We start from the raw sequence: 115,343 nt of genomic DNA on the forward strand, positions 1-115,343 counted from the left end.
TATAGCCAAATTCACCTAGTTGATATAAACGACGAATTCTTTTATTATACTTTTCGCGATATACCTTTTCCACATCTTTTGCTCTACGCCACTCCACGACTTTCTGATCGACTTGTTTTTGAATTTTGATCACTTGATTTTCTGCCTGTTCGATCTGGTCTGTATACTTTTTCAGCGAAGAATCATTCTTGGTGATTTCTTCCAGTAGATCTTTCTTCTCCTTACGTACTTCATGCAGTTTCTCTCTTGCATTTTCTGTATTCTCAGCAGAAGCATTTCCATATGAAAACAGAGTAGTGAGAGCGGCAACCAGCGCAGAACCAATCACCCATCTCTTCTGCAAAACCTTTCCCCCTCCTGTCTACAATCATCCACTTTGTACTTCAAGCTTATCTTTTTTCTACACACCAAGACTGTGAATCTTTTATGAAAAAATCCGAACATTCCCTATTTGTAACCATTTGCACAAAATAAATATAGGATCAGGCACAAAAAAATTATACCTTGATCTTTTTATAACAAGCAAACCTTTTATCCCATGCATAAATGGAAACGGTCGATTCGGCAGAAAAAAGTCCCCGCCAAATTGACCGTTTCTTGCTTCTGTCTATAATCGTTATCGCAAATAATTAGCCGGGTTAACAGGAGTATTGTTTTTGCGCACTTCAAAATGCAAGTGTGGACCTGTGCTTTGACCATTATTACCTACAGCACCAATGGTTTGTCCTGCTCTGACTTTTTGACCTGGGCTAACATAAACCCCGGAAGCGTACATATGACCATACCAGGTCGCAAGTCCATTTCCATGGTCCACAATAATCAAATAGCCAAATCCTGAAGAAGGCCCCGCTTTTACAACCGTTCCCGAAGCTGCCGCATAAATTGGGGTTCCGACCGGCCGTGGAATATCAATTCCTTTATGGGCATAAGAACCACGCCATTCGCCAAAGTTCCAATAAACTCTCCCTGGCGTTGATGGAAAATGGAATCGTCCAGAATAGGAACCTGTCCCTGAAGAAATCAAACTTTTGATCTCATTTAATTCTTCTTCTGTCAACTCTTCTTTCTTTTCCAGCTGCCTTACTTCTGAAGATAGCGATTTTAAGCGATCATTGAGCGCCTCCATTTTTTTCTGGGCTTCTTCCAGCTTTGGCTGGCGTTCCTTTTTTAATTTCTCCAGTTGATCCTGCAATTTTTGAATTTTCTCTACATCTTGCCGATAACTTTTAATCACCGTATTATCCTGTTTAATGAGCAAACGCAAACTTTCAAAACGTTTCAGGAATTCCCCGAAACTTCTGGCGGATAATAATTGAGCCATATAACCAAACTCGCCTTGCTGATAGAGGCGGCGAATCGTCGATTGGAATTTTTTCTCTTTTTCTCCTAATGCTCTCTTCTGCTTGACTAATTGCTGGCCCTGTTCCTCCATCTTTTTATCAAATTCAGTTAATTCTTTTTCGATCTGTTCAATCTGCTTTTCGAGTTCGTCCTTCTCTTCACTCGTTTGATTCAGTTCTTCCTGTTTCTCTTTCTTATTTTCGCGAATTTCTTGCAGGTCTTCTTTCTTTTGCTGAAGTTTAGAATTGCTTCCCTCGGCAAAACTGATATTAGATACTGAGAGACTCAAGGCTAAACTAACCGACAATGCACAGGCAACTAGTTTTCGCTTCAATGTTTGAAGACCCCCCCTTATGCAAATCTAGTGAAAGATCGATGGATGAAAATAGGGCCTTGGATTGATTGGTTTTCCATTTTGATGTACTTCAAAATGCAGATGAGGTCCTGTTGACCAGCCATTGCTACCAACAGCAGCTATCACTTGACCGCGTGATACGATCTGCCCTTTGCGGACTCTGACCGTTTGGCTATACATATGAGCGTATAAAGTAGACAATCCATTCCCATGATAAAGAATAACAACATAGCCATAACTTTTTGAGGATCGTGCTTCAATCACTTCTCCCGTGTCAGCTGCCTGAATTGGCGCTCCCAGTCTTCCACCAATATCCAACCCTTTATGTAGTCGATATTGGTGAAGGACTGGATCCCATCTCATCCCAAAAGATGAAGTGATTTTCGCACCAGCAACTGGCCAAATGAACATCCCGTTTGGATCTCGGAGGGAAATTGGATTTAACCTCTTTCGTTCACGCTCTTTTGCTCTGGCTACACTTTCATTTACCAACTGATTCAGTTCCTGTTGGGCTACTTCATTTTCTTTTTCCAGCAGATGCAATTGTTTATCAAGTTGAGCCCATAGCTGTTGGTTTTCATGCAGCATTTGTGATAGCTGTCGCAAAAGCTGATTGGAAAGGTGCTTCAACTTTTTCTGTTTTTCCTGCTTTGTCTTTAATTCATTTTGTTCATCCATCAAAAGCTGCATTTCTGATTGGTATAAATCAAGGAATTGTGCATCCGAGCGAGCTACAGCGAAAGAAGTAACCGCACGTTCGAACAAGTCAAAGAACGTGCGCGAATGAAACCACTTTTGCCATGCATACAGTGGACTCAGTTTTTTCACATGCTGTTTCCGTTGAGCCAACTCCCCCTTTCGTTTAGCCAAGTGATGTATCCGTTGTTTTATTTTATTTTGGCCTTTTTCCAACTCTTGTTCAATAGAAAACACTTTTTGGTCAAAAAGCTTTAACTTCTCTGTCAAAGATTGAATTTGTGCAATTAAAATAGCTTGATCTGTTTCCATCAACTTTTTCTTTTTTTCAAGTTGTTGCACTTTTTTATCTCTGTCTTTAATGGCTTTTCTCTTGCTGTCCCATTCTGAGGAGTTATGAGCCATGATCGGTTGCGAACATAAAAGGGTGAACATGACGACAAGGACAACAGCCCCTGCTAACCCGTTTGGCTTCACGACCTTCTCTCCTCATAGGAAAAATACTAGATTTTCAAGAAACGACGTACAGAAATCATACTTCCTAACGATCCGATGGCAATACCAATCAACATCGTACTGATAGCAATCCGAATACTCAATTGATCTACAGGCATGATCTTGAACAATCCGTACGCTTCGCCATCATTAACAATATCATAAAACAGGAAATAGAATGTAATCAGTAAAATAATTGGAACAATGGAGCCAATAATACCGATAAATGCTCCTTCGAAGAAAAACGGCCAACGAATAAACCAGTTACTTGCTCCAACCAGACGCATAATCTCGATTTCTCTACGACGTGCTATAATGGTCAATTTAATCGTGTTGGAAATAAGGAAAGATGCTAATAGCGCCAGTCCTAAACTGAAAAAGAGAACAATGTTTCTCATTACAGAAGACAGTCTGAGCAACCGGTCAGTAACGCCTTCACCATAATCTACATGTTCAATCTGTGTTGTATTCTTAGCCAATTCATCCGCTAACTCTTTTGTCTTATTGGGATCTTTGGGTTGAACAAGGATCATATCAGGCAGTGGATTATCTTCATCCTGTAATGCATCCAAAAATTTGTTGTTATTTCCCCACTGCTCTTTCAGATCTTTTAATCCCTTTTCCTTAGGAACAAACTCTGCAGTTTTGACCAATGGATCTTTTTGGATGGTTTCTGTCAATTTTTCTTCTTCATCGGCACTAAGTCCATCTTTTAACGTGACACGAATGGCTACTTGCTTGTCCAATTCCTTGGTTAAGAAATTAATGTTAAATGTGAAAATCAAAAAGATCCCAAAGATAAAGAGTGTCACGGCTACAGCTCCAATGGCCGCAAAACTCATCCAACTGTTTTTTCTAATTCCACGATATGCTTCACGAATGTGGCGAATGAGGGTATCAATCTTCATAACCGTATTCGCCTCCTAACTCATCACGAACAATAACACCTTGTTCGATCGCAATTACACGCTGTCTCATCGTATTCACAATCTCCTTGTTATGTGTAGCCATGACGACTGTCGTTCCACGATTATTGATCTCTTCTAACAGATACATAATATCCCAAGAGTTTTCCGGGTCCAGATTACCAGTTGGCTCGTCAGCAATGACAAAAGTCGGATTGTTGACAATGGCCCTTGCAATCGAAACACGCTGTTGCTCTCCACCCGAAAGCTGTGAAGGCAGTGCATGCATCCGATCCGTTAAACCAACCAGTTCCAAAACCTCTTCTACCCGCTGTTTGATTTTCCGTCTGGGTGCTTCTACAGCCTCCATAGCAAACGCAACATTTTCATACGCAGTTAGATTGGGCAACAATTTATAATCCTGGAATACAACGCCAATCTTTCTTCTGACATGCGGGATTTTCCAGTCACGTACCCGTTTGACATTGACACCGTTAATCAATACAACACCATGAGTAGGTACTTCTTCTCTATACATCAACTTGATCAATGTACTTTTCCCAGATCCACTTGGCCCTACAATGTAAACAAACTCGCCCTGTTCAATCTTCAGGTCAATCCCGCGCAGCGCTTCTACGCCATTCGGATATACCTTCCAAACATCATGCATCTCAATCACAGAACCACCTGCCAGGAATAATTTGTTTTAGTACTCTACCATTTTGCATCTGCTTTTCACTAACCTATATTTTATACCATAATGGATAAGAAGAGAAAATGTAATAACTGGGATGATTTGCCATTGTCTTTTCAGAGCCCTTGCCATTTATTTTTATATTAACGGATCCCATATTTTATTTGTTTATGGATCTCTATCATTATGTAACATTTTTTTATATATTTTATGTCAATCTTATTAGATATCTTATAATTTGAACTTATTATTCTTGTTTCTCTGCTTTTTTCACCTCCCACTTGGCATCGACTCTTCACACACTATTTTTCTTTGATCAAATTCTACAAAAAAAGTCATTTTTATTCTATTTTAACAGAAAATTTCCTTCCGAGAAATGCCCTTTCTTACTCTTTGAGATATAGCAAATAAATCTGAATGGAACTAACACCCACATTTTACACAAAGTCATTATGAATTGGAAATAATACCCTTAAGTATATATGATCTAACAAAAAAAGGGAATGAGAGACTACAAAAAAAGAACAACTACATTGGATGACAGTAGTTGTTCGACGATCAGAAATACATAGGATCATTCAAGTTTTGATGATCAACCACAACCCTGGATTTTTTCTTCTGCTTTCTCTTCTACTGACTGATGGCGTTTGACAGAAATCCGCGAGATTCTTAACCGTTCCACTTCTTTCACAGTAAACAGCCAGTTTTCAAATGTAACTTGATCCCCTACTTTTGGAACTCTCCCCAAGCGTGAAAATAACCAGCCACCAATGGTATCATTATCAGGATCTTCAATATTAATCTGAAAGTAGTCATTCACTTCTTCAATAAGTAATCGAGAATCAATCGAAGTTTCATCTCCATTTTTTTCAAAGAATGGTTTCTCATCATCAAACTCATCTTGGATCTCACCAAAAATTTCCTCGATGATATCTTCTGTCGTCACAAGCCCGGAAGTTCCTCCATATTCATCGATCACGATGGCCATCTCTACCTTATTTTTTTGCAAGGTTTTCAAGATATCTTTCAATTCCATGGTTTCTGGAACTACAATAGCTGGCCGGACAAGTTCCTGGAGTTTGGGTTTTTGTCCCTCTGACAAACACTCATACACATCCCTTATATGAATGATCCCTTTGATATCATCTTTATCTTTTCCACAGAGAGGAAAACGTGTATGATGGTTCTTCTTGATAATGTCAAAGTTCTCTTCAAACGACTTTTCCTCGAATAAACAAACCATCTTTACACGTGGAACCATCACTTCTCGGGCAACTCGTTCTGTAAAATCAAACACACGATCAAATAACGTCAGTTCAGTCTGATCAATGACACCGCTTTTATGGCTCTGAGCAAGCAACATACGAATTTCTTCTTCCGTATGCACCTGTTGTGTCTCTTCCAACTTAACCCCAAACATTTTTAGCACCAAATTGGCTGAACCATTGAGAATAAATATAAAAGGCTTAAACAACTGGTAAAACCAGTTCAAAGGTGGTGCTGTCCACAATGTTACTTTTTCAGCTTGTCGAATCGCCAATGATTTTGGAGCCATTTCTCCCAAAACAATGTGCATGAAAGTAATCAAACTAAAAGCAACCGAAAAGGAAACCGTATGCGAAGCCCATTTAGGCAGTTGCAAATAGGTAAAAAATGGCTCTAACAATTTGGCAATAAACGGTTCTCCTACCCAACCCAAACCAAGAGAAGCGAGTGTAATCCCTAACTGCGTAGCTGAGAGATAGGCATCCAAGTTGGCCAAAACTTTTTGAGCAATTTTTCCCCGATGTGTTTCCAGATGGGCAATTTGCGTTGATCGAACTTTTACAATCGCAAACTCTGCTGCGACAAAAAAACCATTAAGAAATACTAAAAACATCACTAAAAGTAACTTTAAACTGACACCTATGGCATCTTCCAAATGAGTTTTACCTCCTATGTGCTAAACAATCTAACAGGTAAATGAAATTTCAGCAGGGAATTGCCGTTGCAGATATTTTCGGAATGTTAAGATCACCGGATGGAATCATTTCGTTCAATCCCTCAAGCTAACACACACACCCCTTCAGTTCCCTTTTAGTAATTATTATAGCGAATATGGATGATAAAAGACTATTTAGACAAGACTTTTTGCCTTGATTGGAGTTCAAATCGGGTAGCACTTCCCTTTCCGTATATATTTTATTCTACCATCTCGTTAGTCATGAGAAAGATAAAAGAAATGAATGATGCCAGAAAGGGAATCTATTGAAAGAATAGAAAAATTTTCTGCTTAAAATCGATTGACCATTATGTTTTTCTTCTCATTAGGTTAAGCTGACCAAACCACCCAATAGAAGTCCTGCAGCAATACATATTCTGGAAGCAAGGAAGGCTACAGCTACATTCCCTTTCGCAATTTCTGACTGTATTTTTAGTGGCGTACATAACACAAATAAATAATAGATGATGATTTGGAATATAATACCAATCATCCCCCAAGCCAAAAGTCTTTTCAAACTAAATAAATTAAATGTGGAACAAAATAAAATAAATCCTAAACCAAGCATTTTTCCTGTCAAATCATAAGCGACCGCTTTGGCTTGGTTTATTTTTTCCGGTTCATTAAAATTAGCACCTTCTTTTAGCAATTGGAATGGAGAATAAGGAGTGATTGTACCAAAAATCAAAATACCAATAACCATGATAGGGATTGCCACTAATAAATAGAAACATGCATTTAGCACTGCATCCCAAACCGTCATAAAAAATAAGGCCCCCTCATCTACTTCAGTCCTACAGGCAGATAATAAGAATTATCACCCGTAATTTCTTTATCTACACGGGCAATAATGGCAGAAGCTTCCCCGTCAATCAGAAAGGATCCCCATAACAATCGTCCCGAAAAGTCACCTGTCAATGTTTCAACCTCTATATGCTCCAACTCGACCCATTCCTGGTAGATCATCGGTTGTTCCCAATAATGTTTTGCTTGATCTTTTGCTAATAATACACCATGTTGATCAAAAATACGAACAGCCCCACCTTCACGACCAAAAATCGGTTTTGAAACATAGGCTTTTTGCCCATGAAAACAATTTTCAAAGTAGGTAGGGATCATATAGGTTTCAATAATTTCATGCTCTTCTTCAGAATAAAAAACACCTTGTTCATGGATACTCCAAATCAAAGCCTGCAACGCTTTGGTCTGAGCAATAAATGCTGAAGGTGGATTAATAATCCCTACTTTTTTATTGGCAATGAGCTGTAATATATGAGCACCAGTCGGATATCCATCTATATCCGTTGCTTCTGCCAGCATTTCCAAAGGATACAGCCGATATAAGATATCTACAGGTAACAGCTTTTTTTGCTCTAAATCCTCCACATACAGACGGTCTTCATATACAGTTAATGAAGAAAGCGGAACAAACTTGGCTGGTAAACCCGATAGATGCATTAAATACCGAGTGGTACCTGCATCTTCCAAATGCCATTCCAAGGCACTGAAATAAATATGTTCGGTTCGAAATCCCAGCTCACTATATCGGCCAATAATGCGTTGAAAAGCACGGGTAAGCTGTTGGTCCATTCCTTTATTTGGATTTTCCACTTCAAAATAAGAACAAACCCGATCATTCACATAAAAAGACTCAACAATACTCGTCGGCGTATCACTATTAAACTCCAGCATTTTTAGTCCTTTAGGAGTATTGGCAAAATCAAAACGCCCAATTAAAGTAGGGATCTGACTATCGATCTCAACACGGATCGCTTTCCATGTTTCTCTAGGAAGTCCCAATTCCCGCAGCAAACCATTATACCCATTTTGTACGACTTGAACGGTTCGGGCAAATATTTTTCCTAGCTGTTCCGTTGCATAAGCAATCTCTTGACGAAAAGAAGGAGAAATGATGTGAATCGTAGCCAACGCATATTCATCGCCGTCCGTTTTATTCACATCCCAAAGAAAGAAATTCTCTTCTCGCATAGGATGATAAATCTCAGCACGTCTCTGTTGATAACTCATCCTGTTTAGCCTCCAAAAGAGTCATCATCATCCGTGATGCGAAGATAAAGTTTTTTACCGTTGGACACTTTATATACTTCAGGTTCGTGACGCTGCAAGTTATCATCACAATACCCATCGTTGTTGTCATCATAGCAGAGATCCTCATCATCAACATCATCATCGAACATTGCCTGACAAGCTGCAAAACCAATCACAGAAGCCAGAAACAAACCAACAATCTTGCCAACCTTCCGTTTTTTCTTTGGTTTTTGTTCAGGTGGCATCTGATTTCCTGACCATCCTCCGCCTTGATTCACTGAATTTTGAACAACATTTGGTTGTGGGAATGGATTTGGCGGGACAGAACCAGCAGAGCCAAACGGACTATTCTGATTGTTAAATGGTTGTTGCCCAAAAGGTTGCGATGAAAACGGTCCAAGGTTTCCACTTGGTTGTTGAAATGAATTTGGTTCGCCAAAAAGGCTGCCTTGCTGATTGGGAGATTGTCCTGGCCCTTGAAAAGGGTAGCTATTCTGTTGATTGGAAGAACCAAAAGATGGTTGAAGAAACGGATCATTGTGAAAAGAATTACGATTTTCACTCATCCTTACAAGCCCCTCTCATCAGATGATTGCCGAAGTCGGCTGGGCATAATACACATATACCTTTCGATTTTCGTCTACCTCGGCAAAAAGTTTTTCCCATTCTTTACCTTCCAAGTAAATGAAATCGCTCATCAAATGAGCTAAAGCCTCCTGTGAATCAAAGAAAGTGAATGAATGAATCAACAAATCTTTTTTGGTCTCCTTTTGATAATGTCTGACTTCAATTCGAATTCCCTTCCAATCTGGCATGAATATCAAACCAGGATTCTTAATCTTTTTCTCCTCATCAACTTTAACATAAATGATATAAACGCCATCCTCGATCGCACAAGATGTTTTCTCATATACCTTATGATCCTGTACAAGATAATCACAAGCAAAGCGCAGTAATATCTCATCCTTACTAATCGGATCATAATACGAAACAATGGGGAAACCTCTTTCTTCATCCAGGAAACGGTACTCTAACCTAAGCATTTTGTAAGCTCCTTTATTTTCACCAGTCCTAATAGTTAACAAGAGCAGCCAATATCACGCCAGTGATCATACTAAGATTAGAAGAAAAGATAGCAACTGCCACATTTCCTTTCGGAATCTCTGCCAGAACATTTATGGGGGCAAGTAAATGAAATAAATAAAAAACGATGATTTGCAAGAGAATCCCTAATCCTCCCCAAATAGCCAAATCGACTAAAGGAACAGAATTAAAAATGGATGAGGCCAATACTATCGTCAATCCAATAATTTTTCCGCTTAAATCGTACGCAACGGCCTTTGCTGCTGCCGTTTTTTGCGGATCCGAACTGTTTGCCCCTTCTTTCAGTAAAACAAATTCCTTATAGGGGGTTGATAATATAAAAATAAAAATTCCTACAGCTAATAGAGGGATAGCTACAGCTATGTAACTAATGAAATTAATAAAAGCCTCGAACTTCCACATCTATGACTTCCTCCATTCGCCCCACCATAAAATATGAAATGGAAGCATTTTTCCCTTTTATTATACCGAATAACTCCCCTTGAATTAGTATATAAATTGAAAGAAATTCCAACAGACGTCACTTTTTACATCCATTTAAACAGATTGTATTTACTTTCAATCAGAGTTCATTTTTCTTTCTTTTAATAATCTACCGACTAGAAGGACAAAAGAAATAATACCAATAATAACTGCATATTTCAACCAGACATTTTCGATAAAAAATGACTTAACCAGATGATCATCCACTATCATTTTTGCCGCTGTCCAAGCAAGTACTCCTGATCCCATGTAAATAATCCACGGAAAACGCTCCATTAATTTAAGAAATAATGTACTTCCCCAAATAATAATGGGCACGCTGATCAGAAGACCCATAACCACTAACAAATAATGACCATGTGCAGCACCTGCAATCGCTAGAACATTATCCAATCCCATGACCGTATCCGCAATGACAATGGTACGAATGGCCGTCCACGCATTGTCATCAGCCTTGACATGATCAGGTTCATTTTCATCGAATAACAATTTACAAGCAATCCAAACGAGTATCAATCCACCAGTTAGTAACAACCCAGGAATTTTGAGCAACCATACAACAGCGAAGGTACAGATCATTCGCATGATCAAGGCTCCAATGGTTCCCCATAAAATAACTTGCTTTTGCTTATTTTGAGGTAAATTTTTTGCCGCCAATCCGATTACAATCGCATTATCTCCAGCTAACACCAAATCAATAATGATAATTGAAAACAAAACGGACAAAAAATCAGTAGACAGGTATTCCATGTCCATTCTCCTCTTTTATATCAAAATAAAAAGACCTTTACTTTTCTCCAAGAAAGTAAAGGTCTCGCTAACAACAAGGCTATGTTGTCAACAAAGCCGGGGAACATATAAAACTTCCCGTAATGACGACTTTGTTGTTATAGCTACTCCCCTTTAGTTAGATAGCAGATGACGGCGAAGATAAATATCCTTTCTACAATACTATCTTAACACATCGATCAATAAAATGCTATTGATCAACCATAAAATTAAGCTTGTACCAAGGACTTCTATGAGAATCTAAAATCATTTTTCTCGCCAACATCATTTCATTATTTCATGGAGAGCAACGTAAAATCAATACACGATCAGTTAACCGTTTATCTTTCCAATATCGCTATTTTTTACCTGCCAGCCATTCTGCCAGTTTTTCTCTTGCCTGATCAGAAATTTGAGGTTGTCCTGGCATATCTCCTTTTCCCTCTTTAATTACTTTTACAATCTGATCTTTGGTCATTTTACCGCCAATTTTTTCCAAATTCGGACCGATTCGCCCTTCCAAATTTCCTCCATGGCAACTTGCACAATTATTGGCATAGGTTTCTTCAGGTGCCAGAGAAACATCATTTGTTGATTTTGTTTGTTGATTTGACTGTGATGTTTGACTACAAGCTGCCAACAAGCCAACAGAAACAATGACAGCAAAAAAAGCCCATTTTTTAGTCATCTTTCATACTCCTTTCAGATTCATGCAGCCTTATTTTTGTTTTCTTTTTGATGAATCCGAAGTATCTTCTCCAGGTTGTGGCGGTTGAGTATTTCCTTTTGTCAATAAACTTTTTGAAAGGACGGAAGTAGGTTGAGATTGATGACCTGAACTCTCACTTCCAATGATTCTATCTGGATTGAGCAAGCTTTTTTTGTACATCCGCCTACTTTCCGATGAACTCATGTTTTCATTTGGTTGAGATTCAATCGACACTTTTTTCGTAGTCATGTTCACTTCTAAGACACCTGTTTCCGTGGTTTTCTTTGCGCCACTTCTTGTTGACCTGGACAAACCGTTTTTGCCCTGATCCCTTCCAGAACGTCTTCCCAATCTTTTTTCTGGTTTGGGCTCGGGCTCTTCTTTTTCCTGCGCCCCGATCAGATCCGAAGAAGTAATAATCTCTTTATCTTCATCTGGTAAAACCTTACGTGGTTTTCTTTGCTCAAGCTCTTTTCTTTTCTCTTTCATTTTTTTCTCTCTTTCCAAGGTTGCCCGACGTACTTTTTCTACAGAAATGCGTTCTGTATCTGTTTGTACTGCATCTCCAGGAAACAATTTATCCAGTTCTTCCAGTTCCTTTTTTCTTCGCTTGCTAATGACAATACTAACAATAATGACACCGATCAATACTACTGCAATTCCAATCCATAAAATTGGATTTGTTAAAAATTCCATCAGCATAAACCTCCTTTTATGATATTTGACGGAATGTAATGAGCAGTTTCACAAGGAAAGCCGGCATTGATGCCGGCTAAAATTGAACCATCGGGAAACCCTTTTCACTCTGCCTGATCGGCCTCACAATGAACCAGACAAATACAACAACGACGGCTTAATACACCGACTTATTGACCTTTAAACTGTGGCTGTCTTTTTTGTAAAAAAGCGTCCATTCCTTCTATGCGATCTTCCGTTTGAAAAGTAAGACCAAAGTAAGCAGCTTCCATTTTTAAGCCTGTCTCTAAATCAGCATCCAAACCTTGATGAATTGCTTTTTTGATTAAGTTTAGTGCAATCGGTGCTTTTTGTGCAATCTTTTCAGCCAATTTTTTAGCTTCAATTAACAACAAGTCACTTGGGAATATTTTTTGAACGAGACCTAATTCCTTGGCTTCAGCAGCAGACAGAAAATCACCTGTCATACATAAATACTTGGCCATATTTTTGCCAACAGCTCTCGCAAGCCTTTGAGTCCCACCATATCCAGGAATTACACCTAAATTAATTTCTGGCTGTCCAAACCGTGCATTTTCAGCAGCCAAAATGATATCTCCACACATCGCCAGCTCACAGCCCCCGCCTAGTGCAAAACCATTGACTGCCATAATCACCGGCTTAGACAAGTTTTCAATTCGATTAAACACACGCTGGCCAATTAAAGCCAATTGCTCTGCTTCAATAGCCGATGAAATTTCCCGAAGCTCAGTAATATCCGCTCCAGCTACAAAAGCTTTTTCTCCTGCTCCGGTTATGATAACAACACGAATATCATCACTTGATTCTACCCAAGTAATCGCTTCATCCAGCTCTTCAAGCAACTCTCTATTTAATGCATTAAGTACTTTTGGACGCGACAGTGTCAGTAGTACCCAGTTTCCACCCTGCTCTACCAAGATATGCTCCCACTGAGCCATTGGCTTTTGTCACCTCGTTCTTTAATTCCTCATATTTCCATGACATTGTGGATCACAACAGCTTATGCCTTTTTCATTTGTTGTCGAAGATATGCTTCAATAAATGGTGTAATCTCTCCATCCATGACAGCTTGCACATTTCCGACTTCTACTTGGGTCCGATGATCTTTTACCATGCTGTAAGGATGGAAAACATACGAACGGATTTGGTTACCCCAGCCAATCTCTGTTTGTTCTCCTTTTAATTCATTTAATTCTTTTTGTTGCTCTTCCAGCTTGCGTTCATAGAGTCTCGCTTTTAAAATTTTCATCGCCCGTTCTCTGTTTTTGATTTGCGAACGCTCGGATTGACATGTAACCACAATGCCTGTTGGCAAATGGGTAATTCGAACGGCCGAGTCGGTTGTATTAACGTGCTGGCCACCCGCTCCACTTGAGCGATACGTATCAATCTTGATTTCATCCGGCTTTATTTCGATATCAATATCATTATCCACTTCAGGCATCACATTTAAGGAAGCAAATGAAGTATGCCGACGACCTGAAGCATCAAAAGGAGAAATGCGCACCAAACGATGAACCCCTTTTTCTGCCTTTAAATATCCATAAGCATTCGGACCTTTAACAAGTAGGGTTACACTCTTAATCCCAGCTTCCTCACCTGGAAGATAATCCAATGTTTCAACCTTGTACCCATTCTTCTCAGCCCAACGTGTATACATGCGCAAGAGCATAGATGCCCAATCTTGCGACTCAGTTCCTCCAGCTCCTGGATGCAACTCAATAATGGCGTTATTTTTATCGTAGGGTTCGTTTAACATCATGTTTAATTCAAAGGAGTCCAACTCCTTCTTTAACGCCTGGATTTCTTTCACCTGTTCTGCCATTAATGCTGGATCTTCCTCTTCAGCCAACAATTCCAACATCATTTGCAACTCTTCTTGTTTTTCTTCAAGTTCGGTAATTTTTTCAATCTGCTCTTTTAGATGCTTCATTTCGTCGATCACTTTTTGTGCTGCTGACTGATCATTCCAGAAATCAGGTGCAGCCATTTGTTCTTCCAATTGGCTTAATTTGGCTTGCTTCGAATCGAAGTCAAAGAGACCCCCTAATATCCGCCAAACGCTTGGCTGTATTTGCCAACTCATGCTTCATTTCATTCAGTTCCATATCGTTCACCTCTATTTCAACATCTTTATACATTATAACCCGGTTTCACCATAGAAAAAAGCATGGGCTCCATATAAAAAATGGTAGGGAAGGTTCTTCCCCCATATAGATTGTTGACACAGCTCCAATTTGGCGCCGGGATTCCTTTTCCGTTTCGATCCTGCTCTATCAATACAAGCTACAGTTTCTCAACCGGAACAAGAATCCTGATTTGTCAACGACCCTGGAGGGAAATCCTTCCCTTATCATGTAAGGCTTCATGAATTAACACTCTGCAGTTTTTTGGACTTCTGACAACAGTTTTTATACTTTTTCCCGCTACCGCACGGGCATGGCTCATTCCGACCAATTTTTTCACCACGGCGGATTGGCTGCTTTTTCGAATCTTCTTTTCCTTCCTGACCGCCCGAAGTTGCAACTGTATTCACAGCAACTTCTTCACGTTCGATCTCATCTTCATCATGGATAACGGATTTCATTACATATTTCACAACTTCTTCTTCAATCTCTTCGACCATTTGATCATACATCGCTCGTCCTTCAAATTGATAGGAACGTAGCGGATTGTCCTGTCCATATGCTCGCAAATGGATTCCCTGACGCAACTCTTCCATTGCATCGATATGATCCATCCATTTACGATCAACGGTTCGCAAAATCACGACTTTCGAAAACTCTTGGAGGCGTTCGTTACCTAATTCTTCTTTTCGCTCCTCATAAAACGCCACTACTTCATCATAAATGGCCTGAATCATTTCTTCTGGCTCTTTATCCTCTAAATCCTCTTCTTTAATTCTTCCTTCTGGCAGTATATTGCTGGATACAAAGTCGACAATCGCTTCCAGGTTCCAGTCTTCTTCCAACTCTCCATTGGTATGCACTTTAACGACACGTTCAATTACCGATTTCGCCATCGCTAGCACGTTATCAGTCAAATCGTCACTCATCAATACTTCGCGGCGCTGTTTATAAATAATTTCCCTTTGATCATTCAGGACGTTATCATATTGTAAAACCCAACGACGTGCGTCAAAGTTGTTTGCTTCCACTTTCTTTTGCGCATTCTCAACCGCTTTGGTAAACATTTTTCCTTCGATGGCTTGATCTTCTTCCAGCCCCAGTTTCTCCAGCATTGCCTCCATGCGTTCTGAACCAAAACGCCGCATGAGCTCATCCGAGAATGATAAAAAGAATTGCGAAGAACCCGGGTCACCTTGACGTCCGGAGCGACCACGCAACTGGTTGTCAATCCGGCGGCTTTCATGCCGTTCTGTTCCAATGACATGTAATCCACCTAGTTTATCCACACCTTCACCGAGCTTGATGTCGGTACCACGACCTGCCATATTCGTAGAAATGGTCACCATTCCACGTTGACCGGCCTGAGCAATAATTTCTGCTTCGCGCTCATGGTTTTTGGCATTCAAGACCTGGTGTGGAATGCCTTCTTTTTTTAGCATCCGGGATAACTTTTCCGATTTTTCGATGGACACAGTCCCAACCAAGACTGGCTGACCTTTTGCATGCCGTTCTTTAATTTCACGAACAACCGCTCTAAACTTCGCATCTTCCGTCTTGTACAGAACATCCGACAAATCCTTACGGATCATTGGACGGTGAGTAGGAATCTGCACCACATTCATATTATAGATCGTGCGAAACTCTTCTTCTTCGGTCTTGGCTGTTCCCGTCATTCCAGCCAATTTTTTATACATACGGAAGTAGTTTTGCAAAGTAATTGTTGCCAAGGTCATGCTTTCCCGCTGAACTTGCAAACCCTCTTTTGCTTCGATCGCCTGGTGCAGTCCATCACTATAGCGACGACCATGCATGAGACGTCCAGTAAACTCATCTACAATCACAACACCATCTTCATTGACGACATAATCCTCATCGCGCTTCATCAATGTATGAGCCTTCAAAGCCTGTTGAATATGATGATTAAGCGTAATGTTCTTGAGATCATACAGGTTATCAATACCCAAGAAAGATTCTACTTTCTTTGCACCCTCTTCAGTGAGCGAAACCTGTTTTGTTTTAATATCAATGGTATAGTCTTCATCTGCCTTTAACCGACGTACAATCTTATCCGCTACATAATACAAATCGGTTGCCTTACTTGCCTGTCCACTGATAATCAATGGAGTACGTGCTTCATCAATCAGAATACTGTCAACCTCATCGATAATGGCATAGTTCAATTCCCGTTGTACCAATTGCTCTGGATAGAGAACCATATTATCACGCAGATAGTCAAAGCCAAATTCATTATTGGTACCATAAGTGATATCCGCCTGATAAGCAGACCGTTTTTCTTCTGGAGACATCATGGGCAAGTTAAGTCCAACCGTTAAGCCTAAAAACTCAAAAATAGGCCCCATTAACTCTCTGTCACGTTTCGCCAGGTAATCGTTAACCGTGACAACATGAACTCCTTTACCACTCAATGCATTTAGATAAGCAGGCAAAGTAGAAACCAATGTTTTTCCTTCACCTGTTTTCATTTCCGCAATATCACCATGGTGCAAAACAATCCCACCAAGGAGCTGTACCCGGAAATGCCGCTCACCCCGAACCCGTTTCGCCGCTTCACGGACAACCGCATAGGCTTCAACCAATAGATCATCTAACGTTTCTCCATCTTGAAGTCGCTTTTTAAATTCATCCGTTTTGGCTCGTAATTCAGAATCGGATAACGAGCTAATTTGCGGTTCGAGTGCTTCGATTTTATCAACGATTTTGGAATATTTAGCGAGTGTTCGCTCATTGGCATCAAATAATTTCCGAAGGGCTTTTAACACCTTCATCCCTCCAAACATTAAAATGAAAATATATACTCAAACAACTGATCATCATCCAAGTTAAAGAAAAAGTACTGACTATTAGTTTAACAAATATCCGGCCATTTTTCACTTTTTTCCGCACATGTAGATTGAAATCATTCGTCCCTATCCACCCTTTTTCCTTCCATATTCTTTAACGTGATCCAGTACGAAAAGGTGTCTTAAAATTCTCCAAAGGATTGTTCATACTTTTTACATAGCACTCTAATTATAACTATGTTAGAATAAAAAACAAAATATATAAAAATGCAATACATCCTTAATTTACCTATAAAAGAAAAAAATCCAATCGTTAAGTGATCATATGAGAAAAACATCGAAAGTAATTGGTTTCAGTCTAATCTTCATTAGCATGATCGTAATAGCTTACTTTTGGTTTCGGTCTTCCACTTATTACGATAACTACCTTCTCTCAACAATGCCAGACGACTATGTTATTTGCAGACCCAGCAACCAACCCATTTCTGTCAAGGAATTAAACAGCAAACTGGAGAATAAAGGGGTTTTCAAAAATAAAGGAACAGCATTTATTGAGTTTGGAAGAAAATATGGGGTAGATCCCATACTGGTTACCGCTATCGCTTTGTTTGAAACCGGGAAGGGTACATCCAATGTGGTAAAAAAATATAACAATCCTGGGGGTCTGATGGACCCCAAAAACCCAATGGAATTTCAACAGTTTGATACGCTGGAAGAAGGTATCGAAGCCATGACATCCAACTTATATCGTAATTATATCAGTAAGGGACTGGAACTCCCTAAAGAAATTGCACCGATCTATGCACCTGTGGGCGCAGACAATGACATACATGACACGAACAGTAATTGGGCTCCGAACGTCACTAAATTTATCAACTATTTGGGAGGACTCGAAAAACACTGTGACACAAAAAAGTAACGGGATTGCAGAAGGCCGCTAGATCGTCCATTTATCTGGCGGCTTTTTTACGACAATCCCCACATTTTTTCAGATTCCATCATCAATAAAATGAACGATAGGAAAAAAGTCTAGTATTCCGAAGAAACAGGAATACTAGACTTTTTCTTCTATTATTGCAGATTATTTCGTTTCTGCTGTTTTTTGGCTTGAAGCCACTTGTACCAGCTCTTTAAACATAGCAAAGAAACGATGTGCCAGTTTTTTACGGTCGCCTTCACGATCAATATAATCTCGGCCATTTTTTGCAATTTGGTCCAATAAATCAGGTGTATAGGTACGCACCTCTTCGATGGCTTTGGCTAAACCTTCTGGATCTTCAGCTCCACTAAAAACTCCCAAACCATTTTTCTCTACAATTTCACGTACTTCCCCATCCACTGTGGTGATAATGGGTTTACCTACAAAAGCATAATCAAAGAGTTTATTCGGGCGCGCTCCACGGAATACTTCATTATCTGCCAATGAAATAATCCCACAATCCGCAGCGTAAGTATAATCAAAAATATCCGCTTTAGGGACAGGATCTAAAAAGTGAACATTCTCCAAACCTTCTTCTTGCTTAATCTGAATCAATCTTTCTTTTTCCGGGCCATCTCCGATTAAAACGACATGAACATCTCTTGGCAAATATTTTCCTGCTTTCACGACATACTCCAAAGCATTGGCTGGCCCATGGGCTCCTGTATAAATCGCAACAAAATCATCAACAGGGACTCCCATTCTCCGTTTGAACTCCTCTTTACGGTCTGGATCAGGTTTCCATGAACCAAGAACAATTCCATTAGGAATGAGTTCAATTTTCCCCTGATCAATTCCCTTATTCTGAATAAACTTCCGCTGATGTTCGGTCAATACCACGATTCGATCTGCGTTGCGATACAAAAATGATTCCATCCAGGTTAAAATACGAACAACCAAACCATTGTTTAATCCGCCCATTTTTATTAAAGAATCTGGCCATAAATCCCGAACTTCAAACACAAACGGGCATTTTTTGATTTTTGCCAGTAACCAGCCCACAAACCCAGTAAACAAATGGGGTGAAGAGGCCACTATCACATCTGGACGATTCGTAAACAATCCCCGGAAAAAGAAGACTGTGGCAAAACTGACCATATTGATGATGCGACGAAAATCATTTTTCTTATGCGGAAAAGACCAAAGCCATTTGAGCTCCAGTCTGTCTACTTTTTCCAGTGCATTTTTCTCTTCTTTGGTAATAAAAGTCCGTCTCGGATGAACAAATCTAGACATCCACAATGTCACATCAGCCTTTTCTACTTCTGCCCATTCTTTGGCTAGTTCATAGTGACGCGTAATTCCGGCAATGTTTGGCGGTACAGCATAATGATTCACTAACCAAATACGCAACCTTTTTCACTTCCTTAAGTGAGTTTTTACATGTTTATTCCATTGTTTCAAGCTTTCTGTTTTTGTTTATTACCAATGGCTACAATCGCCAACGCAATTCCTATCGTTGACCACATCGGAGTAAAGTGAATACATGAGCTTGGGGCAATCGCTCCAAAGAAAAAGCCGATCAATGACAATAAACTTGCGATCGCTCCCCAACGAATTACAGGTGAAATCGATGGAGATTTTTTGATTTGGGCCAAAAGCCATAATTGGTATAACAACCAAAGGTACAAAGCCATATACAGTACAAACACAATCACACCAAAATTGACCAGGACTTCAGCCCACCAGTTATGGATATTTACTTTATTGACTCCCTTTTTCCCTTTCATATGTGCTTCTACATTTCCTGCTCCTACACCCAAATAATGGCTTTTTTGTAAAAAGTCCAGACCATAAAGGAGCAGATATTTACGCACGGTAATGCTTTGCCCACCAGTTCCTTCCCCTTTTTCCACTTCATCCAACTCATGGATGTTCATGGTTCCACTTTTGAGATCCTGAAAAATACCAATGGTACTAGCCAATTTGGCCCTTCCATTTTCCGCCAATAAAAACTGGCTGAGTAATCCTACAATCAAGGCAATAGACAAGACGACCGCAACACCCTTGAATATATTGTTTTTGGTTAACTTCTCTTTTGGAACCGTAAAAGGCAAAGCGATGACCCATACAACGAAGATCAACGGGAGTGCAAAAAAGGTATTGCTACGTGAGCCTGTAGCCAATAAACAATACAAAGCAAAGATAATGGTAAAGTAAAGAAAAACCTTCATTTTTCTTCTCAAGTTTAAAGTATGCAAGGCTGTTGCCAAAAACGGGAGAGCAAGTGTAATCGTGGTGGCAAAATCGTTTTGGTTTTGAAAGAAAGAAGTAACAGAAGCACTTTTGCTTCCCCAATAGCGTGAAGAAGGTAAATGAAAATAAGTAACGGACTCAAACAAGCCGAAATACACCATGATACTAAAGACAGCAAAAGCCACGCCCAGAGACCGCCAAATTCGTTTTTCGTCCCGGGCAAAATAAGGAAAGGCAAGACAAAGCAGAATCATCATAAACAAAAAGAACACATAACGAATTCCAAACTTTATCTGAATGACCCAAGCCAGTGAAATAACTGCATAGATAAACCAAAAAGCAAAAAATGCAATATACCAGCGGATTGGATACAAATGCGATGCTTCCAGATCTTTATATTTGAGAAATCGAATGATCAGAAAAGCCAGAAGAACGAAAAAGGCAATCCGGAAAAAAGTTAATTTAAATTCTGGATGCAGATCAATACCAAGTGTAGGTCCCAATAAAGCAAAAGCAATCATGAAATAAAAGATTAGTTCAAGACGTTTTTGACTAAATATCTTTTCTATCACCTTACCCCATCCTCAGACACATGAAAAATTTTATTCTAACATTTAGGTACAATCATATAGAAAGCAAAAACACACATTCAATGTAACATACAAGTATTGTTTTTTGTATCCCCCTACTCAAAAAGTCAAAAAGCAGCCAAAGCGAAGAACGGGCTTCCTTTATAAATTGAGCTAAAGGTAAGCCCGGCATACTTGAAATTAATTTAAATCCTGCATCAACTGATTAACAATTTTTTCTGCTGCTTTTCCGTCTCCAAATACGAGGGGAATCTCATTAAAATCAACTGTAAAATGCTCTACTGCATCCAAGATTTTCTCTTTATTGGCACCAACCAATACATTGGCTCCTAACTCAACGGTTTCGACCCACTCTGTTTCATCGCGCATGGTAATACATGGAACTTGTGCAAAAAAGGCTTCCTTCTGTACACCACCCGAATCTGTCAAGATTTTTTGTGCATGAACTTCCAGTTGCAACATATCCAAATAGCCAACAGGCTCAATGACCAAAACATAAGGGTTTTGAATCTTCAATCCGAATTGTTCCAGTTTTCCGTGTGTTCGCGGATGAAGAGGCAAAACTGCTGGAGTGTCAAGTTCATTAACCGCCTCAATAATTTCTTTGAGTCTGGCAGGATCATCTGTATTTTCAGCCCGGTGCAACGTAATAAGAAGATAGCGATTTGCCTCCAAACCAAACTGGCTTAAAACCCTGGATTCCTGTAATGCTAGCTGACGATTGTAATTTACCGCATCCAACATCACATCGCCCACTAAAAAGACTCCCTGTGTGATGCCTTCATTATTTAGATGGGATACAGCCGTTTTGGTTGGACAAAATAGCCATTTTGAGACATGATCGGTCAACACACGGTTAATTTCTTCTGGCATCCGACGATTAAAACTTCTCAAACCCGCTTCCACATGAGCAACAGGGATATGTAACTTAGCAGCAGCCAACGCTCCCGCCAAGGTAGAGTTCGTATCTCCATAAACCAACAAACAATCCGGTTTCTCTTTCAATAAAACCTCTTCTACTTTCGCGAGCATGTCCCCCGTTTGGGCACCATGTGATTTGGAACCAACATGCAAATGATAGTCAGGTACAGGAATATTCAATTCTTCGAAGAATACATCGGACATGGATTTATCATAATGCTGTCCAGTATGTACCAAAATTTCTTGTCCCACTTTTCTTAAGGCACGAGATACAGGTGCAGCCTTGATAAATTGTGGACGAGCCCCCACCACGGTGACGACTTTCATGCATGAAAACCCCCTAATGATTTATGTATCTGCTTTGAACGAAAAAATTCCTCAATTATTTTTAAAATAACTACGCAAACAAGCAAGTCAATGATCTTCACTTTGTTTATGATAACATAGCTAATTAAAAAAATATATTCATATCATGACAATGACAACTGATCCTTGAACTCGTTTCCAAACAAGACCACTTCTTCCCCAAATTCAGGGAGGGAACAGTCTGTCATCATGTAACATGAGCAATTCTACATAAAAAGCCTAACATCCCCAAAGATGTTAGGCTGAATTTATCTCTCATTCAGGCTCAATCAAGCCATATTTTCCGTCCTTTCGCTTATAAATCACATTCACTTGATCCGTTTCGGCATTGATAAATACAAAGAAGTTGTGACCTAATAAATCCATTTGTAAAATGGCTTCTTCGGTATCCATCGGTTTTAGTTCAAATTGTTTACGACGAACAATCTCAAAATCACTTTCTTCCTGCTCTACGGTTGCAGTTGCCACAGACTGTATCGAAAAAGCGTTCTCTTTCTGTAGAGAGCGGAGGCTTCCATCCTGGCGTAACTTGCGATTCACCTTCGTTTTATACTTGCGAATCTGTCGTTCCAGCTTTTCGATGACGAGATCAACAGATACATACATATCATCACTGACCTCTTCTGCACGAACCAAAAGTCCAGGATACGGAATTGTCACTTCCACCTTATGATGATCTTTCTGGACACTCAATGCTACATGTGCATCAGTTGGCTTTTCAAAATACTTTTCCAACCGCGAAAGTTTTTTTTCAATAAACTCTCGTAATGCATCTGTGACCTCCAGATTGTTACCACGGATGACATAGTTCATGAGGTGAGTCCTCCTTCCGCTTTATAATTTATCTATTCCCTTCTTCTTAAAAAATTCCTGCCAACTTTTTTACAAACTGTTAAAGAAAAATTAATAAAAATGTAATAAAAAAACATATTTTTAACATAGGATAGTTGCCCCCACGTTCGGTTCATCCCTTCATCTCACCACTTATAGAAGAGCAGCTTCCCAGTTAAAATAAAAAACTCCCCAAGCTTGTCTTGAGGAGCAATTGCCATTCAAGGAGATTTATAAAACTTTGCTTAAAAACGCTTTAGTCCGCTCATGCTGTGGAGAAGAAAAAAGGGCCTGTGGAGTACCTTCTTCAATAATATATCCATCATCCATAAACAGCACACGATCTCCCACTTCACGGGCAAATCCCATTTCATGGGTAACCACAACCATCGTCATACCTTCATTGGCCAATTCTCTCATGACAGCCAGAACTTCGCCTACCATCTCCGGATCAAGAGCAGAAGTTGGCTCGTCAAACAACATGACCTTTGGCTCCATCGCTAAAGCACGTGCAATGGCCACCCGCTGTTTTTGTCCACCCGAGAGTTGTTCCGGATAAGCATGAGCCTTATCTTGTAACCCCACTTTACGAAGAAGTTCAAGTGCTTTTTTCTCTGCTGTCTCTTTTGGCATCTTTCGAACATGGATCGGAGCCAGTGTGATATTATCTAACACCTTTTTATGTGGAAACAGTTCAAACTGCTGAAAGACCATCCCCACTTCTGAGCGCACCTGATTCAGATTTGTTTTGGGATCGGTCAGATCATGACCATTGACAATCACTTTTCCCGATGTAACTGTCTCCAATAAATTCAAACAACGTAAAAAAGTACTTTTACCGGAACCACTTGGTCCAATGACACAGACCACTTCCCGCTCTTGAATTTCCGTTGTAATCCCTTTGAGAACGAGATGGTCTCCATATTTTTTTTGCAAATTCTCTACCCTAATCATACTCTCACTTCTTTCTAGCTTGCGGTGTAAAGCGTTTTTCGAGATACAAAACTACCCGGGATAATACCAATGTCAAGAGCAAATACATAACCCCAGCTGTAACATAAGGACCCATTCTCTCCAAAGTAGACTTCGCTGTTGTAAATGCTGCATACGTAATATCATTGACTGCGATGACGGTTACCAAAGATGAATCCTTGAGCAAAGCAATAAATTCGTTTCCGAGTGGTGGCAACATACGCTTAAAGGCTTGTGGCAAAACAATCAGGCGCATGGCTTGTCCATATGTCATTCCGAGTGAACGGGCTGCTTCCATCTGTCCTTTATCAATCGACTCAATTCCACCCCGAAAAATTTCTGCAATATAGGCCCCTGCATTTAAAGATAAAGCCACAAATCCAGAAAATAGAGCAGAGGGAGGAGTCATCTGTAAAATATCTTCCCAGATCGTCGGAATCACTGCGAAATGAATGGCCAGAATTTGTAACAATAATGGGGTCCCACGAAATAAATCAATATACACACGTGCAGGTACTTTGAGATAAATTTTTCCAGATATTTGCATCAAACCCAATATGAGTCCAATGATTAAACCAAAAACAATGGCTACAACAGTCAATTCGATCGTCGTAATAAATCCGCGAACAAAATAATCCTTATACTCAATAACCACAGACCAATCAATACTCATAATAAAAATTCCTCCGTCTTCACTCACCAGTTGTTAACAAGTTATTCACAAAGTTATCCACATATCCACAGAACATTATTTATTTATATAAAAAAAGGTTGTTTAAAGGATAGAAAAGGGGGAAATCCCCCAATTTAAGCCCCTACTATTTATTTCCGAAATATTTTTTATAAATTTTGTCATAAGTTCCGTTCTGACGAATTTTTTTCAAGCCTTCATTGATTTTATTTAAAACCTCTTTATTCCCTTTTTTCACAGCAATTCCATAGTACTCGGTTTTAAGGGAGGGATCTTCAATCGTCTGGAATTTGTCGCTACCCAGTTTCTTCAGATAATCAATGGCCACTGCTTTATCCACAACAACGGCATCCAAACGTTTTAACTGCAGATCATCCACTGCAGCAGGAACTACATCATAACCCTTGAGATTCGCATACGTTTTTCCAAAAGCTGCTTTAACAACTTCTTCTCCAGTTGTACCTGATTGCACTCCGATTCTTTTCCCGTTTAATTCTTTCAAACTCTTAATGTTTGAACCTTTTGGAACTAAAATCCATTGTTTTGCTTCAAAATAAGGTTCACTAAAATCGTATTTGTTCTTTCTCTCATCGGTAATGGTAATGGCCGCAATGGCTGCATCCAATTTCCCACGATCCAGACCATCAAATACTGCATCAAAACCCATATGTTTCAGTTCTGCTTTCATTCCTGTCGCTTTGGCAATCGCATCCAGGATCTCTGCATCAAATCCAGTAATTTTTCCATCTGCTTCCAATTTCTCAAATGGAGGAAATTCTGCATTTGTACCCACTTGAATCGACGAAGTATCTTTTTTGGCTTTATCCGTTTTGGAACCACAGCCTGTTACAACAAAGACCATCACCAAGAAAGCCGTCAACAACACCGAAAATCCCTTTTTCATCTTCATCGCTCCTAACTATTACAATCTGGAATTTGTGTGAACATTCCGCCTATAATATTAAAATAATAAGATAGTTACTTGCAATTATAATAGTAAATAAACAAATATTTCTATGCAATGAAATAATATAAATGAAACAATATTTCTACCACTTATCTCCATCCAAGTACCTTTTGAAAAGATGATATTTATCTTTAATCTTTCCCAAAATACTTCTGGTAAATCCGATCATAGGTTCCATCTTCTTTTACCTTTTTCAAACCTTTGTTCAGTTCTTGTAATATTTCCGTCTTTCCTTTTTTCACCATGATCCCATAACTTTCGGGAGGGAAAAAGGGATCTTCAACTGCTTTAATTTTCATTCGTCCAATTTTCACTACAATTCGTGTCTGACCTTGTGATGAAGAAATGTTTTCTTCTTTATTTACAGATGTCTCTTCCAGCGTTTGAACAAAATACTTCACTACACCGCTATCAGCAACAACTGCATCCAATCGCTCTGCAGCCAAGTCTTTGACTGCTGAGGGAATATCATCATATTCTTCCAGCTTTGAATACTTCTCACCAAACTCTTTTTTCACGGTAGTTGCTCCAGTCGATCCAGCTAGAACGCCTATATCCTTACCTCTTAAGTCTTCTAACGTTTTAACATTTGAACCAACAGGAACCAAAATGAGCTGTTTGGATACGAAATACGAATCCGTAAACTCATACTTGGCCAAACGATCTTGCGTAATGGAAATCGCTGCAATAGCCGCATCTGCTTTACCAGCATCCACTTCTTTAAACATCTGGTCCCATCCTACATGCTTAAGCTCGACATCTACTCCTGCAGCCTTCGCAACCGCTTCTAAAAGTTCTGCATCAAACCCTATGATTTTCCCGTCTGTCCCCAATTTTTCAAAAGGCGGGAATTGGGCATCTGTTACCACGGTCAATTTCTTGCCTTCTGCAGCACTCTCTTGTCCACCAAAATCAACTTTAATCGTGCAGCTGGTCAAAACCAAAGCGACTGCCACAAAAGTGGTTACCAACAGCATCAAGGCTCTTTTCATTCCTACACCTCCACCTACTTGTGAACTATATATTTCATCGTACCTTTTCACATGCTCAAACTTAATCTTAAAAACGCTAGATAAAAATTTTATATTTATAATACTAAATGCATAACTATACATAATCAATTGGTATTTCTAACCAAATTCATTTGAATCACCAAAAAATAACAAATTATTCTTCACTGACTATCCAACTTTACTATATACAGAAATTATCTTTTTTTACATTTTTTACTTCTTGTTTCGCTTCCACACAATATGTCATGACATTATTTATGAATCACAAGTTTTAACTGTATTTTATAATTAATTTCGTAATTAATAATATACATTTTGTCCATTTTTTTATTATAAGCTGCTGACAAAGTTATCTTTATATTCCGTCTTTTTTATTCAAACAAAAAACACTGACCCAACCAGACGGGATCAGTGTTTCTTGTCAATACGTACACTCTTTCTACGAATTTACTGCTTCTCTGAGTTGTTTACCTGCTTTGAAGGAAGGGATTTTACTTGCTTCAATTTGAATAGGCTCTCCTGTTTGCGGATTGCGCCCCGTTCTTGGAGCACGCTCGCGCACTTCAAAATTCCCAAAGCCAATCAATGTTACTTTTTCTCCATTTTTCAATGCGTCTGCGATAGCCTGGAATACAGAGTCAACCATTAAAGCGGCTTCCTTTTTTGTTTTTCCTGTACTTTCAGCTACTTTCTCTATCAATTCCGTTTTATTCATCGGATTTTTCTGCTACTTTTAAAGAGAGTAGCAGAAATACACCTCCTATTATGATTAATTGATCGATTTAGAGTACCTATCACTGGTTTTGACTACTTTTCTATAATCTATACCTTGAAAAACACTTCGTAAAGAGCTAGCGAGCAAATGTAACAGAAAAAATTTGTCTGACATTTGCCTGCCTTAAAGGTCGGGCACACTCTCTCAAGGTTGAACCTGTTGTGTACACATCATCTACAATCAAGATATGTTGCTGGCGCAACCAACCAGGGTCAATCCTGTTGCTCACTTTAAAAACATGTTGCAAAGCTTGTAATCTTTCTTTTCGACTCCGGTGACTCTGTGAAAATGTTTCTCTTTCTCTCACGAGAATCTCTTTCACTGGTAGTCCCAAACGCTGACTGATAACCTGGGCAAGCAACTCTGCCTGGTTAAATCCTCTCTCATGCAGACGATTTGGATGCAGCGGAACAAACGTGATCAGGGAAAGAGGAACACGACGATAGTAGTGATAACAACTTTCAGCCATCCACAATCCCAAGGGAATAGCTAACCGCTCTAGTCCCTGATACTTAAACCATTGGATAACCTTCTTTGCCTGACCTTTATACAGAACCACACTGCGATTTGTTACCCATGTCGATGAATCAAGTTGGCGACAATCGATACATACAGACAGATCCTCTTCTGTCATTGGCCGTCCACATACTTGGCAGACCGGGCCATTGATCGGAAAAAACTGCTCTTGACACGAAAGACACATCTGCTTCCAAACGCTCGAAAAAGCGAATGAACGGACAGGTGTCGTACAAAAACAACATGGCTTGGGCAAAGGAAATAGGGTCAACCACCACCTCCTCATTGGTAATACGCTCCTTGTTTTATAAATCCTTCTTTTTCTGCTAAACTATTCAGATAATCCATTTGCTTTTTGGCTTGAATCTGGCTTTCTGTTTTTTCCATGGATAAAAACCATACTTCTCCCTGTTGATAATCTTTGGAGCGTCCAACTCTACCCGCCATTTGGATTAAAGCAGCCTGATCAAACACAGGATGATCAGCACCCATCACCAATACATGGCAATGCGGAACCGTTACTCCTCTTTCCAAAATGGTGGTTGTCACCAAACATTGAAGTTCTTTCCTGCGAAATTGATCAATGATCTCTGCTCGTTCCGGTGTTTGACTATACACCCCACATATAGAATGCCACTCTCTGACATGCTTATGTAACCAAGAAACGAGCTGTTTCACTTGCCAAATACCTGGGACAAAAATCATGGCTTGTCCATCTTTACGAATCACTTGTTCAATAAACCGGGATAACACAGGAATGGGATGCTGCCGTTTGACTTTTTCCCACAATCTCCTCTCTTGAAACAATCGAGGAACAGGCAGAGGATATCCATGAAAGCGAACAGGTAAAATGGCAGATGGTAATCTACCTGAACGACTCCATGCCAACCATTCCTTTGGAGGTGTGGCAGTAAGCAAAACGATCTTTCCCGATTGTGATAAAGCTCGATGAATTCCTTGTTCTAACGAGCGATTCTGATACAGTGGAAATGCATCAACCTCATCGACAATGATTAAATCAAAAACCTGAACATATCGCAATGCTTGGTGTGCCGTAGCGATCACTATTGAACCATCCATCCATAAATCCGAACTCCCTCCATATAAAGCAAGGACGTTCTCTTTTGGAAATAGAGCTCTTAAGCGTGGAACCAATTCATGGACTACATCTGTTCGTGGCGTCGTCCAGCATACTCTTTTGCCTTCAGAAAGTAAATGTCTGATCGCTGGTACCATCATTTCTGTTTTTCCGGCGCCTGTCACTGCCCAAAGGAGAAACATCATTTCCTCTCCCTGCAAAAAGTCAAGAATCTGTTCAGACACTCGAGCTTGTCCAGCAGTAAGCCGTAATGATTTGACTTCTACTGGACATTGCTGTTCAACTTTTTTGGCAGAAAACAGAAAAAAGGGAGTACAGGTGCGTGAACGGGAAAGCATAATACAGTGTTCACACATGGCACAATGTTTACCACAACTTGCACACCGTGTCAGGCGAATATGATGAAAATCAGCTTGACAACGATGACAAACCCAATCTTGTAGCCATTTAGAGCATGATACACCGGGATACCATTTTACTTTTTCCTCCAGATAAAGAAGCTGCAAGACAGCCCGTAAGGTTTCCTCTGTTATTTTTATATTCCGTTTCCTGATCAAAGAAAGAACTTCTGACCATAACAACGCCCTCCCTTGCAACATCTCAAAACACTTTTCAGCTTCCAACCTTAATTGATTCCACTGGTCTTTATAGAAAGGCTTTACATCTTGCTCAAATGGGTCCATTTTCTGTTGCTCCTGCTGTTCAATCCACTGATAAGCTTCACCAAATGAAGATGTATAAAATAAAGGAATCATGTTTTGGCCTTTCTGCTGCCAATACGTTAGATCCACAGCATAAGCAATGCTCATATAATATTGCATCGTTTCTTCCAGCCTATAAATGACTGATTTCACACCTTCTCACTTCCTTCGGTGGAAAATGAAAAAAGCCAGACACCATTTCATTGATGCCTGACTTTGCTGCACCATTCACGCTAAATATCTTTCCTTGGAAGCATCTATTTCACGCAAATCAATAACCAAGATTTTTTCTTTCCCTTGCTCTTGTGACTGAATCCATTCTGAAATCGCATCCTCAGCTGTTGCATCAATTTTCACGATTCGTAACCCTGGGTATTTTTGCTTTAATTTCTGCAAAATAATCAGCGTATCATCCAATGAACCCATATCCAAACATGTTATTCTACCTGGATTGCCGCGAAAACGATTCCAGAAATAATAAGACCACACAACACGTTCAATCGACTGCTGATTATTGCCAGTAATGATCACTAAATGATCTGCCTTGTTTCTATATGCCCGCCCAAAACGTTTACCAAAGAATTTGAGAATGAAATGAACCAACAGCAGAAATACAATCCCGCCGACTAAAAATTCTAAAAAGAGCACCCACTGTCCATTCATTAGGGCCCCTCCTTACCTACTTTCATCATATGCGACTAAAGAACAAAAGTGAATACATATCTATTACTCATTCTTTACCCTAAATCAGCGGTACCCAACCATATTTAATTGCAAGTATAACAGCTTGGGTGCGATCCTGGACATTTAATTTATATAAAATCTTGCTCACATGATTTTTTACTGTCTTCTCACTAATGAATAATTGTTCACTAATGGAGCGATTATTTTTCCCCTGTGACATCAAACGTAATACTTCCATTTCCCGATACGTCAGGATCTCTTGCCAAGAATAGGGTGCCACTTTGGCAAATATCCCTTCTTTTCTGCTTAATCGCCTAAGTTCGTTTACTATCCTTCCCATCATAATGGGATGAATATATACGCCTCCATATGCAATCATACGTATGGCTTCCATCATTTGTTTACAGTCTATATTTTTCAGTAAAAAACCAGAGGCTCCGGAGCGAATGGTTTCCAATACATATGGATCATCTTGATCAGATAAGATGAGAACCTTAGTTTGAGGAGTCATTTGACATATTCGGTAGGTGACTTCTACACTATTACTGTGAGGCAAATACAAGTCCATAATGACTAAATGAGGCAGAACCTGTTTACACAAGTAGGGAACATCAATCCCTTTGTTACACTCTCCAACCAACACCATATCTTTTTCGTTTGCAACAGCTGATTTGATTTTTTTACGGAAATGGGGATCTTGGTCAGCAATCAATACCCGAATATTCGGATTTACATGCGTATGGTGCTTGCCCGGACAGTTATCCACCGCCTCTACATGACTCTCAACCAAGGCATCCACCTCTTTCCCTTCCTGGAAAATTCGAAAAATACAAACCTCTTTATTATATTTTACCATGTCAGGCTAACATTTAAAATAGAAAAAGCCACCCATCGGTGGCTTGATTCCTTATACACCTGCTTCCTCTTTGAGCAGTTCCGCTTTATCTGTTCTTTCCCATGGTAAATCAATATCGGTACGTCCAAAATGACCATAGGCTGCTGTTTGACGATAAATCGGACGGCGGAGATCCAATTCGCGAATAATACCAGCCGGGCGTAGATCAAAATGCTTTCTAACCAGATCTACAAGTACTTCCTCAGAAACTTTTCCAGTACCAAATGTATCTACCCGAATGGAGACAGGACGTGCTACGCCGATGGCATAAGCCAGCTGAACCTCACATTTATCTGCCAATCCTGCCGCCACAATATTTTTAGCGACATAACGAGCCGCATAGGCACCGGAGCGGTCTACTTTAGTCGGATCTTTACCGGAGAAAGCTCCTCCACCATGGCGGGCATATCCACCGTAGGTATCTACGATAATTTTTCGTCCAGTCAAACCAGCATCACCTTGAGGGCCTCCAATTACAAAGCGACCTGTTGGATTAATGAAGTAGTTGGTTTTTTCATCCAGCATATCTTCAGGCACAATGGGAAGAATGACATGTTTTAAAATATCTTGTTTAATTTGCTCCAATTGGGCATCCTCAGCATGTTGGGTTGAGACAACAATGGTATCGATCCGTACTGGACGATCATCTTCATATTCTACGGTTACCTGTGTTTTTCCATCTGGACGAAGATAAGGAAGAGTACCATCAACGCGCACTTCGTGCAAACGACGTGCCAATTTATGTGCTAAAGAAATAGGCAGTGGCATCAGTTCCTCAGTCTCGTTGCAAGCAAAACCAAACATGAGACCTTGGTCACCTGCTCCAATCGCTTCGATTTCATCATCCGTCATAAGCCCTTCTCTTTTTTCAAGGGCCAAATCCACACCCATTGCAATATCTGGCGATTGCTCATCAATCGATGTCAACACCGCACAGGTTTCTGAATCAAAACCATATTTCGCACGGGTATAACCAATTTCACGAATGGTTGAACGAACAATTTTGGGAATATCAACATAACAGTTAGTAGAAATTTCTCCGGCAACGAGTACAAGACCCGTCGTAACCGCTGTTTCACAAGCAACACGAGCATTTGGGTCTTTTTCCAGGATCGCATCTAAAATGGCATCGGAAATTTGATCACAAATTTTATCTGGATGTCCAACAGTTACGGACTCTGATGTAAACAATGAACGCTTCTTTTCTGTGGCCATTTGTTCCTCCCCTTTCCACAGTCACAAAGAAAAAGCCTTTCCACAGAGGAAAGACATCCCGTTAGAAATCCTCTTGTTCCTAAAATGATAGTATAAAAGCGCTCCCTATTCACCGTATATATCATCAATAGAATACCCTAAAGACATCGGAAAAACAACTGTTTGATATAAAAGAGTATTGCTAATACCATCCAATTACCAAGATTAGCTTATCAAAAACAAAATTATATATGTTATAATCGAAATAAATTTATTCACAAACCATCAACATTTGACAAAGATCGGTCTTTATTATGTTATTTCTGAATTAGCGAATAATTATGTCTAATTATTTATTATTGTCATAAAATTTTCGGCATCATCGGCTCGCATATGACTATTAACGTTTAAAATAGAATTGACTATATTTTCTTCGTTCTTGAAAGGAGATCCAGGGTATTTATATATATGAGGTGTTGTCCCAACCGAGAGGAGGAAATTCATGGCAAAGAAGAAAAAGAAGAATAAAAAGAAAAAAAAGCAGCTATTACGTTCGCCTCAGAAAATAGATTTGACAGAAACAACAGATGAAACTCCTCAAAGACGAAAAAATGATCCAGAAGTAAAACCGACACCCATGAAAGAAAAGGAAACGGAAGACCAAACCAGTTTAATCGAAAAATCAGGAGAAGTAGTAGAGCAGCATGCAGAATTGGCAAAATCGGACCAACTAACAGAAGTTCACGAACCATCAGAAAAAGTGCAACTCATGGAAGAACAAAACCTGCCATCTAACACTGAAAATACAAAGATGGCTATCCTCAGTCAAGATGAAATTCAAAACGTACAAACAGAAATACAGCAAGAATCACAAGATTTCGTTTCCTCAGACGAAACGATGACTGAAGACATAACCCATCTGGATCCCATTACCGCAAAAGATAACCAACAAAATGCAGAAATGGAAGCTTCCGATGAGATTAAACCCATGATTCCACATGAAATGGAGCAAAATAAAATCGCGACAGCAGAAATAGCTGCTACAAACGAACTAGAAAAGACACGTAGCGAAAAACATAAAAAGAAGAAAAAGAAACGGAAATGGATCATTGGTTCACTGATTGCTGTATTACTGTTGGCATTAGCTGTTGTCGCCTATGTCGGCAATCAATTTATGGAAGCGATCGCGTTAGGTCACTATCAAATCGGTAAATCCAAGCTGCGACAAAACAACATCGAAATTGACAAAACTCCTTTTACTGTCCTGTTGCTCGGAACAGATCAACGTGGAGCTAACTCCAAAAACTGGCGCCCTGACGTCATCATGGTGGCTGCGGTTAATCCCAAGACAAAATCGATCAAACTGGTCAGTTTGCCACGTGATTTAAAAGTGAGGATTGCCACAGGTGAAATTGATAAATTAAATCACTCTTCCCACATGGGTTACAAACATAACATTGACCCAGTGCAAAATATTCGCCAAACAATAGAAAACTTCTTAAATATTCCGATTGATTATTATGCCAAAATCAACTTCCAAGGTTTCACTGATGTCGTCGATGCCTTGGGCGGAGTCGATGTCGTCGTCAAAAAACCGTTCTCCCAACAGATGATCGGTGGAGAATGGGCATACTTCAAACCAGGTCCCGCCCATTTGGATGGTGCACATGCTCTTGCTTATGTTCGTATGCGTAAACAGGATCCGCTTGGCGACATGTCAAGAAACTCACGTCAGCGGGAAGTCATTACCCAATTGATGGACAAGCTGGTGAGTACAAACGCTGTTCTCAAATTTAACGATATCATGAAAGCCGTTGGTGGAAACTTTAACCATAATTTCAATACATCTGATATTGCACAACTCGCAAAAATTTACCAGCTATGTAAAGGAAATATTCAACGTTATGAGTTCCGATCAGAAGGAACTTGGATTAACGGCGGTTGGTATGAACTATGGTCCAACAATGAACGTTCAAAAGTAAGCCACATGTTGCAAAAACAACTGGAGTATCAACCTGCCAAAGCACTGGAACCCTCCCCACTCAACGAATGGGAAGAACAATTTGCTGCCCAGCATGATAACGATCAAGAATCTGTATACGAAGAGAACGAAAAAACAGAAAAGGATTCAGGAATCCAGTCACCTTCTGAATCAAACCCATTATCCAATAATCACGCTTCTTCTGACTATCAGAATGAAGAATAACAGGAAAGGCCATCTAGCCTTTCCTTTTTCATTTCCTCTATAATGAACAAAGAAAGAAGGTGGAAGACATGCCACAGAATCATTACTTGACCATTGGCAATTATGGTGAAACAGAAATTGTTATCCAAAAATCACGCTTTATCTGTCGAGCCAAACATGTTCGTAACGAAGAAGAAGCAGTCCAATTTGTTCAGGATGTTTCAAAAAAGCATTGGGATGCCACACATAATTGCTACGCTTATTTAGTTACAGATACCATTCAAAAATCATCCGATGATGGTGAACCTGCCGGAACAGCAGGTCGGCCTATTTTAGAGGTGATCCATGCAAAGGATTTGTTATATACAGCGATTGTCGTCACTCGTTATTTTGGCGGGATTAAACTGGGAGCAGGTGGACTTGTCCGCGCTTATAGCCAAGGGGCTGCTGCAGCGATTCAAGCAGCAGGAATCGTTCAACGATTGCTCCACCAGGAAGTAATTTTTACCTTTGATTATCATTTTATGGGCAAAATGGAGTATGAATTACGACAATCCGGTTATCTGTTGGATCCGCCCCAGTTTACTGACCGTATTAGCTGGTCGGTGTGGGTTCCACTCGGAGAAGAAAACAAATTAATGGAACAAGTCACCAACTGGACGAACGGTCAAGCTCAAATCCAAGTGGGCCGCACCGAATATCGGGATGTACCGGTAAAAGACTCGTGAGTTTAAAGGACCATCGAGGTGCTTGAGGCTACCTGAAAACATGAATACGTTTTTCCTGCTCTTCGGGATGGATTCCTTCTTCCGTGACGACTTCTGTACCATCACAGTCACTCCGTAAGGGATCCATCCCTTCTCTTTGTAGAAATCAAAACACCTTTTTCATCACTCTGATGGTGTTGCTCGGCAATATCAGGGTCTGTTGACAAACATATGGAAACTTAGTCAACAAGCTGAAAGTAATAGAGCCCCTGATCCAAACAGGCAGAAAGATAAATTTGATGGGGGTTCAAAAATTCGACCGAAAATTTCAGTCAATCTTATTTTCCTATTTTTATATCTTATTGTAAAATAAGGGAAATAGATGTTGAAAGAAGCAGAAAAGTGAGGATCCGATTATGGGTAATTCGTCCAAACGTCTCGCAACAATATCCAGAATATTTGTCGTATTATTGCTGTTAACTTGCGGTGTGGTTGTTTATTTTGTCAGTCAGCTCTGGGAAACCCTTGCCAAAGGATATGATGATCAAGCAAAATCAAATCTGCGTAAAAGCCAAGTACATATGTTAAAAGAACCTTTTACTATATTGCTCATCGGGACAGATCAGCGAAGTGCTCTTTCAAAAAACTGGCGCCCGGATGTACTCATCTTGCTCGCCATTAATCCCAAGAAACAGTCTGCCAAAATACTGAGTATTCCACGCGATCTGCTTGTTCCGATTGCAAATAGTAAACATGCAAGGGATAAAATCAATGCTGCAGCCTATTACGGTTATCTTTATCATCTTGATCCCATTGTCAACATTCGCCAAACCATCGAAAACTACTTCAAGGTTCCAATTGATCATTATGCCAAGATTAATTTTCAAGGTTTTACAGATCTTGTGAATATATTGGGTGGAATCCAGGTTCATGTAAAAAAGGAATTCAGACAGCAGATGATCGGAGGAAAATGGGCTCACTTCCAGCCCGGTTTCCAGCATCTGAATGGTGCAGAAGCTCTCGCTTATGTTCGTATGCGAAAACAGGATCCCCTCGGAGACAACGCACGCAACGAAAGGCAGCGAGAAGTGATGTCACAGCTCATTGACAAACTGGTCAGCTTTCGCTCTATTACCCATTTTCATCAATTAATGAAAGCAGTTGGCAATAACCTGACTTACAGCTTTCAACCGGAAGAATTCCTGATTCTACAACAACTGTATCATCGCATCCCCCAACATCGAATTGAAACGGTTAAAGTATCATCTCATCCTTTTCATCAAGAGCAATGGTATGAAATCATGGACAAAAAAGAACGTCAACGCCTTTGTAATTCTCTTCGAAAAGATTTGGAACTCCCAGCGATCGTCCTTCCCGAAGATGAAAAATCCCCATAACGATGAAGTTATGGGGATCAACTAATCCATATCTTATTAAGATTGGGTTAGAAAGCAGGAACCACCGCACCTTTATACTTATCCTCGATAAACTTTTTCGTTTCAGGTGAATTTAACACTTTGGCCAATTTTTGAATCGCTTCATCTTTTTCTTTACCTTTTTTTGTAGCGAGGATATTAACATAAGGTGAATTTTTATCTTCAATAAACAAATTGTCCTTCAATGGGTTCAATTTCGCCTGAATAGCGTAGTTGGTATTAATAATTGCCAAGTCTACCTGATCCAAAACACGTGGTAACAAAGCAGGTTCCACCAATTTAAACTTCAGTTTTTTCGGGTTTGATTTAATGTTACGTTCTGTTTTGTTTCCTTCACGGTTATCCAGCTGAATCAATTTTTGATTCTCAAGCAAGAGCAAACTGCGGGTCAGGTTGCTTGTATCATTAGGCAAAGCGATGGTAGCCCCATCTTTGAGATCTTTTACGTTTTTGATTTTTTTCGAGTAAGCAGCCATAGGCTCAATGTGTACACCTGTTACTTTTACAATATGATAGTTGCTTTCTTTATTCGTTGTCTCCATAAACGGAACGTGTTGGAAGAAGTTAGCATCCATTTTCCCTTCTTCGACCACTTTATTGGGCAATACATAGTCTTGAAACACTTTTACTTCCAGGTCAATTCCTTCTTTTTTCAACTGCGGCTTTACATGCTCCAAAATTTCCGCATGCGGTACTTGCGAAGCAGCCACCGTCACTTTTTTCGTTCCTTTGTCACCCGAAGTGGTTCCAGCACCTCCGCAAGCAGTCGCAACGACACCAACCAACAATGCGGCCAAAATCGCCCAACATTTTTTCATCTTTCTGTCCTCCTTTTACCTTTTATCCAAACGTTTACTAATAAGATCTCCAATTCCTTGAACGATTTGCACTAACACCACCAACAGCACACCACAAACGATCAACATTTGATCATTAAAGGACTGAAATCCAAATCGAAAAGCAGCGTCACCCAATCCACCACCGCCAACTACACCAGCCATTGCGGAAAAAGAAATCAATGAAACGCAGGTAACAGTGAGACCGGAAACGATAGCAGGTAAAGCTTCCGGTATTAATACTTTACGAACGATGGTAAACTTGCTTGCTCCCATCGCTTGTGAAGCTTCGATCACACCTCGATCAATTTCACGAATGGCTGTTTCTACCATCCGAGCATAAAATGGAGCCGCTCCGGCAATTAAAGGAATAGTAGCAGCAGCTGGACCCAAAGAAGTTCCTAGAATAAATTCAGCAACAGGAAATAAAAATAAGACCAGCACAATAAATGGAACTGCACGAAAGATATTTACAATAAGGCCTAAAACACGTTGAATTGCAGCGTTTTCCCACAGATGACCACGATCTGTAATGACTAGCAACACACCCAGTGGAATCCCTAATAAAGCTGTGAAAAAAGTGGAGATTCCCACCATAAACAGGGTTTCTTGTGTCGCGATCCAAACTTGCTGCCAATCCACCTGATCAAACACGTTCGATCACCTCCATCTTGTTTGCTTGTGAGAGGATTTCATCGATCGCTTTGTTTACATTGGCAGGTTCCCCAAGCAAACGGAAAGAAATCGTATGCTTATCTGTTGTCGCCTGAATTTCTCCTCCTACGATTTGAATGGAAACCTGATAAGTTTGAGCAATACTAATTAAATTATTCCAATCGGATTGCTTAGATATTGTAACAGTTAAACACTTACCTAAATCTTTTGCCTCTTCATTTATTTCTTGCTGTAAAAACTTCCGTGTCACTGGATGTTTTGCATGATTGAAAATTTCTTCCACTTCACCAATTTCTACAATCTCTCCTGCTTCCATGACTGCTATCTTATTACAAATCGAACGAACCACACTCATTTCATGGGTAATCAAAACAAGTGTAATCCCGGTTTCACGATTAATCTCCTGAAGCAATTGCAATATCGAAGCAGTTGTTTCCGGATCCAATGCCGATGTAGCTTCATCGCATAATAACACATCCGGATCGTTGGCCAGCGCTCTGGCAATTCCTACCCGTTGCTTTTGTCCGCCAGATAACTGTGATGGATATGCATCCGCTCGATCCTGTAGCCCTACACGTTCCAGTAACTGATCGACTTTGCGTTGAATTTCACTTTTGGGAACGCCAGCTACTTCCAATGGAAAAGCCACATTCTCTCTCACTGTTCTTGACCACAACAGATGAAAATGTTGAAAGATCATACCAATTTTTTGACGCGCCAAACGCAATTCTTTATCCTTGAGTTTGGATATCTCTTTGCCATCAATGATGACCGAACCTGTGGTTGGTTTTTCCAAACCATTAAGCATGCGTAACAACGTACTTTTTCCAGCTCCACTATGCCCAATGATGCCAAAGATATCACCACGCTCGATCTCCAGTGAAACATCTTTTAAAGCTGTAACAGACTCCCCCTTACCTTGAGCTGGAAATACTTTACTTACTTTTTTTACCTGGATCATCCGATCTCTCACCACCTTATAAAAAAATCCCTTTGCGCTTCTGAGCAAAGGGATTATCATGTATATGATAACACCTTCTCTCATCTCTCAGAACGCAACTGTTCTGCAGGAATTGGCACCTTTTCCACTTCAGTGGACGGTTGCCGAGGTATCATCGGGCCTGTCCCTACACCTCTCTTGATAAGAGAACGCCAACTCATATTCAATTGCGATCACCATCGAATGCAATATTAGCATATAATCATTTTAAAAGTCAATACTATGTAAGTTAAACCCAAAAACCTTTATTTTCCTTCTTGTTCACATGCCCCTGTAACAACTATTACTTCCAGATTACATTTCGTTTACATTATGCACTAACTTCACTATCCCCCACGATTTTGGCATATAATAAATGACACTTAGAACTTTTGTTGGAGGTGCCCCCCTATGAACTACACGGTGGTTGGCAAGGATTTTTGGATCGGGATTATCAATGCCGTTTTATTAAGTATACCGTTGTGGTTTTTATTTTATCTTTTCCTATGTCTTATTTTCTAAAAAGAATGGGGCGACTCCTGATCGAGAGCTATAAAAAATCGGGTTGCCAAATCCTTGACAACCCTCTCCTATTATCTTGCCCCACTACCTGTAAATACAACCCACACGGTACGAAGCAAAATCTTCAAATCCAAGGCAAATGATTGATTACGAATATAATACATGTCCATTTCAAACTTTTCGGCTGGTGTTGCATCATACCCACCGTTTACCTGTGCCCAGCCAGTCAACCCAGGCTTTACCATCAATCGCTTCTTGAAACCAGGTATCTCCTTTGCAAACTGCTCTGTAAACATCGGACGTTCAGGACGTGGTCCAATTAAGCTCATATCTCCACGCAAGATATTAATCAACTGAGGAATTTCATCAATCCGTGTTTTACGGATAAATTTACCAACTCGGGTGACACGCGGATCATTCTTTGCAGCCCATTGTGGCCCATTTTTCTCAGCATCCGTACGCATAGAACGAAGTTTGATAATGGAAAACAGTCTTCCATTCAGCCCCACTCGCTCTTGTTTATAGAATACAGGTCCAGGGGATTCCAATTTGATTGCGAGCATGGCCAGGAGTAGTACAGGTAATGTAATAATCAGTAATACAATGGAAAAAACGATTTCCAATCCACGTTTCACAATCGGATAGAGCGAATCTCCACTGACTCCTGGATATGCGCGGGAACTATTTCCATAGGCCATTTTCGAACGCATCCGCAAATCACTCCTGCTCATGTATAATATTAACTGCTTACGCAAATCGATTACAAATATGTCACAAATATTACAGTAATATTTCAAATGGTTTACTGTTACCAAGTATACTGCAGATGCTCCAGCTTGACAATACTTTTTTTGTTTCAAAATCCTAACTATACATGAGTGAACTTGTCTTAAATATTACTTACGCCCATTTTACGATAAAGATCCACATAATATTCATACGTCCGACGCAGGCCTTCTTTGAGTGAAACGGTTGGTTCCCATGCCAATACTGATCGTGCACGTGTATTATCAAAGTAACTGTGCTTGATATCCCCTGGGCGTTCTGCTTCATATTCCTTTTGAATGGTTTGATTGGTAACCGTTTCAAAAAGTCGAATCAATTCATTCAGCGAAGTGGAGATACCGGTACCAATATTGAGAATATGTCCATCTCCGGCTTGAATCGCTGCCAAATTGGCTTTCGCTACATCTTCTACATAAATATAATCACGCGTCTGTTCACCATCACCAAAAATCTTGAACGTTTTTCCCTTTATCATTTGATTGATCAAAATCGACACCACGCCACCTTCTCCATGTGGCTCTTGTCGAATTCCATAAATATTGGCATAACGTAAAACTGTGTATTCCAAGCCATATAAATTGCGATAAATGGTTAAATAGTGCTCTGGTGTATGTTTGGAAATACCGTATCCTGACAAAGGTTGGATGGGGTGTTTCTCATCGATCGGTAAATATTTTGGATTTCCATAGACAGCAGCAGATGATGCGTAAACAATTTTTTTCACTCCATACTTGCGACATGCTTCGAGCAAATTTAGTGTCCCCAAAATATTTACTTTTGCATCAAAAACAGGATCCTCTACAGAAACGGGAACCAGAATTTGAGCTGCCTGATGAATAACAATTTCTGGTTTTTCTTTCGCAAATACTTCTTCCATTTGTTCACTGGTAATATCCATTCGATAAAAACGAGCAGATGGATGAATGTATTCTTCTTTACCCGTAGACATATCATCTACAATAGCAACTTGATCGCCTCGTGCGATTAATTGATCCACAATGTGTGACCCTACGAAACCGGCCCCGCCTGTCACTAATACTTTCATTTTGAAACCCCCTTTGTTACTTCAAACCATTCCTTTTTTTCTGTCTCCTATATCATTATCCTCATTCTAGATTATCTTACCCCAGTTTCAAACAGATGCAAAGTAAAAAAGAGGCAACGTAAGGTTACCTCTTTGTTAAATGATTCCACCCACCGATATATATTTGAGTTCCAGATATTCCTCAATACCTGCTTTTCCGCCTTCGCGGCCAATTCCGCTTTCCTTCATGCCCCCAAAAGGTGCCTGGGCTGCAGATGGAAGACCATCATTGACACCGACAATGCCATACTCAAGCGCTTCTGCAACACGAAATGCCCGTGCCAGGTCTTTTGTAAACAGATAAGCCGCCAATCCATAAGGGGTATGATTTGCTTTTTGAATCACCTCTTTTTCTTCTTCAAAAGTTTGGATGGGGGCTACAGGTCCAAACGTTTCCTCTTGTTGAATCAGCATTTCATCCGTTACATGACAAAGTACCGTTGGCTCATAATATAAATGACCGCCGATACGCTTACCACCTGTAACGAGTTTAGCTCCTTTGGCGATCGCATCCTGTACATGCTTGTTGACCTTTTCCAATGCTTGCTCATTGATGAGCGGTCCAATATCCACCTCGCCGCTTAAGCCATCGCCCACTTTCAGTTGTTGTACTTTCTTGGCAAACACTTCGACAAAGTCGTCAGCAATCTGTTCATGTACATAGATTCGATTGGTACAAATACACGTCTGTCCTGCATTTCTGAATTTGCTGGCTAATAATTGTTCTGCGGCCGTGTCGATATCCGCATCCTCAAAGATAATAAAAGGAGCATGACCTCCAAGCTCCAAACTGATTTTTTTCACTGTATCCGCAGCTTGTCTCATAACCAGTTTTCCTACTTCAGTCGATCCAGTAAATGTTACTTTACGCACACGTGGATCAGATAGCAGGACTTGTCCAATCGCTTGCGGATCCTTACCCGTTACCAGATTGACAACTCCAGCTGGTACACCTGCTTCAATAAAAATTTCCATTAACTTGCATGCCGTAAGAGGTGTCTCCTCAGCTGGCTTAATGACCATGGTACATCCAGCAGCCAGTGCAGGAGCGAGTTTACGTGTAATCATGGCCGCTGGGAAATTCCAAGGAGTAATTGCAGCGACTACACCAACAGGCTGGCGTAAAACCATGAGTCGTTTTGCCGGATGCGAAGCAGGAATGATCTCCCCATAAATTCGTTTCGCTTCTTCCGCATACCACTCAACAAAGTCAGCCGCATACATGATTTCTCCCTTTGCTTCAGTTAATGGTTTTCCTTGCTCTAACGTCAATACGCGAGCCAATTCATCGATGCGCTCTCGCATCAGGACACATGCTTTATGTAAAATATTCGCTCGTTCCTTAGCTGTTTTTGCCGCCCAAACAGGAAATGCTCTATCTGCTGCATCAATTGCCTTTATGGCATCATCTGCAGAACCATCCGCAACTGTACCGATCACTTCACCATTTGCTGGGTTTGTTACCTTAAAAGATTTTTTGTTTATAGCTGGAACCCATTCCCCATCAATTAAAAGCAAATAATTCATGGAACCCTCTCCCTTACACATGGAAAATTTCAAAGGACAGAGCTTTTCAAACAGAAAAACATTTGTTATATCATTTCCCGCTAGTGAAAAATCATAACGTATCTTTTTTCTTGCCGGAGATTCCGAATAATTGCCAAAAAACGTTATATTTATATCGAATCAACTTCATTATAGAAGTCATAGAGGGCATATTTTCGTCACATTCCGTTTGCTATCCAGCAAGAAAGTGATTCTGTCCGCTACAAAGGACATTAATGTGTTCCTAGACGAAAAATGCCCCTCTTTTTTCATCCCATTTTTGTATAATCAACACCACTATCTCCCGAAGGATCTCCTATTTTGAAAGCAAAATCCGATATAATTCCAATAGTTTATTTTCTTCAACCTGCCAATTATAAACCTCTTCATGCGCTTTTCTTCCATTTTGACCCATCTTTTTTCGGAGTGAGGAGTCAGAGAGCAAACGAGTCACTTTATCAGCCATTTCCTCCGGATTAAGTGGGTCAACTGTAAATCCAGATTGGCTTGTTTCTACAATCTCTTTCCACTGTGGAAAGTTTGACGCAACAAGCGGCAAACCCGCAGCCATATATTCAAACATTTTAATCGGTAATGATTCTGGATAGTTTTGTGTTGGATGGAGACAAACCAAGCCCACTTTTCCTTTGGCTAACCAATGTTTCACTTCTTCAAAAGGAACACGGCCATGTAAATAGACATTTTTTTTCAACAGTTCCTTTTCGTCGCAATCCGCAGGGGCAATATGTTGCAGAGGGCCGACCAAGTGAAGCTCCGCATTTAATTCTCTCGGAATATAATCCATCATCTGAATCATTTCCCGATACCCTCGCAGATAAGAAATACCCCCTATATATAAAATGATGTTTTTCTCATTTTCATCGCGATCCACTTTAGGCATAGCCAAAGGGTAATTTTTGATCACAGTGACTTGCTTGGCGGTCTGAAATTGATTGGCAATCGGCTCCGTTGCTGTAATGACTGCAGCAAGTTTTCGAGCCCATCTCTTTTCAATCCAGTGAACCAATCGAGAAAGCGAACCTCTCAGATAGCCTGGAATCCACATTTTCGTATAAATTTGCTTTGGTAAATCTTCATGTGCATCGTAGATGACCGGCTTGTTTGTTTTTTTGGCCAAGCGAACTCCCCATGGGAGAAGCTCGGGATCATGGAAGTGAAAAATATCTGCATGACTCTTTAATGCACGTTCATATAAAATACGCCCATTCTCGAGTCTCTTCCATTTTTTTGCATGACGCTTCACGCCAACAATCTTTACACCCTTTTCAAATTTCTCTTCAAAATCAGCTACAGCATGCAATTCCACTTCATATCCAGCTTGCGCTAAAGATACAGCCTGTTTATGAAAAATTCGCGTATCATCATAAGGGTGAACTGAGCTAAAGATCATGACCTTTTGTGGCACATTTCCCACTCCTTTTGGAGTATCAGTGATTGGCTACCTTTCCTTTCTGCATCTCTCCGATAATAAGCACAGCAAGAGCCATTCCGTAAGTAATCCACATGGGGGTATAATGGATCGCTGTACTTGGAGCTACTCCTCCACCAAAATAACCGACTAAGGCAATCAAGCAGGAGAAGGCTGCCCATCGCGTAATCGGAGTAACATGTGGAGAAGTTTTCAATCTGGCCAAATTCCATAAACGCCATAACAACCAAACATATAGAGCCATATAGAAAATAAAAACAATCACACCGAAATTGACAAGTACTTCTGCCCACCAGTTATGGATATTTTTCTTGTTTACTTTGGGCGCTTTTTCCATTAACGGTTCAATATTTCCTGCTCCAACTCCCATATAATGGCTTTGTTTGAGAAATTTCATCCCATTTATCAGTAAATGATAGCGAACTGTAACACTTTCTCCCGTCTTTCCCCTAACTACTTTTTTATCATTTGTATCTTTCGCCATCGCACCCGTTTTTAAATCTGATATGGCATCAATCGAACTCAAAATTTTGGTCCGCGGATCATAAACGGATTTTTTTACTTGAATCAGTGTTGCACTCATCAAAATAGCCAGCAATACTCCTGTCAATGTAGCAGCAATAGCGATCATGACATTCCTCTTGGTGATCTTTTCCCGTTCAATCACAAATGGGGTTAAACCGATAAAGAGAAGAGCTATTGCAGGAATAACTAAAACAGTATTAATCCGTGAACCGGTCCCAATCAAAACATATATAGAAAAAACGGCCGTACCATATAAAAACCATTTTATATTTCGTTTTAGCGGGAGCATAAATAAGGCAGCAACAAGAAATGGCAAAGCAAGTGTAATGCATGTAGCCAAATCATTTTGATTGGTAAATACAGAAGTAATGGTATCTGAAGGATATGCTGAATGAGCTACCCGTGAAGAAGGTAAATGAATCCAGGTAATGCTTTCAAAAACAGCAAAATAGACAATAAATCCATAAACGCCCAATAAAAGACGTTGAATTCGCCAAAATTTATCTTCAGATGTAAGAAAATATGGAATCGATAAAGTTAATAACAGCATCATGGCAAGAAAAATCAAATATCGAATAGCTGCCCCTACACTCACTGCCCATGTAATGGAAAAAATCCCGTATAAGAACCACAAAGCAAAAAATGCAGCATGCCATTGGATTGGCTGTAAATAAGAAGTATCCAATCCTTTCTGAGTCACCCATCTCCATATCATGCCAAGAGCCAATAAAAGAAAAGCACATCGAAAAAAGGTAAAATTGAAATCCTCTGTGATCGGAATTCCCAATGATGGACCCAGCAATGCAAAAGCAACCATACAATAAAAGACTGTTTCCAATCGTCCCTGTTTAAGGAACAGAGATCCATTCACCATTTCTCACCTTTTTCTTCCTTGATTAATTGAACCATTTTTTGACTCGTGAGAGCTGATTTATTGAAAATAAACCACTCGCAAAAACTGCAACGATGGTAATAAAAAGTGCAATGACATAATAGATCCACAGATGAGGCCAATGATGGATTTGAATCCAAGTAATCCCTGCCATTGAACAAAGATAGACCGTAATATAGATTAACATGGAACGAAACCGAAAATCCACTGGATATATTTTTTGGTTTTGCCAATAAACAAAAATAATGATGAAAAGATAAGCGATGACATTCATAATACAGACAGCCCATAATTCCAAAATGGGAGTCAAAATCAAACAGCCTGACAAGTAAATAATGGCCGCTACCATAAATGCATGGGAAATGGTTCGGGTTTGTTTATGAATGAGCAATCCTACTCCTACAATCAAATGTAAAACGTTCAAAATGGTACCAAAAGAAAGCATCCAGACATAACGATAGGATTCAAAGTACTCGGGTTTATTTTGACTTGCTACCCATTGAACCAATGGTTCAATCACAAAGCTCAGACACATGATCGCTAAAGAACCCACAACCAATCCACCTCGACCTACCATTCCGTATAAGCGAGGCGCATCTTCTCGATCTTTGATAGATATGGAAAAGGGTCTCCAGGCAAGCTGAAATGGGGCGGTAATAAGAGCAATCACAGAAGCAAATCGAATCGCTGCTTCATAGACTGCAGCTTTTTCAGGTGATACCATATGGTAGACAATCGGTCTTGAAACCATATTCATCACCCAAAATACCATAAGGGTCGGTAAAAGGGGCAAACCATATTGTAGCAAATTTTTGAAGTATTGGGTTGGAAATCGTGAGGTAAGCTCTTTACGGTATAAAAAAAGAAGCACGAGCGCAACGGTTCCCTGGCCTATCAATTGTCCATAGAAGACACCATATAATCCCTGTTTTTCCACCACGACAAAATAAACACTCCATAGAGAAGAGCCAATTACATAACTCATGCTGAAAATGGTAAAAAACCATTTTCGATGCTGATAACGTGAATATGCCAGTAGATGTTGAATGATGATCGCACCCAGTGTCGCAACAATCGCGATCGAAATAACCCACTGATTTTTTGTGCCAGATGCATATAAAAACATCGATAACGGCCGACTAAACAAAAGAGAGGCAATGATGTAAATCAGGCACATCAAACAACTGAAAAAAAGAGTCGCTGATAAATACCCTCTTCTTTCTTTTTGCGTCTTCACATCATGATAGTAAAAAGCAAAAGCGGCATCTGTCCCTAACATGGAGAGATAAGTAACCACCAAAGTGAGCGTATTCGTCATCCCCCAATCCGCATATTCCACCTGCTCCATATTTCTTAAAAAAACAGGGAACAAGAGTAGTCCCACCAACTTGTTCCCCACATTTGCTATTGCAAAAGCTATTGAATCAGAAAATAAGCGTTTAAACAAAGGTTTCATTTAGGACACCTCAAAAACAAGATCGGGGGCTCTCTGAAGGGTTTATTCCTGATTTTCTAGTTTTTCTCGATCTGGAACATCACGTAAAACCCGTGCAGGCACCCCTACATATACTTTCGCCGGCTCTGTATCCCGATTGACGACTGCCCCTGCAGCGATGAAGCTTTCTTCGGCTATCATCACGCCAGGCAATAAGATCGAGCCACCGCCAACGCGAGCACCTTTTTTGATATGTGCTCCTTTTACATATTTGAAACGTTCTTTCGTTCTTCCCATAAAGTTATCGTTCGTTGTTGTGACTGTAGGTGCAATAAACACCCGTTCTTCAATCGTTGTATAAGCAGTAATATAGGCATTGGTCTGGATTTTTGTATAAGAGCCGATTTCTACTTGATTTTCTACCGCTACCCCTCGACCAATTACCACATTGTTGCCAATCCGACATTTTTCACGTACGGAAGCTTGATCCCCAATCATTACTTCTTTACCAAAGGTACTTCCACGATATAAGACTGTACACGCTCCAATCGTGGTTCCGTCGCCGATTTCGAGCGGAGGTAAATCGGGATCAACTTTAACAGTGGAAGCCTTGGCAGGCCGCGGCCAGCGCCCCAATACACAGTTATCCGATATATACACATCTGAACCAATAATCGTTCCTGCATGAATGGTTACGTTATTGCCAATGGTAACCCGATCCCCAATAACCACACCTTCTTCAATGACCGAAAAATGGCCTATTGAAACATTTTCTCCCATTTTTACCGAATCATGAATCATATTCTTCATTTTTATACCCGCCTTACAGTTTTTCATAATCTGCCTGGATGTTTTTGATTTCTTTCAATGCATTGCGTGTATCAAAAATGGCTTTTGCATGATCAGCAATCATTTGGTAATCAAAACGACTGTGATCGGTCGTAATCAGCACCAGATCAGCCTCTTTTAACAAATCAACAGTCAGATCAACCGTTTCGTAAACTTTTCCAGCTACTTTGAATGAAGATATATGTGGATCACAAACTGTAATCCTTGCTTGATATTTCTCAAGCATTTCCACAATGGGTAGAACAGGCGATTCACGATAATCGTCAATATCTTTTTTATACGCAACACCCAACACCAAAACTTTGGAACCATTCATTGCCTTGCCATAGCGATTCAAGATCTTCATCGCCCGATCAATCACAAATTCTGGCATCGCATTATTGATCTCTCCAGCTACTTCAATCAGACGGGTATGGTAATTATATTCACGTGCTTTCCAAGTAAGGTAGAATGGATCAATCGGAATGCAATGCCCACCTAAACCAGGTCCTGGATAAAAAGCCATAAAACCATATGGTTTTGTTTTGGCTGCGTCAATCACTTCCCATACATCAATACCCATTTTATGGCAAAGAATGGCCATTTCATTGGCTAAACCGATATTGATGTTACGGAAAGTATTTTCAAGGATTTTTTCCATTTCTGCCACTCTTGGGCTGGATACTTCATGAACTTCGCCTTCCAATACGGAACGATACAAGGCAGCAGCGACTTTGGTACATTGAGGAGTAACGCCACCCACTACTTTTGGTGTATTCTTCGTATTATATACTTTGTTACCAGGATCCACACGTTCAGGTGAATAAGCCAAGTAAAAATCTTTTCCTACTTTCAGACCCGTTTCTTCCAGGATTGGTTTAACAACTTCTTCTGTTGTTCCTGGATACGTTGTACTTTCCAGGACAACCAACATGCCTGGATGCAAATATTTCGCAATGCTTTTCGTAGAAGATTCAACATAAGAGATGTTTGGTTGCTGATATTGATCCAGTGGTGTTGGTACACAAATGGCACATGCATCCACTTCGGAAATCAGGGAATAGTCTGTTGTTGCTTTTAATAACCCTTTTTGGACGAGTTCTTTTAAATCCTCATCGACAACATCACCAATATAGTTTGTCCCTTCATTAACCATTTGCACCCGATGAGCCTGAATATCAAAGCCAATCACTTTGTACCCTGCTTTTGCTTTTTCTACCGCAAGAGGCAGTCCTACATATCCCAAACCGATGACACCAATTACCGCTGTTTTATCTTCAATTTTCTCCAATAAAGTCTTTTTCACCACAATTCATCCATCCTTACATAGATAAATTTGATTAACCTTGATAGTAAGACTTAATCGTATCCGCAATATATTGGATGGTCTCATCTTCCAATTCAGCATAAAGAGGCAATGCAAATGTACGATTCGCCATATATTCAGCATTTGGCAAGCTGCCTTCTGGATAACCCAAATGCTTATACACTTCTTGACGGTGCAGTGGTACCGGGTAATAAACACCTGTTGAGATTCCTTTATCTTTTAGATACTTCATTAAGTCATCACGTTCTTCCGCCTGAATAATATAGAGATGATAAATATGTTTACGGTTTTCTGCATGATAAGGAGTAACCACAGGAGTGTCTTTTAAGAGTTCATTATACAAGGCCGCTTTTTGCCGGCGTGCATCATTCCACTGCTCAAGATAGCGCAACTTCACTCTTAAAATGGCTGCTTGCAACTCATCCAAACGGCTGTTGTATCCAATCATGCTGTGGTAGTATTTCGGATTGCTACCATGTACACGCAGGATACGAATCTTCTTTGCCAACTCTTCATCATTCGTCACAACCATTCCACCGTCTCCATAGCCACCCAAATTCTTGGTAGGGAAGAAGGAGAAGGTAGCTGCGTTACCCCAAGCACCGATTTTTCGTCCCTTGTACTCTGCACCAATGGCTTGAGCAGCATCTTCAAGTACAAATAGATCATGTTCTTTGGCAATAGCCACAATTTCATCCATATTAGCAGGTTGTCCAAAAATGTGAACAGGAATAATCGCTTTCGTTTTGGACGTGATTTTTTCCCGAATCTGCATTACATCGATGTTATATGTTTTGGGATCAATATCAACAAATACGGGCGTAGCCCCCAGCTGAGAAATAACCTCTGCTGTAGCAAAGAAAGTAAATGGTGTCGTGATGACCTCATCACCAGGGCCAATACCGTAAGCATCTAGAGCCAGTAACAATGCATCCGTTCCATTTGCCACGCCAACTGCATACTTCACTCCACAGAAGTCAGCAATTTCTTCTTCCAGTGCTTTCACTTCCGGTCCCAAAATATAACGACCTTGATCAAGTACTTGATCAATTGCCTGACGAACTTCTTCACGAATGGTTTGATACTGTGCTTGTAGATCGATCAACGGGATTTGTTTCATTTTCGGATACTCCTTTTATCTATACTTAGGATTTAGGTTATGAAAGAAAATCGTGATTCACTCTTGAGCTCGTTTTGACCCTGCGGCTCGCTCAAGAAGTGGATTCCTTCGTATCTTGATCCACAGACCTGATCCATTTTCCTTATTCAACAACCGGTTGACGTGCCAAATCAGCCATTTTTACTGATTTTCCGGTTTCCGCCGACAGCTGACAGGCAATCACTAAACTCAATGCTTGTCTGCCTTCATCTCCAGAGATAATCGGTTTACGATCTTCTTTGATTGCTTCTGTCATATCCTGAATAATACATTGATGACCTGGAACTCCAAATGGATCCTCTTCTACTCGTTGAATCGTAGCGGCTTTTTCTTCCTCTGAAACATCGGCAAAGTTCCAAGTCTTAATCCAGTTGGCTGTTGGACCTCCAATGACAGCTGTACCCTGTTCTCCGAAGATGCTTAATGATTCTTCCAGGTTTTTGGGATAGATCGTGACAGCTGCTTCCAATACACCTAATGCTCCGCTTTTAAAACGAATAATAGAAACAGATGTATCCTCTGCTTCAATCTGACGAATCCGGGTTGCGTGATAAGATGTCACTTCATCCACTTCGCCCATCATCCACAACAATAAATCAATATTGTGGATGGCTTGATTCATTAGCACGCCACCATCCATCTCTTTGGTTCCACGCCAAGGCGCTTGATCATAGTAAGCCTGGTTCCGATTCCAACGAACCGTTGCATTCGCATGACCAATTTTGCCAAAGCTGCCATTTTCCAATTTTTTTCTTAACTCTTGTACTGCAGGACGAAAACGGTTAGGATGGACAACGGCCATCTTCACCCCATTTTTTTCACAAGCTTCAATCATGCGGTCTGCATCTTCTAAAGTTAATGCCATGGGTTTTTCTACAACAACATGCTTTTTCGCTTCTGCTGCTCGAATCGTCAGTTCAGGATGCAGACCACTTGGAGTACAGATACATACTACATCCACATCCGTTTTCAGCAAATCATCTATATGGGTAAAACCTTGAACACCGTCTACAGCAAACTCAGCCAGACGATTTTCATTGGTATCACAAACAGCCACCAATTCTGCACCATCTACTGCCTGAATTGCCGCAACATGCTTTTTCGCAATGTGACCACAGCCTACAATCCCGTAGCGTATCACCAGTCTCCCTCATTTCTATCCAAGGTATTGAACTCATGTTAAGTATTTCACAACTTGAATCAAATGACTTATCTGCTTAATGTTACAATAAGATTACAATCTATCTATCACTGTAACATAATTGAAATGTTTTGGGTATCCCTACAGAAAAAATTCATACTTCCTTATTGGCTGAGCAAACGATGATACAGCTCCTTCATTTTTATCGCATGTTTTTGCCAGGTAAGCAACTGAGCTGCCTGGTATGCCTGCTCCCCGAAGGAATCTGCCAGGGATGGGTCTTCAACCAATATCTTATGTAATCGACCAGCCAAACCATCCACATCTTTTGGTTTGACCAAATAGCCCGTTTCCCCGTCTTTTAAAATTTCTGGGATCCCTCCTACTTCAGTAGCCACCATCGGCCTGGCACATCCCATTGACTCTAATAAGATGGAAGGCAATCCTTCACTTAAACTGGATAAAACGACGACATCTGCACTTCCCAGCCAAACCGGGATCTCTTCATACGGTCGTCTCCCCATAAAGGAAACCCGATCTTGGATTCCCAACTCTTTGGTTTGTTGTTCAAGTGAAGTACGTAATGGGCCATGACCGACGAGATACAAATGCAAGTCTTCATTTTGTGAAGCAATTTGAGCAAATGCTTGAAGTAAAAACTGAATGCCTTTTACAGGATATAAATTTCCTACAAAAAGAAGGTATTTTCCCTTTTCGGAAATACCCAGTTTCCGACGAGCCTCTTTTTTCACCATTCTGGTAAACCGTTCAGGATCAAAACCGTTATAAACCGTTTCTCCCCTCAGATCAGGAACCATTTTTTTCGCTTCAATCCATAATCGTTCACTAACTGTGATGACATAATCAACCATGGATAATGCTGTTTCTGTTTTATTAAAAATGGCCTGACTACGTTTGGGATATACCATAATATCCGAACCATGAATGGTTGCAACAACTGGTACATTCCCTATTTGCTTAAGCAGTCCTCCAGCATATCCGTCTGGAAAAATGGTGTGACAATGAATGATGTCAAATGAAAATTCCTTCTTTGCTTCTTCTACTTTAGGCCGCAAGGCACGTTCATATAATTCTCCATATCTGGAAAAGAATAACCCTCCAGGAAACATCCATGTTGGAACATAAGTAACAGAAATACCGTCCAGTTCTACTTCTTTTTCTATATCCCGATAACCCCTCCATTTGGGATATAAAGGAAAGTAGGGAATCGGTGCAAGAACACGAACTTCAACGCCTTCTTTCATCAATGCCTTTAATTCATTGTGTACAAAAATACCTGACATCGGATTTACGGGATTGGGATACATATGAGATATAACCAATACACGTAGACTCATCTTTAGATGAAACCCCTTCTTTTACTTGGAATACCCTGCTTGAAGAAATGAATGGATATTTTTCTACAAACTGGTTGATACTAAGCGCAACCAACCTTGTAAGCAGGAGCGATTTTTTATGGATAAAAAGCAACGTGTAGCAGCTGAATCGGTTGATTGTATGCTAGGTATATTAAATGGATTATTGCTTAGTTTACCAATTTGGGGACTGATTTATCTTTGCATCCGTTTTTTTATTTTATCATAATAAGAGAATCCCCTGCTTTTACACATAGGGAGTAGGTCCATTTATCATAATCATCATGAAGCCTCCGTCTCCGGCTAAAGAACAGAATGATTTGCAGGCAATACCTGACATAAGAAGGAAGGTCCATTAATCGGACCTTCCTTCTTATGTATTTACTTCGCATCCAAAATGGCAAACATCAGCTCTCCATCTGCCACAATTTGATCCCCTACCCGAGCAGTTCCTTTCCCTTTGCCAATGGTACCTCTCAGGCGAATCATTTCCACTTCGAGAGTAAGAACATCTCCTGGTTTCACTTGTTCACGGAAACGAAACTTGTCAACTCCTGTTAAAAATCCTAACTTTCCTTTATTTTCCTCCATGGCCAGTACACAAGTTGCCCCCACTTGTGCCAATGCTTCTACAATGAGTACTCCGGGCATGACTGGATATTCAGGGAAATGACCTTGAAAAAAGGGCTCGTTAATCGTTACATTTTTAATTCCAACAGCTTTTTTCCCTGGAACATGCTCAATAATCTTGTCAACCAACAAAAACGGATAGCGATGAGGAATGATTTGTTGAATTTGTTTGATATCAAACACCATCAAGTACTCCTTTCAGCTGATGAACTTGCTCCTATTATAGCGAATCTAAGGAACTGGTGCCATTTGCTAGTCAATAAGTGCATGAAATCCGATCTTTCTTCTTACCCTATAGGTATCCCCATCTAGGGTTAAGATAAAGGAGCGCTCATCTTCTGTTGAGCGCTCTTTTATCATTGGATTTCCCTTTCTTGCATTTCCAACAAGGCTACTTCTTCAACTGCACGGGCAACCGCTTGATGAACACGCATATCCAATGGGTGGGGTGTCAATTCTCCTTCTTTCGTGCAGGCAGCAATCGCCTCTGCTGCAGCTACTAACATGGGATGGGAAATCTTCTTCGCATGCGCATTTAAAGCTCCACGGAAAATACCTGGGAATCCCAATACATTGTTGACAGATCGACCATCTGCGGCATATACAGCTCCTGCTTTCATCGCTTCTTCCGGTTCAATCTCCGGTTTTGGATTTGATAAAGCCAATACTACTTGCCCCTGACGAATCATTTCCGGCTTGATGAGTCCAGGAACTCCTGTTGTCGCAATCACAATATCGCACTTTTGCATGAGTTCTTCGATAGAAGAAAGAGCCATACCTCCATAAGCTTCTAAACGTTGCATCGCCTCCATACGGCGATCCACTCCATAAACCTGTTTGATACCATAGGCTAGAAACATCCTACAAATGGCCAACCCAGCTGCTCCCAAACCAATTTGTCCAACAACGGCACTTTGAAGATCAACCCCGGCATTTTTACAAGCATTGATGGCTGCAGCCAAAGTGACCACCGCTGTTCCATGCTGATCATCGTGCATGACTGGTATATCCAATTCTTCTACCAATCTCTCTTCAATTTCAAAACAATGCGGAGAGCCAATATCCTCCAATAAAATCCCACCAAACCCTGATGCAATATGCTTAATCGTCCGGACAACTTCATCTGGATCGCTTGTATCCAATAAGATAGGAACACCACTAATACCTGCAAAATGATCAAACAAAGCGGCTTTTCCTTCCATGACTGGCATGCCAGCCAATGCTCCAATGTTACCCAATCCCAGTATCGCTGTTCCATCGGTCACGATCGCTACGGTATTTCCAATGCTGGTATAAAATCGGGCTTTTTCTGGTTCTTTTTGAATAAGTTGACAAACATTCGCCACACCTGGCGTATAAATCCTTCTTAAATCAGCAAGACTTCGAATGTCCATCCGTTTGGTCATATGAATTTTTCCGCCTATATGTGCGTGTAACACATCATCCGATACCGCTCGTACATATATCCCATTGCCCAATGATTCAATGGCTTGGATCACTTGCTGCAATTGCTCTTCATTTTCACAATGTACAGTAATATCGCGAATGGTGCTAAACGGTCCAATTTGCTTCGTGGTAATATCTCCGATATCTCCACCAACCGTTCCAATGGCTGTTGCCACTTTTCCCAAATTGCCTGGCATAGATGGTGTTTCAACACTAAGGGTGCGAGTAACATTACGTTCCGGCAATGGACAAACCTCCCAACTACATACAGAAAAATCGGTATGTTTTTATACCGATAGCAAAAATAAAAAACCACTTTATTCAGCATTTGCATGAATGAGAAAAAATAACAGCTTTTATTATACACTTTTATCGTTAAATTTCATTTAAAAATGAACGAAATGTACAAACGATATGATTTTCCCATCATTCCAGGCTTACATCCAACGCTCATTAATCCCTTTAATTTGGAACATGTAGACGATCGATGTGAAATACGATAAACCTATGACAAACCACAAAAATGATTCCGCAAGTGAAAAATCAAACATGAGTAAAAACAAAGCTATGTAATAAAAAACGGTAGTAATTTTACCAAAGATATTAGCAGGTACTGTCTTTTTGCCACGCAAATGAAAGATGATCGAGCAAATAATCATGGCTACATCCCGGAACACAATGGCAATGGCTGCCCATAGTCCTATTTTCCCCGAAATCAGCAACGAAGCAAATACAGCAATAATCATTAACTTATCAGCAAGAGGATCCAACATGGTGCCCAGTTGTGTCACTTGTCTGTTTCGCCTGGCTAAATATCCATCAGCTATATCTGTCGCTCCTGCGAAGAGGATAATCCCCATGGCCCAGAACATTCGTACTTGCGGTGGAAGTAAATCAGAAAAAAATACATATAGATAAAGAGGAACCATAATAAAACGAATTAATGTAAGCAGGTTGGGCAAATTCATGTAGGAATCCCTCCTCACATCAGACAAATTCCTTCCTGCTTTCGGTAATCAAACACGAAAGATCCCGTCATAAGGCTATATTACAAGCCTTATGACGGGTTCACTTTGTAAAGATCAGCTTATAAAGATGCTCCCACATACCCATGTCAAAAACACCACTTGCAGGTTGACCACCTAACACACTGTGCCCAATAATAAGCCCAACAATTAATACCACAATAAGTGTCAAAGGTAACCACAAAATCTTCCATATTCTTTTGGCCGTACTTTTTTCTTCTTTGGGCTGTTCAGTTATTTTTGGTTGTTTGGTGTCTGGTGATTTTACCAAACTTGGAGCAAGCTTTTCTACCTGATTCTCTTGTGGTTTCTCAAGCGGTTTCTCTGTAAAAAAAAGTTCTTTGTCAGCCTTCTCAAGCTTTTCTGCTGGCTCATCTGACATAGATGAGGATGGATCTACTGTCCCTTTACCTTTTTCATTGGATTCTTCTTTTGGTTGAAAAATGGATTCATCTTCTGTAGCAAATCCGCTTAAACGTACAAATGTGTTCTCTTCAAAGTTTGTGTTTCCTTTGTTTTCTTTTTCTTTTTCAAGACCAGACGTACTTGAATTGATTTGTTGTTCTGCTGTCTGTTTTTCTTCCTTCTTATTTTGTATTTCCTCGTCATTTTTATTCTCGATTGTTTCTTTTCCTTTTTCCAAATTTAATGAATCAGGTTCTTTTGGCAAATTCCCTTCATCTTTGCTCCATTTTAACTTTCCTACCGATAATAAAGTATCTGTTTGCTTTTTTTTCGCTTGATCTTTTGCATTCTCCATGGAATCACCCATTAACCTCGATTAAAAAAACAAACTCCCGAATACGTAAAGCTCGTCCCAACAAGAAGAAAACTCTCCCTATTACTATAAATAGAATATATCGTAACTAAATGTGGAAGTCTATATTATATTCTACATCATTGTAAACAATAGTTGTTCTATAGATGATTGTAACACAAGAAGGTGCACCGGGAGCGGAATTTTTTCTTATGATGGTTTTCATTAGCAGAAAGCCCCAGGTGCTTTTATATTTTACTCAAGAATAAAAAAAGCTTTTTTTATATCGTTACTTCTTTCATATACTTTTCTGAACTGGGTTTTTTTCGTTTGTATTTAATTTTGGTTGCTTCCCCTCCCCTTAAATGACGGATCGATTTATGATATTCTAATATTTCCTTCACTTTACTGGCCAAGTCTGGATTAATTTCTGGTAATCGTTCCGTTAAATCTTTATGAACTGTACTTTTTGACACCCCAAACTTCTTAGCTATTGTTCTTACTGTATTACGCGTTTCCACAAAATAGTGGCCGATTTTTATCGTTCTTTCCTTTATATAATCATGCATCTCCTCTCCCCCTTTCTAAAGCATTTGGTACATTATATGGAGTGATTATCATGGTTATTCTTTCCATCTTTCACTCAGACAAGCTAGTGCTTGGCTCTTTAAGACAAGAAAAAAGCCACCCTCTTAAGAGTGGCTTAACTTTTATTTTGCATTTTTGAGATACTGCTCTGGATTGACTGCTTGTTTTCCTTTTCGAATTTCAAAGTGCAAATGGTTTCCTGCTTCTTTCTCAAACTGATTTCGGCCTGCTTTAGCAAGGATATCTCCTTTTTTAACCATTTGTCCTTCCTTGACTCTAACATCCTCCAGGCTTTGGTAAACGGTAATCAATCCACTTTCATGCTGAATCTCCACTTGCATTCCAACAATCGGGTTTTTTTCTACCCGAATCACTTTTCCGTCCAATGCCGCCAATACGTCAAAGGACTTTCCATCCTTTCTGGCAAAATCAACACCAGCATGAGGCCAATAACTATTCGCATATTTCACGATTGAATCTTCACGCTGTTGTTGCGGACTAGCCTCTTCATAATAGGTAACGGTTTTTTGCGCCGCTCCTTTGGCTATAGGTAGAATCATATCATCATCTGTTGGATTGCCAGGGGGTCTCTCCACGGGTAAAATGGTATCTTTTTCCCCTTTAAGCGATTGATTCACTTCTTTGGTTTGAGTACCTTGATACCACCAGGCTACAGAAATAATCAGAGCGGCTGCCAATAAATAAATAGCAGGAAAAAACCATTTTTTAGCCAAAAATCGTTTCCATTTCATTTGCTTTTTCACTTTGTCAAAGGAAGAAACATTATTTGGTTTTTCTGGATTCATTTTCCTATCACCTCAGGAACCATTGTCGACAGCGAAAACTCTTTTTATACCTAAGGTGATAAATCTTTTGTATATTCCAACCGATATCGATCCCATGATCCTGAAAACCACATCTGTTTCCCCTCTATCTGTCTCATCCAAAAACCGAAATCAGCAACCTCACTCATGGAGCAAAACAACCTTGTATTTATCTCTGAAGCCAAGCGATATCCGCTTGTTTTTTTATTTCCACTCCCTGATAGTAGTGATTGATAATCTCCGACACATCTTTTCCTCTATGCGCCAATAAATTGGCTCCCCACTGACTCATTCCTACTCCATGACCATAACCGTATATCGTAAATACAATCCGATCACCCATCACTTTCCAGCGAAAATCACTCGAAGGCAATTGAATGGCCTCACGAATCTGTCGACCTGTAAAACGCTGATTACCAATCTGTATTTCGGCGATCCGCCGCCCGCTTGTCCAGTGTAAAATACGCATGGATCGTTCAGAGGAAAAGGCAGACAGACTCTTGCCCTTATTTGTCTTTTTTGCTAATTGATTGATAAAGTCCGACCAGGTTATCACTTTTTGGCTATGGAATTTAGGCGATTTTTGATCCCAAGCAGAATCAACACTTCGTAAATAAGGATAGTATTGATTGAAATACTCTTCAGAATTCTCGGTCTTCCCATTGCTAGTCGAAAAGAACGCAGCATAAATCGGTTTTCCATGATAAGTAATGACCTGACCAGCTGTTTCTTGAACCGCTTTTTTTATTTTGCCATACTTTTCTTTAAAATGATCCCCCCATTCCCGACGCAATATTTCCTCCGGCTTATAAGATTGATGTTGTACCGTATCTGTCACATGAGCACTTTTGCCAAGTGGCCCCCACTTGTCCATATCCGCAAGCGCACCTTGCATGAGACGATGAATGATGTATGTTCTGGCAACCAAAGCTTGGGCTTTTAATGCTTCCAAGTGAAAATCCACAGGCATTTCTGCTGCTACAACCCCTTGTACATAGTGCTCAAGTGGTACTTTTTCCACTCTTTTTTCCTTGGTTAAATAAACTAGTACAGAAGGAGAAGAGCTTTTTTGGTTCACTATTTCTTGCTTTTTTATCGTTTCTTCTGATCTTGCAAAAGCCAAAATGGTTGGAATCACCAACATACTTCCTAGCAAAATCAACAGATATAGCCATAGTTTTTTGGGCACTGCTCCCCACCCCTTCCATTCTTCTGTCTCTAATCTATGAAAAGGTGAGAGAATTAGAACCCATCTTTCGAGATTATTGATAACCTCTTCCAAGACCTGCTTTCATTTCAGTCAATGCACCTCTGGCACAATTCCCATAAAAAAATCCCTCAATCCATTTTCAGGTTGAGGGAAGTATTGCATGATGCAGTCTTTTTATGCATAAGAACGCTTATCCACTACCGTTTCTTCATCATCTTCAACCGTGATTCGCTCAATATCAGCACCTAGCGATTTCAGTTTCCCTACAATATCCACATAACCACGATCAATATGATGAAGTTCGGTAACTTCTGTTACGCCATCTGCTACAAGTCCTACCAAAATGAGAGCAGCTCCTGCACGCAAATCTGTTGCTTTTACTTGCGCTCCAGACAGAGGATGTCCACCTTCAATCACAGCTGTGCGTCCATCAATTTTAATCTTGGCACTCATCCGCTTCATCTCTTCTACATGCATAAAACGATTTTCAAAAACGGTCTCTGTTAACAGACTCGTTCCGTTCGCCGTCAGTTGCAGTGCCATCATCTGTGATTGAAGATCTGTTGGGAATCCAGGATATGGGAGGGTTTTTACATCTACAGGTTTGAGCTCTCCTTCAGCACGTACGAAAATGCCATTTTCACCTTCCAACACATGTACACCCATCTCACGCAGTTTTGCAATAAGTGGGTTCAAATGATCGCTAATGGCTCCTTCAACGAACACTTCTCCACGTGTAATCGCTGCAGCCACCATATACGTACCTGCTTCAATACGATCAGGAATGACGGTATATTCAGTTCCACGCAAAAAGTCAACACCATCAATCCGAATTTCATCTGTTCCTGCTCCGCGAATTTTAGCTCCCATGGCATTGAGGAAGTTGGCCAGATCAACAATTTCAGGTTCGCAAGCTGCATTTTCAATGACAGTTCTCCCTTCAGCCAGAGTTGCTGCCATTAAAATATTTTGTGTTGCTCCTACACTGGGAAAATCAAGATAAATACGAGTTCCTCTCAGTTTATCTGGCACATGTCCTTCCACATAACCTTGCTGAATATCAAACTGAACACCTAATGCCTCTAACCCCTTTAGATGTTGGTCAATAGGGCGGCTACCGATCGCACATCCACCTGGAAGAGGAATACGTGCATGCTTTCTACGGGCAAGCAGTGGTCCCATAACCAATATGGACGCTCTCATTTTTCGTACCAGGTCATAGGGTGCTTCAGTCGATTGAATTTTTTCTGCGTTAATCGTTACATGATTTTCTCCCAACTCAGCAAAAACACCCAATTTTTGCAACAATTTTGTAATGGTTTTTACATCTTCCAATGGCGGGGTATCATGAATGGTAATATGACCTCTGGAAGCCAAAATCGAAGCAGCAATCAGTGGGAGCACAGCATTCTTCGCTCCATGAACCTTTACTCTACCTTTTAACCTTTTTCCACCTCTAACAATAATTTTCTCCAAGTTTCTTCCCTCCACATTTAGTATTCTATTGTAATAATAGGTGTTCCCAATGTAAACATGAGCCGCTTTCTTTCTTTATTTATTCTGGTAGCAACTTGTACATTCATCCAGCCGCCTTTGGTTTCCAATCGATCTGGAATCCATGCAGAATAAGCGGATATGCTAATGGTTTGCTTTGTGCGCATTGCTTCCACTTGATGAGCTCTTAGTCTTTTTAATACTTGAAACGTAAATTCTCCAGGATGGGAAGAAGAAATCGGTTTGCTTGCTTGAATTGAATAGTAAAAATGCGGAATAAGTCCCTGTTTCTCTAAAATATTCTCCAAGTTATTTTTGGCCTGGATCCACTCCAAGCTTGCATTCCCATCCGCCACAATCTCCAGAGAAACATATGGTTGTACCCAGTATTGATCAGGCTCATCGTTGATAACGCGAAAATAAATCATGAGGTTTCGACTGTATTGTGCCTTGGATAAATAGCGTATACCATCTATGTTCGTTTCTTTTTTTATATGTGTGAACTTCAGAGATTGCCCCATTTTTTTTACAAATTGTTCTACCTCATCACGCGCCATTGGCTTCACTATTCTTCCACGATGTTGTAAAACACATTGTTCGATTTGGAGGCCCATCTCATCAAGTATACGTAACAATACTTTCTCCACGGATGGAGATACTTGTGAGCCAGCTAGCCACAAACTCCAAATAATCCCAAAACTCGCTTTAACAAAACGCCAACAATCCATTCTCTTCTCTCCCTATGAGTCTATTTCTATCAGTTTCGGCTCATAGGAAAGAGAATATACCCGAAATTATACAAATAATTCGGTAATCATGCGTGTCCAATCCAAATAATCAATAAAAAAAGTAGCCAGCTGATGTCCAAAAATAATTGAAAGTAAGAGCATCAACACTCTGATCTGAAAAGGTTTTTTTGTCTGGATCCATTTGTCGATTCGTATGTTAGAAAGGATAGACCAGCAAAAAAGAATGCTGGAAATGGACAAAATAATATTAATGAGTGCGGTTATGGCGAGATGGGTTGCTCCATCCATATATATGCACTCCTTTGATTTAAGGTTCCTTACCAACAACCATGTTACATCAAAATGTGTTTTGACGCAAAAGTTTTGCTTTCAATTTACAAAAAATGTTCACCTCTATCCAAAACGATAGAGGTGAACACCGGCTATCGTAACAGCGATTGTAGTGTTTCCAACACAAACTGTGGCATTATTCCGATCCCCATAGTTGCGATCAAGCTAATCCCAATCGCCACTTTCATGGGCCAAGAAACACGGACAGGATCTGAAGATGCTGGTCGGCGGAAATACATTTGGCGAATGACAGCAAAGTAGTAATAATAGGAAATAATTGTAGTGACAATCATCACAGCAATCAGCCAAATATGGTTCAGCTCGAGCGCTCCCATGATAATATAAAATTTGCCAAAAAAACCCGCTGTAACCGGAATTCCTGCTAATGAAAGAAGGAATACTGACATGGACAAAGCGAGCAACGGTGAACGATGATATAATCCGGCAAATGCTTTCAAATCCTCGCTCTTCTCTTGCTCGGCTACTAATGCGATCACAGCAAATACTCCGATGGTCATAAAAAGATAGACAAATAGGTAAAAGAAAACAATTGGGATCAGTATTTGATTTCCTGTAGCAACAGCAACCAAAACATAACCCGCATGAGCAATGCTGGAATAAGCCATCATCCGTTTTACATTGGTTTGCCGCAAAGCCACTGTATTTCCGATTATCATGGATAGTGTCGCCATGATCATGAACAGAATAATCATATCCTCCTGAAATTCTCCATATGGTCCGGCATAGGCCATATATACGATCAGTACAAGAGCAAAAGTCACACTTTTAGAAACAATGGCTAAAAAAGACGTGATCGGAGTAGGTGCTCCTTGATAAACATCAGGCGCCCACGTGTGAAAAGGTGCCGAAGCCAGTTTGAATCCAAAGCCGACCATCATTAAAAAGAAGGAAAGGTAGACATAAGCTTCATAGGAGCTTCCCACTTGACTGAGTTGCTTTTGAATCTCCCCTACATGGGTTGTACCTGTTAAACCATATAGAAAAGACATCCCATACAAAATAAAGGCAGAAGATACACCCCCCAGAACAACGTATTTCCAGGCAGCTTCATTGGACCGGTTTTTCTTTTTTTGAATCCCCACCAAAATGTAAGATGACAGACTAAGCAACTCTAATCCGGTATACAGTCCAATCAAATCGGCAGTAGATACCACAATCATTCCACCAAGAACAGCTGTCAGCAGCAGATAGTAATATTCTCCTTCATGGGGTTCATACTCTTTTTTTTCCTGCCCCAATGAGACAAGTAATACCAAAGCCGCACCCGTTAAAAGAATGATTTTCCAAATCAAGGTATAGGGTGCCAGAATATAAGCTCCATCCAAAATCATTGCTGACTTATGCCGAAACTGTGTGATCACCCAGCCGCCTGCCATCCCCACAGCGAGCAGGCTAAGAAACCCAATCCATCGCCGCGATGCTGTATTTTTTAAGAAAAGATCCACTACAATCAGCAGGGCACAAGCGATCGCAATAACCCATTCTGGCGCCATTATTCCCCAATCCATATCTGACATCGATTGCATGCCGCTACCCTCCGATCTTTGATACCATCTGGTAAAGTGTAACCTGGATCGATTCTTCCAGTAACTTCGGATACACCCCAATTAAGGCAATAAACCCTACAAGAATAAACATGGGAAGCCATTCCTTGATTTGAATATCCTCCAAACCCATCCATTGATCTTTTATGGGACCAAACGTTGTTTTCAATACAGCACGCAAAGTATACACAGCTGCCAAAACCAAACCAATCGAACCCACTGCCGCCCACTCTGGATGTACCTGAAACAAGCCCAGAAATGCCAAAAATTCACTGATAAATCCAGATAAACCTGGCAAACCAAGCAGAGCTAATCCGGCCACCATAAGAATCCCGGATAACACCGGCATGCTTCTTGCCAATCCACCTAACCGGTCCAATTCCGTCGTTTTTGTCCGCTCATACAAACTTCCCACGATAAAGAACATGAGCGCAGAAATCAAACCGTGTGAGACTGCTTGAAATATAGCCCCTTGTAAACCAATCGTGGTTAAGGAGGCAATCCCAAGCAACAAAATCCCCATATGGCTAATACTTGAATAAGCCAACACGCGCTTTAATTCTTTTTGGACAAAAGCTAAAACCGCACCATATAAAATGTTGATCAAACCCAATGCAATCAAAATGTAGGCAATTTCTTTCATATAGGCTCCAAACCAACCGACACCAAAGCGCAGCAATCCATAGGCACCCATCTTTAACAAAATTCCGGAGTGAATCATCACAATGGGGGTGGGTGCTTCGACGTGCATACGCAGCATCCACGTATGGAATGGGAAAATCGGAAGCTTAATGGCGAAAGCAACCAATAAAGAAATAAAAATGATCCACAATAAGGTAGGCGATACAGGTGATGCTTTCGATTGCATCCACATCTGTACCTCTAAATAGTCTAATGTACCAGTTAGACGAAACAGGGCAATCATGGCCAATAACATAAATCCTGAACCCAGTCCGTTATAGAGAAGAAATTGATTGGCTGCCTTTTCTTTATCAAAATAACCCCAAATTCCCACGAGAAAAAAAGCTGCAACAAGGGTTATTTCAAAAAAGATGAAAAACAGGAACAGGTTATTGGCTAAAAATACACCCAGCATCCCTACCTCGAGCAGGAGGAACAAACTGTAATACTGCTTAGTCCTCTCCCGGATCAGAAAAGAAGCAACAGCTGCCAATGTACTGATCAAACCGGTTAAGAAAACAAGGGGCATGGATAAACCGTCAACGCCCATACTGTAGGAAATTTTCCAGAAGGTTGCTACTTGGATCCAGGTTATGGCTTGCTTCATCTGCATTCCTACATATGTACTGTCAAACTGGCTATACATGATCCAAGCCAAAACAAGAGGCGGGATCGTCGCCCATATCCCCATCATTCGATGAAGAGTCGCTTTTTCCCGGGGAGTCATCCAAATCACCAATACACCAAGCAGTGGAGAAAAGGTAATCAAGGTCGGCAACCACTGGCTCCATGTCATCCAAATAACCTCCCTGCCAACAAGCTCACAATTAAAATCACAAAACTGACTACACTGATAAGGGCATAAGTTTGTGCCTGACCATTTTGAAGGGTAGAGCCGATCTTGCCCACTCTCATACTGATCCAACCGCAGAGTTGCACGAGTCCATCAATCACATAACGATCCCAAACCTGCAAAAGCCAGCCGAATCCTTTGAGTGGCAAAACAATGAGGGAATGATACATTTCATCCACATAATATTTGCGAACCAGGCATTGATGTAACCAAGGGACAGCTTGAGCAACACGCCTGGAATCCCATTTATTTACACCATACATCAGATAAGCCAAACTGATTCCCAGCAAAGAAACGATGACTGCCAAAACGGGAATCCAGGCGATGGATTCTGGACCATGTAAGGATTTCATTCCTCCTGTTATTAACCATGTTTCGAGAAAATGGGTTGGAAATTGGATAAATCCTGCTACTGCGGATAAAATGGCCAAGACAATCATGGGACCAGTCATACTCCAAGGGACTCTTGCTGTTTTCGGTTCATGAGAACCTGCAAACACTTTAAAAAACAGACGGAACATATAAAAGGCTGTCAAAAAGGCTGCGATGACCCCGACAATAAATAATCCATATCGGCCATTCGCATAAACGGATAACAAGATCTCATCTTTAGAGAAAAAACCTGAGAATGGAGGAATTCCAGCAATCGACAAACAACCGATCAGGAAGAGCCAACCGAGTCCTTTATTTTTTTTCCATAATCCACCCATCTTGCGAATATCCTGCTCATGATGCAAACTGACGATCACGGCTCCAGCGGCCAAGAATAGCAAAGCTTTGAAAAACGCATGGGTCATCAAGTGGAAAACGCCTGCCACATAACCAACAGATCCTAATGCCAACATCATATAGCCCAGCTGACTGACGGTAGAATAAGCAAGAATTCGCTTGATATCTGTTTGAGCGATTCCGATCGTTGCGGCAAAGATCGCAGTAAACCCTCCGACATAGGCAATCACATCCATGGCTACAGAAGAAGCCTGAAAGAGCCAAAATGTGTTCGCTACCAGATAGACCCCAGCCGCAACCATGGTAGCTGCATGGATTAAAGCACTCACAGGTGTGGGGCCTTCCATCGCATCTGGCAACCAGGTATGTAATGGGAATTGTCCAGATTTACCAACAGCTCCAATAAAAATCAAGATCGCAAACAAGGTGATCATTCCAGAAGACAACTTTCCTGCTTCAATCGCCCCTTTCAAATCATGCAGCTCAAAACTTCCAATCTTGGCAAAAATCATGGCAATCGCAATAAATAAACCGATATCACCAATACGCGTCACAATAAACGCTTTTTGGGCAGCACGTTTCGCTTCTGGTTTGAAATACCAAAAGCCTACGAGCAGGAATGAACATACCCCAACCAATTCCCAAAAGATATAAATTTGCAACAGGTTGGGTGAGATCACCAGGCCGAGCATGGAAAAAGTAAACAAGGCTAAATAGCTGTAAAATACAGTGAATCGCTCATCGTCTTTCATATATCCTGACGAATAAATATGAACAAGAAAGCTGACTAAACTTACAATGACTAGCATCAATACATTCAATGGCTGTAAAGTGACTCCAAACTGAATGGGTTTTTTATCGAGCGTAAGCCATGTAAATTCCCAGTCTGGTAATGAAACACCCGACCTTAAACTGCTAACCAGCAAAACAAGAGAGAACACCAGTGAAATTCCTGTAGAGAGTACCCCAAACAAAGATGTCATTCGTTTTGATAAGATTCTCCTCCCCGCTACCATCAACAGAAAAGCGAGTAAAGGAGGAAGCAGGACTAATAGAACAAACCAGTCTTTATTCACGGTTCATCCATCCTTTACTTCAGATTAACCCTTCATGGAATTATATTTATCCGCTTCCACGGTACCTTTGTTTCGATATAGCGCAATTAAAATGGCAATCCCTACAGCTGCTTCAGCTGCAGCAATCGCAATGCTAAACAGAGAAAATACTTGCCCTGAAATACTGGGGAAAATGCCGTATTTGGCAAAAGCAACCAGATTAATATTGACAGCATTGAGCATAAGCTCGATGGAAAACAGAACCATGACTGCATTTCTTTTTGTAATCACACCATAAAGGCCGATGCTGAACAAAATGGCCGCAAGAGCCAGATAAGAAGTGATATTCATTATTTTTTCTCCTCTCTTTTCGCCAAGACTATGGCTCCAATCAAGGCAACCAGTAACAAAATGGAAGTCACTTCAAATGGAATCATATACGTCTTAAACATGGCTTTTCCTAAATCCGTTACCTTAAACGCTGCAGCTTGAGGTTCCCCCGTCGAAAAGAAAGGATTTCGATAGATGATCCATATCACGATAGCCAGGAATCCGCCTACACCGAGTAAACTCAATAGTTTATGCACAGTAAATGGGGCTACTTTGTCTTCGTCTTTATGCTTCGTCAACATAATTCCAAAAATCATTAAAATGGAAACAGCACCTGTATAGATTAAAATCTGAATCACAGCAAGAAAGGGCGCATCGAGTAATACGTATAATCCAGCAATGCTAAAAAAAGTAAAAGCCAGAGCCAGTGCCATATGCATAACCCGTGTCAAATTGATCATGAAAACTGCTCCACCAATAGCCAAAACAGAAAAAATGAAAAAAGCAATGAATTCTCCATTGATATTCATGCCTGATTCCCTCCGGGTTTCGGCTTGCTTGATATGTTATCCTGCCGGATGTTTTGATCATTTTCGTGTAACCATTTCATGTTTTTAAACAAATCATCACGGCTATAGGTGGCCAACTCAAAATTACTTGTCATGATAATGGCTTCCGTTGGGCACACTTCTGTGCACAAATCACACAAGATGCAAATTTCAAAATTAATATCATAGGTGTCGATGATTTTGCCTTTTTTATTGGGATCTGGATGTTTCTTTCCTGTTAAAGTAATGCAATCCGTCGGGCAAATTCGGGCGCATTGATTACACACAATACACTTTTCGGGGTCAAAATGTTGAATCCCCCGATACCGGTCTGGCATTTCCAAAGGTTCATGGGGATATTTATACGTCACTTTTGGCTTCGCCAAATTTTTAAGCGTGATACCCATCCCCTTAATCAGCCCAAACATTGAAAGGCCTCCTTTCCTATTCTCGAGCCAGTGATCTACTATCATAGATACCCTTCCTCAATAAAATTGGCTAAGGACCGGAATTTCCTTAAAAAGAGCCGTAAGAAAAATATTAAGAATCGCTAGAGGTAATAAAACCTTCCAGGCAAATTCCATCAGTTGATCAACACGAATACGTGGCATCGTTGCTCTCAACCAGAATAAGAAGAAAACAAAGAATAAAAATTTGAAAATGAACCATATAAGCGGAGGAATAAAAGTCAGGCCAAAAGGTGCACTCCAACCGCCGAAAAATAACAGGGTAATCAATGATGCCATCGCAAAAATATAGGTATACTCAGCGAGCATAAAGAAAGCAAAGCGGAAACCTGAATACTCGGTGTGATATCCCGCTACCAGTTCAGACTCTGCCTCAGGCAAATCAAACGGGGTTCGGCTCAATTCGGCAATAGCTGCAATCAAGAAGACAATAAAGCCAAGAAACTGTGGCAGTACAAACCAGACACCAGTCTGTTGCGCTTTGACGATCTCAGTCAAATTCAATGAACCAGCGCTCATTGCCACACCGACCACTGACAACACCAAAGGAATTTCATAACTGATCATTTGGGCCGCTGAGCGCATACCGCCTAATAATGCATACTTGTTATTCGATGCCCATCCTCCCAACAAAATGCCGATGGTGGTAATACTGGAGACAGCCATGTAGTAAAGAAGCCCTACAGCGATGTCAGCAAATTTCAGACTCTCTGTAAAAGGGATGACTGCCAAAACGGCAAAAGCAGGAGTATAGGCGATAATCGGCGCTAATTTAAATAAAGAGACATCCGCCTTTTGAGGGATTACATCCTCTTTGATTAACAGTTTCAATACATCCGCAACCGTTTGCAAAAGGCCCCAGGGTCCAACCTGATTAGGACCGACCCGATTTTGAATCCAACCGATCACTTTCCTCTCAAAAAAAATCGCATAGGTTACAAACCCCAATACAATGAAGAGTAGAACGACCGGGCCTAAAATCACAAAAAAATCCATTAGCAGTCCACCTCCCCAAGTACAATATCAATCCCACCCAAGATCGCTACAAGGTTGGCAATATTTTGCCCCTTGAGGAGTGCAGGCAAGATTTGCAAATTGTAAAATGAGGGGCGGCGGAACTTTAAACGCCAAGGTTTATCTTTGCCTTTACTGACAATATGGCAACCCAATTCACCTCTAGGTGATTCAATTCCCACATACACTTCCCCTTCCGGTACTCGTAACACCCGTGGAACTTTTGCCATGGTGCTGCCGCCTTCTGGAAATCCTTCCACAGCCTGTTCCACGATTTTAAGTGATTCGATAATCTCTTGCATCCGACAGTGATATTTATCATACAAATCTCCCGTTTTTCCTACCGGAACATCGAAATCAAACCGATCATAAATCGAATATGGCTGATTTTTGCGCAAATCCCACTTTACTCCAGTACAGCGCAAATTGGCTCCTGATAATCCATAAGAAATAGCCATCTCTTGCGTTACAATTCCAATTCCTCTGGTACGTTGAATAAAAATTTCATTTCCTGAAATCAAACCATGATATTCTGGCATTTGATTGCGCATATATTTTACAAATTCCTTCACCTTGTCAAGCCAGCCAGGAGGTGCATCCCACTTCACACCACCAACTCGCATATAGTTATAGGTTAACCGTGCTCCACACAATTCGTTAAAAAGATTCAGGATCTGTTCACGATCCCGGAAACAATAAAGAAATGGACTCATCGCTCCAATGTCAAGCAAATAGGTTCCTAACCAGACAAGATGGCTCGCCACACGATTGAGCTCCATCACAATGACCCGTAGAAATTCAGCCCTTTCGGGGATTTCCAATTCCATGAGTGTTTCCGTGGCATGACAAATGGCATAATTGTTTGTCATCGCGGACAAATAATCCATCCGGTCCGTATATGGAATAATCTGCGTATAGTTTAGATCTTCTGCCAATTTTTCTGTTCCCCGATGCAAATATCCTATGACAGGTTCCGCATCTTGAATGATTTCCCCATCAATTTTCACAACCAGACGCAATACACCGTGGGTGCTTGGATGTTGTGGTCCCACGTTTAAAAGCATCTCTTCTGTACGTAGCACCCCCTATACCTCCTTATCCAATGGTACATAATCTTTGCGCAAAGGATGTCCAACCCAATGATCTGGCAATAAGATTCGTTTTAAATCGGGATGATTTTCAAAATGAATGCCTAACAAATCATAGATCTCCCGCTCATTCCAATTAGCAGCATGCCACAGATGGACCACTGATGGAACCCTTGCTTCTTCCCGATCTGTTTTTATTCGAAAACATACGCGCTTCTCATGAGTGAACGAATATAAATGGATAACGACTTCCATATGGGTTTCATAGTCAACCCCTGAATAGTTCTGTACATAATCAAAAGCCAAATCTGGATGCTTTTTAAACAGTTCGGCTACTGCCAGCCACCATTTGCTTTGAATAATCAGAGTGGGTAAGTGATTATTTACTCGATTGACAAACCCCTGCTCCACTGCCTCTTCATGCACCTGTTCCCTGATCAACTGTACATAACGGTCCAATGTCGGTTGTTCAGGGGATGGAGGCAACGGTTTTTCCTCTTTCACAGGCTTGGCGGCCGGGCGTGGTCTCGGTGTCGCTGACGGCTTTCCTTTTCCCGTTATAGCTGCTTGTGGTCCTTTGGGAAGCACTTCTTTATTCTCTTGCTTCAGTTCTCCAGATGGGGGAGTCGTTTCTTTTTTTGGATTTATGGAAGTTTGCTGCTGATCTGTTGAATTGGAAGATGATTCTTGATTTGCAATAGAAAGACGGGTTTCAGGTTTGTGCTCTTCTGCTGTGGATTGTTCTGAGGATGATGGAACATTTGGGAATCGTTCTGAACGACTCTCAGTCTGTTTTTTTTCTTCTTGTTCCAGTTCCTTTCCTTCTGTGGATTTTTTTTCAAATTCTTTTTCCTGTCCGCTCACTCACTCGTCACCTTCTTCCCGGTTCGCGCTTCATAACGAATTTTTTCCTGTAATTTATGGATACCGTAAATTAAAGCAGCAGGATTGGGTGGACATCCTGGAATATAAACATCGACGGGAACAACTTGATCCACTCCCTTTACTACTGCATAGGATTTCACATAAGGGCCTCCCGCAGTGGCACAAGAGCCCATTGCAATCACCCATTTCGGTTCGGGCATCTGATCATAGAGCCTGCGTAGCAGAGGGGCCATTTTTTTCGTTACTGTGCCGGCGACAATCATCAAATCCGATTGACGTGGTGAAGCGCGAAACATCACACCAAAACGATCCAGATCATAATGAGAGGCACCTGTTCCCATCATTTCAATTGCACAACAGGCCAAACCAAAAGTGAGCGGCCATATGGAATTGCTACGAGCCCAAGCTTTAATCCTTTCCAAATTGGTTGTCAAAACATTCCGCTTAATCTCCTCTTCTTCAAACGGAGTAATGTTTTCCAAATTCATCTCCATTCCAGCACCTTCTTTTTCCAAGCGTAAATGAGACCAATCAGCAAAAATAACACGAAAATCGTCATTTCTACTAAAATAAAAAGTCCCATTTCGGTACGTAACAAGTCGTAGGAAACAGCCCAAGGATACAGAAATACTGCTTCCACATCAAAAATGACGAAAAGAAGCGCAAATAAATAATAACGGACATGAAATTGAACCCAACTGTCTCCCGTGGGATCCACACCACTTTCATAAGTAATAGCCTTTTCTGGCAAAGGACGATGTGGTCTTAGCAAGCGACCAAAAAACAAGGCGACCATAGGTAAAGCAATCCCCAGGAGAAAGAAGATGGCAAGGCTAAGATAACTTTTTTCCAAATAGACCAACCATCCTTTCAATTGTTGATGGAAGCGCTATCAACCCATTTGTTTTTTATTATTTTTTACCTTCACTAGATTGTAATGATTATAACAAATGCCCTGAAAACTGTCTAACAAGACAAATCATTATTAAGAAAATTTAAATGCAAATTACATGGATTAACCAAATGTTATAGCCATTTTATTTAATTTTTTTAACAGGAATGTGAATAATTAAATATAAGTCATGAATATTTAATGTTCACACAATAAATATAATTCCATCTGTTTTTGACCGATGATGCCTAATAGCTTGATCCACATCTTTTTTATCATGAATCCTCATTCTCCAGCACAAAAATCAAATCCCTGCCTAAGCTACTCTAACCAGAAAAATGACATAAAAAGAATGAACCCGTATCACTTCGATGGTGATACGGGTTATTTTTTGGGATTCAATGATTCATCGATACCCTTTTGGGCCAGCTCCTTTTTCCTCATCCAAAAATAGCGAGTCAATCTTATTTATTGGCACTTTGTGCTACTTCCAACCGGTTCAAAGCACGTTTCAACGCACGCTCTGCTCGTGCCAAATCCCCTTCACTTTTAGCCAAACGCTCTTCTGCTCTTTCTTTGGCTCTTTTTGCCCGTTCGACATCGATATCACCAGCAAATTCGGCAGCTTGTGCCAAAATGGTCACTTTATCGGGCCGTACTTCGATAAAGCCACCACTGATGGCAATCTGTTCTTCCTGGCCATCTTTTTTTACACGCACAGCCGTAATTTGTAGTGGGCTAACAAGAGGAGCGTGCTTAGGTAATATACCGATGTCCCCGTTGGCAGCTCTTGTTATCACCATATCTACTTGATCAGAGTAGACAATCTTCTCTGGTGTCACGATGTCCAGCTGCATCTTACTCATACGGACATCCCTCCCCTATGTTCAATTAGGATGGGCTCTGACCAACGCATAAACAAAGGTTCCGGGGAGCTTCACCATCTCCCCGGTTTATCATCGAATGGTCTTGATCATCCAGCCGAAAAACGTTAAATCTCACGCTTCCATCCCAGTTGTTTTGCTCTTTCAACCGCTTCGTCAATGCCACCAACCATATAGAATGCATCTTCTGGCAGGTCATCCCATTTACCTTCCAGTACTTCTTTGAAGCTACGTACCGTTTCTTTTACCGGTACATATACACCTGGCTGGCCAGTGAACTGTTCAGCTACGTGCATGTTTTGTGCGAGGAATTTCTCTACACGACGTGCACGATAAACGAGTTGTTTATCTTCATCAGATAGCTCATCCATACCCAAGATGGCAATGATATCCTGTAGTTCCTGATAACGTTGCAAGAGTTGTTGTACGCCACGGGCCACTTGATAATGCTCAAGCCCAACAACCGCTGGGGTTAGGATCCGAGAGGTAGAAGCCAGTGGGTCTACCGCTGGGAAAATCCCTTTTTGGGTGAGGCGACGCTCCAGGTTGGTGGTCGCATCCAGGTGCGCGAATGTGGTTGCCGGTGCTGGGTCCGTATAGTCGTCCGCAGGCACGTAAATCGCTTGGATCGAGGTAACCGATCCTTTTTTGGTTGAAGTAATCCGCTCTTGCAGTTGTCCCATCTCCGTTGCCAAAGTTGGTTGGTAACCTACTGCAGATGGCATACGACCCAAGAGCGCAGATACCTCAGAACCTGCCTGGGTGAAACGGAAGATGTTATCGATAAAGAGAAGTACGTCTTGACCTTCAGTATCACGGAAGTATTCAGCCATGGTTAAACCTGTCAGGGCTACACGCATACGAGCTCCTGGTGGCTCGTTCATCTGACCGAACACCATACAGGTTTTACTGATAACGCCAGAGTCGCTCATTTCGTGATACAAGTCATTACCTTCACGGGTACGCTCACCTACACCCGCAAAAACGGAAAGACCACCGTGCTCTTGTGCAATGTTGTGAATAAGCTCCTGGATCAATACGGTTTTTCCTACGCCTGCACCACCGAAGAGACCGATTTTTCCACCTTTGGCATAAGGTGCTAGCAAGTCAATGACCTTGATCCCTGTCTCCAACATTTCTTGAGCGGTGGATTGTTCTTCAAAGCTTGGTGCTGGACGGTGAATCGGCCAACGTTCTTCTGTTACAACTGGACCTGCTTCATCGATCGGCTCCCCGATAACGTTAAATACACGTCCAAGTGCACCGCGTCCAACCGGCACCGAAATAGGTCCACCGGTATCGACAACTTCCATGCCGCGTACCAAACCATCGGTAGAAGCCATTGCAATCGTGCGTACCGAGTTATCTCCTAAATGCAATGCCACTTCCAGCACAAGTTCTTTTTCTTGTCCGTCCAATTTATAGTTCACTTTTAATGCATTGTTGATTTCAGGTAGGTGTCCACGTTCAAATTGCACATCTACAACAGGACCCATGACCTGAACAATTCGTCCTTTGCTCATCGTATTCCCTCCTTAAGCCACCAGATCTGTGCTTCGCCGCTCATCCATCTAAATTGATTTATTGCAAGGCATTTGCTCCCGCTACGATTTCCGCAATTTCCTGGGTAATCGCTGCCTGACGGGCTTTGTTGTATTCCAGTGTCAACTGCTCAATCATTTCTGTCGCATTATCCGTTGCATTACCCATCGCTGTCATTTGCGCTGCAAAATAACTTGCCTTCGCATCCATTAATGAACTATAAATCAATGATTCCGCATAACGTGGCAAGATTTCAGCCAGTACTTCTTCCTGCGATGGTTCATATTCATAAAGGGTTTTCAGATCTCCTTCTTTTTCTTTGCTTTCAAACTGCTCTGTATCAAGAGGAAGCAAACGCTTTTCCGTTGGACGCTGAACGACCGGGTTAACAAACTCATTGTATAAGATATAGAGTTCATCATATTTTCCTTCTTCATAAAGACCTACTGCGTTGCTGGCAATTTGTTTGATTTCAGCAAATGAAGGAGAATCAGACAGACCCGTTACACTTCCAATGACGGGAAGACCTTTCTTCTCCAAAAATGAAAGTCCTTTTCTTCCGATCACAAACAATACATACTCGTCTTGGCTTTGATGACGCTTTTTCAAGTTTTGCAGCAACAAACGAAGCAGGTTTCCATCGTAACCCCCAGCCAAACCGCGGTCAGAGGTAATCACCAAATATCCTGTTTTATGGACAGGTCGAGAAACCAGCATCGGATGATTACTTTTCGTGCCTTGTGCCAGATTCATGATAACTTCACGCATCTTATCAGCATATGGACGAGACGCTTCTGCTCGCTCCTGAGCACGGCGAAGTTTAGCTGCAGCTACCATTTTCATCGCACTGGTAATTTTCTTCGTATTTTCAACGGAACGAATTCGCCGTTTAATCTCTCGCATCTTTGCCATAACATTTCACCCGCCTTTCATCTACCGTTCGCTTCAGACCAGACTTGGAGGCCAAAAGCGAACGGCAAAGCTCTTACCGACCATTACTCAGAAACTGCAAAGCCTTTTTTGAATTCAGCAATGGCTGCCTTGAGGTTTGCATCGATCTCATCAGTCAACTTTTTCTCTTCACGAATGCCGCTTAAGATATTTGGATGATTGTTTTCCAGGAATGCATGGAACTCCTGTTCAAAACGACGAACATCTTCGACTGGAATATCATCTAAATGGCCTCGGGTTACTAAATAAATGGATGCTACCTGTTTTTCTACAGGAAGCGGTTGATGTTCATCCTGTTTCAAGATTTCCATAATCCGCTTACCGCGCTCCAGTTTTGCACGGGTCACAGCATCCAGGTCAGAGGCGAACTGAGCAAACGCTTGTAAGTCGCGATACTGGGACAGTTCCAACTTCAAGCTACCTGAAACTTTGCTCATCGCTTTGATTTGCGCTGCTCCCCCTACACGGGATACGGAATAACCCGAGTCAACGGCCGGACGCTGACCTGCATGGAATAAGTCAGACTCCAGGAAGATTTGTCCGTCGGTAATCGAGATCACGTTGGTTGGAATGTATGCAGAGATATCTCCAGCTTGAGTTTCAATGAATGGTAATGCAGTCAAGGAACCACCGCCACGCTCATCGGAGAGCTTCGCTGCACGTTCCAAGAGACGGGAATGAAGATAGAATACATCCCCTGGGTAAGCTTCACGGCCTGGTGGACGACGCAGCAAGAGAGAAAGTTCACGATATGCAGCAGCCTGTTTGGACAAGTCGTCATAGACGCACAGTACATGTCCACCTTTATACATGAAGTATTCACCCATCGCACATCCAGCATATGGAGCCAGATAAAGCAGTGGAGCTGGATCTGATGCACTAGCCGCAACGACAATGGTATAATCAAGCGCACCGAAACGACGCAGTTTTTCTACCACTTGTGCAATGGTGGACTGTTTTTGTCCGATTGCTACATAAATACAGATCATGTTTTGATCTTTTTGGTTAATAATCGTATCGATTGCAATCGTGGTTTTACCGGTCTGACGGTCCCCGATAATCAACTCACGCTGACCACGACCAATTGGAATCATCGCATCGATAACCTTGATTCCAGTATACATTGGCTCATGTACCGATTTCCGGTCAATAACCCCAGGAGCTGGAGATTCAACAGGACGGAAATGGGTCGTTTCGATGGGTCCTTTTCCATCCAATGGTTGACCGAGCGGGTTTACTACACGTCCCAACAATGCTTCGCCCACTGGTACTTCCAAGAGACGGTTGGTCCGTTTAACTTGGTTCCCTTCACGGATACCTTGGTATGGCCCCAAGATAATGACACCCACATGGTTTTCTTCCAAGTTCAATGCCATACCCATAACGCCATTTTCAAACTCCAACAACTCACCGGCCATGACATTTTGCAAGCCGTGTACACGCGCAATTCCGTCACCCACCTGGATCACGGTACCCACATCAGCCACTTCAACTTCAGCACGGTAGTTCTCAATCTGCTGCTTTATCAGCGAGCTGATTTCTTCTGGTCTGATGCTCATGTCATATTCACCCCTTGTCTAACCACTTCAATTTATCCGACCTGACTTTGTTTTAAGCGCTCTTGAAAGCGACGCAGTTTCGTTCTCAGACTTCCATCATATAAACGATCACCAATTTGTACTATTACACCGCCAAGGATATCTGAGTCCACCACATTTTTAATCTGAATTGTCTTGCCAATGAGCTTTTGAAAAGTTTGAACCAGTTCCTTCTGATCTTCATCAGACAGCGGGAAGGCGGAGGTAACAATGGCTTCAGCAACACCTTTGGCTTCATCAGATAAACGCTTATACTCTTTTAAAATCTCTTCTAGATATCCTTCGCGTTGCCGATCCGTTAACAAGAAGAGGAAGTTCTGTGTGATCTCCGACAGATGCGAGAACACAGAGGAAAAAAGCTCTTTTTTCTTATCTGCTTCCGTCAGTGGATGGCTAAGCCATTCTCTGAGCGTTGGCAAGGAAGAAAAAGTCTCGACAATCAATGTGAGCTCTTCTTCCACCTGATCCAAAAGGTTTTTCTCCAAGGCGACTTCAAACATGGCTTTGGCATAGCGCTTTGCTACCACACTGCTCATTGCAATCTTCCTACCTGTTCGAAGTAACGGTCAACAAGCTTGGATTGCCCTTTTTCGTCCAACTCTTTTTCGAGCAATTTGGATGCGAGTTGAACAGTGAGGGCCCCCACTTCATCACGCAGTGCAGCAATCGCCTTTTCTCTTTCCCGCTCGATTTCGAGCTTTGCCTCTTGGATCATACGCTCAGCTTGTTCCTTGGCTTCCAAAATGATTTTTTCTGCTTCTTTTTCTTTTTGCGCTTTTGCACGTTCAATCAATTCTTTTGCTTCTGTCTGAGCCTGTTTTAACAAAGCTTTTTGCTCTGCCAACAGCTCTTCAGCCTCTTGACGGCTTTTCTCAGCAGTAATAATCTGATTATCTATATAGTCCTGTCTCTTTTTCATCGTATCCAACAGCGGGCGTAACGCATATTTGGAAACGAGAAGCATTAGAATGATAAAAATAACCAGCTGAGCCAAAATTGTACCCCAAGTAAAGCTGATCACTCTTAGTCACTCCCTTCGGTCTCAATATAACAGCGGGGGAGAAAACCGGTTTCCCCCGCCATACTATCCAGGATATGTTATTACTTAAATACTCCCAACAGAACCAGAATACCAAATGCAACACCAATAATCGGCAGAGCTTCGATCAATCCGAAGAGAATCATGGTTTGACCAAACAAAGTACCACGCGCTTCTGGTTGACGTGCAATTCCTTCAATGTATTTAGCGAACAAGTTACTGTTACCAATTGCTGCACCCAAAGCAGCCAATCCAATCATAATACCTGCTGCAATAATACTCATTTTGTTTTCCTCCTTATCATTGTCCAAAATAATTTTGGCAGTTCATCATTTTTAGTGGTGATCCAAATAGATTTTCTGACCCATATACACATTTGCAAGAACCGTAAAGATATAGGCCTGCATTACTCCAACAAACAGCGAGAAGCCCATCCATGCCATTAACGCAATACTGAGCGGCAAGCCAGCAAGACCTGAGGTAATCCCTTGTAACAGAATGGAGATCAGCACTTCACCCGCAAAGATGTTTGCCCACAAACGCATCGCATGCGTTACCGGGTTTGAAATCGCTTCAACCAAATGAAGCAAACCCATGGGGGTGGCATAGCGAACTTTAAGGAATTTCCCCAAACCATTTCTGGAGATCCCAATGATCGCTCCCACAATTGCGATCGCAAATGCCATAGAGAAGGTGACATTCATGTCAGCTGTCGGCGATTTTAGCCAAACAACTCCGTGGGCATTGCTTTCTTTCATCGTTTCTTGTGTAACCTGTAGAGCAGGAACTTCTGTGTGATGGTCTGATGTAACCAAGCTAATAACACCGATCTGATTGGCAACCAGAATAAACAAGAAAAGGGTAAAGGTAAAAGCGATATATCTTTCTGCATTTTTGTGATCATGCCCCATTCTTGCCATTCCACGCGCAAGATCTACAAGCATTTCAAGACCGGCTTGTAATTTGCCAGGTTTCATAGCCAATCTGCGCGTTGCCATGATCGTAATAACGAAAACAATAATTGCTGCTAACAGCGAACCAATGATAACAGTTACATCAAAGGTTAATCCAAACAGTTCAAGCTTTGGAGTGATTTCCATCTTTATCTTTCACCCCCTTTGTTTCCTGCTTTTTCTTTTGAAAAATGGCTACAGCTAAAGGAAGTATATAGCAAACTGGTAAGCCCATCGCAAAACCCTTTGGATCAAAATACTGCGGGTTTGTAGCAATAATAATCGCAGCGAGGGTTACCATGAGATAACGATTGATCACGCCTAACCCACTGATCCTCTTACCATTTGTAGCAATTGCCTGTTCACCTGAAATGCGAAGTCTTCGTGCCAAATGCAGTATATTGTATAAACCTACTGAGATTCCTAGAACCGCTCCTGCAACAATTGGTTTGAAATTTGGCGGGGTTAAGAACCACATGATCAATAAGGTTATGAGGATTCCAACAGCGAGGAGCATAACCTGACGGCGAATGGTATGCAATTCATTCAAGGGGAATCATTCCTTTAATAAGGCTTTAAAAGTTAAGGCAGCACTTGTAAAGCCAAGTCCTAACCCTATGAATAACCCCACCGCCAGCATGATGGGCTTGGTATTCCAAACAGCATCCAGCTGTTGTCCTAGCCAGGCTCCACCCACTGTGAGGATAATCACTTCCATACCCACAGCTCCAACCGTCGCGACAATGCGCCAAAAATTACCTTGTGAATTCTTCACAATATCACCCATAGGAATAGATAAAAAAGAAAGGTTAAAACACGTGGGGATTGAAACGAAGGTTTAGATTGGATTATGGGTATCTTGGTAAGAGGCTTTCCCCTGCCTATGGTATCTGATGCTATATATAGATGTCAATGTTTTCTTTTACAGATTTATGAACAATTCGTCACATTTATACACTGCACCCACAAAGCCGAACCTGAAAAACTCTGATATTTTCGCTTTATCTCTTTTATTCTCCAATATTCTCTTTTATTCTTGAAAATCATTTTCCGTTGAAATTTTTTCCGTTTTTATTATTTCGTACCAAACAAGCGGTCTCCTGCATCTCCCAATCCTGGAATAATATAACTTTTTTCATCCAGTTTTTCATCAACGGCTGCCACATAAATGTCAATATCCGGATGATCCTGCTGGATACGCTCAACGCCCTCTGGAGCAGCGATCAGACACATCAGTTTCATGCTCTTTGCTCCCATTTCCTTCAAAGCGCCAAGTGCAGCAGAAGCAGAGCCACCTGTTGCAAGCATGGGATCAATGACAATCAAATCTCTTTCACCAATATCTGTTGGTAATTTGGAATAGTAATGAACAGGTTCCAACGTTTTGGGATCCCGATATAAACCGATATGACCGACTTTTGCAGCTGGGATCAATTTCAAAATCCCTTCGACCATTCCAAGTCCTGCACGAAGAATTGGAACCAAGCCCAATTTTTTTCCTGCCAAGACTTTGCACTTTGCTGTTTTTAATGGTGTTTCAACTTCCACTTCCCTAAGCGGCATATCTCTGGTAATTTCATAAGCCATCAGCATGGCCACTTCATTGACAAGCTCCCGAAACTCTTTCGTACCAGTGTTTTTATCACGAATATAGGTCAGTTTGTGCTGAATCAACGGATGATCAAATACATATACATTCCCCAATGTTCTTCGCTCCTCTCAAAAAATCACTTCATTGTGCAAAACTACCCAAGGGATATATAAACATATAAACCAATGCATCACAAGTGTTTCTTATCAAAATCATAATTTGACAGGAAATTCAACTGTTTCTCTAAAGCATCTATATCTACCTTTATTATTTACTTTTTTTGGCAACTTATAACGAAGGGATATGGAAACTCCCAATTTCTTTTCAGGTCAAAAAATTAGTCAGTCCGATTTGACTGACTAGGTGAGATGAGAAGCCATTTAATTACTAGCCATTTCTCATCAAGTTTTTTAACCGACATTTTTTGAATTGTAATTTCCAGAAATTTCTCCTATAGTGATTTCAACTTAAACAAAAAAACCCTCTCGTTACTCTATAACGAGAAGGGCAGTCATGGCTCGTTTTATATGTGTAATTCAGGATAAAGCGGGAATTGTCTGGTTAATTTTTCAACACGCTCCCGTGCCTCTTGATGAGCTTGTTCATCTTCCGGGTTTTTAAGTACCAAAGCCATAATAGCGGCAATCTCTTTCATCGCTTCCTGATCCATGCCACGAGTGGTTACGGCTGCTGTACCAATCCGAATGCCACTTGTTACAAATGGACTTTCAGGATCAAATGGAATCGCATTTTTATTTGTCGTAATTCCTACATCATCGAGCAGTTTTTCGGCTACTTTTCCAGTCAAGTTAAGATTACGTACATCAATCAGAATCAGATGGTTATCTGTTCCTCCAGAAATCAATTGGAAACCTTGTTCCTTCAAAGATTCTGCCAATTGAGCAGCATTATCGACAATTCTCTGTGAATAGTTCTTGAACTCATCGGTTAATGCTTCACCCAGTGCCACAGCTTTTGCAGCAATGACATGCATCAGAGGACCGCCTTGAACTCCTGGGAAAACAGACTTATCAATTTGCTTTGCATATTTTTCTTTACATAAAATCATGCCACCTCGTGGCCCGCGCAATGTTTTATGTGTGGTGGTCGTAACAAAGTCGGCATATGGAACTGGATTCATATGATGTCCGGTTGCCACCAATCCGGCGATATGAGCCATATCGACCATCAAGTAACATCCGACTTCATCACAGATTTCCCTTAAACGGGCAAAGTCAATTTTGCGTGGATACGCACTGGCTCCAGCAACTAATAGCTTTGGTTTATGTTCCAGTGCAAGTTTACGCACTTCATCATAATCAATCAGATGTGTATCAGGGTCTACCCCATAAGCAACAAAGTTATAAAGTTTACCCGAGAAATTGACTGGGCTTCCATGTGTAAGATGGCCGCCGTGAGCCAAATTCATCCCCAGTACCGTATCACCCGGCTCTAAAATTGCAAAGTATACAGCCATATTGGCTTGTGCTCCCGAATGTGGCTGTACATTTGCATGCTCTGCCCCAAACAGCTCCTTCGCCCGCTCTCGAGCCAGGTCTTCAACGATATCCACATATTCGCATCCACCATAATAACGTTTGGCTGGGTATCCTTCCGCATATTTATTGGTTAATACGGTTCCCATTGCTTCCATCACAGCAGGGCTAACAAAGTTTTCGGAAGCGATAAGCTCAATCTTGTTGCGCTGACGCCCCAGCTCCTGTTGAATCGCTTCAAGAACCTGTGGATCTTGTTTTTTCAGAATATCTAGTGCCACCCTGTCTCCCCCTTTTAGCTCATACCAATTACTTGTCTTCCATTCTAACACAAACACCTATTTTCAAGCTAAATAAAAAAATGAGTCCATTCCAAAATCAGCTATTTTCCTGATTCTGATTATTTTCCAAAACATATACCGCTCTTGCACCGCCAATCAATTTCGGCCGGGTCTTTGCCATGGTTACATGCGCTTCACCAATTTGCCGCAATTTTGGACGAACAGGTACAGCCACTGGCTTTAAATGCATGCCGATCAATGTATCCCCAATATCAATACCTGCATCTGCACGAACTTCTTCTACCAGAACAGCATCATGCAAATGTCGAAAAGCGTAAGAAGCCATCGCACCTCCTGCATGGGGCACTGGAATGGCAGTTACTTCTACAAAACCAAACTTTTCTGCTGTTTTTCTTTCAACTACAACTGCACGATTTAAATGCTCACAGCATTGAAAAGCCAAGTGAAAACCAAATTGTTCCTGCACTTGCCTGATTCCTTCAAACAATGCACCAGCAATTTCGTCACTACCCTCTGTACCAATCCGCTTTCCGGCTACTTCACTCGTGCTTACACCAAACACAAGCAGATGCCGATCATCGAGAGGCATAGCCTGCAATAAATCATGAATGACAGATTGTACTTCTTCCGTGATTTTTTCCCATTTCATCTGGATCATTCCTCCAACGCATGAATTTTATTCACACGCCGCAGATGACGATCACCAGCAAATTCGGTTGTTAACCAAATTCGCACGATATTTTTGGCAAGACCCGGACCGATTACCCGCTCACCAAGTGCCAACACATTTGCATTATTATGTTCTCTACTCATACGTGCTGAAAACTCATCACTCACAACGGCACAGCGAATGCCCTTTACTTTATTGGCAGCTATGGACATTCCAATCCCAGTACCACAGATCAAGATGCCATAATCATATTCTCCAGCTGCCACTTTCTGTGCCACTGGCAAGGCATAGTCGGGATAGTCTACCGATTCCTCACAGTCACAACCTATATCTTCAAATTCAATATTCATCTCTTTCAAGCATTCCTTAATTGCCGCCTTCAAACGTAATCCTCCGTGATCGGAGGCCAATATGACACGCATTTGTATCCTCCCTCATCTACCCACAAGATGTTAATCTTAGTATAACCTCGTGACAAGGAAAAATCATTGGGTTTTGGTTATCCAAAAGAAGTCCAGTTATTCAAATCCTTATCGATCCATTGTTTTCCACTTCTGAATGATATTGCGAATTTCTTTCTCAATCTGTTCACAACACAATCGATAAGTGTCGACCGAACCACCAAAGGGATCATGAATATCCAATGAAGTAGATAGTTCCGCCAATTGATTCAGCAGCTGTTCCTCTTGCTTGAAAAACGGCTCCAGTTCATGATAGAGCTGTTGTTCAAGCTCTTGTTGTTTCGTCTCGTCTTTAGGAAATTTCCACTCTGCTACCAGTTTGGCCCGTTTGTTTTCCATCTCTACATACAGTTGGTCCAACTGTTTATAGAGCTTTTGCTTCTTTTCAAATCCTGGCTCCGCATACTCTCGTAGAGTATAAATTTTATCTACATATTGGGGAAAAAGCTGAATAAGTGTCTGCTTATGTGAAGAAGTCATCGTTAATACATAATCTGCCCAGGCAATTAACTCTTCATTGATTTCCTGCGAGCGATGATCATGCTCAATGCCCTTCTCTTTCAATACCTCGATGGCCTGCGGTGAAGCCAAACTTCCATTTACAGCAGCAACCCCTGCTGATTGAACTTCAACGGGGAAATTTTCTTCATCCGCTATTTTTCTTAGCAAGGCTTCTGCCATGGGGCTACGACAAGTATTTCCTGTGCAAACGAACAATACTCGTTTCAATTCTCATCCCCCTTTTTATGTTTCCATTATCAGTGAAATTGATGGATGATATACATAAAAATACCCCCAATCCATAAACCGTGAACAAACATTCTCAAATAAAAGGAAAAAATGTGCTTTCCTATTTCGTATATCATCCATAAAACGACCATAAAAGCAAAAGAAAACCCGATGGCTATCAATTCTGGTGATTGTTGTACAAAGAGTAAACCCATGCCTGTTCCAACCGGCAAAGAAATCACACACACAAAAATAAGGCTTATGAATAAAAATGGCCTCTGCCCCGTTGATCGAAGGGTCATGGCCAATCCCATTCCTTCTGGAATATTATGCATCGCTAACGCCAATGCCAAACTGAAGCCTACTTGGTGTTCGATTTCAAATCCCATGCCAATCGCAATTCCTTCCGGGATGTGATGAGCAAGAATGGCGAGAAATAGTAAAACACTAAGTTGAAAAAAATCTGTTGTATTTCCTTTTCTTTCTACTTTACAAAAAGGAAGAAGATGGAGCAACCATAGAAAAAATAGCGCCAAACCCATCCCAGCAAAAATTTGACTCAAATTTCCATATTTTATCGATAAAGGCAATAAAAAAGCAAAAGAAATAAACAATAAAATCCCACTGGAAAAGCCAATGATAAAAGAAAAGACTCGCTGGGTGACGGGAACGAAAAAAACAAGCAAAACCCCCATTAAGGTTGAGAGGCCGGCCAATGAACTAACCCACATCGCCTGATTCATCACGCTCACCATATAAATTTAACCCCTAGCATAAATAAGATCATCCCGCCAATCGCCTCACCATAATTTCCTAACCAAGTACCTAAATATTTTCCTAACCCCAGTCCAATCCCGGCCATGATCGCTCCAATACCGCCAAAAAAGAGAACTGCCAGAAAATGATTGACTGCAAACAATCCCAGGCTAAGTCCTGCAGATAAAGAATCCAAACTTACACTAAAGGAAAATAATAGAACACTCCCTAATGAATCCGTATTGATGTAAGACTGATTTTCTTCTTGCTTTAAGCTGTTCCACAACATGTTTCCACCTAAAAAACAAAGCATGCCTCCGCCAACAATTGCTGCAATTTCTTGCATATACTTAGTTAAATACTGTCCTATCCCCAATCCAATCAATGGCATTAACACATGAAACAAACCAATTGAACTACTCAAAAGAGTGATCTTGCGAATCGATAATCCCCGGATTCCCAAGCCAATTCCCAATGAAAATGCATCCATCCCCAACGCCATCGCAATCAAGATCAAAGTGATAATCTGTCCCCACTCTGGAAAGGAAAGCCCCATTTTATGCCTCCTTGTCCTTCAATTGCTTGTACATGTTATGCCAGGTATCACAAAAAAAGAACCAAAATCAGCAAAAGAAAAAGCATTTTTCCGTCTCTGTTGCGGAAAAATGCTTTTTCTTTTGCTTTCCGATTAAGACTTGATGACCCTTCCGCCCGCCGCCTTCCACAAACGATTCATGATGGAGTGGAATAAGCCATATTGAGGAAAGCTTTCAGCATAAATGATTTCAACCTTTTCTTCATCAAATCGACGCAGTGCATCATAAAGCCGAATGGCAACGCTTGCTGGTTCTTTACGACGACCACAGGAAACCACAAATAAGCCACGGAATTGATCCTGATGCTCTTCTGTTGTCAAGATTCCTACCTTTTTGCCGCGTGCAAGGGCTTGCTCTGCCAGTTGCCTCATTTTCCGAATCATGCTTTTTTCTTCCCCCTGCACCAACCATAGCTCACCTTGTGGAGCATAATGCTTATACTTCATACCAGGTGACCGTGGTTTTCTCTTCTGATTCAGGAGTCCGGGATCCATTTCTATTTTTCCTATGGCCTTCTTTAATTCTTCGATGGTAATACCTCCTGGACGAAGGAGAACAGGCACTTTCCCTGTCACATCCACAACGGTCGATTCCACCCCGACACTTGTCGGTCCACTATCGAGCAATATATCGATTTTTCCTGCCAAATCACTCCAAACATGATCAGCTGTTGTTGGACTTGGGCGACCTGAACGATTTGCACTTGGAGCAGCAATGGGTATATCCGCCAATTGCAATAAAGCAAGGGCGACAGGATGACTTGGAATCCTTACAGCCACGGTATCGAGTCCAGCAGTAACGGTTTGCGCCAGACTCCCATTATGCTTTAAAACCAAAGTGAGCGGACCTGGACAAAAACGATGGAGCAGTTGATGAGCAACGGGTGGGATTTCCCTGGTGATTTGGGTTAACTGTTTTTTCTGCCCAATATGTACAATCAATGGATTATCCTTTGGTCTCCCTTTTGCGGCAAAAATGGCTGAAGATGCCTCTTCTTTTGTTGCATCCGCTCCCAAGCCATATACGGTTTCTGTCGGAAAAGCGACCAATCCACCTTCTCGAAGGAGGCGAGCTGCGCTTCTCATTTCCTCCAACTCTTTTAATTCTTCAACATTTTTATGCGAAGGAATCTTCCACCAGTGAGTTGTCTTAAGTTGCACATGTCATTCCCCTTTTTCTTTTTTCCATCTGTTGACTTATCATAACATATCTGCAAACGATATGAAAAAACCTGGTTGCAGGCGGGAGATGAACTGAAGCACGCCACATCTAAATCACCGTTACCGAACTGGCAGATCAAAAGGAGGAGGGATCCGTTTCCTTCCCATTTTGTCCTTTGCATGGTTTTTCCTGTTGTTCATCATAGTATTATGGAACATTGTTCAGGTCAATCATGACGACATGTATGATCACAAACCAACACCATTGCTTTTTTGATGGGCAGAGGATTCCCTTATGCCCTCGCTTACCCATTTGAAAAATCTTAGAATCAAAATGAGAAATTCCCTTTTTTTGAAGATATACCTATCTAAGGATATTGTATCATCCAAGAGATTGGATGCAAAAAACATTCAATCATTGATTGATTTTAAAGGTTGTTAAACAAAAAATCCGGCCCTTTTGTACAGGTACCGGTATTTCCCCTTCTTCCATTGGATCAGTGCTTTTTCTTTTTGAAAACACGATATACCATAGGAACCCCATCTTTTTCTTGACATAACTGAATATGCCCCGTTCCTCGAATCTCCTCAGGTAATTCCTCATAAGTAATCACTTCAAATCCCATCTGCTGAAATAAATCTGCAGCATGCCCAGCTAATAAATATACTTCTAATAATTGGATTGTTTCCGCATAGGTTAGGATTATCTTGATCAAATGAATACCTATTTTTGCACTCCACGACGCTTTAGCCAGGATAAAAGAGGAGAGTAAACCATAAGGCTTATATACTTCCAGTCCAATCATTCCAACAATTTTGACGTGTTCTTCCCCTTCAGATGCTTGCTCGACCAGAAAAAAATGCTCAAGATGTTGATCAATTCCCTGATCTTTGATTTTAGATCTCTTCAACAGATGGCGTACCGAATGGAGATCAGAAGCCTGGGCTCTTCGAATTAAAAACATAAATATCCCCCTTCAGACCTTGTCCATTACCACGGTATGAAAGGGGAAACGAATCTAGAACAATCAAAACCATTTTTTGCACCAATGAGTTAACTGCTCAACAAGTAGAAAACGCACTTGCCACGATTCCGGTTCAGATCCATTTACTTCCTCATCCGCTGCCGCAGCCAATACTTCCGTCTTAGGCGTAAGGGAAGCCGACAACGATGCACTTTTCTTGGGAATAGCTTCACCGCTTCCCATATCTACAAAACAAAGGGGCGGAAACAGTACACACCACCAGTTATCTCCTTCTCCTTTTCCCAAAGTGATGCGTAGAGCTTCGTAATTTCCCGCTGGATATACTTTTTCCCCATACAGCTTGGTTGGGAAAGGAACTTGTCCAAAATCCACTTTGACCGGATAGGTAAAACCATACTGTCGAACGGTTTGCTCCGCGATCTGCTGAAACAGGGGAATCCGTTTTCCAATCAGTTTTCGTGCTTCATCCAGATTCCTGGGTTGTGCCGCCCACGATTGGATTTCTTCAACCACTTGATCACGTACTTTTCTTTTTAGCCATTGATCCTGTACAGTGTCACTATTGGCAAGGATACGCAATCGAATAGCCTGTTCTGGAATTTCTTTGTCTGTTCCTGACAATACCTTGCTTCCCGCCCAGATCTCATCATTTATAACATGAAAAGAAAATAATCCCATAATCACGAATATAAACAGGAAAAAATAATGACCTTTTTTCATCTTTCCGTCCTCCTCTTTTCTTCTATCCATCAGTATGGACAAAGCAAAGAGGAATTAATCACATTTTTTGAAAAAAAGCTACATTTTTCCTAGAACAATCCGATCATGCCCAGCCCAGTCTTTTCGGATCTGAACCTGAGCTCCCAGATTCTCTACCAATTGGGCAACTGCTTCTCCCTGATCATGTCCGATTTCAAAGGCAATGAGCCGCGGTTTTACAGGTAGCATAGCCACTTGCCGAGTCAATACACGATAAGGTTCCAGTCCATCCTCGCCACCATCCAGTGCCAGCTTCGGCTCATATTCACTCACTTGCTTTTCGAGAAATTGGATATGAGACGAGGGAATATATGGAGGATTTGATACCAAAATATCAAACGTAACACCTTCTTGCAGCATGGGAGACAAATATTCGCCATGAACAAAACGAATGTGCCGAACTGCTGCATGTTTCTTCGCATTAATCCTGGCTACCTGGAGTGCTTCCTGTGATATATCAATTGCAGTGAATCGCCAATGCGGACATTCCTTGGCCAAAGTAATCGCAATACATCCACTTCCTGTTCCTACATCGACCACATGCAATGTTTCCAGTTCCCATTTTTGGATCGCTTCTTGAATGACCGCTTCAACAAGCAGTTCCGTTTCTGGTCGGGGAATAAGGACAGCAGGTGTGACAGTAAACAATCGACCATAAAACTCCTGATCACCAAAAATATATTGAAGCGGTTCACCATGCGCCCGTCGGTTTAACCACTGTTGCAACTTGATTTCCTGCTCAGGTGTGATCAACTGGTCCCATATCATAAAAAATTGGGTACGATCCACTCCCAAAATCCGTCGCAACAACCATTCCGCCTCAAATTCTGGCGACTCGATTCCATGTTTATGTAAAAAAGAGGCAGCCATCTGATAGGCTACCCGAATTGATTTTCCTGTATTCATTGACTATGTGCCCCCTGAATTCTTTCTCCTGCCGCATCATCTCATCCGAAAATGACTTCTGCCAAACCCATCACTTCACTCCGCTTTTGCAAGTAGTCTTGCTTGTTCATCCATGATCAAAGCATTAATAATCTCATCCAATTCGCCATCCAAAACGAGATCCAGTTTATGCAAAGTTAAACCGATCCGGTGGTCTGTAACCCGACTTTGCGGGAAATTATAGGTACGAATCCGTTCGCTTCGGTCACCTGTACCCACTTGACTTTTTCGTGCATCAGCCAATTTGGCCATCTCTTCTTGCATTTTTAAATCATACAAACGTGCACGAAGGACCCGCATCGCTTTCTCTTTATTGCTGTTCTGGGATTTTTCATCTTGACAGGAGACTACGATTCCAGTCGGAATATGTGTGATACGTACAGCTGACTTCGTGGTATTCACACTTTGTCCACCTGGACCGCTAGAGCAGAAAGTATCAATGCGAATATCTTTATCGTTGATTTCTACTTCAACCTCTTCTACTTCGGGAAGTACGGCAACCGTGGCTGTTGAGGTATGGATTCTACCGCCTGATTCTGTTGTTGGGACACGTTGTACGCGATGCGCTCCACTTTCATACTTCAAACGGCTATATGCTCCACGTCCCTGAATAGAGAAAACAACTTCTTTAAAACCACCCAGTCCAGTAACATTCGCTTCCAACAACTCTACTTTCCAGCCTTGGCGTTCCGCAAAGCGTGTATACATTCGATAAAGATCTGCAGCAAACAACGCTGCTTCTTCTCCACCAGCCGCTCCACGAATTTCGACAATGACGTTTTTCTCATCATTTGGATCTTTAGGTAAAAGCAGAATCCGAATACGTTCTTCCAGCTGTTTTTTGCGTGGAGTTAGCTCATCAATCTCTGCTTTCACTAACTCTCGCATTTCATCATCCAATTTTTCTTCCAACATGGCTTTCGCTTCTTGAAGTTGTTCAACAACTTGTTTATATTCCAAGTAAGCTTGATTTTGTTCTTCCAAGCCAGCTTGTTCTTTTGAGTAAGCCGTTAACTTTTTTGGATCATTAATCACTTCTGGATCACAAAGCAATCGGCTTAACTCTTCATAGCGTCGATGAATGGCTTCCAAACGATCCAGCACAGCTCTTCACTCCCAATCCATCATCTAAATGAATAATTTTATATCAAAACTGCTTTTATTTCCATAATCCGCACGCTAGTATCATATCATAGGAAAGATGGAGAAGAAAATCAGAGTCATTTCACATATGATATAATATGCAAGTACCTAAACAAGTAAGGGAGATTTTGGAATGTCAAATATTACACAACCAATCTGGGAAACACTATTCACATTTACCCCTTTTTTGCTCCTTTTCTATCTTGTTAACTTGTCTGAAAAAAACCGGGAATCTAACCCCAACAAAGGTGAAACACTGGCGATTGTCCTCTACGTTCTCATCGGAGCCATTTATGGCCTGTTATTCTTGATCGGTTTGGCCAATCAACTATTCAGTATGCTCCCAGCAGAAGTATTTGAAAAAATAGCAACCAATCTGCCTATCAAGCAATCCTCACTCTCGTTTATGGGGCTTGGCATATGGATCTCTTCACTACTTGCCATGCTGACTTTTATTCCTGCGGTTCGAAAAGGAATTGCTCGTTTGATTCCGATTGATCCTTTTCACCGAGTTCATACCATTGCTTTATCTCTTAGCATGACCATTTTTATCCAATTGTTTTTTTACTTGGGCATCGGTTTGGAAACGCTCAGTCAAATCGAACCTGTGCAAAGTTTAGGTTCCACTCTCAGCAGCATCTGGTCCCAAGATCTTTTGTTTGTGCTGATCAGCTTCGTTGGAGTTGGATGGTTAACCCGTCGAAACAGCAAAGAAACTATCAAACGATTAGGATTGGAAAAACCAACACTTCAAATTATTTTACTCGCTCTCCTTATTGGTGTGTGCTTTTCCTATCTTGCCCAGCTCCTGGAGTTTATTGCCGTTAAAGCGGGAATCACAGGGGATCCGCATGTAAATAAACTGACCGAAAAAATGCTAGGGCCATTATTTACCTCTACCATCGGCATTCTGACATTGGGACTCGCTGCTGCTCTGGGTGAAGAATTAATTTTCCGAGGGGCTCTGCAGCCACGATTTGGCTTGGTTTATACAGCTATTCTCTTTACGTTTACCCATGCCAATTATGGATTCAGTTTATCTACATTCATCGTGCTTGTTTTCGCTTTGGCTCTCGGTCTATTAAGAAAATACTATCACACCACATTTACCATGATTGTACATGCAACTTACAATATTTCTTTAGTGGTATTACCGCCGATCGGGTAAAAATCACCCACTAGACATGACTAGTGGGACAGCTTGTTGACAAAATTTCGGTTATTTGCCGGTTCGTCAACAACTTCGAGAATTTGCCTGCAACATCTCAATCAACTAGAACCGGCTCCTTTTTCGAATCATTGATAATGGAAAAAGGAGCCGATTTCTCTTCCTGTTTGCCCATCGCCTCGAACCTTGATAACTATTTCCGCAATACTTCATGACAGTGACGACAACGAGCTTCATATTGCTCATCCGCCCCTACCTGTATGACCGGATCATCTTCTTTCGCAGGTCGTCCATTGATCAATCGCTGCGTCCGGCTTGCCGGTCCACCACACTTTACACAAATCGCTTGCAGTTTGGTAACGTGTTCTGCAACTGCCAATAAAAAAGGAGTAGGACCAAAAGGCTTGCCACGAAAATCTTGATCCAGCCCCGCACAAATGACTCTTTTCCCTTGATCCGCCAGTTTTTGACAAATCGATACAATATCCATATCAAAGAACTGAACTTCATCGATTGCAATGACATCCGTTTCTTCGGAAACATAATTTAAAATTTCTCCGGCCGTCTGAATTGCTTTTGCATCGGCCATTAATCCATTATGCGAAGCAATGGCTTCATGATGATATCGGTCATCAATCGCTGGTTTGAACGCCTGTACATTTAATTTGGCAATTCTGGCACGACGAATGCGGCGGATTAGCTCTTCACTTTTACCGGAAAACATTCCACCGCAAATAACCTCAATCCATCCCTCTTTTTGCATGAGAAATGTATTGTATGACATATCTCTTTCCTGCTACTTGAAACCTTGAATAATGATAATAAATAGATCCATTCAAAAAACATCGATCCCATTTTTAACCAAATACCCATTCTTTCTTTACCAGCCTTCATCCACAAAAAGCCAGGTGTTTCATCTATCGATTCATAAACACTTCTTTTTATTTGACTTATTCAAGTAGCAGTCTACACCTCCTGCATTTTATCTCAAACACGATTCTACCGAACCACATTGTAGCATAAAATAACCATCCCGTTTGCAACAAAAGCATAGCAAAAAATAAGCAAGCACATCGTGCTTGCTTGATTACTTAAGGTTGTATTTCTTTTTGAAACGATCCACACGTCCACCAGCGTTCACCATTTTTTGTTTACCAGTAAAGAACGGGTGACATGCAGAGCATACGTCAACACGTAAATTTTCAACAGTAGATCCTGTTTCGAATGTATTTCCGCATGCACAGGTAACTGTTGTTAATTTATAAGCTGGATGAATACCTGCTTTCATCTATACTCACCTCTTTCACTTGCGACTTGCGCCCCATCGACCTAAAAACCACTGATGTATTATATCACGAACATTGCTCATACCGCAAGGCAAGAAGCGAGATCCTCTCTATATTGACGCGATATCTGCGATAGTCAATCTCTGGAATGCTAATGCGAACAAATCAAATAAGTCCTTTACCGAAGTACAGACAGCGGATTAATCGCTTGACCGTTTTTCCGCACTTCAAAGTGCAGATGATACCCCGTTGAATCACCAGTACTTCCCATCATTCCGAGCAATTGGCCTGTATCTACCTTTTGTCCTTTGTGCACATGAATGCGGCTTAAATGTGCATAATAAGTGACCCAGCCTCCTCCATGATCAACCACGACAAGATTACCATAACTCCCTGCATATCCTGCCCGTACTACAACTCCACCTAATGATGAATGAATAGGGGTTTTGGATCGAGCTGCATTCCAAATATCAATTCCCTTGTGCTGTCTTCCATTTCGCCATCCAAAATTACTTGTAATCTGTCCATCCACAGGCCATTGGAAAACATAAGAGCTTTGCTTTTCTGACTCCTGTTTTACAACAGCAACAGCCTCCCGTTTTTCTTGCATAGGAAGAATTTTGGCTTTACCCTGGTTTGCTCGACCATTTGGTTTATGTGATTTCGCTGGGTCAATCAATTGTGGAACAGCTATCCATTGTCCAACATAGGCCTGTTTCGATTTTTGGAGTTCTGGATTGAGGTGCAAGATTAGCTCTTTGGTTATCTGATATTTTTCCGCAAGTGATTCCAGTGTTTCTCCCATTCGAACCCGAATCCATTTTCGCAAGATCGGAATATTTAGTTTCTGGCCAGTTTGTAAACGCTGAGTATCTGTCAGGTGATTATACTTGGCAAGATCATGATAATCAACACCAAAGAATTGAGCAATTTGATATAAAGTATCACCTTGTTTTACCTCATAAGCAAGTGGTTTGGTTTCCACTCTGGCCGCCAAATTTCCGTCCGCCATAGCAGTAATGGGACTTAAATACTGAACTAATGCTTCCTGGGCGATCAGCTCTTTACCAAAAGGTGTAATCGGTTTTTGCAGTTCTTCTGAGTATACTGGATGCGAGTTGGTTGTGCCCATCGCCCAAGCAGCCGAAGCGGAACAAATGGTCAACGAAGAAGCTATAAGCTTTTTGTGGGACATTCCAACACCTCATATCAGATGATAGTTGGGGTCGACCCCATTCTCATCTATATGAGGCAATCTTCATTGGTATGCAAAAAAATAGGTTAAGAAGCTGTAGTAGTTTTAAGAGGGGAGCGAGGAAGTTCAATCGAAGCCAAAAACTCTTCATTGGACTTGGTATTTTTTAATTTTTTCAAAAACGCTTCAATGCACTCATTATTATCTGCCAAGGACTTTCGGATCATCCAAATCTTCTCTAGCTCTTCCTTGCTAAGCAGCAGTTCTTCCCGCCGGGTACCAGACCGCAAAATATCAATCGCCGGGAAAATTCGCCGCTCAGCCAATTTACGATCCAAATGTAACTCCATATTTCCTGTGCCTTTAAATTCCTCATAAATGACATCGTCCATACGCGAGCCTGTATCGACCAAAGCAGTAGCCAAAATGGTCAAACTTCCGCCTTCTTCCACATTTCTCGCTGCTCCAAAAAAGCGCTTGGGTCGATGGAACGCAGCCGGGTCAATTCCTCCTGATAAAGTACGTCCACTTGGCGGAATGACCAGATTGTAAGCTCTTGCCAAACGAGTAATACTATCAAGCAAAATCACCACATGTCGTTTATGTTCCACCAAACGCTGTGCTCGCTCCAGCACGAGTTCAGCGACCTTAATATGGTTCTCTGGCAATTCGTCAAAAGTGGAACTGACTACTTCTGCTTTAACTGAACGTTGCATATCCGTTACTTCTTCTGGCCGCTCATCGATTAACAGAACAAATAATTCGATCTCTGGATGATTTTTCGCAATACTGTTTGCAATTTCTTTTAGAAGCATCGTCTTACCGGCCTTAGGCTGGGCTACAATCAATCCACGTTGTCCCAATCCAACCGGTGAAATCAAATCCATCACACGTGTGGAAATATTTTCCGGGCTTGTCTCCAAACGCAGACGCTTTTGTGGATACAAAGGAGTTAAAGCAGGAAAGTGGAGGCGTTCTGCAGCCACTTCAGGATCTTCCCCATTCACTGCTTCAACATGTAACAAACCAAAGAAGCGTTCATTTTCCTTTGGGGCACGAACTTTCCCAGAGACCAGATCGCCGGATCGGAGATCAAACCGGCGAATCTGGGATGCAGAAATGTAGATATCCTCTGAAGATGGCAGGAAATTAATCGGGCGTAAAAATCCATATCCTTCTGGAAGGACATCCAATACTCCTTCCATAAACATTAAGCCGTCTCGTTCTGCTTTTGCTTTCAAAATGGCGAAAATCAACTCTTTCTTTTTCATTTGGCTATAATAGGGAATCTGGTATTCCTTCGCTAATTTATACAAATCCGTTAAACGACGGCTCTCTAAATCGGCGAGTGTAAATTCTTCCACGATCGCTGTCACCACGCAATCTCTCTAAATTTATTTGATAACCAAATTCGGTTTTTTCTCTAGACGATGAGTACCTTCTATAAACCGAACGGTACCTGTTTTTGCACGCATAACAAGAGAATGGGTTGTCACCAGGTTCCCGTTATAACGGACTCCCTTTAACAATTCTCCATCTGTTACTCCTGTTGCTGCAAAAATGGCATCTTCACCTTTTACCATATCTTCCATACGCAATACTTTTCTCGGGTCAGACAAACCCATTTTAATACATCTTTCATATTGTGCTTCATCTTCTGGTACAAGACGCCCTTGAATTTCACCACCCAAACACTTGAGTGCGACGGCTGCCAGCACACCTTCTGGTGCTCCACCCGTACCAAATAAGATATCTACACCTGTATCAGGAAATCCCGTATTGACTGCCGCTGCTACATCTCCATCTGAAATCAATTTGATTCGAGCGCCTGCTTTGCGAATTTCTTCAATCAGTTTCGCATGTCGAGGTCGATCTAACACCACTGCTACTACATCTTCCATATCCTTTCCAGTAGCACGAGCCACTGCTTTTAAATTATCTTCTACGGGTGCATCCAAATCAATTTGACCAACTGCCTTTGGCCCTACTGCTATCTTTTCCATGTACATATCAGGAGCATGAAGCAATCCGCCCCGGTCAGACACTGCCACGACAGATAAAGAGTTCCACAGACCTTTTGCTACAATGTTTGTACCTTCCAATGGATCTACTGCCACATCTACTTCAGGCAGATAACCCAATCCCAAACGTTCCCCGATATATAACATGGGTGCTTCGTCCATTTCCCCTTCACCAATGACAACTGTACCGCGCATAGGAATCGTATCAAACACTTTACGCATCGCCGAAGTGGCAGCTTCATCTGCTTCATTTTTCTTGCCTAACCCCATCCAACGGCCTGCTGCAATGGCAGCCGCTTCAGTTACACGTACCAATTCCATTGTTAAACTTCTTTCCATACACGTTCATCCCCTTTTTCAGACCAGTATGTCATAAAATCCACAAATAGTGTAACATATAGAGCAACTATGTTACATTTTAGTTTTTATATTTCCACACTTAATGATCGCAATTTGAAAAGTAACTGTTCATAACCTCGTTCTAATTGTTCCCATCCAATGATGGTTGTTTCTCGCTTCGCAATCAGTCCAGCGATCAATAGAGCTGCTGCAGTTCGTATATCTTCAGCATAAACTTTGGTTCCAACAAGGGGAGTTGGTCCATCAATCACAGCTGTCCGACCATCTAGCCGGATCTTGGCTCCCATCTTGATAAGCGGTTGAATATGTGAAAAACGGGATAGATGAACGTGTTCTGATACCAGGCTGGTTCCTTCGGCTTGAGTTAAGAGGACAGTAAAAAGCGGTTGTAAGTCTGTAGGAAAGCCAGGGTAAGGAAGTGTTTTAATATCAACAGAAGTATAAGGGGAACGTCCAGATACAACCAAGGACTCATGATCTTCAAAAATGGCAACTCCCATTTCCCTTAATTTGGCAGAAAGAGGTTCGATATGTTTAGGGATCACCTGATCAATCAGTACTTCGCCACGGGTAGCTGCCGCTGCAATCATGAATGTCCCCGCTTCAATCCGGTCTGGAATCACCGTATGATAACAACCGTGTAACTTATGAACTCCCTTAATCCGGATCGTATCTGTACCTGCACCAATAATATCGGCTCCCATGGAATTAAGCAGAATCGCCACATCAATGACTTCAGGCTCTTTCGCTGCATTTTCAATGACAGTAAGACCCTCGGCCATAACAGCAGCCAACATAATATTAATTGTGGCCCCTACACTAACTTCATCCAGATAAATACGCGCCCCTTGGAGTCGAGGAGCAACTAATCGAATCATATCATCAACTTGGGTAACTTTTGCTCCCAATGCTCGAAAACCTTTTAGATGTTGGTCAATCGGGCGAGATCCAATCTCACATCCACCAGGCAATCCAACAATCGCTTCCCCAAATCGCCCAAGCATCACTCCCATCAAGTAATAGGAGGCACGTAACTGAGATGCTTTTCTACTAGGTAATGGTAATGAATGAACCCCACTTGGGTCAATCGTTAATTGATTTCCTGACCAATTTGCTTTAACTCCAATATCTTGGATGATTTTGATATAGGCGAGAACATCGCGGATGACCGGAACATTATCCAAAACAGTTGGGGTATCAGATAGTAATGTGGCGGGAATGAGGGCAACAGCACTATTCTTGGCTCCACTGATTTGCACACTTCCAAAGAGTGTTTGTTCACCTTTGATCACCAGTTTGTCCATATATAACCTCTTCCTTTGGGCCACAAGCAAAATGAATCAGGCGGAAGGTATCCTCTACCAACCGCCAGAAACGGCGCTGCCCTTACTGATTCGCTTTCTTCCAATCCGCTTCAAATTTTTCGATTCCTTGATCTGTTAGAGGATGTTGAACAATCTGTTTTAACACTTTATATGGCACAGTTGCTATATGCGCACCAGCCAATGCAGCTTGTGTAACATGAACAGGATGGCGAACACTAGCCGCAATGATTTCGGTCTTTATATCATGAATCGTATAAATTTCAGCGACTTGCTGAATTAACTGCATACCATCATGACCAATATCATCTAAACGACCAATAAACGGGCTAACAAATGTCGCACCTGACCTTGCAGCCATCAACGCTTGATTGGCTGAAAAGATCAAAGTAACATTGGTCTTGATCCCTTTTTTCGCAAAATGATGAACCGCTTTTAGTCCTTCCAATGTCATCGGTACTTTAATCGTAATATTAGGAGCAATTTGTGCCAGTTTTTCTCCTTCTTCAATCATTCCCTGTGCTTCACGGCTAATTACTTCTGCACTGACAGGCCCTTCCACAAAACTGACAATTTCTTTCAATACTTCTTCAAATACCCGACCCGACTTGGCAATCAAGCTAGGATTGGTGGTTACTCCTGCCAAAAGCCCCAGCTCATGTACTTCTCTTATTTCATCAACAATAGCTGTATCGATAAAAAATTTCATGGTGATACTCCTCCATATTCATTGATAAAACTCAACCATGAAGGGAATGGCACCGCCTGATTCGTTTTTCCTTCTGATCCCCAAACAGCATAAAAGCGGAGAACTCCCCCATCGCTTTTCGCTATTTTACTTGGGCTTCCATGATTTTAAATGCTGAATTCAAGTGAGGCCTTTGCTTTACGAGGAAGAGAGGAGGGGAACCAACCTCTTCTCTTCCGATTATCATCCATTGTTATTTTAGTTTTGAAACTTACGCTTTACCAGAGCTTCCAAAGAGGCGCATTTTTTGTTTTATCACTTCTTTAATTGCATCACGAGCTGGACCCAGGTATTTGCGTGGATCAATGACTTCTGGCTTTGCTCCCAAAATATCACGAATCACATTGGTGCAAGCCACTTGATTTTCAGTATTTACATTAATCTTGCCTACACCGAGCGCAATCGATTTTCTAATGGATTCGTCCGGTACACCAGAACCACCATGTAATACAATGGGGGCTTCAATATTTTTGCTTACTTTTTCAATAATGTCAAAGCGAATTTTAGGTTCTCCTTTATACATACCATGTGCTGTACCCACTGCAATCGCCATTGCATCCACTTGGGTTTCTTCCCAGAAACGAATGGCTTCTTCCGGTTTCGCCAGCATGGCATCTTCTTCAGCTACATTCAGATCATCTTCAACTCCACCAATGGTACCCAATTCTCCTTCAACAGAGACACCCACAGCATGAGCTGCTTCTACAACTTTTTTGGTCAAACGAATATTTTCTTCCAATGGATAATGTGAACCATCAAACATAACAGAGGAAAACCCAGCCCGAATACATTTCATAACCATTTCAAAACTACTGCCATGATCCAGATGCAAAGCAACAGGAAGTCCGGATTCCTCTGCTGCTACCTTAGCCAGAGCAACCACATTGTTCAAGCCCATATAACGAATAGCGCCTTCACTTGCTCCAAAAATCAACGGAGAACGCTCTTCGATGGCTGCTTCAATAATCGCTTGTGTAAACTCAAGGTTATTCATATTAAATTGACCAACAGCAAACCCTTCTTTTTTCGCCCGAGGTAAAAATTCAGTCATGGGTACAAGTGGCATAATATGTAGATCTGCTACTTAATACAAACCGGCTCAAGACTCGATCACTATTTATTTTGGAACAGTCCTTGGTTGGATATCCATATCGGTTGTTTAAGCAGCAGACATTCCCTCCTTTAATTGATTTTTGGGATCGATGGACTGCTCCTTTTCCAATCACTAAATGATGCTATCTTTTCAATTTGACATTATATCACTAACAACCTTACTGTTCACCTACATAAATCTAATATTTGTCTTGCTTCATCAGGTGTGGCAATTTCTCGATCCATTTCCCGGGCAATACGCACAACTCTCTCAACCAGTTGGGCGTTGGTCGCCAGCTCACCTTTGCGATAATAGATATTATCTTCCAGTCCGACACGAACATGCCCTCCCAGGACCACTCCCAATGCAGCCATAGGCAACTGATGACGTCCAATGCCTGCTACCGTCCAGGTAGCGCCTTTCGGCAATTGATTCACCATATGTAACAAATTTTCAGCAGTAGCTGGAATCCCTCCTGGAACCCCCATGACGAAATCGAAATGAAGATGCCCAGTTACATATCCTTTTTTCACTAAATGTAGAGCATTAGCTATCATGCCCACATCAAAGATTTCAAATTCTGGGCGGACACCATATTTTTGCATTTCTTGTGCAAAAGTAACGATTATCTCAGGCGAATTCATAAATACACCAGATCCAAAATTTACCGTTCCAGTAGTTAAAGTAGCCATTTCCGGTTTGAGCGAGAGTGGTTGTAACCGTTCTCCTGCAGTCATCCCCACTGCCCCACCCGTTGATACTTGAACAATGATATTACAACGTTTGCGAATCTCATGAATAGCTTGTCGATATAATTCACGATCCTGGGAAGGATGGCCATTCTGATCACGTACGTGAATATGGGCAATGGAAGCTCCGGCTTCACACGCCTCTGCTGCCGCTTCCCCAATCTCTTCAGGCGTAACGGGCAGATAGGGAGTATCTTCTTTTTTCAACTCTGCCCCTACCAGAGCCACCGTAATCATCAATTTATTCACAGGATACTCCTCCCTGATCCTATCGATCTTTCGGAACGACACAAATACCCGAAGCTTTCGCCACTAAAACCGGCTGATCCAAAACACGGGCAAGATAGGGGCGTTCAGGATCACGACTTGCTTCAATTACCTTGTATGCCTCAAATGTGATTCGGCGTGATGTATTGCCTACCTTTTCCAAACGTCCAACAGCTTCAATAAAATCACCAGCGTAAACTGGAGCTTTGAATACGACCTCATCATAAGCAACAAACAGTCCTTCATCTCCATCATGCCGAATCAGAATTTCAGTCGCCACATCGCCAAATAGCCCCAAAATCCGTGCACCATCAACCAAATTGCCTCCATAATGCGCATCCTGTTGGCTCATTCGAATTCGAATCATCGCTTCCATCATGCCTGTCACCTCATGATGTATTATTTTCAAAGGCTACGAAACCAGTTGTCTGATGACTTCAGATCGCAATTCCTCGATATCAAATGGTTTGGTAAAATGACCTAAAGCACCGAGTTTCGCTGCTTCATCTACCATATCCAGCTCCCCATATGCCGTCATCATGATCACTTTCGTTTTTGTATCAATACGGCGTAATCTACGCAGTAATTCCAATCCATCCATTCCAGGCATTTTCATATCAAGCAAAATGAGGTCGGGTTTCTCCAGTCGTATAATTTCCAGTGCTTGCTTCCCATTGGCCGCTTGAAAAACAATCAAGTTATCCTTGGCAAACACCTCTTTCAAGAGAACACGTATGCCATACTGATCATCTACAACCAACACTTTCTTATACATGTTCCTGCTCCCTTCTTTCCATTTGGCCCTATACCCAACTCTTTTTTTGCTTTTGAGTATATTCCGTATCTATTGATCTTTTTCCTGCATATTAAAATAAAAATTAAATATTATGTAAATCTTTGGATCAGCAATTCTTTAAAGAATATGTCGACATAGTAGAATAGTTCACATAAAAATGAAGTACATTTCCATTCATTCTTCATTCTCTCCTTGATACAGTTTTAATAATTTATATAATAATGATAAAATGAAAAATACAGACAAACATGATTCGGTATCTGGTGATGATTATGAAGCGAAAAGTAATCGTGGTTCCTTACCAACAAGAATGGCCCTTTTTATTTCAAAAGGAAGCCCAGCATTTAAGCAATATTTTTCAGCCTATTCTTGTTGATATTCACCATATCGGCAGCACTTCGGTTCCAAATCTAGCCTCCAAACCGATTATTGATATATTGGTTGTTGTCAAGGAAATCAGGAAAGTTGACTTGTTTGAAGACCTAATGAAACATTCAGGGTATATCGCTAAAGGGGAAAATGGCATTACAGGTCGACGCTTCTTTTATAAAGGAGAAAGGGTGCGGACACATCATGTTCACGTTTTCGAGGAAGGAAACTCACATATTCTACGCCATTTGGCATTTTGTGAGTATCTACGCACACACCGTGAAGATCGTCAAAGATATGAGCATCTAAAAAAGAAATTGGCGAATCAATTTCCAGAAGATATAGAAGGCTATATGACCGGAAAAGCCCCGCTGATTAAAGAGATTGAACAAAAAGCAATGAAATGGTATTTGAATCGTATTTGATTAAAGATCAAAGCTACGATTCCTTCTTGAAGTCGCAGCTTTGATGCTAATAAAGGCCAGGCTGAAAAGCGAAAACCAGGCAGCAAGTCCAGTCTTGTAACCATGGCAAAAATTCTATGAACCGCAGGAATTGCGGAGATGACTTGATCCATATCCTACCTGTAGATGGGATTTCCCAAGAATCACCTGATTTCAGTTATGTGAATCTTCATGCTTGGTCTTATCCATTTTTGAATCTTCATCATCTACTTTCAATAATTCCTGTTTCAAATTTGTAATTGCATCATCCTGCAGGTTATTTTCACCGGCCTTCAATTTTTCTCTCTCCAGCAAATATTGATACTTGTTAATAATTCGAATCGCTTGTTTAATCGCCTGATTTTCCTGTTTAATATCTTCATCCTGCAAAATCTTGTAAGCATGCCGAAGTGGATCTTCTGCTTTCTTCTTTGCTTCTTTGATCAATTGTTCTTTCCATTCAAGCACATCTTCCTGCTGGATATCCCAATTTGTCACTTCTTTTTCAACGAGATAAACATGCTCTGGATCTTTCTCCAAAAATCGACGAAGAGTATCGACAGCACGGACATCTTGATCTTCCTGATTATACCAGCGGATCAACATGAGCCAAGCTTCCTTGTGATAATGATGTTCCTTCAGATGTCTTTCCATATAACGAAAAGCATATTCTGCATATTTTCTTGTTGGCAAAGCAATCTGGTCCCGTTTTAGATGCTGGTTCCAATTAAACAATGCCAAGAAATATTTATCCCAAATTTCCGGGCACCTTTGCTTGGCCTGATTTAACCGTTTTTCCAAGGAACGGAACTCTTTGGATTCGGCAATAACAGGCGCTGTCAATATTTGAATGGCCTCTATGACATTGTTCACCCTTTCGTTAAACTCGTGTTGCAACTGGTCATTTAACTGATTAAATTGCTGGTCTATCCTTTGTTTATGTTTTTTGAACAACTCTTCGACTTTTTGATTATATTTCTCTCCTTCTTCCTCAATAATTTCCTTAAATTTTATCGCCTGGAAATAACCATAAAAGGTTAAGACAAATCCACTTACAGTCACAATAATTCCCAATGCAGTCAGAATAAAATTGGCGTTATCCATCTGTCGTTCAAATGAAGCAATCCGCTCTTGTGTATTTTCTGCCAGAGAAATAGCAGGTTGTGAGCTCAGTTTCCCACTATTGGCAAAGCCAATGTATATGACCCATATAATCGCTAAAGCCAAAATAAAAACGGGCACATACTTCACAGTTAAAAACCAATGTGTCTTCTTCATTTTTCTATTTTTATTCATATACTCACCACCTTTTATATTTTTATATTATCATAATTTATCCAAATTAAATAATTAATACAATAAAAACATGAATTAAAAGTATATTACCAGGTTTCTGATGATTGATTCTATTATTTCATATCCATTCTCTTTTTTGTAGAAATAGAAAAGAGGATACATTTCCATGACAAATACTCCTCTTAAATCGTGTCATATAAAAAAGTAATACCAGGTATGACTCAGATAGTTGACAAAGGGGTTCAAAAACGAATCCCTTCATTGGTCAACATCATAAACAGCCATATCCCGGTATTACCGGATCATTCATGAATGAAAATTCATTTTAAAAGTAAATGTTACATCGCTTTTACTTTAAGCTGTTTTTTCGCTTCCGATCTGATCGATTTCCTCTTCAAATCTTTCTTTATTTCGACGGAATCGGTCTACTGCCCGATAAAAGGAAGGAACAATGACTAATGTCAACAAAGTAGAGGTGGTAAGTCCTCCTATCACGGTAATCGCCAATCCTTTAGAAATGAGAATGGCAGACAGAGATTCAGTATCACTTGACAAAGCCAATGGGATGAGCGCAAAGACAGTGGCTACCGCTGTCATCAAGATTGGACGCAACCGAACTTTTCCTGCTTCGACAATTGCTTCATCTACATCCATTCCTTTTCTGCGGTTATTCTCAACCCGGTCAAGGAGCACAACTGCATTGGTTACAACAATTCCAATCAACATCAAGATCCCAATTAACGCACTCAATGACAGAGGCTGTTTCGCCAGCAACAAAGATCCAAAAGATCCGATGGGTACAAAGAGGATCGAGGTTAAAATCACAAGCGGTGTTAACAAGCCTTGGAAGGTAATGCTTAGCAACAGGAATACCAAACCAATGGCAGTTAACATCGCAATACCCATTTTGGCAAATTCTTTATTGATCTCCTCACTGCCTCCAGTGGTTTTTAAACTGACTCCTTCTGGCAGTTTCAATGCTGCGACATCTTTTTGCACTTTTTGCGAAACAGCATACACATCGTTACCTTTTACCTGTGCCGTTACATTTGCCAATGTATGTCCATCTTCCCGTTTGATGTCAATGGGCGTTTTCTCTTCCACCAAGTTGGCTACTTCTTTTAATGGTTTTTCACCACTGGATGTAGGTATTTTCAAGTCAAGCAATTTCTCTTTGCTGGTCATTTTCTTGTCATATGCAATGGTTAAGTTGATTTTATCTTGATTCAACTTGTAGTCTACGATTTCAACAGGTTGCAGCTGATCATTCATGAAGCCCATGAGCTGGTTTGGATCCAGATTCAAGTCTTTTCCTTTTTGGTTGAGAGAAATGGACCACTTTGTACGTACTTCGTTCATTTCATTTTTTACATTTTTTAACTGATCATTTTGTTTTAACAGATCTTCCACTTGTTTTGAAGCTTTTTCTAACGCTAAGAGATCATCTCCATATAATTCGATATTAATATTGTTTCCTTGATTTTCAGCTCCCATCGAATATTCATCCACACTTACTTCTGCTTGTGGCACTTCTGCTTTAACCAAGTTGGTGATCTCCCTTTTCATGGAGGACATCATCTGGTCAGCCGTATATCCCTTTTTCAGCCGAACCATAAAACGTGCTTCATTCTCTTTTTTCTGCATGGACATCATATCGACGGATTGTCCAACTTCCGCACTACTATATTCGATTTCTTTTTTATTCTTTAGATAGTTTTCCACTTTCTTCGCTACTTCATCTGTTTTTTTCAATTCGGTCGTCGCTGGCAGCACCATCCCCACCATTAATGCAGAACTGCTACCGGATGGCATCAACGAAAAGCCCAACATTGGCACCAGAGAAACAGATCCGATCAACAAGAGAATGGCTAACGCAATAACCCATCCTCTTCTCTTTAATGCCAATCGTAACAGTTTCTCATAACCACTTGCCAACTTCCCTTCTGTTTCCTTATGTTTCACTTTGGTAAGAAAGGCTTTTCCCAATACAGGAATCAACATAATCGCAACGAGCAAAGAGGTAAGGATCGAGAACGCCACGGCTAAAGCAAATGGACGGAATAACTCACCTGCATAGCCTTCAATCAGTGCGAGCGGCAAAAATACGACACAGGTAACAAAGGTAGAGGAAGCTACTGCGCTCATCACTTCTTTTGTAGCTTGGAAAGCAATCTCTTTCCGACTGAACTGATTCCCTCTTTCTTGTAACCAACGATAGATATTTTCGATGACTACAATACTATCATCAACAATCCGACCTACTGCTACAGCCAATCCACCCAAAGTCATGACATTTAGCGTATAACCGACTTGATCCAATACCGTAATCGTGAGCAAAATTGAAACAGGTAACGAGATAATTGAAATGATCGTCGCACGGAAACTACGCAAGAACAGCGCAATCACAACAACTGTAAACAGAGCACCAAACAATCCTTCTTTTACGAGTTTGGAGATAGACGTTTCTATTTCATTCCCAAAACTGAAAATGGGATATACTTGATAATTGGCTTCAGATTTATACTTATCAATGACTTTTTGAACAGCTTTGGTCAATTCAACAGTATTTCCGCTTTTCTCTTTCGTAACGGAAATGACAAAAGCAGGCTCTTGATTAAAACGAGAAATCTCTGTATCTTCACTTGTTTGTTTAATCGTAGCAATATCAGACAGTTTCACTTTAGGTGAAACAGCTGAAGGTTGTCCAGGCTGTCCAGCACCTGTTGCCGCATTTGATGTAATGGTCAACTCTTTTAAGTCATTAATGGATCGCAGATCTCCTTTTATATCCACAGGAATGGTTTTTCCATCACTTTCAACTGCTCCAACAGTCATATCGGTATTTTTCGCGTTTAATGTTTCCTTTATCGTTTGCAGGCTAATTCCTTTTGCTTTTGCTTTATCCTGGTTTACTTCAATCAACCATTTGGCTTTCTTTTCTCCTTGTACATCGACGTTTGCAATTCCATTAATCTTTTTAAGTTCAGGAATAATGGTATTGTTTAATTTTTGCTGTAACTGATCCGGATTTTTGGAAGTCAAAGCGAAGTAATAAATGGTATTCATCGCATTGTCATTACTTAAAATCTGGCGTTCAGCATGTTCAGGGATTTTAAGGCTGTTAACTATGGCCTCTAACTTACTATTCACTTTATCCAAATCGGTTCCATAAGGATATTCTACTTGAACACTGACCATATGGCTGGAAGTTGTGCTAACCACTTTTTGCGCTTCATTGGCAGCCATAATTTTTTCTTCTAGTGGTCTGGTAATGGTCTTTTCATTTTCTTCCGCAGATTGTCCAGGAACAGAAATCTGAATCCACAATGCCGGATAAGAAGTATCAGGCATAATCTCTTTAGAAATTTGTGTAGCTGTAAACAATCCTCCGCCTAAAACGAGCAAGCAGAGAATGAACAAGGCGATCCCGTTTTTTAAACTCCACTGTGTCAGTCGAAACATCTGGTTACCAACCCTCCATTTGTTTTGTCCATGCTGAATGTATCATGTCAATATGAACTCAGTATGAACAGAATAATGATAGATACAAAAAAAATTTGACAGATAATTGACGAAAATTATATCGATAATGGATATACTGAGGCTGTTGACAAACCCGGTTTTCCTTTTCCAGTTGAGCAGAGGAAAATGAACCCCTATGCTAAAATGAATCCTTGGATAACATTCTGACATAGCTTCCTCATCAAAACTTCAGTCCGTTTCTCCATTTATTTCAAGTACTTTCGTCTCGATTGTTTTAAGGGAAGAGTGACAATAAAGGTACTTCCTTGTCCCGGCTTGCTTTTTACATGAATCTCCCCCCGATGTATTTCAACAATTTTCTTTACAATGGCCAATCCAATCCCGCTACCACTTTTCCTGGATCGTGATTTATCCACCTTGTAAAATCGATCAAATATCCGTTTTTGATCTTCTTCTGCAATACCAATGCCGGTATCTTCAATACAAACATTCACCTGCCGCACCCATTTCACCAGACGAACCCGGATACGACCGCCTTCAGGCGTGTATTTAATACTGTTGTGTATCAGATTAATCCACACTTGCTTCAGCAACTCTTTATCTGCTTCTATTCGCTGTTTCGCCAAATCCACTTCAACTTCTATCTTTTTTTGTGTCCACTCTGATTCGGTATAAAGAATGACATCACGAATCTGTTCATCCAGCCAAAACGTTTCCGGCTCAAAAGGATGATGATCGGACTCTAACGAAGATAGACGCAGTAAATTTTCTGTCAACTTCGATAACCGTTCACTTTCTGATTCAATAATATCCAAATACTCCCACCTCTCCTCTTGTGAAAGATTTTTATGTTTTAACACCTTCGAAAAACCACGAATCGACGTGAGAGGAGACTGGATTTCATGTGAAACATCTGAGATAAATTCCTTACGCATTTGCTCCATTTTCTTCAAATCCTGTGCCATCGATTCAAAACTCCTGGCCAGCTCTCCAATCTCATCTTTTCTTGTCAGATTTAACTTGACATCAAAATTCCCTTTGGCCAGCTGTTTTGTCACTTTTGTCATGTTCTTGAGCGGTTTTATGATATATTGAGAAGCAACTGCAATCAAAAGACTTCCCGTAAGTAGCACACAAAAAAACCCCAAGTACACAATTTGAATAAATCCCTTTTCTAATGCTGATTCATCACTGGTATACACAAATAAAGCATACCTTTTATTCTCTTTTTGAAAAGGTAAACCGACAATCGGGTGAAATCGATCTCTTGCATCTTCCCGGTATACATTTCCCTTGATTACCTGCTCTACCTTTTGTGGTGAGATTTGTTCGTCTTTATGAAGATTTTCTCCAAACGTCTTCAATAATCCAGACGAGTCATACAGGCGAAAATTCACAAACATGGACTTATGCAACAAATCCATAATCGATTCCATCTCTTTTAAACTTCGTTTTTCATACAAAGCAATAAAACTCTGTCCTTGCTTGATCAAATATTGCTCTTGTTCATCTCCATACTTACTTTCAAGTAACAGATAAATCGTTACAAGTCCAGCGATAATACTGACGATCACCGTCCCGATATAGACGATTACAATTCGTGTATACAAAGTTTTCATTTCTTTACCTCCAACCGATACCCCAAACCACGGACAGTCACAATCATAAATTGATCCGCCCATGGTTTAAAGCGCTGACGCAGGCGCTTAATATGTACATCAACCGTGCGTTCATCCCCTTCATAGTCCATTCCCCAAATCTGTTCGATTAATTGAGCACGGGTAAACGTTTTTCCCGGATAACTTACCAATTTAAATAACAGTTGAAATTCTTTCTGAGGGAGAGACCAACTTTTTCCCGCAACCGTCACTGTTTGTTCCCTTTTATTTAACTGAATTTCACCGATGCTAATGGTCTCTGAAAAAGCAATTTGGTAACGTCTCAAAAGGGCTTTCACCCTCATTACGAGCTCAACAGGATCAAACGGTTTTACCAGATAATCATCTGTTCCCACTTGAAATCCCTTGACTTTATCGGCTCTTTCCCCTTTGGCTGTTACCATGAGGATGGGGATCGAAAAAGAGCGGCGAATTTCTTCACATATAGTAAAACCATCCTTGTATGGCAACATAATATCGAGAATGACCAAATCAATGACTTGACTGTACATTTGATTTAATGCTTCTTCTCCATCGTCTGCTTGAACCACTTCAAATCCTTCCATCTCCAAATACACTTTGATCAAACGCTGAATATGGGGATCATCCTCTATAACCAAAATTCGTGCCATTTTATGACCACCTTGCTTTCATTTCCCAGTCTATCCTAATCCATAACCAATGATTTTACTTTTTGATACTCTCATTATAGAATGAAAATAATTCAGGTTCGTTGGTCAAGAAATTAACAACCACAACAAGAATAGCTAAAAGAATCAAACTTGTACATAAAAAGGGGAGAAAATACATGCGGGTATTAGTGGTCGGGGCTGGAGGAGTTGGTGGCTACTTTGGTGGACGTCTAGTGCAAAAGGGAGTCGATGTCACTTTTCTTGTACGTCCACGTCGCAAACAGCAATTGGATCAAGAAGGCCTAATCATTCATAGTGTGCATGGTAATGCCTCCCTTCGGGTAAAAACGCTACAAGCGGGAGACAAGAGTGATCCCTTTGACCTCATCTTACTCTCAGTAAAAGCCTATCATTTAGATGAAGCTCTTCACTCACTCCATCCTTATGTGAGTAAAAACACCACGATTTTGCCTTTACTCAATGGCATTAGCCATCTGGATAAACTGAAGCAAATGTTTGGCGAACCATTCGTTTTAGGCGGCTTATGCTTTATTGAATCCACTTTAAATCAAAATGGACATATTGAGCATTATAGTCCGCAACATGACTTGGTATATGGAGAGCTGGACGGCGAATACAGCGATCGCATCAAAAAGATCGAGCAATTATTTGCGGGTGCCAATCTGAACGCATATGCCAGTCGCCATATTATCAAGCGCATGTGGCATAAATATATTTTCATCAGTGCCATGAGTGGGATTACTTCACTGACGCGTAGTAGCCTGGGTCCCATCCTCACTTCACCTTATGGAAAAGAAGTATTGGAACGTCTGCTCCATGAAATTATCGCCATCGCCAAAACTCAGGAACCATCCATTGATCCAGATATCGACTTGCAAATCATGAAAACAGTAACGGAAATATCACCCACATTCAAATCATCGATGCAACGTGATTTGGAAAAAGGATTACCAATTGAAACCGATCATCTGCACGGTACCCTGTTACGGTTAGCTCCTGAAAACCTGGATGCGCCTCTTTTAAAAACCGTATATAGTACCTTAATGATTTATGAACAAAGTCGAACATAGTCCAATGATGAAAACAAGCCAGCTACCGCTTTATGGCAGCTGGCTTATCATTTACATCAGTACAATTCCAACAGCTGAAACACTGGCAATCACGATGGCAAAAATCATGATGACAATAACAGTCCCATACCCTTTTTGGTCCAGATGCATAAAAGTAAATAATTGCAAGACAGCTTGTATGATGGCAGCAATAAGAATAATCCAAAAGGTTGTCTGTGTATCAAATTTCGGGAAAGCAACCAGATAAAATGCAATCGCTGTAAAAATAAGCATCAAGACAAAAGAGAAAAGATATTTCGTCACACCGCTTTTTAATCTTTTTTTCTCAACCGGAGCGTCAGGTCGATGGTATAAACCAGGTTTCATCCAACCATCACCTCAAAATGAATATACAATTCAATTTATTTGATTTTATGCCTATTTATATTATATACTAAATATTTTGTTTATGATGGGTATTTTTGCTTAATCGCCCACTAAAATAATCCTTCTAATCATATTGCAAAGAACAAATCTTTACTTTGACATTTTTTCATTTTTACATATAATAAAAGAAAAAAGTGAATAAAGATTCAATCGATCCTTCGGGGCAGGGTGGAATTCCCGACCGGCGGTGATGGCAATAAGCCTCAGTCCGTGACCCGCTCTATTAGCGGTGGATTCGGTGCAAATCCGAAACCGACAGTTACAGTCTGGATGGGAGAAGGATGACTTCACGTACGGTTTTAAACCGACAGGGGTTGAAATATGCCGTTTGACAAAGGGGTTTGTGTGCTTTTTTTCATATACAGGATCTCTTTGTCTCATGGTTACCTCTATGTTCAGCATTCTGGGGGCTTTTTTGTCTTTAGAGATGGCATCTTTCAACACGAAATCACTGAAAGCGGTCTCGCCCGGAGGAAGAATTTTCTTCTTTCGGGCTTTTTGATTCTTCCGTACGGGTTGTCATCAGACACACAAGATAAAGGAGTGTTTCTGATGCAACAACAAATGACTGAGCGTCATCATTTAACAAAAACCATCTTCCTGTCTTTACTTGGAGGAAGTGCTTTTCTGATTCAATATTTTGATTTTCCTATTCCGGGACTTCCCGCTTTTTTGAAAATTGACTTCAGTGAAATTCCAGCACTAATCGGTACTTTTATATACGGCCCAGTTGCGGGTATAATCATTGAGTTTTTTAAAAATCTGCTTCATTTTCTATTTCATGGAAGTGAAACAGGGGCGATCCCGTTAGGACAACTATCGAATTTCGTCGCTGGAAGCATTTTCATTACCGTCACTTATTTTATTAGCAAAAAGGTAAAGGGCCTGAAAGGCTTGCTATGGGGCTTAGGCATTGCTACATGTGTAACAACGATCCTGATGACTTTGGCGAACTATTTTGTTCTGTTTCCGCTCTATAGCCTTTTGATTCATTTGACATTTGCTGATCCGGAAAAATTAGCCATTGTCCTGTACGGTGTCGCCCCGTTTAATGTGATAAAAGGTTTCTTCATCACTTTGATTTTTATCCCACTCTACCTCAAAATGAAACCATACCTGGAAAGACATATTTCTTTTAGTTAATGGATCTTTTTTGCATATCATACCTCGATCTTTTTGATTTTATTTTCCATATCGATACAAAAAGAGCTGTTGGTTTAAACATAGCCAACAGCTCTTTTCACTTAGATATGCACTTTTTGTTTTAACTTCAAGGCAGCTGCAACGAAATCACGGAACAATGGTTGTGGACGGTTGGGTCGGGATTTGAATTCAGGATGGAATTGAGATGCCACGAACCACGGATGATCTTTGTATTCCACAATTTCCACCAAGCGTCCATCTGGTGAAGTTCCGGAGAAGACATAACCTACGCTTTCCATTTGTTTGCGATATTCATTGTTAAATTCATAGCGATGCCGGTGGCGTTCATATACCACATCGGTTCCATAGGCTTGATAGGCCAGACTGTCAGGCTGGAGCTTGCATGGGTAAAGGCCGAGTCGCATGGTTCCACCCAATTCTTCGATTTCTTTTTGCTCTGGTAAGAGATCAATAATCGGATAAGGCGTTTCTGGAGCAATTTCCGCACTTTGTGCTTCTTTCAGGTTCAGCAGGTTACGTGCTCCTTCCACACACGCCATCTGCATACCCAAGCAAATTCCCAAGAAAGGAATCCTGTTTTCACGGGCATAGCGAATCGCCGTGATTTTCCCTTCAATTCCCCGGTCACCAAAACCTCCAGGCACCAAAATGCCATCCACATCGCTTAGTAATCCTGCTACATTTTCATCGTTGACCTCTTCGGAGTTCACCCATTTCACATCGATCTCTGTATCACTCTCAAATCCGGCATGTCTGAGAGCTTCAACGACACTCATATAAGCATCAGGCAACGCAACGTATTTTCCTACAATCGCAATCCTTGTTTTATAAGTAAGGTTTTTTACTTTATTTACAAGAGCAACCCATTCGGTCATATCCGCTGGGCCACAGTCCAATCCCAGATGTTTTACAACAATCTCATCCAGCCCTTCTTTTTGCAACATAAGAGGAACTTCATATAATGTATCAGCATCCCGTGCTTCAATCACGGCTTCTCGATCAATATCACAAAAGAGGGCGATTTTCCGCTTCATTTCTTCAGAAAGCGGATGCTCTGTCCGGCAAACAATGACATTGGGATGGATACCAATGCTCCGAAGCTCTTTTACACTATGCTGAGTCGGCTTCGTTTTTAATTCACCGCTCGCTTTTAACATCGGAACCAGTGTACAGTGAATATAAATGACATTTTCACGACCTACATCACTTTTGATTTGCCGAATCGCTTCCAGGAAAGGCAAACTCTCAATGTCTCCAACGGTTCCGCCAATCTCTGTAATAACAACATCCGGATGGGATTCCCTCGCTGCTCGAAAAACACGATCTTTGATTTCATTTGTTATATGCGGAATCACCTGGACTGTTCCACCCAAGTAGTCTCCACGGCGCTCCTTATTAATCACAGCTGAATAAATCTTCCCGGTCGTTACATTACTGTTTTTGGTTAAGTTAATATCGATAAAACGCTCATAATGGCCTAAATCCAAATCCGTTTCAGCACCATCATCGGTTACAAATACTTCTCCGTGTTGATATGGACTCATAGTCCCAGGATCCACATTAATGTATGGATCAAATTTTTGAATGGTTACCTTTAGTCCCCTGTTTTTCAAAAGTCTTCCCAACGACGAAGCGGTAATCCCCTTACCTAAGGAAGAAACCACACCACCAGTCACAAAGATAAATTTAGTCATAGCCTTTTCCTGTTACGAAAAACATAGAAAAAAAGCTCAAAATCATAATAGATTCATCAGGACGGGCAAAGGGAACTTCTTTCTATGTTTGACGTAACAGAATCACACCTCCTATATAAATGATGCCCCAAATATGAACAAAATAGAAAGAGCGCCCCCAAATCCAGGGGCGCTCCTTATTTCTTCAATTCAAAGCCAAGGTTGCTATAAACCGTACTTGATAGAGCCCAAAAGTAAGTTTAGCGAAGGGGAATTGCTTTGTCAAGAAAGTCTTGAGCCCGTTACAGTTCATCCTCATCCTCGTCATCTGCAACGATATCATCTTCTTCCAGATCGTCAGGGAATGGAGTCTCTTCATCAAAATCATCCAAATCATGGCGATCCAAATCATCCAGCTCTAAATCATAGTCGTCGCTCTCTTCGTATAACTCTTCATCCAACTCATCATCATATTCCTTGATGTTGGCCACTACAGCCGAATCTGTAGTCTGTTCAGTTGGATACCAATCTTTTATTCCCCATAAACTTCGACCAACGCAAACAAAGCGACCATCGATGTTTATATCCGTATACAGCTGCGCAATGTATTGATTGATTTCTTCCTCGGCAAACCCTTTTAAATTCGCTATCTCTTTCATCAAGTCGAGATATTGCATGGGTTCCCCTTTCTGCTTCAGCAGATCATAAGCTATATCAACCATTGATGTTTCCATAATTTTTTCCATTGTCAGGTTGTCGCTCAACATGGACACATCCTTCCATATGGCTTCGATCGCTTGGGATCTACGCTCATATTATCTCGTACAACTATTTTAACCAAATAACCATCGAAGTCAACCAAAATCCCTTTTTCGCT

Annotated in this window: 115 protein-coding genes and 2 riboswitches (1 of these 117 running past the window's edge); of the genes, 9 read left to right on the forward strand and 106 right to left on the reverse strand. The window is 41.0% G+C overall.

Annotated features, from left to right (window positions below):
• The 17 genes from BMZ78_RS01065 to secA all read right to left on the reverse strand — a co-directional run.
• Positions 1–343, reverse strand: the 5' end (the start) of a protein-coding gene (locus BMZ78_RS01065; RefSeq protein WP_093227213.1) for a murein hydrolase activator EnvC family protein. It extends 758 nt beyond the left edge of the window; only the first 343 of its 1,101 coding nucleotides appear in the window; it begins with the start codon at positions 341–343; its stop codon lies off the left edge, out of view.
• A 273-nt stretch (positions 344–616) separates the two neighbouring features.
• Entirely contained in the window at positions 617–1,675 is a 1,059-nt protein-coding gene (locus tag BMZ78_RS01070; RefSeq protein WP_139203241.1) for a murein hydrolase activator EnvC family protein, read from the reverse strand.
• A gap of 27 nt (positions 1,676–1,702) precedes the next feature.
• Entirely contained in the window at positions 1,703–2,869 is a 1,167-nt protein-coding gene (locus BMZ78_RS01075) for a murein hydrolase activator EnvC family protein (protein ID WP_093227215.1), read from the reverse strand.
• 26 nt (positions 2,870–2,895) lie between these two features.
• Positions 2,896–3,795, reverse strand: coding sequence for a permease-like cell division protein FtsX (ftsX, locus tag BMZ78_RS01080; RefSeq protein ID WP_093227217.1), 900 nt, complete (start codon positions 3,793–3,795; stop codon positions 2,896–2,898).
• Positions 3,785–4,471, reverse strand: a complete 687-nt coding sequence (gene ftsE, locus BMZ78_RS01085) for a cell division ATP-binding protein FtsE (RefSeq protein WP_093227219.1) — start codon at positions 4,469–4,471, stop codon at positions 3,785–3,787. Before ftsE ends, ftsX begins: the two co-directional genes overlap by 11 nt.
• 607 nt (positions 4,472–5,078) lie before the next feature.
• Complete coding sequence (locus tag BMZ78_RS01090) at positions 5,079–6,407, reverse strand: hemolysin family protein (RefSeq protein ID WP_341849618.1); 1,329 nt, start codon at positions 6,405–6,407, stop codon at positions 5,079–5,081.
• 385 nt (positions 6,408–6,792) lie between these two features.
• Positions 6,793–7,230, reverse strand: coding sequence for a DUF350 domain-containing protein (locus tag BMZ78_RS01095; RefSeq protein WP_093227221.1), 438 nt, complete (start codon positions 7,228–7,230; stop codon positions 6,793–6,795).
• Between the two features lie 20 nt (positions 7,231–7,250).
• On the reverse strand, positions 7,251–8,495 hold the full coding sequence (locus BMZ78_RS01100) for a glutathionylspermidine synthase family protein (protein ID WP_093227223.1): 1,245 nt from the start codon (positions 8,493–8,495) through the stop codon (positions 7,251–7,253).
• Positions 8,496–8,500: 5 nt separating this feature from the next.
• A complete protein-coding gene (locus BMZ78_RS01105) occupies positions 8,501–9,082 on the reverse strand; it encodes a hypothetical protein (RefSeq protein ID WP_093227225.1) in 582 nt (193 codons plus the stop codon).
• 18 nt (positions 9,083–9,100) lie between these two features.
• Positions 9,101–9,559, reverse strand: a complete 459-nt coding sequence (locus BMZ78_RS01110; protein WP_093227227.1) for a hypothetical protein — start codon at positions 9,557–9,559, stop codon at positions 9,101–9,103.
• Positions 9,560–9,587: 28 nt separating this feature from the next.
• Positions 9,588–10,022 carry a DUF350 domain-containing protein gene (locus BMZ78_RS01115; RefSeq protein WP_093227229.1) on the reverse strand — a complete coding sequence of 145 codons (435 nt, stop codon included), beginning with the start codon at positions 10,020–10,022 and terminating at the stop codon, positions 9,588–9,590.
• A 156-nt stretch (positions 10,023–10,178) separates the two neighbouring features.
• Positions 10,179–10,853: a TerC family protein gene (locus tag BMZ78_RS01120; protein ID WP_093227231.1), complete on the reverse strand. Its 675-nt coding sequence runs from the start codon at positions 10,851–10,853 to the stop codon at positions 10,179–10,181.
• 376 nt (positions 10,854–11,229) lie between these two features.
• A complete protein-coding gene (locus tag BMZ78_RS01125; protein WP_093227233.1) occupies positions 11,230–11,559 on the reverse strand; it encodes a c-type cytochrome in 330 nt (109 codons plus the stop codon).
• A 30-nt stretch (positions 11,560–11,589) separates the two neighbouring features.
• A complete protein-coding gene (locus BMZ78_RS01130; protein ID WP_093227235.1) occupies positions 11,590–12,276 on the reverse strand; it encodes a hypothetical protein in 687 nt (228 codons plus the stop codon).
• A gap of 170 nt (positions 12,277–12,446) precedes the next feature.
• Entirely contained in the window at positions 12,447–13,235 is a 789-nt protein-coding gene (locus BMZ78_RS01135; protein ID WP_093227237.1) for an enoyl-CoA hydratase/isomerase family protein, read from the reverse strand.
• Positions 13,236–13,297: 62 nt separating this feature from the next.
• Positions 13,298–14,405, reverse strand: a protein-coding gene (prfB, locus tag BMZ78_RS01140; RefSeq protein WP_139203242.1) for a peptide chain release factor 2 whose coding sequence is annotated in 2 segments (ribosomal slippage) — positions 13,298–14,332 and positions 14,334–14,405 — 1,107 coding nt in all. Because the reading frame shifts where the segments join, the coding sequence is not laid out codon by codon here.
• Between the two features lie 257 nt (positions 14,406–14,662).
• A complete protein-coding gene (secA, locus tag BMZ78_RS01145) occupies positions 14,663–17,206 on the reverse strand; it encodes a preprotein translocase subunit SecA (protein ID WP_093227241.1) in 2,544 nt (847 codons plus the stop codon).
• Positions 17,207–17,552: 346 nt separating this feature from the next.
• Between secA and BMZ78_RS01150 the strand changes: the two genes are divergently transcribed.
• Entirely contained in the window at positions 17,553–18,146 is a 594-nt protein-coding gene (locus BMZ78_RS01150; RefSeq protein ID WP_093227243.1) for a glucosaminidase domain-containing protein, read from the forward strand.
• A 162-nt stretch (positions 18,147–18,308) separates the two neighbouring features.
• Here the strand turns inward: BMZ78_RS01150 and BMZ78_RS01155 are convergent, their stop codons facing one another.
• From BMZ78_RS01155 to metK, 14 genes are all read right to left on the reverse strand, one after another.
• The gene (locus BMZ78_RS01155; RefSeq protein WP_093227246.1) at positions 18,309–19,559 is read right to left on the reverse strand and encodes a glycosyltransferase family 4 protein; all 1,251 of its coding nucleotides are present in this window, start codon (positions 19,557–19,559) and stop codon (positions 18,309–18,311) included.
• Positions 19,560–19,606: 47 nt separating this feature from the next.
• Entirely contained in the window at positions 19,607–20,974 is a 1,368-nt protein-coding gene (locus tag BMZ78_RS01160; protein ID WP_093227248.1) for an O-antigen ligase family protein, read from the reverse strand.
• Positions 20,975–21,172: 198 nt separating this feature from the next.
• Positions 21,173–22,240 carry a non-hydrolyzing UDP-N-acetylglucosamine 2-epimerase gene (wecB, locus tag BMZ78_RS01165; RefSeq protein WP_093227250.1) on the reverse strand — a complete coding sequence of 356 codons (1,068 nt, stop codon included), beginning with the start codon at positions 22,238–22,240 and terminating at the stop codon, positions 21,173–21,175.
• 294 nt (positions 22,241–22,534) lie between these two features.
• On the reverse strand, positions 22,535–23,092 hold the full coding sequence (hpf, locus tag BMZ78_RS01170) for a ribosome hibernation-promoting factor, HPF/YfiA family (protein WP_093227252.1): 558 nt from the start codon (positions 23,090–23,092) through the stop codon (positions 22,535–22,537).
• 249 nt (positions 23,093–23,341) lie between these two features.
• A complete protein-coding gene (locus BMZ78_RS01175; RefSeq protein ID WP_093227254.1) occupies positions 23,342–24,064 on the reverse strand; it encodes an amino acid ABC transporter ATP-binding protein in 723 nt (240 codons plus the stop codon).
• Positions 24,065–24,068: 4 nt separating this feature from the next.
• A complete protein-coding gene (locus tag BMZ78_RS01180) occupies positions 24,069–24,755 on the reverse strand; it encodes an amino acid ABC transporter permease (RefSeq protein WP_175482227.1) in 687 nt (228 codons plus the stop codon).
• A 145-nt stretch (positions 24,756–24,900) separates the two neighbouring features.
• Positions 24,901–25,677: a basic amino acid ABC transporter substrate-binding protein gene (locus BMZ78_RS01185; RefSeq protein ID WP_245739682.1), complete on the reverse strand. Its 777-nt coding sequence runs from the start codon at positions 25,675–25,677 to the stop codon at positions 24,901–24,903.
• A gap of 194 nt (positions 25,678–25,871) precedes the next feature.
• Positions 25,872–26,732, reverse strand: a complete 861-nt coding sequence (locus BMZ78_RS01190; RefSeq protein ID WP_175482228.1) for a transporter substrate-binding domain-containing protein — start codon at positions 26,730–26,732, stop codon at positions 25,872–25,874.
• A gap of 460 nt (positions 26,733–27,192) precedes the next feature.
• Positions 27,193–27,468, reverse strand: a complete 276-nt coding sequence (locus tag BMZ78_RS01195) for an HU family DNA-binding protein (RefSeq protein WP_093227260.1) — start codon at positions 27,466–27,468, stop codon at positions 27,193–27,195.
• A gap of 136 nt (positions 27,469–27,604) precedes the next feature.
• Positions 27,605–28,315, reverse strand: coding sequence for a ComF family protein (locus BMZ78_RS01200; protein ID WP_093227262.1), 711 nt, complete (start codon positions 28,313–28,315; stop codon positions 27,605–27,607).
• An 11-nt stretch (positions 28,316–28,326) separates the two neighbouring features.
• Positions 28,327–29,997, reverse strand: a complete 1,671-nt coding sequence (locus tag BMZ78_RS01205) for an ATP-dependent helicase ComFA (protein ID WP_093227264.1) — start codon at positions 29,995–29,997, stop codon at positions 28,327–28,329.
• 75 nt (positions 29,998–30,072) lie between these two features.
• Positions 30,073–30,507: a hypothetical protein gene (locus BMZ78_RS01210; protein WP_093227266.1), complete on the reverse strand. Its 435-nt coding sequence runs from the start codon at positions 30,505–30,507 to the stop codon at positions 30,073–30,075.
• A gap of 79 nt (positions 30,508–30,586) precedes the next feature.
• Entirely contained in the window at positions 30,587–31,327 is a 741-nt protein-coding gene (locus BMZ78_RS01215) for a LuxR C-terminal-related transcriptional regulator (RefSeq protein ID WP_175482229.1), read from the reverse strand.
• A 108-nt stretch (positions 31,328–31,435) separates the two neighbouring features.
• Positions 31,436–32,638, reverse strand: a complete 1,203-nt coding sequence (gene metK / locus BMZ78_RS01220; protein ID WP_093227270.1) for a methionine adenosyltransferase — start codon at positions 32,636–32,638, stop codon at positions 31,436–31,438.
• 481 nt (positions 32,639–33,119) lie between these two features.
• On the opposite strand from metK, the gene BMZ78_RS01225 reads away from it, so the two are divergent.
• The 3 genes from BMZ78_RS01225 (at position 33,120) to BMZ78_RS01235 (ending at position 36,906) form a co-directional block, all read left to right on the forward strand.
• A complete protein-coding gene (locus tag BMZ78_RS01225; protein WP_093227272.1) occupies positions 33,120–34,823 on the forward strand; it encodes an LCP family protein in 1,704 nt (567 codons plus the stop codon).
• A gap of 68 nt (positions 34,824–34,891) precedes the next feature.
• Positions 34,892–35,530 (forward strand): YigZ family protein, encoded by a 639-nt coding sequence (locus BMZ78_RS01230; protein ID WP_093227274.1) that lies wholly within the window; start codon positions 34,892–34,894, stop codon positions 35,528–35,530.
• Positions 35,531–35,925: 395 nt separating this feature from the next.
• Positions 35,926–36,906 carry an LCP family protein gene (locus BMZ78_RS01235; RefSeq protein ID WP_093227276.1) on the forward strand — a complete coding sequence of 327 codons (981 nt, stop codon included), beginning with the start codon at positions 35,926–35,928 and terminating at the stop codon, positions 36,904–36,906.
• Between the two features lie 47 nt (positions 36,907–36,953).
• Here BMZ78_RS01235 and BMZ78_RS01240 read toward each other — a convergent pair whose 3' ends face one another.
• From BMZ78_RS01240 to BMZ78_RS01305, 14 genes are all read right to left on the reverse strand, one after another.
• The gene (locus tag BMZ78_RS01240) at positions 36,954–37,763 is read right to left on the reverse strand and encodes a MetQ/NlpA family ABC transporter substrate-binding protein (RefSeq protein ID WP_093227278.1); all 810 of its coding nucleotides are present in this window, start codon (positions 37,761–37,763) and stop codon (positions 36,954–36,956) included.
• A 15-nt stretch (positions 37,764–37,778) separates the two neighbouring features.
• On the reverse strand, positions 37,779–38,435 hold the full coding sequence (locus tag BMZ78_RS01245; protein ID WP_245739683.1) for a methionine ABC transporter permease: 657 nt from the start codon (positions 38,433–38,435) through the stop codon (positions 37,779–37,781).
• Entirely contained in the window at positions 38,428–39,417 is a 990-nt protein-coding gene (locus BMZ78_RS01250) for a methionine ABC transporter ATP-binding protein (RefSeq protein ID WP_093227681.1), read from the reverse strand. Before BMZ78_RS01250 ends, BMZ78_RS01245 begins: the two co-directional genes overlap by 8 nt.
• Before the next feature lie 77 nt (positions 39,418–39,494).
• Positions 39,495–39,604: riboswitch (SAM riboswitch) on the reverse strand.
• Positions 39,605–40,028: 424 nt separating this feature from the next.
• Positions 40,029–40,667 carry a sugar transferase gene (locus BMZ78_RS01255; RefSeq protein ID WP_093227280.1) on the reverse strand — a complete coding sequence of 213 codons (639 nt, stop codon included), beginning with the start codon at positions 40,665–40,667 and terminating at the stop codon, positions 40,029–40,031.
• Between the two features lie 179 nt (positions 40,668–40,846).
• Positions 40,847–41,788: an SDR family oxidoreductase gene (locus BMZ78_RS01260; RefSeq protein ID WP_093227281.1), complete on the reverse strand. Its 942-nt coding sequence runs from the start codon at positions 41,786–41,788 to the stop codon at positions 40,847–40,849.
• 135 nt (positions 41,789–41,923) lie between these two features.
• Entirely contained in the window at positions 41,924–43,354 is a 1,431-nt protein-coding gene (locus BMZ78_RS01265; protein WP_093227283.1) for an NAD-dependent succinate-semialdehyde dehydrogenase, read from the reverse strand.
• 334 nt (positions 43,355–43,688) lie between these two features.
• Complete coding sequence (locus BMZ78_RS01270) at positions 43,689–44,798, reverse strand: glycosyltransferase family 4 protein (protein WP_093227284.1); 1,110 nt, start codon at positions 44,796–44,798, stop codon at positions 43,689–43,691.
• 22 nt (positions 44,799–44,820) lie between these two features.
• Positions 44,821–46,221 carry an O-antigen ligase family protein gene (locus BMZ78_RS01275; RefSeq protein WP_093227286.1) on the reverse strand — a complete coding sequence of 467 codons (1,401 nt, stop codon included), beginning with the start codon at positions 46,219–46,221 and terminating at the stop codon, positions 44,821–44,823.
• Positions 46,222–46,243: 22 nt separating this feature from the next.
• On the reverse strand, positions 46,244–47,695 hold the full coding sequence (locus BMZ78_RS01280; protein WP_093227288.1) for a lipopolysaccharide biosynthesis protein: 1,452 nt from the start codon (positions 47,693–47,695) through the stop codon (positions 46,244–46,246).
• Positions 47,696–47,737: 42 nt separating this feature from the next.
• Complete coding sequence (locus BMZ78_RS01285; RefSeq protein WP_217644978.1) at positions 47,738–48,484, reverse strand: acyltransferase; 747 nt, start codon at positions 48,482–48,484, stop codon at positions 47,738–47,740.
• Between the two features lie 13 nt (positions 48,485–48,497).
• The gene (locus BMZ78_RS01290; RefSeq protein WP_093227290.1) at positions 48,498–49,814 is read right to left on the reverse strand and encodes a nucleotide sugar dehydrogenase; all 1,317 of its coding nucleotides are present in this window, start codon (positions 49,812–49,814) and stop codon (positions 48,498–48,500) included.
• Positions 49,815–49,842: 28 nt separating this feature from the next.
• On the reverse strand, positions 49,843–50,949 hold the full coding sequence (locus BMZ78_RS01295) for a DegT/DnrJ/EryC1/StrS family aminotransferase (protein WP_093227292.1): 1,107 nt from the start codon (positions 50,947–50,949) through the stop codon (positions 49,843–49,845).
• A 142-nt stretch (positions 50,950–51,091) separates the two neighbouring features.
• Positions 51,092–52,129 carry a Gfo/Idh/MocA family protein gene (locus tag BMZ78_RS01300; RefSeq protein WP_093227294.1) on the reverse strand — a complete coding sequence of 346 codons (1,038 nt, stop codon included), beginning with the start codon at positions 52,127–52,129 and terminating at the stop codon, positions 51,092–51,094.
• A 164-nt stretch (positions 52,130–52,293) separates the two neighbouring features.
• Positions 52,294–53,487 carry a glycosyltransferase family 4 protein gene (locus BMZ78_RS01305; RefSeq protein WP_093227296.1) on the reverse strand — a complete coding sequence of 398 codons (1,194 nt, stop codon included), beginning with the start codon at positions 53,485–53,487 and terminating at the stop codon, positions 52,294–52,296.
• Between the two features lie 118 nt (positions 53,488–53,605).
• Here BMZ78_RS01305 and BMZ78_RS19305 point away from each other — a divergent pair, with 118 nt between their 5' ends.
• Complete coding sequence (locus BMZ78_RS19305; protein ID WP_281244514.1) at positions 53,606–53,734, forward strand: hypothetical protein; 129 nt, start codon at positions 53,606–53,608, stop codon at positions 53,732–53,734.
• Positions 53,735–53,886: 152 nt separating this feature from the next.
• Here BMZ78_RS19305 and fabZ read toward each other — a convergent pair whose 3' ends face one another.
• The 43 genes from fabZ to prfA all read right to left on the reverse strand — a co-directional run bounded on the left by fabZ (position 53,887) and on the right by prfA (position 91,187).
• Complete coding sequence (gene fabZ / locus BMZ78_RS01310) at positions 53,887–54,318, reverse strand: 3-hydroxyacyl-ACP dehydratase FabZ (protein ID WP_093227687.1); 432 nt, start codon at positions 54,316–54,318, stop codon at positions 53,887–53,889.
• 173 nt (positions 54,319–54,491) lie between these two features.
• Positions 54,492–55,826 carry an NAD-dependent malic enzyme gene (locus tag BMZ78_RS01315; protein ID WP_093227298.1) on the reverse strand — a complete coding sequence of 445 codons (1,335 nt, stop codon included), beginning with the start codon at positions 55,824–55,826 and terminating at the stop codon, positions 54,492–54,494.
• 192 nt (positions 55,827–56,018) lie between these two features.
• Complete coding sequence (gene pgsA / locus BMZ78_RS01320; RefSeq protein ID WP_093227300.1) at positions 56,019–56,549, reverse strand: CDP-diacylglycerol--glycerol-3-phosphate 3-phosphatidyltransferase; 531 nt, start codon at positions 56,547–56,549, stop codon at positions 56,019–56,021.
• Positions 56,550–56,649: 100 nt separating this feature from the next.
• Positions 56,650–57,276 (reverse strand): DNA-directed RNA polymerase subunit beta, encoded by a 627-nt coding sequence (locus tag BMZ78_RS01325; RefSeq protein ID WP_175482231.1) that lies wholly within the window; start codon positions 57,274–57,276, stop codon positions 56,650–56,652.
• A gap of 368 nt (positions 57,277–57,644) precedes the next feature.
• A complete protein-coding gene (gene spoIIID / locus BMZ78_RS01330; RefSeq protein WP_093227304.1) occupies positions 57,645–57,932 on the reverse strand; it encodes a sporulation transcriptional regulator SpoIIID in 288 nt (95 codons plus the stop codon).
• A 141-nt stretch (positions 57,933–58,073) separates the two neighbouring features.
• A complete protein-coding gene (locus tag BMZ78_RS01335) occupies positions 58,074–58,757 on the reverse strand; it encodes a M23 family metallopeptidase (RefSeq protein ID WP_093227306.1) in 684 nt (227 codons plus the stop codon).
• 187 nt (positions 58,758–58,944) lie between these two features.
• Complete coding sequence (spoIID, locus tag BMZ78_RS01340; protein ID WP_245739685.1) at positions 58,945–59,964, reverse strand: stage II sporulation protein D; 1,020 nt, start codon at positions 59,962–59,964, stop codon at positions 58,945–58,947.
• Between the two features lie 195 nt (positions 59,965–60,159).
• Positions 60,160–61,461, reverse strand: coding sequence for a UDP-N-acetylglucosamine 1-carboxyvinyltransferase (gene murA, locus BMZ78_RS01345; RefSeq protein WP_093227308.1), 1,302 nt, complete (start codon positions 61,459–61,461; stop codon positions 60,160–60,162).
• Between the two features lie 17 nt (positions 61,462–61,478).
• Positions 61,479–62,207: a YwmB family TATA-box binding protein gene (locus BMZ78_RS01350; protein ID WP_093227310.1), complete on the reverse strand. Its 729-nt coding sequence runs from the start codon at positions 62,205–62,207 to the stop codon at positions 61,479–61,481.
• Positions 62,208–62,273: 66 nt separating this feature from the next.
• On the reverse strand, positions 62,274–62,516 hold the full coding sequence (locus BMZ78_RS01355; protein ID WP_093227312.1) for a DUF1146 family protein: 243 nt from the start codon (positions 62,514–62,516) through the stop codon (positions 62,274–62,276).
• Positions 62,517–62,650: 134 nt separating this feature from the next.
• Positions 62,651–64,105, reverse strand: coding sequence for an NADH-quinone oxidoreductase subunit N (locus BMZ78_RS01360; protein WP_093227314.1), 1,455 nt, complete (start codon positions 64,103–64,105; stop codon positions 62,651–62,653).
• A gap of 4 nt (positions 64,106–64,109) precedes the next feature.
• The gene (locus BMZ78_RS01365; protein ID WP_093227316.1) at positions 64,110–65,600 is read right to left on the reverse strand and encodes a complex I subunit 4 family protein; all 1,491 of its coding nucleotides are present in this window, start codon (positions 65,598–65,600) and stop codon (positions 64,110–64,112) included.
• Complete coding sequence (gene nuoL, locus BMZ78_RS01370; RefSeq protein WP_281244515.1) at positions 65,597–67,462, reverse strand: NADH-quinone oxidoreductase subunit L; 1,866 nt, start codon at positions 67,460–67,462, stop codon at positions 65,597–65,599. Before nuoL ends, BMZ78_RS01365 begins: the two co-directional genes overlap by 4 nt.
• A 24-nt stretch (positions 67,463–67,486) precedes the next feature.
• Positions 67,487–67,792 carry an NADH-quinone oxidoreductase subunit NuoK gene (nuoK, locus tag BMZ78_RS01375; protein ID WP_093227317.1) on the reverse strand — a complete coding sequence of 102 codons (306 nt, stop codon included), beginning with the start codon at positions 67,790–67,792 and terminating at the stop codon, positions 67,487–67,489.
• Positions 67,792–68,301 (reverse strand): NADH-quinone oxidoreductase subunit J, encoded by a 510-nt coding sequence (locus BMZ78_RS01380; protein WP_093227319.1) that lies wholly within the window; start codon positions 68,299–68,301, stop codon positions 67,792–67,794. The genes nuoK and BMZ78_RS01380 overlap by 1 nt, the downstream gene beginning before the upstream one ends.
• A complete protein-coding gene (gene nuoI, locus BMZ78_RS01385; RefSeq protein ID WP_093227320.1) occupies positions 68,298–68,747 on the reverse strand; it encodes an NADH-quinone oxidoreductase subunit NuoI in 450 nt (149 codons plus the stop codon). Before nuoI ends, BMZ78_RS01380 begins: the two co-directional genes overlap by 4 nt.
• Before the next feature lie 57 nt (positions 68,748–68,804).
• Positions 68,805–69,782 carry an NADH-quinone oxidoreductase subunit NuoH gene (gene nuoH, locus BMZ78_RS01390; protein ID WP_093227322.1) on the reverse strand — a complete coding sequence of 326 codons (978 nt, stop codon included), beginning with the start codon at positions 69,780–69,782 and terminating at the stop codon, positions 68,805–68,807.
• A complete protein-coding gene (locus tag BMZ78_RS01395; protein WP_093227323.1) occupies positions 69,782–70,882 on the reverse strand; it encodes an NADH-quinone oxidoreductase subunit D in 1,101 nt (366 codons plus the stop codon). The genes nuoH and BMZ78_RS01395 overlap by 1 nt, the downstream gene beginning before the upstream one ends.
• A gap of 3 nt (positions 70,883–70,885) precedes the next feature.
• A complete protein-coding gene (locus tag BMZ78_RS19310; protein WP_093227325.1) occupies positions 70,886–71,752 on the reverse strand; it encodes an NADH-quinone oxidoreductase subunit C in 867 nt (288 codons plus the stop codon).
• The gene (locus BMZ78_RS01405) at positions 71,749–72,267 is read right to left on the reverse strand and encodes a NuoB/complex I 20 kDa subunit family protein (protein ID WP_093227327.1); all 519 of its coding nucleotides are present in this window, start codon (positions 72,265–72,267) and stop codon (positions 71,749–71,751) included. The genes BMZ78_RS19310 and BMZ78_RS01405 overlap by 4 nt, the downstream gene beginning before the upstream one ends.
• Positions 72,258–72,569, reverse strand: coding sequence for an NADH-quinone oxidoreductase subunit A (gene ndhC, locus BMZ78_RS01410; RefSeq protein ID WP_281244521.1), 312 nt, complete (start codon positions 72,567–72,569; stop codon positions 72,258–72,260). Before ndhC ends, BMZ78_RS01405 begins: the two co-directional genes overlap by 10 nt.
• Before the next feature lie 560 nt (positions 72,570–73,129).
• On the reverse strand, positions 73,130–73,531 hold the full coding sequence (locus BMZ78_RS01415) for a F0F1 ATP synthase subunit epsilon (protein ID WP_093227330.1): 402 nt from the start codon (positions 73,529–73,531) through the stop codon (positions 73,130–73,132).
• A gap of 125 nt (positions 73,532–73,656) precedes the next feature.
• Positions 73,657–75,072, reverse strand: coding sequence for a F0F1 ATP synthase subunit beta (atpD, locus tag BMZ78_RS01420; protein WP_093227331.1), 1,416 nt, complete (start codon positions 75,070–75,072; stop codon positions 73,657–73,659).
• Between the two features lie 58 nt (positions 75,073–75,130).
• Complete coding sequence (gene atpG, locus BMZ78_RS01425) at positions 75,131–76,003, reverse strand: ATP synthase F1 subunit gamma (RefSeq protein WP_093227333.1); 873 nt, start codon at positions 76,001–76,003, stop codon at positions 75,131–75,133.
• Between the two features lie 83 nt (positions 76,004–76,086).
• Positions 76,087–77,601 carry a F0F1 ATP synthase subunit alpha gene (atpA, locus tag BMZ78_RS01430; protein ID WP_093227334.1) on the reverse strand — a complete coding sequence of 505 codons (1,515 nt, stop codon included), beginning with the start codon at positions 77,599–77,601 and terminating at the stop codon, positions 76,087–76,089.
• A gap of 32 nt (positions 77,602–77,633) precedes the next feature.
• Complete coding sequence (locus BMZ78_RS01435) at positions 77,634–78,176, reverse strand: F0F1 ATP synthase subunit delta (RefSeq protein WP_093227336.1); 543 nt, start codon at positions 78,174–78,176, stop codon at positions 77,634–77,636.
• Positions 78,173–78,661 carry a F0F1 ATP synthase subunit B gene (atpF, locus tag BMZ78_RS01440; protein ID WP_245739687.1) on the reverse strand — a complete coding sequence of 163 codons (489 nt, stop codon included), beginning with the start codon at positions 78,659–78,661 and terminating at the stop codon, positions 78,173–78,175. Before atpF ends, BMZ78_RS01435 begins: the two co-directional genes overlap by 4 nt.
• Before the next feature lie 80 nt (positions 78,662–78,741).
• On the reverse strand, positions 78,742–78,963 hold the full coding sequence (gene atpE / locus BMZ78_RS01445; protein ID WP_093227337.1) for a F0F1 ATP synthase subunit C: 222 nt from the start codon (positions 78,961–78,963) through the stop codon (positions 78,742–78,744).
• Between the two features lie 51 nt (positions 78,964–79,014).
• Positions 79,015–79,779, reverse strand: coding sequence for a F0F1 ATP synthase subunit A (gene atpB, locus BMZ78_RS01450; protein ID WP_093227339.1), 765 nt, complete (start codon positions 79,777–79,779; stop codon positions 79,015–79,017).
• Positions 79,757–80,182, reverse strand: coding sequence for an ATP synthase subunit I (locus tag BMZ78_RS01455; protein ID WP_093227340.1), 426 nt, complete (start codon positions 80,180–80,182; stop codon positions 79,757–79,759). Before BMZ78_RS01455 ends, atpB begins: the two co-directional genes overlap by 23 nt.
• Positions 80,183–80,188: 6 nt before the next feature.
• Complete coding sequence (locus tag BMZ78_RS01460) at positions 80,189–80,407, reverse strand: AtpZ/AtpI family protein (protein WP_175482232.1); 219 nt, start codon at positions 80,405–80,407, stop codon at positions 80,189–80,191.
• A 299-nt stretch (positions 80,408–80,706) separates the two neighbouring features.
• A complete protein-coding gene (gene upp / locus BMZ78_RS01465) occupies positions 80,707–81,336 on the reverse strand; it encodes a uracil phosphoribosyltransferase (protein ID WP_093227343.1) in 630 nt (209 codons plus the stop codon).
• Between the two features lie 410 nt (positions 81,337–81,746).
• Positions 81,747–83,000 (reverse strand): serine hydroxymethyltransferase, encoded by a 1,254-nt coding sequence (locus BMZ78_RS01470; protein WP_093227345.1) that lies wholly within the window; start codon positions 82,998–83,000, stop codon positions 81,747–81,749.
• Positions 83,001–83,097: 97 nt separating this feature from the next.
• Complete coding sequence (locus BMZ78_RS01475) at positions 83,098–83,670, reverse strand: TIGR01440 family protein (RefSeq protein ID WP_425263898.1); 573 nt, start codon at positions 83,668–83,670, stop codon at positions 83,098–83,100.
• A gap of 5 nt (positions 83,671–83,675) precedes the next feature.
• Positions 83,676–84,113, reverse strand: a complete 438-nt coding sequence (gene rpiB / locus BMZ78_RS01480) for a ribose 5-phosphate isomerase B (RefSeq protein WP_093227348.1) — start codon at positions 84,111–84,113, stop codon at positions 83,676–83,678.
• Between the two features lie 108 nt (positions 84,114–84,221).
• Entirely contained in the window at positions 84,222–84,881 is a 660-nt protein-coding gene (locus BMZ78_RS01485; protein ID WP_093227350.1) for an arsenate reductase/protein-tyrosine-phosphatase family protein, read from the reverse strand.
• 29 nt (positions 84,882–84,910) lie between these two features.
• Complete coding sequence (locus tag BMZ78_RS01490) at positions 84,911–85,636, reverse strand: ZIP family metal transporter (RefSeq protein ID WP_093227351.1); 726 nt, start codon at positions 85,634–85,636, stop codon at positions 84,911–84,913.
• A complete protein-coding gene (locus tag BMZ78_RS01495; RefSeq protein ID WP_093227353.1) occupies positions 85,630–86,193 on the reverse strand; it encodes a manganese efflux pump MntP in 564 nt (187 codons plus the stop codon). Before BMZ78_RS01495 ends, BMZ78_RS01490 begins: the two co-directional genes overlap by 7 nt.
• 132 nt (positions 86,194–86,325) lie before the next feature.
• A complete protein-coding gene (locus tag BMZ78_RS01500) occupies positions 86,326–87,318 on the reverse strand; it encodes an L-threonylcarbamoyladenylate synthase (protein ID WP_093227695.1) in 993 nt (330 codons plus the stop codon).
• 572 nt (positions 87,319–87,890) lie between these two features.
• Complete coding sequence (locus BMZ78_RS01505) at positions 87,891–88,358, reverse strand: GNAT family N-acetyltransferase (protein WP_093227354.1); 468 nt, start codon at positions 88,356–88,358, stop codon at positions 87,891–87,893.
• Positions 88,359–88,421: 63 nt separating this feature from the next.
• Positions 88,422–89,099 (reverse strand): stage II sporulation protein R, encoded by a 678-nt coding sequence (spoIIR, locus tag BMZ78_RS01510; protein ID WP_175482233.1) that lies wholly within the window; start codon positions 89,097–89,099, stop codon positions 88,422–88,424.
• A 78-nt stretch (positions 89,100–89,177) separates the two neighbouring features.
• Positions 89,178–90,044: a peptide chain release factor N(5)-glutamine methyltransferase gene (prmC, locus tag BMZ78_RS01515; protein WP_093227357.1), complete on the reverse strand. Its 867-nt coding sequence runs from the start codon at positions 90,042–90,044 to the stop codon at positions 89,178–89,180.
• Positions 90,045–90,119: 75 nt separating this feature from the next.
• Complete coding sequence (gene prfA, locus BMZ78_RS01520; protein WP_093227359.1) at positions 90,120–91,187, reverse strand: peptide chain release factor 1; 1,068 nt, start codon at positions 91,185–91,187, stop codon at positions 90,120–90,122.
• Between the two features lie 172 nt (positions 91,188–91,359).
• Here prfA and BMZ78_RS01525 point away from each other — a divergent pair, with 172 nt between their 5' ends.
• Positions 91,360–92,394: a CPBP family intramembrane glutamic endopeptidase gene (locus BMZ78_RS01525; RefSeq protein ID WP_093227360.1), complete on the forward strand. Its 1,035-nt coding sequence runs from the start codon at positions 91,360–91,362 to the stop codon at positions 92,392–92,394.
• Between the two features lie 193 nt (positions 92,395–92,587).
• Here the strand turns inward: BMZ78_RS01525 and BMZ78_RS01530 are convergent, their stop codons facing one another.
• From BMZ78_RS01530 to BMZ78_RS01580, 11 genes are all read right to left on the reverse strand, one after another.
• The gene (locus tag BMZ78_RS01530; protein ID WP_245739688.1) at positions 92,588–93,178 is read right to left on the reverse strand and encodes a thymidine kinase; all 591 of its coding nucleotides are present in this window, start codon (positions 93,176–93,178) and stop codon (positions 92,588–92,590) included.
• 303 nt (positions 93,179–93,481) lie between these two features.
• On the reverse strand, positions 93,482–93,682 hold the full coding sequence (gene rpmE / locus BMZ78_RS01535; RefSeq protein WP_093227362.1) for a 50S ribosomal protein L31: 201 nt from the start codon (positions 93,680–93,682) through the stop codon (positions 93,482–93,484).
• 176 nt (positions 93,683–93,858) lie between these two features.
• Entirely contained in the window at positions 93,859–94,875 is a 1,017-nt protein-coding gene (locus BMZ78_RS01540) for a M23 family metallopeptidase (RefSeq protein ID WP_093227363.1), read from the reverse strand.
• Positions 94,876–94,961: 86 nt separating this feature from the next.
• Entirely contained in the window at positions 94,962–96,242 is a 1,281-nt protein-coding gene (gene rho, locus BMZ78_RS01545) for a transcription termination factor Rho (protein WP_245739707.1), read from the reverse strand.
• A gap of 27 nt (positions 96,243–96,269) precedes the next feature.
• A complete protein-coding gene (gene glpX, locus BMZ78_RS01550) occupies positions 96,270–97,235 on the reverse strand; it encodes a class II fructose-bisphosphatase (protein WP_093227365.1) in 966 nt (321 codons plus the stop codon).
• An 86-nt stretch (positions 97,236–97,321) separates the two neighbouring features.
• Positions 97,322–98,560, reverse strand: coding sequence for a UDP-N-acetylglucosamine 1-carboxyvinyltransferase (locus tag BMZ78_RS01555; protein ID WP_093227366.1), 1,239 nt, complete (start codon positions 98,558–98,560; stop codon positions 97,322–97,324).
• 82 nt (positions 98,561–98,642) lie between these two features.
• Positions 98,643–99,287 (reverse strand): fructose-6-phosphate aldolase, encoded by a 645-nt coding sequence (gene fsa, locus BMZ78_RS01560; protein ID WP_093227368.1) that lies wholly within the window; start codon positions 99,285–99,287, stop codon positions 98,643–98,645.
• Positions 99,288–99,537: 250 nt separating this feature from the next.
• Positions 99,538–100,392: a class II fructose-1,6-bisphosphate aldolase gene (fba, locus tag BMZ78_RS01565; protein ID WP_093227370.1), complete on the reverse strand. Its 855-nt coding sequence runs from the start codon at positions 100,390–100,392 to the stop codon at positions 99,538–99,540.
• A 212-nt stretch (positions 100,393–100,604) separates the two neighbouring features.
• Entirely contained in the window at positions 100,605–101,417 is an 813-nt protein-coding gene (gene kce, locus BMZ78_RS01570) for a 3-keto-5-aminohexanoate cleavage enzyme (protein ID WP_093227371.1), read from the reverse strand.
• Positions 101,418–101,436: 19 nt separating this feature from the next.
• The gene (kal, locus tag BMZ78_RS01575) at positions 101,437–101,814 is read right to left on the reverse strand and encodes a 3-aminobutyryl-CoA ammonia lyase (RefSeq protein ID WP_245739689.1); all 378 of its coding nucleotides are present in this window, start codon (positions 101,812–101,814) and stop codon (positions 101,437–101,439) included.
• A gap of 33 nt (positions 101,815–101,847) precedes the next feature.
• Complete coding sequence (locus tag BMZ78_RS01580) at positions 101,848–102,210, reverse strand: response regulator (protein WP_093227374.1); 363 nt, start codon at positions 102,208–102,210, stop codon at positions 101,848–101,850.
• A 293-nt stretch (positions 102,211–102,503) separates the two neighbouring features.
• Here BMZ78_RS01580 and BMZ78_RS01585 point away from each other — a divergent pair, with 293 nt between their 5' ends.
• Positions 102,504–103,025, forward strand: a complete 522-nt coding sequence (locus tag BMZ78_RS01585) for a GrpB family protein (RefSeq protein ID WP_217644979.1) — start codon at positions 102,504–102,506, stop codon at positions 103,023–103,025.
• Positions 103,026–103,217: 192 nt separating this feature from the next.
• Here BMZ78_RS01585 and BMZ78_RS01590 read toward each other — a convergent pair whose 3' ends face one another.
• The 4 genes from BMZ78_RS01590 to BMZ78_RS01605 form a co-directional block, all read right to left on the reverse strand.
• Complete coding sequence (locus BMZ78_RS01590; protein ID WP_093227376.1) at positions 103,218–104,339, reverse strand: tetratricopeptide repeat protein; 1,122 nt, start codon at positions 104,337–104,339, stop codon at positions 103,218–103,220.
• A 354-nt stretch (positions 104,340–104,693) separates the two neighbouring features.
• Positions 104,694–107,801: an efflux RND transporter permease subunit gene (locus BMZ78_RS01595; protein WP_093227377.1), complete on the reverse strand. Its 3,108-nt coding sequence runs from the start codon at positions 107,799–107,801 to the stop codon at positions 104,694–104,696.
• A gap of 266 nt (positions 107,802–108,067) precedes the next feature.
• The gene (locus BMZ78_RS01600) at positions 108,068–109,441 is read right to left on the reverse strand and encodes a HAMP domain-containing sensor histidine kinase (RefSeq protein ID WP_175482234.1); all 1,374 of its coding nucleotides are present in this window, start codon (positions 109,439–109,441) and stop codon (positions 108,068–108,070) included.
• The gene (locus BMZ78_RS01605) at positions 109,438–110,112 is read right to left on the reverse strand and encodes a response regulator transcription factor (RefSeq protein ID WP_093227380.1); all 675 of its coding nucleotides are present in this window, start codon (positions 110,110–110,112) and stop codon (positions 109,438–109,440) included. Before BMZ78_RS01605 ends, BMZ78_RS01600 begins: the two co-directional genes overlap by 4 nt.
• A gap of 176 nt (positions 110,113–110,288) precedes the next feature.
• Between BMZ78_RS01605 and BMZ78_RS01610 the strand changes: the two genes are divergently transcribed.
• Positions 110,289–111,203 (forward strand): ketopantoate reductase family protein, encoded by a 915-nt coding sequence (locus BMZ78_RS01610; RefSeq protein WP_093227382.1) that lies wholly within the window; start codon positions 110,289–110,291, stop codon positions 111,201–111,203.
• A 51-nt stretch (positions 111,204–111,254) separates the two neighbouring features.
• Here the strand turns inward: BMZ78_RS01610 and BMZ78_RS01615 are convergent, their stop codons facing one another.
• Entirely contained in the window at positions 111,255–111,569 is a 315-nt protein-coding gene (locus BMZ78_RS01615; RefSeq protein ID WP_093227383.1) for a cytochrome C oxidase subunit IV family protein, read from the reverse strand.
• Positions 111,570–111,779: 210 nt separating this feature from the next.
• Positions 111,780–111,915, forward strand: a riboswitch (FMN riboswitch).
• A 266-nt stretch (positions 111,916–112,181) separates the two neighbouring features.
• Here BMZ78_RS01615 and BMZ78_RS01620 point away from each other — a divergent pair.
• The gene (locus BMZ78_RS01620) at positions 112,182–112,772 is read left to right on the forward strand and encodes an ECF transporter S component (protein WP_245739690.1); all 591 of its coding nucleotides are present in this window, start codon (positions 112,182–112,184) and stop codon (positions 112,770–112,772) included.
• Positions 112,773–112,873: 101 nt separating this feature from the next.
• Here BMZ78_RS01620 and BMZ78_RS01625 read toward each other — a convergent pair whose 3' ends face one another.
• Together BMZ78_RS01625 and rpoE are read right to left on the reverse strand one after the other, a co-directional pair.
• Positions 112,874–114,487, reverse strand: coding sequence for a CTP synthase (locus BMZ78_RS01625; RefSeq protein ID WP_093227385.1), 1,614 nt, complete (start codon positions 114,485–114,487; stop codon positions 112,874–112,876).
• A gap of 281 nt (positions 114,488–114,768) precedes the next feature.
• Entirely contained in the window at positions 114,769–115,233 is a 465-nt protein-coding gene (gene rpoE / locus BMZ78_RS01630) for a DNA-directed RNA polymerase subunit delta (RefSeq protein WP_093227386.1), read from the reverse strand.
• Positions 115,234–115,343 lie beyond the last annotated feature (110 nt).

This window comes from Thermoflavimicrobium dichotomicum, assembly GCF_900114055.1.
Taxonomy (GTDB): domain Bacteria; phylum Bacillota; class Bacilli; order Thermoactinomycetales; family Thermoactinomycetaceae; genus Thermoflavimicrobium; species Thermoflavimicrobium dichotomicum.

Excerpts from the sequence above, each read along its gene's own strand:
- ftsX (WP_093227217.1), bottom strand. The coding sequence starts at position 3,795 with ATGAAGATTGATACCCTCATTCGCCACATTCGTGAAGCATATCGTGGA.
- BMZ78_RS01095 (WP_093227221.1), bottom strand. The coding sequence starts at position 7,230 with ATGACGGTTTGGGATGCAGTGCTAAATGCATGTTTCTATTTATTAGTG.
- BMZ78_RS01100 (WP_093227223.1), bottom strand. The coding sequence starts at position 8,495 with ATGAGTTATCAACAGAGACGTGCTGAGATTTATCATCCTATGCGAGAA.
- BMZ78_RS01105 (WP_093227225.1), bottom strand. The coding sequence starts at position 9,082 with ATGAGTGAAAATCGTAATTCTTTTCACAATGATCCGTTTCTTCAACCA.
- BMZ78_RS01110 (WP_093227227.1), bottom strand. The coding sequence starts at position 9,559 with ATGCTTAGGTTAGAGTACCGTTTCCTGGATGAAGAAAGAGGTTTCCCC.
- BMZ78_RS01115 (WP_093227229.1), bottom strand. The coding sequence starts at position 10,022 with ATGTGGAAGTTCGAGGCTTTTATTAATTTCATTAGTTACATAGCTGTA.
- BMZ78_RS01120 (WP_093227231.1), bottom strand. The coding sequence starts at position 10,853 with ATGGAATACCTGTCTACTGATTTTTTGTCCGTTTTGTTTTCAATTATC.
- BMZ78_RS01125 (WP_093227233.1), bottom strand. The coding sequence starts at position 11,559 with ATGACTAAAAAATGGGCTTTTTTTGCTGTCATTGTTTCTGTTGGCTTG.
- BMZ78_RS01130 (WP_093227235.1), bottom strand. The coding sequence starts at position 12,276 with ATGGAATTTTTAACAAATCCAATTTTATGGATTGGAATTGCAGTAGTA.
- BMZ78_RS01135 (WP_093227237.1), bottom strand. The coding sequence starts at position 13,235 with ATGGCTCAGTGGGAGCATATCTTGGTAGAGCAGGGTGGAAACTGGGTA.
- BMZ78_RS01150 (WP_093227243.1), top strand. The coding sequence starts at position 17,553 with ATGAGAAAAACATCGAAAGTAATTGGTTTCAGTCTAATCTTCATTAGC.
- wecB (WP_093227250.1), bottom strand. The coding sequence starts at position 22,240 with ATGAAAGTCGTCACCGTGGTGGGGGCTCGTCCACAATTTATCAAGGCT.
- hpf (WP_093227252.1), bottom strand. The coding sequence starts at position 23,092 with ATGAACTATGTCATCCGTGGTAACAATCTGGAGGTCACAGATGCATTA.
- BMZ78_RS01175 (WP_093227254.1), bottom strand. The coding sequence starts at position 24,064 with ATGATTAGGGTAGAGAATTTGCAAAAAAAATATGGAGACCATCTCGTT.
- BMZ78_RS01180 (WP_175482227.1), bottom strand. The coding sequence starts at position 24,755 with ATGAGTATTGATTGGTCTGTGGTTATTGAGTATAAGGATTATTTTGTT.
- BMZ78_RS01185 (WP_245739682.1), bottom strand. The coding sequence starts at position 25,677 with ATGAAAAAGGGATTTTCGGTGTTGTTGACGGCTTTCTTGGTGATGGTC.
- BMZ78_RS01190 (WP_175482228.1), bottom strand. The coding sequence starts at position 26,732 with ATGAAAAGAGCCTTGATGCTGTTGGTAACCACTTTTGTGGCAGTCGCT.
- BMZ78_RS01195 (WP_093227260.1), bottom strand. The coding sequence starts at position 27,468 with ATGAATAAAACGGAATTGATAGAGAAAGTAGCTGAAAGTACAGGAAAA.
- BMZ78_RS01210 (WP_093227266.1), bottom strand. The coding sequence starts at position 30,507 with ATGAATGGACAGTGGGTGCTCTTTTTAGAATTTTTAGTCGGCGGGATT.
- metK (WP_093227270.1), bottom strand. The coding sequence starts at position 32,638 with ATGGCCACAGAAAAGAAGCGTTCATTGTTTACATCAGAGTCCGTAACT.
- BMZ78_RS01225 (WP_093227272.1), top strand. The coding sequence starts at position 33,120 with ATGGCAAAGAAGAAAAAGAAGAATAAAAAGAAAAAAAAGCAGCTATTA.
- BMZ78_RS01230 (WP_093227274.1), top strand. The coding sequence starts at position 34,892 with ATGCCACAGAATCATTACTTGACCATTGGCAATTATGGTGAAACAGAA.
- BMZ78_RS01235 (WP_093227276.1), top strand. The coding sequence starts at position 35,926 with ATGGGTAATTCGTCCAAACGTCTCGCAACAATATCCAGAATATTTGTC.
- BMZ78_RS01240 (WP_093227278.1), bottom strand. The coding sequence starts at position 37,763 with ATGAAAAAATGTTGGGCGATTTTGGCCGCATTGTTGGTTGGTGTCGTT.
- BMZ78_RS01250 (WP_093227681.1), bottom strand. The coding sequence starts at position 39,417 with ATGATCCAGGTAAAAAAAGTAAGTAAAGTATTTCCAGCTCAAGGTAAG.
- BMZ78_RS01255 (WP_093227280.1), bottom strand. The coding sequence starts at position 40,667 with ATGCGTTCGAAAATGGCCTATGGAAATAGTTCCCGCGCATATCCAGGA.
- BMZ78_RS01260 (WP_093227281.1), bottom strand. The coding sequence starts at position 41,788 with ATGAAAGTATTAGTGACAGGCGGGGCCGGTTTCGTAGGGTCACACATT.
- BMZ78_RS01265 (WP_093227283.1), bottom strand. The coding sequence starts at position 43,354 with ATGAATTATTTGCTTTTAATTGATGGGGAATGGGTTCCAGCTATAAAC.
- BMZ78_RS01275 (WP_093227286.1), bottom strand. The coding sequence starts at position 46,221 with ATGGTGAATGGATCTCTGTTCCTTAAACAGGGACGATTGGAAACAGTC.
- BMZ78_RS01280 (WP_093227288.1), bottom strand. The coding sequence starts at position 47,695 with ATGAAACCTTTGTTTAAACGCTTATTTTCTGATTCAATAGCTTTTGCA.
- BMZ78_RS01285 (WP_217644978.1), bottom strand. The coding sequence starts at position 48,484 with ATGAAGAATATGATTCATGATTCGGTAAAAATGGGAGAAAATGTTTCA.
- BMZ78_RS01295 (WP_093227292.1), bottom strand. The coding sequence starts at position 50,949 with ATGAAACAAATCCCGTTGATCGATCTACAAGCACAGTATCAAACCATT.
- BMZ78_RS01305 (WP_093227296.1), bottom strand. The coding sequence starts at position 53,487 with ATGAGTCTACGTGTATTGGTTATATCTCATATGTATCCCAATCCCGTA.
- BMZ78_RS19305 (WP_281244514.1), top strand. The coding sequence starts at position 53,606 with ATGGATAAAAAGCAACGTGTAGCAGCTGAATCGGTTGATTGTATGCTA.
- pgsA (WP_093227300.1), bottom strand. The coding sequence starts at position 56,549 with ATGAATTTGCCCAACCTGCTTACATTAATTCGTTTTATTATGGTTCCT.
- spoIIID (WP_093227304.1), bottom strand. The coding sequence starts at position 57,932 with ATGCATGATTATATAAAGGAAAGAACGATAAAAATCGGCCACTATTTT.
- BMZ78_RS01335 (WP_093227306.1), bottom strand. The coding sequence starts at position 58,757 with ATGAATCCAGAAAAACCAAATAATGTTTCTTCCTTTGACAAAGTGAAA.
- BMZ78_RS01350 (WP_093227310.1), bottom strand. The coding sequence starts at position 62,207 with ATGGATTGTTGGCGTTTTGTTAAAGCGAGTTTTGGGATTATTTGGAGT.
- BMZ78_RS01355 (WP_093227312.1), bottom strand. The coding sequence starts at position 62,516 with ATGGATGGAGCAACCCATCTCGCCATAACCGCACTCATTAATATTATT.
- BMZ78_RS01360 (WP_093227314.1), bottom strand. The coding sequence starts at position 64,105 with ATGCAATCGATGTCAGATATGGATTGGGGAATAATGGCGCCAGAATGG.
- BMZ78_RS01365 (WP_093227316.1), bottom strand. The coding sequence starts at position 65,600 with ATGACATGGAGCCAGTGGTTGCCGACCTTGATTACCTTTTCTCCACTG.
- nuoK (WP_093227317.1), bottom strand. The coding sequence starts at position 67,792 with ATGAATATCACTTCTTATCTGGCTCTTGCGGCCATTTTGTTCAGCATC.
- BMZ78_RS01380 (WP_093227319.1), bottom strand. The coding sequence starts at position 68,301 with ATGAATATCAATGGAGAATTCATTGCTTTTTTCATTTTTTCTGTTTTG.
- nuoI (WP_093227320.1), bottom strand. The coding sequence starts at position 68,747 with ATGTTTGGGCTGATTAAGGGGATGGGTATCACGCTTAAAAATTTGGCG.
- nuoH (WP_093227322.1), bottom strand. The coding sequence starts at position 69,782 with ATGGATTTTTTTGTGATTTTAGGCCCGGTCGTTCTACTCTTCATTGTA.
- BMZ78_RS01405 (WP_093227327.1), bottom strand. The coding sequence starts at position 72,267 with ATGGAGATGAATTTGGAAAACATTACTCCGTTTGAAGAAGAGGAGATT.
- ndhC (WP_281244521.1), bottom strand. The coding sequence starts at position 72,569 with ATGGTCGCCTTGTTTTTTGGTCGCTTGCTAAGACCACATCGTCCTTTG.
- BMZ78_RS01415 (WP_093227330.1), bottom strand. The coding sequence starts at position 73,531 with ATGAGTAAGATGCAGCTGGACATCGTGACACCAGAGAAGATTGTCTAC.
- atpD (WP_093227331.1), bottom strand. The coding sequence starts at position 75,072 with ATGAGCAAAGGACGAATTGTTCAGGTCATGGGTCCTGTTGTAGATGTG.
- atpG (WP_093227333.1), bottom strand. The coding sequence starts at position 76,003 with ATGGCAAAGATGCGAGAGATTAAACGGCGAATTCGTTCCGTTGAAAAT.
- atpA (WP_093227334.1), bottom strand. The coding sequence starts at position 77,601 with ATGAGCATCAGACCAGAAGAAATCAGCTCGCTGATAAAGCAGCAGATT.
- BMZ78_RS01435 (WP_093227336.1), bottom strand. The coding sequence starts at position 78,176 with ATGAGCAGTGTGGTAGCAAAGCGCTATGCCAAAGCCATGTTTGAAGTC.
- atpE (WP_093227337.1), bottom strand. The coding sequence starts at position 78,963 with ATGAGTATTATTGCAGCAGGTATTATGATTGGATTGGCTGCTTTGGGT.
- atpB (WP_093227339.1), bottom strand. The coding sequence starts at position 79,779 with ATGGAAATCACTCCAAAGCTTGAACTGTTTGGATTAACCTTTGATGTA.
- BMZ78_RS01475 (WP_425263898.1), bottom strand. The coding sequence starts at position 83,670 with ATGAAATGGGAAAAAATCACGGAAGAAGTACAATCTGTCATTCATGAT.
- rpiB (WP_093227348.1), bottom strand. The coding sequence starts at position 84,113 with ATGCGTGTCATATTGGCCTCCGATCACGGAGGATTACGTTTGAAGGCG.
- BMZ78_RS01490 (WP_093227351.1), bottom strand. The coding sequence starts at position 85,636 with ATGGTGAGCGTGATGAATCAGGCGATGTGGGTTAGTTCATTGGCCGGC.
- BMZ78_RS01495 (WP_093227353.1), bottom strand. The coding sequence starts at position 86,193 with ATGGGGCTTTCCTTTCCAGAGTGGGGACAGATTATCACTTTGATCTTG.
- BMZ78_RS01500 (WP_093227695.1), bottom strand. The coding sequence starts at position 87,318 with ATGAGAAGCGCAGCTCGCCTCCTTCGAGAAGGTGGATTGGTCGCTTTT.
- BMZ78_RS01505 (WP_093227354.1), bottom strand. The coding sequence starts at position 88,358 with ATGTTTTTAATTCGAAGAGCCCAGGCTTCTGATCTCCATTCGGTACGC.
- spoIIR (WP_175482233.1), bottom strand. The coding sequence starts at position 89,099 with ATGAAAAAAGGTCATTATTTTTTCCTGTTTATATTCGTGATTATGGGA.
- prmC (WP_093227357.1), bottom strand. The coding sequence starts at position 90,044 with ATGAATACAGGAAAATCAATTCGGGTAGCCTATCAGATGGCTGCCTCT.
- BMZ78_RS01525 (WP_093227360.1), top strand. The coding sequence starts at position 91,360 with ATGTCAAATATTACACAACCAATCTGGGAAACACTATTCACATTTACC.
- BMZ78_RS01530 (WP_245739688.1), bottom strand. The coding sequence starts at position 93,178 with ATGTCATACAATACATTTCTCATGCAAAAAGAGGGATGGATTGAGGTT.
- rpmE (WP_093227362.1), bottom strand. The coding sequence starts at position 93,682 with ATGAAAGCAGGTATTCATCCAGCTTATAAATTAACAACAGTTACCTGT.
- BMZ78_RS01540 (WP_093227363.1), bottom strand. The coding sequence starts at position 94,875 with ATGTCCCACAAAAAGCTTATAGCTTCTTCGTTGACCATTTGTTCCGCT.
- glpX (WP_093227365.1), bottom strand. The coding sequence starts at position 97,235 with ATGGAAAGAAGTTTAACAATGGAATTGGTACGTGTAACTGAAGCGGCT.
- BMZ78_RS01555 (WP_093227366.1), bottom strand. The coding sequence starts at position 98,560 with ATGGACAAACTGGTGATCAAAGGTGAACAAACACTCTTTGGAAGTGTG.
- fsa (WP_093227368.1), bottom strand. The coding sequence starts at position 99,287 with ATGAAATTTTTTATCGATACAGCTATTGTTGATGAAATAAGAGAAGTA.
- fba (WP_093227370.1), bottom strand. The coding sequence starts at position 100,392 with ATGCCACTTGTACCCATGACTGAATTTTTACCTCGGGCGAAAAAAGAA.
- kal (WP_245739689.1), bottom strand. The coding sequence starts at position 101,814 with ATGATGGAAGCGATGATTCGAATTCGAATGAGCCAACAGGATGCGCAT.
- BMZ78_RS01580 (WP_093227374.1), bottom strand. The coding sequence starts at position 102,210 with ATGTATAAGAAAGTGTTGGTTGTAGATGATCAGTATGGCATACGTGTT.
- BMZ78_RS01585 (WP_217644979.1), top strand. The coding sequence starts at position 102,504 with ATGAAGCGAAAAGTAATCGTGGTTCCTTACCAACAAGAATGGCCCTTT.
- BMZ78_RS01590 (WP_093227376.1), bottom strand. The coding sequence starts at position 104,339 with ATGAATAAAAATAGAAAAATGAAGAAGACACATTGGTTTTTAACTGTG.
- BMZ78_RS01595 (WP_093227377.1), bottom strand. The coding sequence starts at position 107,801 with ATGTTTCGACTGACACAGTGGAGTTTAAAAAACGGGATCGCCTTGTTC.
- BMZ78_RS01600 (WP_175482234.1), bottom strand. The coding sequence starts at position 109,441 with ATGAAAACTTTGTATACACGAATTGTAATCGTCTATATCGGGACGGTG.
- BMZ78_RS01605 (WP_093227380.1), bottom strand. The coding sequence starts at position 110,112 with ATGGCACGAATTTTGGTTATAGAGGATGATCCCCATATTCAGCGTTTG.
- BMZ78_RS01610 (WP_093227382.1), top strand. The coding sequence starts at position 110,289 with ATGCGGGTATTAGTGGTCGGGGCTGGAGGAGTTGGTGGCTACTTTGGT.
- BMZ78_RS01615 (WP_093227383.1), bottom strand. The coding sequence starts at position 111,569 with ATGAAACCTGGTTTATACCATCGACCTGACGCTCCGGTTGAGAAAAAA.
- BMZ78_RS01620 (WP_245739690.1), top strand. The coding sequence starts at position 112,182 with ATGCAACAACAAATGACTGAGCGTCATCATTTAACAAAAACCATCTTC.
- BMZ78_RS01625 (WP_093227385.1), bottom strand. The coding sequence starts at position 114,487 with ATGACTAAATTTATCTTTGTGACTGGTGGTGTGGTTTCTTCCTTAGGT.
- rpoE (WP_093227386.1), bottom strand. The coding sequence starts at position 115,233 with ATGTTGAGCGACAACCTGACAATGGAAAAAATTATGGAAACATCAATG.